At 29.2% G+C, this 115,343-nt stretch carries 99 protein-coding genes, 20 tRNA genes, 2 pseudogenes and 1 riboswitch (2 of these 122 cut by a window edge); of the genes and pseudogenes, 111 read left to right on the plus strand and 10 right to left on the minus strand.

All coding sequences use genetic code 11. From position 1 onward, the window contains the following. The 32 genes from CSPA_RS01880 to CSPA_RS02030 all read left to right on the plus strand — a co-directional run. Window positions 1-1,473, plus strand: the 3' portion of a protein-coding gene (locus tag CSPA_RS01880; RefSeq protein ID WP_015390525.1) for a class I SAM-dependent methyltransferase. 348 nt of this gene lie to the left of the window's left edge; 1,473 of the gene's 1,821 nt are visible here — the last part of the coding sequence; the start codon falls outside the window, past its left edge; it ends in the stop codon at window positions 1,471-1,473. Window positions 1,474-1,621: 148 nt separating this feature from the next. Then, on the plus strand, window positions 1,622-2,857 hold the full coding sequence (ccrA, locus tag CSPA_RS01885; protein ID WP_015390526.1) for a crotonyl-CoA carboxylase/reductase: 1,236 nt from the start codon (window positions 1,622-1,624) through the stop codon (window positions 2,855-2,857). A gap of 39 nt (window positions 2,858-2,896) precedes the next feature. Beyond that, the gene (locus CSPA_RS01890; protein WP_017810860.1) at window positions 2,897-3,667 is read left to right on the plus strand and encodes a thioesterase II family protein; all 771 of its coding nucleotides are present in this window, start codon (window positions 2,897-2,899) and stop codon (window positions 3,665-3,667) included. 14 nt (window positions 3,668-3,681) lie between these two features. Then, complete coding sequence (locus tag CSPA_RS01895) at window positions 3,682-7,467, plus strand: non-ribosomal peptide synthetase (RefSeq protein WP_015390528.1); 3,786 nt, start codon at window positions 3,682-3,684, stop codon at window positions 7,465-7,467. Between the two features lie 76 nt (window positions 7,468-7,543). Beyond that, window positions 7,544-13,621, plus strand: a complete 6,078-nt coding sequence (locus CSPA_RS01900) for a thioester reductase domain-containing protein (RefSeq protein WP_015390529.1) — start codon at window positions 7,544-7,546, stop codon at window positions 13,619-13,621. 5 nt (window positions 13,622-13,626) lie between these two features. Further along, entirely contained in the window at window positions 13,627-13,920 is a 294-nt protein-coding gene (locus tag CSPA_RS01905; protein ID WP_015390530.1) for an acyl carrier protein, read from the plus strand. Then, on the plus strand, window positions 13,921-16,914 hold the full coding sequence (locus tag CSPA_RS01910) for a type I polyketide synthase (RefSeq protein WP_015390531.1): 2,994 nt from the start codon (window positions 13,921-13,923) through the stop codon (window positions 16,912-16,914). It abuts the gene before it with no gap. A gap of 75 nt (window positions 16,915-16,989) precedes the next feature. Further along, window positions 16,990-20,817, plus strand: coding sequence for an SDR family NAD(P)-dependent oxidoreductase (locus CSPA_RS01915; RefSeq protein WP_015390532.1), 3,828 nt, complete (start codon window positions 16,990-16,992; stop codon window positions 20,815-20,817). A gap of 15 nt (window positions 20,818-20,832) precedes the next feature. Beyond that, entirely contained in the window at window positions 20,833-23,295 is a 2,463-nt protein-coding gene (locus CSPA_RS01920) for a condensation domain-containing protein (RefSeq protein WP_015390533.1), read from the plus strand. A gap of 24 nt (window positions 23,296-23,319) precedes the next feature. Then, window positions 23,320-27,150, plus strand: a complete 3,831-nt coding sequence (locus CSPA_RS01925; RefSeq protein ID WP_015390534.1) for a condensation domain-containing protein — start codon at window positions 23,320-23,322, stop codon at window positions 27,148-27,150. A 458-nt stretch (window positions 27,151-27,608) separates the two neighbouring features. Beyond that, window positions 27,609-28,211 carry a 4'-phosphopantetheinyl transferase family protein gene (locus CSPA_RS01930; RefSeq protein ID WP_015390535.1) on the plus strand — a complete coding sequence of 201 codons (603 nt, stop codon included), beginning with the start codon at window positions 27,609-27,611 and terminating at the stop codon, window positions 28,209-28,211. Window positions 28,212-28,795: 584 nt separating this feature from the next. After that, window positions 28,796-29,395, plus strand: coding sequence for a hypothetical protein (locus CSPA_RS01935; protein WP_015390536.1), 600 nt, complete (start codon window positions 28,796-28,798; stop codon window positions 29,393-29,395). After that, window positions 29,395-30,819, plus strand: coding sequence for a phage tail protein (locus CSPA_RS01940; RefSeq protein ID WP_015390537.1), 1,425 nt, complete (start codon window positions 29,395-29,397; stop codon window positions 30,817-30,819). Before CSPA_RS01935 ends, CSPA_RS01940 begins: the two co-directional genes overlap by 1 nt. Before the next feature lie 26 nt (window positions 30,820-30,845). Beyond that, on the plus strand, window positions 30,846-31,442 hold the full coding sequence (locus CSPA_RS01945; protein ID WP_015390538.1) for a hypothetical protein: 597 nt from the start codon (window positions 30,846-30,848) through the stop codon (window positions 31,440-31,442). 22 nt (window positions 31,443-31,464) lie between these two features. Continuing rightward, window positions 31,465-31,992, plus strand: a complete 528-nt coding sequence (locus CSPA_RS01950; protein ID WP_015390539.1) for a hypothetical protein — start codon at window positions 31,465-31,467, stop codon at window positions 31,990-31,992. Between the two features lie 22 nt (window positions 31,993-32,014). Continuing rightward, window positions 32,015-32,374 (plus strand): DUF4280 domain-containing protein, encoded by a 360-nt coding sequence (locus CSPA_RS01955; RefSeq protein WP_015390540.1) that lies wholly within the window; start codon window positions 32,015-32,017, stop codon window positions 32,372-32,374. A 25-nt stretch (window positions 32,375-32,399) separates the two neighbouring features. Then, window positions 32,400-33,896, plus strand: coding sequence for a type VI secretion system Vgr family protein (locus CSPA_RS01960; RefSeq protein WP_015390541.1), 1,497 nt, complete (start codon window positions 32,400-32,402; stop codon window positions 33,894-33,896). Between the two features lies 1 nt (window position 33,897). After that, window positions 33,898-35,742, plus strand: a complete 1,845-nt coding sequence (locus CSPA_RS01965) for an N-acetylmuramoyl-L-alanine amidase family protein (RefSeq protein ID WP_015390542.1) — start codon at window positions 33,898-33,900, stop codon at window positions 35,740-35,742. 72 nt (window positions 35,743-35,814) lie between these two features. After that, window positions 35,815-36,540 carry a hypothetical protein gene (locus tag CSPA_RS01970; protein WP_015390543.1) on the plus strand — a complete coding sequence of 242 codons (726 nt, stop codon included), beginning with the start codon at window positions 35,815-35,817 and terminating at the stop codon, window positions 36,538-36,540. After that, complete coding sequence (locus CSPA_RS01975; protein WP_015390544.1) at window positions 36,533-37,063, plus strand: hypothetical protein; 531 nt, start codon at window positions 36,533-36,535, stop codon at window positions 37,061-37,063. Before CSPA_RS01970 ends, CSPA_RS01975 begins: the two co-directional genes overlap by 8 nt. A 108-nt stretch (window positions 37,064-37,171) precedes the next feature. Continuing rightward, complete coding sequence (locus CSPA_RS01980; RefSeq protein ID WP_015390545.1) at window positions 37,172-37,477, plus strand: hypothetical protein; 306 nt, start codon at window positions 37,172-37,174, stop codon at window positions 37,475-37,477. A 269-nt stretch (window positions 37,478-37,746) separates the two neighbouring features. Then, window positions 37,747-37,965, plus strand: coding sequence for a hypothetical protein (locus tag CSPA_RS01985; RefSeq protein WP_241393351.1), 219 nt, complete (start codon window positions 37,747-37,749; stop codon window positions 37,963-37,965). Between the two features lie 12 nt (window positions 37,966-37,977). Then, window positions 37,978-38,508, plus strand: coding sequence for an imm11 family protein (locus CSPA_RS01990; RefSeq protein ID WP_015390547.1), 531 nt, complete (start codon window positions 37,978-37,980; stop codon window positions 38,506-38,508). 16 nt (window positions 38,509-38,524) lie between these two features. Further along, entirely contained in the window at window positions 38,525-38,905 is a 381-nt protein-coding gene (locus CSPA_RS01995; protein ID WP_015390548.1) for a DUF4280 domain-containing protein, read from the plus strand. Between the two features lie 25 nt (window positions 38,906-38,930). Beyond that, window positions 38,931-40,412, plus strand: a complete 1,482-nt coding sequence (locus tag CSPA_RS02000) for a contractile injection system protein, VgrG/Pvc8 family (protein ID WP_015390549.1) — start codon at window positions 38,931-38,933, stop codon at window positions 40,410-40,412. Between the two features lies 1 nt (window position 40,413). After that, a complete protein-coding gene (locus tag CSPA_RS02005; RefSeq protein WP_015390550.1) occupies window positions 40,414-42,021 on the plus strand; it encodes a polymorphic toxin-type HINT domain-containing protein in 1,608 nt (535 codons plus the stop codon). Further along, entirely contained in the window at window positions 42,011-42,610 is a 600-nt protein-coding gene (locus CSPA_RS02010) for a hypothetical protein (RefSeq protein ID WP_157228428.1), read from the plus strand. Before CSPA_RS02005 ends, CSPA_RS02010 begins: the two co-directional genes overlap by 11 nt. Window positions 42,611-43,021: 411 nt before the next feature. Next, the gene (locus tag CSPA_RS02015) at window positions 43,022-43,618 is read left to right on the plus strand and encodes a hypothetical protein (RefSeq protein WP_015390552.1); all 597 of its coding nucleotides are present in this window, start codon (window positions 43,022-43,024) and stop codon (window positions 43,616-43,618) included. Between the two features lie 10 nt (window positions 43,619-43,628). Beyond that, window positions 43,629-44,111 carry a hypothetical protein gene (locus CSPA_RS02020; RefSeq protein WP_015390553.1) on the plus strand — a complete coding sequence of 161 codons (483 nt, stop codon included), beginning with the start codon at window positions 43,629-43,631 and terminating at the stop codon, window positions 44,109-44,111. A gap of 477 nt (window positions 44,112-44,588) precedes the next feature. Further along, on the plus strand, window positions 44,589-45,482 hold the full coding sequence (locus tag CSPA_RS02025; protein ID WP_015390554.1) for a hypothetical protein: 894 nt from the start codon (window positions 44,589-44,591) through the stop codon (window positions 45,480-45,482). A gap of 27 nt (window positions 45,483-45,509) precedes the next feature. Then, on the plus strand, window positions 45,510-45,668 hold the full coding sequence (locus tag CSPA_RS29925) for a hypothetical protein (RefSeq protein WP_015390555.1): 159 nt from the start codon (window positions 45,510-45,512) through the stop codon (window positions 45,666-45,668). After that, window positions 45,668-46,294, plus strand: a complete 627-nt coding sequence (locus CSPA_RS02030) for a hypothetical protein (RefSeq protein ID WP_015390556.1) — start codon at window positions 45,668-45,670, stop codon at window positions 46,292-46,294. The genes CSPA_RS29925 and CSPA_RS02030 overlap by 1 nt, the downstream gene beginning before the upstream one ends. 294 nt (window positions 46,295-46,588) lie before the next feature. Here the strand turns inward: CSPA_RS02030 and CSPA_RS02035 are convergent, their stop codons facing one another. Both CSPA_RS02035 and CSPA_RS02040 read right to left on the minus strand, forming a co-directional pair. Further along, window positions 46,589-47,518 carry an IS3 family transposase gene (locus tag CSPA_RS02035; protein ID WP_200864801.1) on the minus strand — a complete coding sequence of 310 codons (930 nt, stop codon included), beginning with the start codon at window positions 47,516-47,518 and terminating at the stop codon, window positions 46,589-46,591. After that, window positions 47,440-47,817: a transposase gene (locus tag CSPA_RS02040; protein WP_015390558.1), complete on the minus strand. Its 378-nt coding sequence runs from the start codon at window positions 47,815-47,817 to the stop codon at window positions 47,440-47,442. Before CSPA_RS02040 ends, CSPA_RS02035 begins: the two co-directional genes overlap by 79 nt. Before the next feature lie 220 nt (window positions 47,818-48,037). On the opposite strand from CSPA_RS02040, the gene CSPA_RS02045 reads away from it, so the two are divergent. From CSPA_RS02045 to guaA, 33 genes and pseudogenes are all read left to right on the plus strand, one after another. After that, a complete protein-coding gene (locus CSPA_RS02045) occupies window positions 48,038-48,916 on the plus strand; it encodes a hypothetical protein (protein ID WP_015390559.1) in 879 nt (292 codons plus the stop codon). A 109-nt stretch (window positions 48,917-49,025) separates the two neighbouring features. Continuing rightward, a complete protein-coding gene (locus tag CSPA_RS02050) occupies window positions 49,026-49,247 on the plus strand; it encodes a hypothetical protein (protein WP_015390560.1) in 222 nt (73 codons plus the stop codon). A 13-nt stretch (window positions 49,248-49,260) separates the two neighbouring features. Beyond that, window positions 49,261-49,761: a hypothetical protein gene (locus CSPA_RS02055; protein ID WP_015390561.1), complete on the plus strand. Its 501-nt coding sequence runs from the start codon at window positions 49,261-49,263 to the stop codon at window positions 49,759-49,761. Window positions 49,762-49,808: 47 nt separating this feature from the next. Beyond that, window positions 49,809-50,087, plus strand: a complete 279-nt coding sequence (locus CSPA_RS02060) for a hypothetical protein (protein ID WP_017810855.1) — start codon at window positions 49,809-49,811, stop codon at window positions 50,085-50,087. A 71-nt stretch (window positions 50,088-50,158) separates the two neighbouring features. After that, a complete protein-coding gene (locus CSPA_RS02065) occupies window positions 50,159-50,398 on the plus strand; it encodes a hypothetical protein (RefSeq protein WP_241393350.1) in 240 nt (79 codons plus the stop codon). A 15-nt stretch (window positions 50,399-50,413) separates the two neighbouring features. Next, entirely contained in the window at window positions 50,414-50,782 is a 369-nt protein-coding gene (locus tag CSPA_RS02070) for a hypothetical protein (protein ID WP_015390564.1), read from the plus strand. A gap of 328 nt (window positions 50,783-51,110) precedes the next feature. Further along, complete coding sequence (locus CSPA_RS02075; RefSeq protein ID WP_015390565.1) at window positions 51,111-51,863, plus strand: hypothetical protein; 753 nt, start codon at window positions 51,111-51,113, stop codon at window positions 51,861-51,863. Window positions 51,864-51,898: 35 nt separating this feature from the next. Further along, a pseudogene (locus tag CSPA_RS29000) lies at window positions 51,899-52,105 on the plus strand (DUF4280 domain-containing protein); the annotation flags it as partial. Further along, a complete protein-coding gene (locus CSPA_RS02080; protein ID WP_026106455.1) occupies window positions 52,102-52,515 on the plus strand; it encodes a hypothetical protein in 414 nt (137 codons plus the stop codon). The pseudogene CSPA_RS29000 and the gene CSPA_RS02080, both read left to right, overlap by 4 nt. Window positions 52,516-53,101: 586 nt before the next feature. Continuing rightward, window positions 53,102-53,272, plus strand: coding sequence for a hypothetical protein (locus tag CSPA_RS29660; RefSeq protein WP_017810854.1), 171 nt, complete (start codon window positions 53,102-53,104; stop codon window positions 53,270-53,272). Window positions 53,273-53,414: 142 nt separating this feature from the next. After that, on the plus strand, window positions 53,415-54,395 hold the full coding sequence (locus tag CSPA_RS02085; protein ID WP_015390567.1) for an ankyrin repeat domain-containing protein: 981 nt from the start codon (window positions 53,415-53,417) through the stop codon (window positions 54,393-54,395). A 321-nt stretch (window positions 54,396-54,716) separates the two neighbouring features. Further along, complete coding sequence (locus tag CSPA_RS29895) at window positions 54,717-55,172, plus strand: hypothetical protein (RefSeq protein WP_162138961.1); 456 nt, start codon at window positions 54,717-54,719, stop codon at window positions 55,170-55,172. A 16-nt stretch (window positions 55,173-55,188) separates the two neighbouring features. After that, a complete protein-coding gene (locus tag CSPA_RS02100; RefSeq protein ID WP_015390570.1) occupies window positions 55,189-55,545 on the plus strand; it encodes a DUF3969 family protein in 357 nt (118 codons plus the stop codon). A gap of 341 nt (window positions 55,546-55,886) precedes the next feature. Continuing rightward, a complete protein-coding gene (locus CSPA_RS02105) occupies window positions 55,887-56,387 on the plus strand; it encodes an AAA family ATPase (protein ID WP_015390571.1) in 501 nt (166 codons plus the stop codon). A gap of 256 nt (window positions 56,388-56,643) precedes the next feature. After that, window positions 56,644-56,820, plus strand: a complete 177-nt coding sequence (locus CSPA_RS29930; protein WP_015390572.1) for a hypothetical protein — start codon at window positions 56,644-56,646, stop codon at window positions 56,818-56,820. Continuing rightward, complete coding sequence (locus CSPA_RS02110; protein ID WP_015390573.1) at window positions 56,813-58,369, plus strand: recombinase family protein; 1,557 nt, start codon at window positions 56,813-56,815, stop codon at window positions 58,367-58,369. Before CSPA_RS29930 ends, CSPA_RS02110 begins: the two co-directional genes overlap by 8 nt. A 194-nt stretch (window positions 58,370-58,563) precedes the next feature. Beyond that, window positions 58,564-59,376 (plus strand): annotated as a pseudogene (locus CSPA_RS02115) (mannose-1-phosphate guanylyltransferase); the annotation flags it as partial. A gap of 252 nt (window positions 59,377-59,628) precedes the next feature. Beyond that, window positions 59,629-60,210 (plus strand): zinc dependent phospholipase C family protein, encoded by a 582-nt coding sequence (locus CSPA_RS02120; protein WP_015390575.1) that lies wholly within the window; start codon window positions 59,629-59,631, stop codon window positions 60,208-60,210. Window positions 60,211-60,468: 258 nt separating this feature from the next. Next, window positions 60,469-61,104, plus strand: coding sequence for a redox-sensing transcriptional repressor Rex (locus CSPA_RS02125; protein ID WP_015390576.1), 636 nt, complete (start codon window positions 60,469-60,471; stop codon window positions 61,102-61,104). Window positions 61,105-61,427: 323 nt separating this feature from the next. Next, entirely contained in the window at window positions 61,428-62,213 is a 786-nt protein-coding gene (locus CSPA_RS02130) for a short-chain-enoyl-CoA hydratase (protein ID WP_015390577.1), read from the plus strand. Between the two features lie 104 nt (window positions 62,214-62,317). Then, a complete protein-coding gene (locus CSPA_RS02135) occupies window positions 62,318-63,457 on the plus strand; it encodes an acyl-CoA dehydrogenase (RefSeq protein ID WP_015390578.1) in 1,140 nt (379 codons plus the stop codon). 13 nt (window positions 63,458-63,470) lie between these two features. After that, a complete protein-coding gene (locus tag CSPA_RS02140; RefSeq protein WP_015390579.1) occupies window positions 63,471-64,250 on the plus strand; it encodes an electron transfer flavoprotein subunit beta/FixA family protein in 780 nt (259 codons plus the stop codon). Window positions 64,251-64,272: 22 nt separating this feature from the next. Continuing rightward, window positions 64,273-65,280, plus strand: a complete 1,008-nt coding sequence (locus tag CSPA_RS02145; RefSeq protein ID WP_015390580.1) for an electron transfer flavoprotein subunit alpha/FixB family protein — start codon at window positions 64,273-64,275, stop codon at window positions 65,278-65,280. 94 nt (window positions 65,281-65,374) lie between these two features. Beyond that, on the plus strand, window positions 65,375-66,223 hold the full coding sequence (locus CSPA_RS02150; RefSeq protein WP_015390581.1) for a 3-hydroxybutyryl-CoA dehydrogenase: 849 nt from the start codon (window positions 65,375-65,377) through the stop codon (window positions 66,221-66,223). A 152-nt stretch (window positions 66,224-66,375) separates the two neighbouring features. Beyond that, on the plus strand, window positions 66,376-67,542 hold the full coding sequence (locus CSPA_RS02155; protein ID WP_015390582.1) for an NADPH-dependent butanol dehydrogenase: 1,167 nt from the start codon (window positions 66,376-66,378) through the stop codon (window positions 67,540-67,542). Between the two features lie 146 nt (window positions 67,543-67,688). Then, a complete protein-coding gene (locus CSPA_RS02160; protein ID WP_015390583.1) occupies window positions 67,689-68,102 on the plus strand; it encodes a C-GCAxxG-C-C family (seleno)protein in 414 nt (137 codons plus the stop codon). Between the two features lie 23 nt (window positions 68,103-68,125). Then, window positions 68,126-69,052, plus strand: a complete 927-nt coding sequence (locus CSPA_RS02165; protein WP_015390584.1) for a DNA-3-methyladenine glycosylase family protein — start codon at window positions 68,126-68,128, stop codon at window positions 69,050-69,052. A 344-nt stretch (window positions 69,053-69,396) separates the two neighbouring features. Then, the gene (locus tag CSPA_RS02170; RefSeq protein WP_015390585.1) at window positions 69,397-70,884 is read left to right on the plus strand and encodes a 4Fe-4S dicluster domain-containing protein; all 1,488 of its coding nucleotides are present in this window, start codon (window positions 69,397-69,399) and stop codon (window positions 70,882-70,884) included. Window positions 70,885-71,193: 309 nt separating this feature from the next. Then, window positions 71,194-71,478, plus strand: coding sequence for a co-chaperone GroES (gene groES, locus CSPA_RS02175; RefSeq protein ID WP_015390586.1), 285 nt, complete (start codon window positions 71,194-71,196; stop codon window positions 71,476-71,478). Between the two features lie 82 nt (window positions 71,479-71,560). Then, window positions 71,561-73,186: a chaperonin GroEL gene (gene groL, locus CSPA_RS02180; protein WP_015390587.1), complete on the plus strand. Its 1,626-nt coding sequence runs from the start codon at window positions 71,561-71,563 to the stop codon at window positions 73,184-73,186. A gap of 159 nt (window positions 73,187-73,345) precedes the next feature. Continuing rightward, on the plus strand, window positions 73,346-73,759 hold the full coding sequence (locus CSPA_RS02185; protein WP_015390588.1) for a type II secretion system protein: 414 nt from the start codon (window positions 73,346-73,348) through the stop codon (window positions 73,757-73,759). A gap of 114 nt (window positions 73,760-73,873) precedes the next feature. Then, a riboswitch (purine riboswitch) is annotated at window positions 73,874-73,971 on the plus strand. Window positions 73,972-74,117: 146 nt separating this feature from the next. Next, window positions 74,118-75,575, plus strand: coding sequence for an IMP dehydrogenase (gene guaB, locus CSPA_RS02190; RefSeq protein WP_015390589.1), 1,458 nt, complete (start codon window positions 74,118-74,120; stop codon window positions 75,573-75,575). Between the two features lie 184 nt (window positions 75,576-75,759). Then, window positions 75,760-77,301, plus strand: coding sequence for a glutamine-hydrolyzing GMP synthase (gene guaA / locus CSPA_RS02195; RefSeq protein ID WP_015390590.1), 1,542 nt, complete (start codon window positions 75,760-75,762; stop codon window positions 77,299-77,301). 695 nt (window positions 77,302-77,996) lie between these two features. Here guaA and CSPA_RS02200 read toward each other — a convergent pair. The 3 genes from CSPA_RS02200 to CSPA_RS02210 are packed head-to-tail and all read right to left on the minus strand — an operon-like array spanning window position 77,997 to window position 80,736. Next, window positions 77,997-78,788, minus strand: coding sequence for an SGNH/GDSL hydrolase family protein (locus tag CSPA_RS02200; RefSeq protein WP_015390592.1), 792 nt, complete (start codon window positions 78,786-78,788; stop codon window positions 77,997-77,999). 15 nt (window positions 78,789-78,803) lie between these two features. Next, complete coding sequence (locus CSPA_RS02205) at window positions 78,804-79,808, minus strand: ABC transporter permease (protein WP_015390593.1); 1,005 nt, start codon at window positions 79,806-79,808, stop codon at window positions 78,804-78,806. Window positions 79,809-79,824: 16 nt separating this feature from the next. After that, a complete protein-coding gene (locus tag CSPA_RS02210) occupies window positions 79,825-80,736 on the minus strand; it encodes an ABC transporter ATP-binding protein (RefSeq protein ID WP_015390594.1) in 912 nt (303 codons plus the stop codon). A 226-nt stretch (window positions 80,737-80,962) separates the two neighbouring features. Between CSPA_RS02210 and CSPA_RS02215 the strand changes: the two genes are divergently transcribed. The 5 genes from CSPA_RS02215 to CSPA_RS02235 all read left to right on the plus strand — a co-directional run bounded on the left by CSPA_RS02215 (window position 80,963) and on the right by CSPA_RS02235 (window position 86,936). Next, entirely contained in the window at window positions 80,963-81,379 is a 417-nt protein-coding gene (locus CSPA_RS02215; protein WP_015390595.1) for a FliH/SctL family protein, read from the plus strand. Window positions 81,380-81,717: 338 nt separating this feature from the next. Continuing rightward, window positions 81,718-83,067 carry a glucose-6-phosphate isomerase gene (locus CSPA_RS02220; RefSeq protein WP_015390596.1) on the plus strand — a complete coding sequence of 450 codons (1,350 nt, stop codon included), beginning with the start codon at window positions 81,718-81,720 and terminating at the stop codon, window positions 83,065-83,067. A 5-nt stretch (window positions 83,068-83,072) separates the two neighbouring features. Then, window positions 83,073-83,504: a YaiI/YqxD family protein gene (locus CSPA_RS02225; protein ID WP_015390597.1), complete on the plus strand. Its 432-nt coding sequence runs from the start codon at window positions 83,073-83,075 to the stop codon at window positions 83,502-83,504. 204 nt (window positions 83,505-83,708) lie between these two features. Beyond that, window positions 83,709-86,069 carry a triple tyrosine motif-containing protein gene (locus CSPA_RS02230; protein ID WP_015390598.1) on the plus strand — a complete coding sequence of 787 codons (2,361 nt, stop codon included), beginning with the start codon at window positions 83,709-83,711 and terminating at the stop codon, window positions 86,067-86,069. A gap of 54 nt (window positions 86,070-86,123) precedes the next feature. After that, window positions 86,124-86,936: a lytic transglycosylase domain-containing protein gene (locus CSPA_RS02235; RefSeq protein ID WP_017810850.1), complete on the plus strand. Its 813-nt coding sequence runs from the start codon at window positions 86,124-86,126 to the stop codon at window positions 86,934-86,936. 405 nt (window positions 86,937-87,341) lie between these two features. Here the strand turns inward: CSPA_RS02235 and CSPA_RS02240 are convergent, their stop codons facing one another. Both CSPA_RS02240 and CSPA_RS02245 read right to left on the minus strand, forming a co-directional pair. Then, complete coding sequence (locus CSPA_RS02240) at window positions 87,342-88,058, minus strand: pseudouridine synthase (RefSeq protein WP_015390600.1); 717 nt, start codon at window positions 88,056-88,058, stop codon at window positions 87,342-87,344. A gap of 196 nt (window positions 88,059-88,254) precedes the next feature. Then, a complete protein-coding gene (locus CSPA_RS02245) occupies window positions 88,255-88,920 on the minus strand; it encodes an NAD(P)H-dependent oxidoreductase (RefSeq protein WP_015390601.1) in 666 nt (221 codons plus the stop codon). A 135-nt stretch (window positions 88,921-89,055) separates the two neighbouring features. Between CSPA_RS02245 and CSPA_RS02250 the strand changes: the two genes are divergently transcribed. From CSPA_RS02250 to CSPA_RS02285, 8 genes are all read left to right on the plus strand, one after another. Next, window positions 89,056-89,400: a winged helix-turn-helix transcriptional regulator gene (locus CSPA_RS02250; protein ID WP_015390602.1), complete on the plus strand. Its 345-nt coding sequence runs from the start codon at window positions 89,056-89,058 to the stop codon at window positions 89,398-89,400. Between the two features lie 123 nt (window positions 89,401-89,523). After that, complete coding sequence (locus CSPA_RS02255; protein ID WP_015390603.1) at window positions 89,524-89,958, plus strand: MarR family winged helix-turn-helix transcriptional regulator; 435 nt, start codon at window positions 89,524-89,526, stop codon at window positions 89,956-89,958. 61 nt (window positions 89,959-90,019) lie between these two features. Then, a complete protein-coding gene (locus CSPA_RS02260) occupies window positions 90,020-90,241 on the plus strand; it encodes a NifU family protein (RefSeq protein ID WP_015390604.1) in 222 nt (73 codons plus the stop codon). Window positions 90,242-90,627: 386 nt separating this feature from the next. Beyond that, window positions 90,628-92,265 carry a methyl-accepting chemotaxis protein gene (locus CSPA_RS02265; RefSeq protein WP_015390606.1) on the plus strand — a complete coding sequence of 546 codons (1,638 nt, stop codon included), beginning with the start codon at window positions 90,628-90,630 and terminating at the stop codon, window positions 92,263-92,265. Between the two features lie 274 nt (window positions 92,266-92,539). Beyond that, window positions 92,540-95,878 (plus strand): UvrD-helicase domain-containing protein, encoded by a 3,339-nt coding sequence (locus CSPA_RS02270; protein WP_015390607.1) that lies wholly within the window; start codon window positions 92,540-92,542, stop codon window positions 95,876-95,878. Between the two features lie 40 nt (window positions 95,879-95,918). Beyond that, entirely contained in the window at window positions 95,919-97,910 is a 1,992-nt protein-coding gene (gene ligA, locus CSPA_RS02275; RefSeq protein ID WP_015390608.1) for an NAD-dependent DNA ligase LigA, read from the plus strand. Between the two features lie 3 nt (window positions 97,911-97,913). Further along, window positions 97,914-98,189 carry a hypothetical protein gene (locus CSPA_RS02280; protein ID WP_015390609.1) on the plus strand — a complete coding sequence of 92 codons (276 nt, stop codon included), beginning with the start codon at window positions 97,914-97,916 and terminating at the stop codon, window positions 98,187-98,189. 113 nt (window positions 98,190-98,302) lie between these two features. Next, entirely contained in the window at window positions 98,303-99,799 is a 1,497-nt protein-coding gene (locus CSPA_RS02285; RefSeq protein ID WP_015390610.1) for an ABC transporter substrate-binding protein, read from the plus strand. A gap of 64 nt (window positions 99,800-99,863) precedes the next feature. On the opposite strand, the gene CSPA_RS02290 is transcribed toward CSPA_RS02285, so the two are convergent. Then, window positions 99,864-101,603 carry a hypothetical protein gene (locus tag CSPA_RS02290; RefSeq protein ID WP_015390611.1) on the minus strand — a complete coding sequence of 580 codons (1,740 nt, stop codon included), beginning with the start codon at window positions 101,601-101,603 and terminating at the stop codon, window positions 99,864-99,866. 595 nt (window positions 101,604-102,198) lie between these two features. Between CSPA_RS02290 and CSPA_RS02295 the strand changes: the two genes are divergently transcribed. The 24 genes from CSPA_RS02295 (at window position 102,199) to CSPA_RS02410 (ending at window position 107,790) form a co-directional block, all read left to right on the plus strand. Continuing rightward, window positions 102,199-102,810, plus strand: a complete 612-nt coding sequence (locus CSPA_RS02295) for an XTP/dITP diphosphatase (protein ID WP_015390612.1) — start codon at window positions 102,199-102,201, stop codon at window positions 102,808-102,810. Window positions 102,811-102,848: 38 nt separating this feature from the next. After that, window positions 102,849-103,328 carry a metallophosphoesterase gene (locus CSPA_RS02300; protein ID WP_015390613.1) on the plus strand — a complete coding sequence of 160 codons (480 nt, stop codon included), beginning with the start codon at window positions 102,849-102,851 and terminating at the stop codon, window positions 103,326-103,328. Window positions 103,329-103,471: 143 nt separating this feature from the next. Next, window positions 103,472-103,547: transfer RNA gene (locus CSPA_RS02305), tRNA-Pro, on the plus strand. A 23-nt stretch (window positions 103,548-103,570) separates the two neighbouring features. Continuing rightward, window positions 103,571-103,644, plus strand: a tRNA-Gly gene (locus CSPA_RS02310). A 148-nt stretch (window positions 103,645-103,792) separates the two neighbouring features. Beyond that, a tRNA-Arg gene (locus tag CSPA_RS02315) sits at window positions 103,793-103,869 on the plus strand. Between the two features lie 7 nt (window positions 103,870-103,876). Then, window positions 103,877-103,952, plus strand: a tRNA-Pro gene (locus CSPA_RS02320). 23 nt (window positions 103,953-103,975) lie between these two features. Further along, a tRNA-Gly gene (locus CSPA_RS02325) sits at window positions 103,976-104,049 on the plus strand. A 35-nt stretch (window positions 104,050-104,084) separates the two neighbouring features. Further along, window positions 104,085-104,161: transfer RNA gene (locus CSPA_RS02330), tRNA-Arg, on the plus strand. 5 nt (window positions 104,162-104,166) lie between these two features. Next, window positions 104,167-104,242: transfer RNA gene (locus CSPA_RS02335), tRNA-His, on the plus strand. 3 nt (window positions 104,243-104,245) lie between these two features. Continuing rightward, window positions 104,246-104,320, plus strand: a tRNA-Gln gene (locus CSPA_RS02340). Window positions 104,321-104,324: 4 nt separating this feature from the next. Then, window positions 104,325-104,400: transfer RNA gene (locus CSPA_RS02345), tRNA-Lys, on the plus strand. 14 nt (window positions 104,401-104,414) lie between these two features. Then, a tRNA-Leu gene (locus tag CSPA_RS02350) sits at window positions 104,415-104,499 on the plus strand. Window positions 104,500-104,504: 5 nt separating this feature from the next. Beyond that, window positions 104,505-104,579, plus strand: a tRNA-Gly gene (locus CSPA_RS02355). 17 nt (window positions 104,580-104,596) lie between these two features. Further along, window positions 104,597-104,670, plus strand: a tRNA-Gly gene (locus tag CSPA_RS02360). A 22-nt stretch (window positions 104,671-104,692) separates the two neighbouring features. Continuing rightward, window positions 104,693-104,768: transfer RNA gene (locus tag CSPA_RS02365), tRNA-Lys, on the plus strand. Window positions 104,769-104,836: 68 nt separating this feature from the next. Beyond that, window positions 104,837-104,911: transfer RNA gene (locus tag CSPA_RS02370), tRNA-Gln, on the plus strand. A 4-nt stretch (window positions 104,912-104,915) separates the two neighbouring features. Beyond that, window positions 104,916-104,991, plus strand: a tRNA-Lys gene (locus CSPA_RS02375). A gap of 14 nt (window positions 104,992-105,005) precedes the next feature. Then, window positions 105,006-105,090 (plus strand) — tRNA-Leu (locus CSPA_RS02380). A 5-nt stretch (window positions 105,091-105,095) separates the two neighbouring features. Continuing rightward, window positions 105,096-105,170, plus strand: a tRNA-Gly gene (locus tag CSPA_RS02385). 18 nt (window positions 105,171-105,188) lie between these two features. Beyond that, a tRNA-Gly gene (locus CSPA_RS02390) sits at window positions 105,189-105,262 on the plus strand. Between the two features lie 30 nt (window positions 105,263-105,292). Continuing rightward, window positions 105,293-105,366, plus strand: a tRNA-Gly gene (locus CSPA_RS02395). A 47-nt stretch (window positions 105,367-105,413) separates the two neighbouring features. After that, a tRNA-Arg gene (locus CSPA_RS02400) sits at window positions 105,414-105,490 on the plus strand. Window positions 105,491-105,984: 494 nt separating this feature from the next. Continuing rightward, window positions 105,985-106,695: a Fic family protein gene (locus CSPA_RS02405; RefSeq protein WP_015390614.1), complete on the plus strand. Its 711-nt coding sequence runs from the start codon at window positions 105,985-105,987 to the stop codon at window positions 106,693-106,695. 378 nt (window positions 106,696-107,073) lie between these two features. Further along, window positions 107,074-107,790 carry an SDR family NAD(P)-dependent oxidoreductase gene (locus tag CSPA_RS02410; protein WP_015390615.1) on the plus strand — a complete coding sequence of 239 codons (717 nt, stop codon included), beginning with the start codon at window positions 107,074-107,076 and terminating at the stop codon, window positions 107,788-107,790. A 406-nt stretch (window positions 107,791-108,196) separates the two neighbouring features. Here CSPA_RS02410 and CSPA_RS02415 read toward each other — a convergent pair whose 3' ends face one another. Beyond that, the gene (locus CSPA_RS02415; RefSeq protein WP_015390616.1) at window positions 108,197-108,577 is read right to left on the minus strand and encodes a winged helix-turn-helix transcriptional regulator; all 381 of its coding nucleotides are present in this window, start codon (window positions 108,575-108,577) and stop codon (window positions 108,197-108,199) included. Between the two features lie 156 nt (window positions 108,578-108,733). Between CSPA_RS02415 and CSPA_RS02420 the strand changes: the two genes are divergently transcribed. Further along, window positions 108,734-109,390 carry a flavodoxin family protein gene (locus CSPA_RS02420; RefSeq protein WP_015390617.1) on the plus strand — a complete coding sequence of 219 codons (657 nt, stop codon included), beginning with the start codon at window positions 108,734-108,736 and terminating at the stop codon, window positions 109,388-109,390. A 275-nt stretch (window positions 109,391-109,665) separates the two neighbouring features. Here CSPA_RS02420 and CSPA_RS02425 read toward each other — a convergent pair whose 3' ends face one another. After that, window positions 109,666-109,965, minus strand: a complete 300-nt coding sequence (locus CSPA_RS02425; protein WP_157228427.1) for an Imm63 family immunity protein — start codon at window positions 109,963-109,965, stop codon at window positions 109,666-109,668. A gap of 445 nt (window positions 109,966-110,410) precedes the next feature. Here CSPA_RS02425 and CSPA_RS02430 point away from each other — a divergent pair, with 445 nt between their 5' ends. From CSPA_RS02430 to CSPA_RS02460, 8 genes are all read left to right on the plus strand, one after another. Further along, window positions 110,411-111,373: a phosphatase PAP2 family protein gene (locus CSPA_RS02430; protein WP_015390620.1), complete on the plus strand. Its 963-nt coding sequence runs from the start codon at window positions 110,411-110,413 to the stop codon at window positions 111,371-111,373. Between the two features lie 46 nt (window positions 111,374-111,419). After that, window positions 111,420-111,587 (plus strand): hypothetical protein, encoded by a 168-nt coding sequence (locus CSPA_RS29665; RefSeq protein WP_017810845.1) that lies wholly within the window; start codon window positions 111,420-111,422, stop codon window positions 111,585-111,587. Window positions 111,588-111,923: 336 nt separating this feature from the next. Further along, on the plus strand, window positions 111,924-112,793 hold the full coding sequence (locus CSPA_RS02435) for an AraC family transcriptional regulator (RefSeq protein WP_015390621.1): 870 nt from the start codon (window positions 111,924-111,926) through the stop codon (window positions 112,791-112,793). 35 nt (window positions 112,794-112,828) lie between these two features. Continuing rightward, complete coding sequence (locus CSPA_RS02440) at window positions 112,829-113,614, plus strand: YdcF family protein (protein WP_015390622.1); 786 nt, start codon at window positions 112,829-112,831, stop codon at window positions 113,612-113,614. 91 nt (window positions 113,615-113,705) lie between these two features. Then, a complete protein-coding gene (locus CSPA_RS02445; RefSeq protein ID WP_015390623.1) occupies window positions 113,706-114,089 on the plus strand; it encodes a hypothetical protein in 384 nt (127 codons plus the stop codon). Between the two features lie 8 nt (window positions 114,090-114,097). Continuing rightward, window positions 114,098-114,727: a hypothetical protein gene (locus CSPA_RS02450; RefSeq protein WP_015390624.1), complete on the plus strand. Its 630-nt coding sequence runs from the start codon at window positions 114,098-114,100 to the stop codon at window positions 114,725-114,727. Then, on the plus strand, window positions 114,727-115,077 hold the full coding sequence (locus CSPA_RS02455; RefSeq protein ID WP_015390625.1) for a hypothetical protein: 351 nt from the start codon (window positions 114,727-114,729) through the stop codon (window positions 115,075-115,077). The genes CSPA_RS02450 and CSPA_RS02455 overlap by 1 nt, the downstream gene beginning before the upstream one ends. A 59-nt stretch (window positions 115,078-115,136) precedes the next feature. Next, on the plus strand, window positions 115,137-115,343 hold the beginning of the coding sequence (locus tag CSPA_RS02460) for a glutathionylspermidine synthase family protein (RefSeq protein WP_015390626.1). 2,253 nt of this gene lie beyond the right edge of the window; 207 of the gene's 2,460 nt are visible here — the first part of the coding sequence; it begins with the start codon at window positions 115,137-115,139; its stop codon lies beyond the right edge, outside the window.

Below are 115,343 nucleotides of genomic sequence, written 5' to 3' on the forward strand. Positions count from 1 at the left end.
AAGCTAAATATAAAAGAGCAATTCACACCATTTTTTATGAAGTTTTTAAATATTCTACAAGAAAATGGATATTTAAATTATGATAATGACGAAATAACAGTTTTAAAATCCATAGAAGATATACCAGAAGCAAAAATAATTCTAGATAATTTTACAGAGGAACAAAAGAAATTTGCTCCATATGTGGAATTATTAATTTACTGTGCCTCAAAGTATGAAAGAGTTTTTTCGGGTGAAATTCCAGCTAATGAGGTTATATATCCAACTGGTGAATTTAATATGCTTGATGATGTTGATAGCAAGATGCCGCTTTCAACTAAAAGATATATATATGGTGATGTGTTGGCGGATATAATAAATAATTTCGTCAGTAAAAAGAAGAAGAAAGTAAGAATACTTGAAATTGGAGCTGGTACTGCTGAACTTACAACAAAAATTCTTTCTCGTATTAAGGACGTTGATAATATAGAATACTGCTTTACTGATATTGGACAATCATTTGTAGCAAAGGCAAAAATTAATGCAGAAGTAAATGGATATAAATTCATGAATTTTAAAAAACTCGATATATCAGCAGATATAGAACAACAAGGATTCAATGAGAATAGTTTTGATATTATCATCAGCTATGATGTTTTACAGGCCACTAACTCTATTGAGAAGTCATTAAAAAATATTAAAAAAATGTTAGTTCCAGGAGGAATATGTGCACAAGTTCAAAGTTATGATGATCATGATATTGATAATTTGATATATGGTTTGTCTCCTGGATGGTGGAATTTTACAATAGATCCTATAAGAGGAAAGAGGATAACTATGCATCCTCAAGAATGGCAAAAAATACTTGAAAATGTTGGATTCAACAATGTACAAGTTTTACCAGAGGAAATTGAACTATCAGATGCAGGTGTTTTCTTGTCATTCAAGCCATATGAAAAAAATATAGATAATAATAAAATTCTATATAATCAATTAAAAAATAACTTATTAAAAAAATTACAGTCTGTAAATGAAGAATGTTCCATAGAATTTATTAATTCATTTGATAAAGAAGATATTGATGCTTATATGTCTAAGTTAAGCTTATCTGAAAATGATGAGGTACTATACAAAGATAATCCCCAAAATATAAGAGAAAACGAATATATTGATGTGACTAATGACTTGGAATCAAAGCTTTTTGAAATTTTAAAGACAATATTTGGAGTTGAAGATATAGCTATAAACGATGAATTACAAAAACTAGGATTGGATTCATTATCAGGATTGCTTTTGATATCTAAATTAAGACAAGAGTTTAAGGTGGAATTAAATATGAAAGACTTTTATAGTTTTGAGACTGTTTTTGATATTGCTGAATATATAAAATCTGTAGATATTAAGGATATAGATTTGCAAGACGTAGAAATTGAAAGTAAAGAAGAGAATAAAATTGGAAGTAATGATATTAGCGAATTAATGGATCTTCTATAGTATTTAAGCTGTAATAATTACAGAGATTAAAAAAGAGTAGTAATACTAAAATATACGGATATAAGAATGTAATTATAAGAATGAATATAATTTAGTCTAATTATTATAAGAGATTATTTATTAGAAAATGTAAGGAGTATGGTTAAGAATGAAGAAAGAAATTTATGAAGTTGGAGAGATACCACCATTAGGATATGTACCATCAAAGATGTATGCATGGACATTAAGAAGTGATAGGCTAGGGGAACCTATCAATGCATACAAGAGGGAGATTGTAGATGTTCCTAATCCAAAATCAAATGAGTTAATTATTTTTAATATGGCTTCTGGTATTAATTATAATGGTGTATGGGCTGCCATAGGGAAACCAAAGGATATAATAAATACTCATCATCAGTTTGAAGACCCACAAGACTTCTTGATTTGTGGTAGTGAATCAAGTGGAATTGTTTATGCGGTTGGAGATGAAGTTAAGGACTTTAATGTTGGAGATGAAGTAATCTGCATAGGAGTTCAATATGATAAAAATTGTAAAGTTTACAAAAAAGCTAATGATCCTCGTACAAGTCCATCATTTAGAATATGGGGGTATGAAGGAAATTGGGGAGCTTTTGCACAATTTTCTAAAGTATTAGATGTGCAATGTACCAAGAAACCAAAAGCATTGAGCTGGGAAAAAGCAGCTTCGATTACGTCTACAGGTGCAACAGCATACAATATGCTCAATCATTGGAAGGGCAACGAAATTCAAAAGGAGGATGTAGTACTTGTTTGGGGAGGAGCCGGTGGACTCGGAAGCATGGCAATACAAATTGTGAAAGCATTAGGAGGAATTCCAATAGCGGTTGTTTCGACTGAGGAAAGAGGTAAATATTGCATCGGTCTAGGTGCAAAAGGATATATTAATAGAACAAAATATGAACATTGGGGAATTCTTGGAGAAGAATTAGGTGAAAATCAAGTTTTATATAAAAAATGGTTAAAGAGTGTATTAAAATTTAGGCGAGAAATATGGAATATTGTAGGTGAAAGAAAAAATCCACAAATAGTAATAGAGCACCCAGGAGCGGATACTTTACCTACATCAATATTTGTATGTGATAACAAAGGGATGGTTGTACTTTGTGGTGCAACAACAGGATATATAGGTTCGCTTGATTTAAGATATCTTTGGCTTAATCTTAAAAGACTGCAAGGTTCTCATGCAGCTACAATTGAGGATGTTGAAAGTTTACTAGATTTAATTATGGATGGATGTGTGAATATACCTAAAATCAATACGTATCAGTTTGAAGATATTCCTAAAATACATCAGGATATATATACTAATTCAGCAGCTGATGGAAATATGGTAGTTGTTATTGGAGCAAAAAACTTCAAGTAGAATTTAGAAATCTGACAAGCTTATATGATGATTTTTTATATGAAGAAGGGAAAGAAAATTAATATGGAAAATAATTGGATAAAAGTCAGCTCTAAGAGAGTGGATTCAAAATATAAGTTGATATGTATTCCTTATGCAGGTTCAGGTTCAAATATATTTTATAAATGGCAGAAAGTTATTGGAAAAGATGTAGAAATCTTGCCTGTACAATTACCAGGAAGAGAAAAAAGAATTACTGAAGAGTGCATGACAGATTGTGAAAAGGTAGTCGAAGGTATAGCAGGACAATTAATTAATTTAATTGATGGCCATGAATTTGCAATATTTGGACATAGTATGGGAGGCATAATAGCATATGAGTTATGTAGACAGCTTCAGAAGAAATACAATATTTCTCCTAAAATATGTTTTATATCTGCATCTCATATTGATGCAGACAATGAAAAAATATATTTAAGTAAATTAGATAATGAAGCGTTTGTCCAAAAGTTAAGACAGTATGGAGGCATTAACGATGAAATTTTAAAATATCCTGAATTTTTTGATGTTTTCGTAAAAATATTGAAGAATGATTTTAGATTAATAGAGAATTATACTATTCCAGAAGATGACAAGGTTATTCATGTACCTATACGAAATTATATTGGAACAGATGATAATTTAATGAAAATGGAAAAGATGAATGACTGGAGAGAATATACTGATTTAGGGTATACATATCGCATATTTAATGGAAATCATTTTTTTATTTCAGATGAGGCAAATATGAAAGAAATATGTAGTGATATTTGCAAATATTTATCAAAATAGGAGGTACAATGCAAATGAAATCAAAACAGTTGGTTGCAATCGAAAATCTAGATAAATATTGGGATGAATATCTATATTCATATGAACATCATGAATATATTGATTTATATCAGGATGGTAATGTTTCAGATAATGATTCACAAAGATGTATCATAGAATTTAATAATAATATTTATAAGAAGATTAAGGAATTTGCAAAAATTAGAAAAATTGAATTTTCTGTATTATTCAATGCTATGTGGGGATTTATGCTTGAACGTTATAACAATAAAAAAGATGTTGTATTTGGAAATCTAATATCAATAAAATCTCCCAATAGAGAATTAAATATTAATGTTATTATACCAGTTCGTGTAGATTGTACAGAAAATATAAGGATATTAGATTGTATAGATAAAATTCAGAAGTCAGCAGACTCACATATAAATAACTTACCTTCATTAGCTAATGATAATAATTTATATATATTGAAGAGAAAATTTATTGATCATATCATTGCTTTTGAATCTGATATAAATGAAACAAATAATAATATTTCGTTAGAATATAACTTATTTTTAACAGTAATATGTGGTGAATCACTAAATTTAGATTTTAGATATATCAAAACAAAATATAGCGAGAAATCAATAAAAAATATGGTTTGCCATCTAGAAAGAATAGCTGAGCAGATAATAAAAAATCCGGAAGCAAGTACTAATACAATTGAATTACTTACTCAAGAAGAAAAACATAAGATTTTATCAGAATATAATTCACAATATAATGCATCATTCAAAAGTATTGTAACGTTATTTAAAGAAAATGTAAAAAAGTATCCAGATAACATTGCAGTAACGATTGGAGAAAGATCGATTACTTATATGGAGTTGGATAGTTATTCTGATGAATTTGCAGCATTTCTTATTAAAAAGGGAGTAACTAAGGAAAGTATAGTAGCAATTTTTGCAGAACGTAAGATTGAGACTATAGTAGGAATTGTGGGAATTCTAAAATCTGGAGGTGCATATCTTCCAATTGATATCGATTATCCTCAAGAAAGAATTGAATATATTATAGAAAATGCAAAAGTTAAATGTATTGTTGGTGGAACTACATTAAGCAAAGTTCCAAATAACATAGTGAAAGTAGATTTATTTAGTAAAGATTCATATGTTGAAAATGATTATTCAATTGAATATAAAGCATCACCCAACTCACTAGCATATGTAATGTATACTTCTGGGACTACTGGAACCCCTAAGGGTGTCATGGTAGAACATAAAAGTGTTATCAGACTGGTTAAGGATACAAATTATGTTGAATTTAAAGAAGATGATGTAGTTCTTCAAACTGGATCTATTGTGTTTGATGCATCAACTTTTGAAATATGGGGAGCTTTACTTAATGGAAGTACACTTTGTTTAGTTAATAAAATGGATATGTTGGATACATCAAAGTTGAAATCTGTTATTGAGTATAAAAAAATTACTATAATGTTTTTAACACCATCTTTGTTTAAACTATTAGTGGAGGATGATATTTCATTATTTAAAAATGTGCGTGAACTTGTTGTAGGTGGAGATAAAATGCCATGCAAGCAAGCAACTCAAATTATTAATAAATACAAAGCACTAAAACTTGTAAATGGATATGGTCCTACAGAAAATACTACCTTCTCAACATGTTTTTTAGTAGACAAACCATATGAAAATAGCATTCCAATTGGTAAACCAATTACAAATTCAACTGCATATATAATTGATTGTTTTGGTAACTTACAATTTATGGGGCTTTCTGGGGAATTATATGTAGGTGGTGTTGGAGTTGCTAGAGGATATATAAATAATACGGAGCTTACTAATGAAAAGTTTGTAGTATTGCCATTTATATCAAAAGATTATCTTTATAAAACAGGAGATATTGTAAAAATGATGCAGGATGGCAATATTATGTTTTTAGGTAGAAGGGATAATCAAGTTAAAATTAGAGGATTTAGAATAGAATTAAATGAGATAGAAAATAGGCTTTTATCATATGAACAGATAAATGACGCAGTAGTTAAAATTTGCAGCAATAATAACTCAGATGAATATATTTGTGCTTATGTTACCGGTAATAATATAGATTGTAATAAAGTCAAAGAATATCTTAGAAAGTTCTTACCAGAATATATGATTCCTAATTATATAATAACATTAAGCAACCTTCCACTTACAATAAATGGAAAAGTGGACAAGGATGCGTTAGAACTACCAGTGAATTTTTGTGAAAATGCAACTAATGAACCTATAAATGATTTAGAAAGATCAATGTGTGATATATGGAAAAAAATATTACAACATAATGCAATAAATGTTGATGATGATTTTTTTGAAATGGGAGGAGATTCTTTAAAAGTAATGGCGTTTATATCAGAAGCCCAAAAAAGAGGTCTTAAATTATCTTTTACGGATATTTATAAATACACTTCTATACGAGAATTAGTATCAAATAAAAAAGTGCAAATTATTGGAATACCAAAGGTAAAGGACAAAGATAATCTTAGATTATCTTTTGCACAGGAAGGAATCTGGTTTAATAGTAAAATTGAGCCTATATATAATGTTGTTCTTAGTGTATCAATAAATAAGAAGCCACTTGATATTGCTATATTAAAGAAAGCCATAGAGATTGTAATAAAAAACAATCAAGAATTAAGAACAATTATTATTGAAAAAGATTATGTTCCTTATCAAAAAGTATATGATGAGGTTATTTCAGATATTACCTATGAAAAACATTTAGATAAAACTGAGCAGGAATTGAGAAAGTTCTTTGAACATCAAGAAACATATAGAGAATATAAATTAGATGAAGCACCTTTATTTCATTTTAGAATAGGTGAAAGTGGTGATGGTTCTATAATACTCACAATCGGAACACATCATGTTTTAGCAGATGCATATGCAATTAATATAATTTTGGAAGAGATAGATAAAAGATATAGTGAGCTGCTAAATGGAAATGAGATTATAGCAGATGAAAATAAGACTACATGTGCAGATTATGCAATGTGGCAGAGAGAAGAATTTGAGAAAAAGGGATACTATAGTGACGTTGAATATTGGGAGAAAAAACTTCAGGGTAATATGAATATAATTGAATTCCCTAAAAAAGAAAATAGTAAATATGGAGATTATGAGGGGAATGGTATGAGGATTTCTATTCCTTCAAAAAATATAAAAGCATTTTCTGAGTTGTGTAAAACTATTAATATTTCCATGTATGCTGGATATGCTGCATTATTCTATATATTTTTAAATTATATATATGATATTGATGATATTGCAATAGGTACTGCAACTGTAGGAAGGGATAGAAGTGAAATACAAGACTCTCTAGGAAATTTTGCTTTTGCTTCACTAATAAGAACAGAAGTTTCTAAAAATGATAGTTTTATTGAATTAGCAAAAAAAACTAAGAAAACAATAAACGAATTATATGAACATCAAGCACTACCTTTTGAGATGATTTTAAAAGAGACAACAGTTGATCGAAAATATCACAAATTACCATATAGAATTTTGATCGAGTATATAAAAAATGAGAGATTATCGACCAATCTAGGTTTTACTGTTGCCGACTATTCAAATGAAATTACACCAGCTGATTTTACTTTCTTTATTCAATCTGAACCAGATGAAGAATATTTAACTTTCTATTATAAGAGAAATCTTTTTGATGACGAAGAGATAGAAGATTTTGTATATCTTATGAAAGATATTTTTGAAGAGGTTGTAAATAAACCTACAGCAGCTTTAAAAGAGTATGATTTATAAGATTCAGAGAAAATTAGCTTTTAGAAAAATAGCATTTATATAATTAATTTTAAATGGGCGAAAGGAGTGTTTAGTGATGAAAGAGATTTTAGCTATTAAATTTAAAGGTGAAGTATTTACAAGAAGTCAATTTGCTAGACAGGTAGGAAAATTTCAAAGTTTAATAGGAAATAATATAAAGGATAAGATTGTTGCAGTAAAAATTGAAAATCCTATTCATTTTATTGAAGCATGTAGTGCAATAGCTGGTTTAAAAGGAACAATTTTCCCAATTGATAATTTAAAGATGTTGGATTCTGATACAGATCTTTTGTTATCTGATGATGAAAATGACAAAAAGCATTTTAATAATGTTATTATTGCAGATTTAGATTCAGTCTCAGACTTTAAAGTACCTGAAGATATTGAATATATTGGAAATGTTAAATTGTCGGATTTTTCGACTTCTTCACTTATACGTAAAGAGATGTTAAATAATTGGGTTGAATTCAACAAAAACATAATGAAAACAGATTGTAGTGAAACAATTTTCATGTATAGAAATAAAAAGGATTTATTTAAATATATTTGGACATTGCCATTATGTATGGATGGTAACCTAACAATTGCTGGTATTAATGAAGAGATAGATTTTAAGGAATATACAAATATTATAATGCCGATCGAAGGCATTGATATAATCAAAAAAAGTAATAATTGTACTAATAAAAGCTTAATTACTTATGGCGATGAAACAGTTGAATTCAAAAAAATAAAAGATATAATTACCGATTATGAGATAAAATGGAACAATTATTACGGGTTTCCAAATGTAACTTGGCTATCCGCAGCTAAGGAATTTATAATTAATGGAAAGAGCGGATTATATAATGAAATAAAACCTATAAAAAATATAAAGTTAGGTATTGTAAATGAATCGGGTCAGATTCAGCCAGAAAATGCAATTGGGTTTATAGCAGAAAAAATAAGTGGTGAAACTAGATTAACACAATATATGGGATGTAAATTGTCAAATGGATCAATCGTAGCAATTAGCTATAAGGATGGAATAATATATAAAAATGGTACTTACTTGAATTTAAAAGAGGTAGAAGAACAACTATGTAAATTAGATTGTATAAAGGATTTTTACGTAGAAGGTACAAATGTTTATTATTCCACAGATATAGCATTATCAGGATTTAAATTAGATAGTTTACTTAAAGAAGTGCTTCCAGAAGAATATTTCCCATTAAATTATATAGAAGTACCATTTATTGCAAGAGATTTACAAGGAAAAGTTAATGTTTCAAAATTAGAGAAGATGAATGATATCTCATACAATAAGCTTAATGAGATTAGTTCTGAAATATACGATTTAGGGATAGATAGCGCAATAACAGTTGATTTTAATAATGATGAAAAATTTATTGATATGCAGCCATTAAATAATATGGCTGAAATAAGCCCGAGTAAAGAAATTTCTGAAGGAAAAATTTCGTATATAAAAAATGGAGACTTAGATTATAGTAAACAAAAATTTGTTAGTATTACTGAATTAATCCAAGAAAGAGCAAAAGGAAATCAAAAAATTATTTATATTGAACATGAAGGAAGGGTTCAGCAGACATATAACCAGCTTTATTTAGAGGCAGGGCGAGTAGCAAATGGACTTAAAGAAAATGGTGTGAAGGCAAATGATAAAGTAATTTTACAGCTTCCTAATAATAAAGATTATCTAGAAACTTTTTGGGCGTGTATACTTATTGGTGCTATTCCAGCACCATTAGCGGTGTTAGACGACTATGGGACAAAGAATTTAAACACTGACAAAATTTTAAATATATGCAAGCTATTAGAAAATCCCTTTATTATTACTTCGTCTGAATTAGTGGAGCCTATAAACAATATTAAGGAAAGTTTAGTTGATAATAAGATAAAGGTATTAAATTTTTCAACTATTAAATGTGGAGGAAATTTTGAAAATCCTCATGTATGGGATATAGAGAAACCTTGCCTTATCATGTTTACATCAGGAAGCACTGGAATACCAAAGGGAGTTATGCTAAACCAAAGAAATATTTTTGCAAGGACTTTATGTGAAATAGAAATGTATAACTTTGATGAAAATGAAATTGATTTAAATTGGATGACATTAACTCACGCGGCAGGGCTAATTTGGACACATATAAGAGATATGTACTTAAATATGCTGCAGATTCAAGTGAAATCAGAGGTTATATTAAATGAACCACTTATGTGGATTGATTTGCTTAATGAATATAAAGCAACTATTACTTGGGCACCTAATTTTGCTTATTCTCTTATAAGTAATGAACTTTCAGATGAGAAATATTATGATTGGGATTTATCAAAATTAAAGTATATTTTTGCTACTGCTGAGGCGAATGTAAGCAGAAATCTAAGGAACTTCATAATTAAATTAAAGAAATACAAGCTTTCTGAGGATGCAATTAAACCTTCGTTTGGTATGACGGAAACTTCATCGGTAATGATATATTATAATAATTTTTCGTTAAATAATACAAGTGATGAGGATAAATTTGTTCCAATAGGTACTCCAGCTGTAGGGCATGAATTCAGAGTGACTGATGATGAAGGAAATGTTTTGCCAGAAGGTGTTGTGGGGAACATTGAAGGAAAAGGCCAAACTATAACTAGTGGGTACTATGACAATGAAGCAGCAAATAAAGAATCCTTTACTTTAGATGGATATTTTAAAACGGGAGATTTAGGTTATATAAAAGATAACAATATAATTCTTACAGGACGTGCAAAAGAAGTAATAATAATAAATGGTTTAAATTATTATGTTCAAGATATTGAGTCGGTAGTAGAGGATTTAGAAGAAGTAAATCCATCATTTACTGTAGCCACATCAATAAAAAATAAACAGAATGAAGAAGAAGTATTGGTGATTTTTACTCCTAGAAATGAAGAAAGCTTGGACGATATACCATCATTAAAAAAATTAGTTAATAAAATAAAACGTGAAATAAGAGAAAAGTGTATGATTTATCCAACATATGTTATACCTGATATGCGTAGTAAATCAATAAGAACGGAGCTTGGAAAAAAACAAAGAAGTAAATATAAAAAAGCTTTCGAAAATGGTGAGTACGATGATATCATTCAAAAAATGGGTGGAACAAATTTAAAGCAAAAATATGTGATGGAAGAATTTTGGCAAAGAGTTAATATTGCTGCAAGTATTAAAACAAGGATAAAGGATAAAATTACTGTAATTTCGGAAGATAAAGAATATGTTGATAAATTATTTGTTGATAGTAATTTAAAATATGAAACATTAAATGAAAATGAAATTTCAAAAATAAAAAGCAATTACTGCATTGATTTGACTATTATTGAAAATAAATCTACTAATATAATAGAATTTTCTAAAAAAATATTACAACATTTTGCTGAAATATCAAAATTAAAACAAAAAATGAAGATTATTTTACCAACAACAAATGCTTTTGTATTAGAAAATGATAAAATATTTAACATTCAAAATGGAATATTAAGAGGTTTTATAAAAAGCTTTAACTTAGAAAATAGTGAGAAGTCATGTAAGATAGTTGATTTTGATATTTTTGATTTTGACCTATGTATTAATGAGCTTTTATCATCTAATAAAGATACAGAAGTAGTCTATAGAAATAAAAAACGTTATAAATCATTTCTTGAAAGCATACCTGAACTTAAAGATAATGAGGACATTATAAAGGATAAAAGTGTAATACTTTTACTTGGAGGATTAGGTGGAATAGGAAGAAATGTATGTAAATATTTATTAGAAAAATATGATGCAAAACTAATTATATTTGGTTCAAGTAAGCTTGTAGGAGAAAAGAAAGAAGTTTTTGACAATTTAAGAAGTATTTCTAAAAATATTATTTATCAAGATGTTGATATAAATGATAATACTCAAATGAGCACTGTTCTTTCTAGGTGTGAAAAAGAATTTGGTGAAAAAACAACTGTGTTTATTAATCTTGCAGGAAAAATTTCTGCTGATAAAAATAAAAAGTCTCATTGGGAGGACATTAGTAATCACATTATTGAAAATGAAACTATGTTTAGCATGGAGGAAGTTATTAAGTCAAAAGTTAATAGCACATTAGCAATTGAAAAGTTAAGAGAAGAGAGAAAAAATTCAATATTAATTATGTTTAGTTCTATCAATGGATATTTTGGCGGAGTTTCTTTATCTGCATACTCAGCCGCAAATAGTTTTCAGGATAGTTACTGCAGGTACTTAAATAATAATGAAAAAGCTACTTTTTGTATAAATTGGAGTACCTGGGTAGACGTTGGTATAAGTGAATCAATACCAGAAGGTATTCAAAAGGCATCGTCTAAAAGTGGTTTTTATGCAAATACAGTTGAAGAAAATATAGAATGCTTTAGATATATATTAGATCATAATATAAAAAATGGATTCATTGGAGTTGATAGGAACTTCAGGAAATATAGACATTTTATAAAAGATAAATACAGAAGAGATATAACTGTTTTTTATACTGGGGATAAATTAAATGAAATTAAGAGGATAGTTAGAGATAGAGTAAACGACATAGATGCTATACAATATCAAAATATTGAAAGTATACCTAGGAATTCTGACAATAGACAGGATATAGACTTTAATCTTTTAGCACGACTTTCTATAAATTCAGCCAAAAGATATGATGAGGAAAATCTATCAGATAATCATAAGAAAATGATTAAAATATGGAAAGAAACATTAAAAGTACAATCAGTGGGTATTAATGATGATTTTTATGATATTGGTGGAAATTCAATTTTAGTGTCAAAATTACTATTTAAAATAGCTAATACATTTAATGTAAATGTTTCATTTCAGGACATATTAAATGCAACAACTATAGAAAAGCTTACAAATTTAATAGAAAACATTAAAGATAAGTCTGTTACTGAAATAGCTAGAAATACTGATGAATTTAAAGAAATATTAAGGAATGAGGTGAAGTTAGATTTTTCAGTAAAAAGTTATCTTGAAAAAATCTCTGTTACTAATGAGGATAGAAATATATTAGTTAGTGGCTCAACAGGTTTTTTTGGAGGATATTTATTGAAATACTTACTTTTAAATACAGACTATCATATCTATTTACTTGTAAGAGCACAAGATAGAAACGAGGCAAAATTAAAAGTTATGGAACATTTGAAAAGGTATGAATTACAAAATTACTTTGTTTCTGATAGAGTTACCATCATTAAAGGTGATATTTCAAAGGAAAATTTAGGTATGAGCAACGACGAATATAGTGATCTTTGTAAAAATATAGATGTAATTCTTCATTCAGCAGCGGAAGTAAATTTTGTTTCTCCGTTTGATAAGGTTAAAGTTACTAATATTGATGGAACAAGAAGAATTATTAAGTTTGCTTGTGAGGAAAAGGTTAAATTGTTACATTATATTTCTTCATATTCAGTTTATGATTGTTTAGAAAATAGGAGGAATTTTACTGCAAATGAGAGAACTGAACTTACATTTGATTATAAGCATGAATTGAATGCATATACATTATCAAAATGTGTAGCAGACAGCATTGTTCGCCTTGCAAATGAAGAAGGGCTTCCATGTAAAATTTACCGTATAGGAACAATAACAGGAGATTTAGAAAAAGGAAGATGCCAGGTTAGAGATTTCTTCTGGACATTAATAAATGCTAGCTTAAAATTAAAAAAAATGCCCATAATGAGTAATATTGTATTTCATCTTGTTCCAGTGGATATATTAGCTGATATTGTTATTAAACTTTCAAAAAGACCATATGATTTCAATGAAAATATATATAATCTAGAATTTGAAATGCTATATTTAAGTAAAGTTTTTGAATGGCTTAAAAATATAGAGCCAAGCATGGAAATAGCTGCTTATGAAGAGTGGCGGAAAGATCTTATTGTTTATGCAGAAGAGCATAATGATGACTTATTATTATCAATTCTTCCGATTTTTCCTAATGCGGAAGTAATTGAAGAGGTACATCCAGTTGATGTCGATTCTAGTTTTACACAAAATATTTTGAATTCTATGAATTTAAATAGAATGGGTATTAATTATGATAATTTTAAGAAGACATATGAATACTTAAAAGAAATAAATTTTTTTAGAGAGGATTGATTTTTATGGAAATTAAAGAAAAACTTTTGACGCTTTTTAAAGAAATACTTGGAATGGATGATATATCAGAGACTAGTAATATCTTTGATATGGGCGGTTCATCATTAACAATATATAAAATTTCAGAACAAGCTAAAGAGAGGTATGGATTAAAAGTAAATCCAATAGATATTATGACTTATCCAACTCTTGAAAAACTATGTTTATTTCTTGAAGAAGGAACAAAGCAAAAGTCTGATGATGATAATATAACAGCTAGGAAAAACTTAAGAAATAGGAGAAGGAGAGAAGGGGTATAAATGTGTGCAGATGCAGAAAATAATTTAGATGTCGCAATAATAGGAATGTCAGCTAGGCTGCCTAAGGCCAGCAATGTAGAAGAATTTTGGCAAAATATTTTACAAGGAAAAGATTGTATAACAAGAGATAAAAGTAAGGATAAGTTAAATTATGTTGGAGCATATGGGAAATTAGATAATATTGAATGTTTTGATGCGGATTTCTTTGATTTTAATAAAAGAGAAGCAATGAATTTAGATCCTCAACAAAGATTCATGTTTGAAGGAATATATGAAGCTTTGGAGGATGCTGGATATAATAGCGACAAATATGATGGTAAGGTTGGACTGTATTCAACATATGATGAACAATTGTATATATGGAATTATTTAATGAGACAAAAAGGTGATTGGTATTTAAATTATCACTTAGCAGAAATAAATCTTGGTGGTACATTTAGCACACGTATAGCCTATAAGTTTAATTTTCAAGGTCCTTGTACAATGTCAAAATATGCCTGCGCATCGTCACTTGCAGCAATACACCAGGCGTATCAAGGACTTCTAAATTATGAATGTGATATGGCGGTAGCTGGCGGGGTTTGCATTGAACCTCAGCAAGATGGCTGCGTAAGTCTTGATACAACTATATCTAGAAGTGGTTATACCAAAGCTTTTGATGAAGAGGCAGATGGTTTAGTTAAGGCATCTGGTATGGGAGTTATAATTTTAAAAAGACTTGAAGACGCTGTAAAGGATCATGATAACATCATTGCAATCTTAAAAGGCACTAATGTAAATAATGATGGTAATAGAAAAGTTGGTTTTTCAGCACCAAGTGTTCAAGGACAGGAGGAAGTGATTAGTGATGCATTAGCAATTGCTGATATTGAATCTTCAGAAGTGGGATATTTTGAAACACATGGCACAGGTACAGTATTAGGAGATTCTGTTGAGCTAAGAGCATTAAAAAATGTTTTCCAAGAAAATAATGAAGACGAAAAAGTATATATAGGATCAGTAAAGAGCAATATAGGGCATACAAGTACAGCTTCAGGTGTGATTAATGTTATCAAAGCCAGTTTAATGCTTAAAGAAAAGATGATGCCACCAAGTATTAATTTTAAGAAACCTAATAGTGAGCTTTTAGAAGAAGGATGCCCAGTAGTAGTCAATGACAGGTTGAGAAAGTGGGAAAGTAATAAGACAAGAATAGCAGGAACAAGTTCATTCGGAATGGGAGGAGCAAATGCAATTGCTATATTAAGTGAATATGAACAAGAGCCACATGAAAATACATTAAAAAAAGAATTATTTGTAGTTAGTGGAAAAACGGAAGATGCATTAAAAAATAATTGTCTAAAACTTGCTGAATATCTAGAAAAAAAGGATGTTAATTTAGAAGACATGGCATACACATTGCAGGTAGGGAGAGGCAATTTAGAAAAGAAATATTATGCCGTTTCTGATAATAAAAATGATCTTATTGAAAAACTTAAGATGATAGATAAAAAGGGACCTACTTCAAATGGTGAAAAAGCCAAGAAAAAAATAGCATTTGCTTTTTCAGGATCTGGTAGTCATAAGTATTCAATAGGAAAAGAATTATATGAAAGTAATAATATCTTTAAAAGAGAAATGGATAAATGTTTTGATATAATCAAAACTATTTCGGGTCAAGATTTAAAGGAATATTACAAAAATTATGATTTTGAGAAAGATGATCTTTCAGATGAGCACGTAACTGGTATGTTAATTACTTTTATTGTAGGATATTCGCTTGCAAAATTATGGAATGAGATAGGTGTTAAACCAGATATTATAATAGGTCATAGTTTAGGTGAATATATAGGTGCTTGTATTGCAGGAATATTTACACTTGAGACTGCAATTAAAATAATTATTAAAAGAACAGAACTTTTTGGCACATTACCTGAAGGAAGAATGCTTGCTGTTGCAGCACCAAAAGAAAAAATTGAAGAATTATTAACTGAAGGAGTTACTATTGGAGCAGAAAATGGTTCAAAAAGATTTCTTGTTACAGGACTTATTAGCGATATAGAAAATTTTGAAAATGTGTTGAAGGAAAATAAATTGAGTTATTCGAAATTACCTGTAGTTAGAGCTGGACATTGCTCAGTAGTAAATAAAATTTCAGATGACTTTAGACAAGTTCTAAAAGAAGTTAAATTTGAAAAAAGCAGAATTTCTATAGTATCTACGCTTACAGGTAATATCTTAAAGAATAATGAGATGTCAACAATTGATTATTGGATAGATCAGATGTGTTCACCTGTTAAGTTTTACGACGCTATTGAAGAAACTGCTTTGCAAAATGACATTATATTTATTGAAATTGGTTCATCAAATCAACTTACAGAGCTTATAAGAAAAATAATATTATCTAATAAATCTATATCTGCAATATCTTCATTAAAGGAATTAAAAGCCGAAGACTCAAGAGAAGGCTTCTTAAATGCTGTTGGAAAGCTATATTCTAAAAATATAGAAATAGATTGGGATAAGTTATATAATAAAAAACCCTATAGAATTTCTTTACCAACATATCAATTTGATAGAAAAGTTTTCTGGAGATATAAACCATATTTTGTTGGAGAGAAAAATGAAGTTTTAAGCAGTGATACAGAAGAAGTATCTATTATTAATGAAGAAAAGGAAAGCGTAGAGAAAAGTTTAAAATGCGATAACATAACTGAAAAAGTATTAAAAGATATTTTTAAAGATATTTTCGGAGTTGATGAAATTAGTATTTATGATGATATATATGAATTTGGTTTTGATTCTCTTTCAGTAGCTCTTGTTACTTCAAAAATAGAAACAGCATTAGGTAAGAAAATATCAATGAAAGAAATCTATTCTATTACAACTATTTCTGAGTTAATAGAAATAATTGATAATAAGGAAGCTGAATACAATACTTTTGAAAATGAGGAAGTAAAAGAAGAAAAAGATACAATAAAAAATATTAATGATATCTTTGATGAAATTGAATAAGAATTAATGTGTAAAAAATTAGATGATAAGTAGTATAAAAAAAGGAAAGTTTATGCACATAAGGAGTATTATGATATGGATATATATGAGGAATTAAATAAATTTGATTTTATAAAAGAGTATGAAATAATAGGAAAAACAGTGATATTTTCTGCTGATAAGGAAGTATTATATAAAAATATAGCTAAATATGGAGAAGATTATGACTTTATTCAGGTTCCATATATTCCAAGAGATAAAAAAGGTATATTAGATAAAACAAGTATTGAAAAATTTGGATTTATTTCATCTAAGACATACTTTGAACTTGAAAAGAATTTACTTGAATCGGACATTAAAAATGATATTAAAATTAATTATAAGAATACCGATAAGGGTATAACTCTAGAATATAATGAATCTGCAAGAACTAAAAGCAATGAAATTGAAATAAGTAATAGTAATAAATTGGCTATATCGACCTCAGAACCATTAATTAATAATAGAAAATATAAAAATCTTACTGAATTATTTAAAGTAAGATCACAAAGTAAACAGAAAACTATTTATATTGAAAAAGATGGACAGGAAGAGCAAACTTATGAAGAACTTTATAAAGAAGCATCTTATCTTGCAACAAGCTTAAGAGAAAAAGGATTAAAAAAAGGTGATAAGTTAATATTTCAACTTCCGGATAATAAAAATTTTATTAAATGTTTTTGGGCATGTATGCTTTTGGGAGTTATTCCTGCACCGACAGGTGTCTTAGATGATTATAGTGTGGAAAATGTCAATACTAAAAAATTATACAATATATGGAAACATATTGAAAAGCCTTTTATTATAACTACTGATAAGTTAAAAGATGATGTACTTAAACTTGGAGAAATTTTCTCAGATAATATAAATGTTATAGCAATAGATGATACTGAAGCTTCAGAAGCATTTGAGAATTATTATGATTGGGATATTAATGAAACAAGCTTAATTCTCTTTACTTCAGGAAGTACAGGAATGCCAAAAGGAGTTACATTAAGCCAAAAGAATATTTTTGGAAGGACTCTTGGGGAAATTCAAATGTATAATCTTAATGAAAATGAAGTAGATTTTAATTGGATGACATTAACTCATGCGGCAGGTCTTATATGGTCGCACATAAGAGATGTATATCTTAATATTCTACAAATTCAAGTAAATTCGGAAGTTATATTAAACAAGCCTTTGATGTGGATTGATTTAATGAGTAAATACAAAGTTTCCATCACATGGGCACCAAATTTTGCTTATACTCTAGTAAATAATTATATTCAAGATGATAAAGATTATGATTGGAATTTATCACGATTAAATTATGTATTTTCTGGTGGAGAAGCAAATGTTAGTAAAAATTTAAGAAGTTTCTTGAAAAAGTTAGAAAAATATTCGTTACCTAAAAATGCATTAAAATTAACTTTTGGAATGACTGAAACATCTTCCTGCATTACATATTATAATGATTTTTCATATTATAATAACAGCGATGATGATAAGTTTTTACCAGTTGGAGCACCTATGCCAGGAGCTGAAATACGTATTGTTGATGAAGATGGAAATGTGGCTAAAGAAGGTGAAATTGGACATGTTCAAGGAAAAGGAGAGTCATTTACGTCTCAATACTATAAAAATGAAAAAGCTAATAATGAATCATTCACAGATGATGGTTATTTAATCACAGGTGATATAGGATATATAAAAGATAATAATCTAGTATTAACAGCTAGAGAAAAAGATATAATTATCATCAATGGTTTGAATTATTTTGTACAGGATCTTGAAGCAGCAGTAGATGATATGGATGAAGTAAATGCATCATTTTCGGTAGCAACTTCGGTGAAATTAAAAGATGATGATAATGAAATGATTTTAGTATTCTTTTCACCTAAGGATGAAGAATTATTGAAAGATGAAGCAAATATTGAAGAATTAAAAGAGCTTGTTTTAAAAGTTAAGAATCAAATTAGAGAAAAATGCTTATTAAATCCTAAATATGTAATACCTCTTTTAAGCGAAGAATTGCAGACAACGGAAATTGGTAAAAAGCAAAGAAATAACTATAAATCTGCTTTTTTAGATGGTAAGTTTAATGAAATCATAAATAAGATTGAGGATGAAAATTTAAATTATATTTTAACCAAAGAATGGGTCAGAAAAGAAATTCAATATAAACAATTAAGTAATATATGTGTAATTAATAATGATAAAAATATAGATGAATTATTTGAAAAAAATAACGTTTCATTCAAGTCTATAGATAATATAGCAGATGCTCAGGAAAATGATATACTTTTAGATTTCTTTTTCTATGATGAAAATGATCTGGAAATCTCGTCGCAAAATCTTAGTTATGTTTTAGATAAAGCTAGTACACATATAAAAGATATTATGAAAATATCAAAAAAATTAACAATAATATTTCCAACAAAACAATCTATTAATTTTGAATCAGATATGACCTTTAGAATTAATAATGGTTTTATTAATGGATTATTGAAAACAGTATGCTTAGAAAATCCTTTTTTACGATGTAGAATTGTTGATTTTGATAAATTGAATATTTCTCTTTTAGTAAATGAATTGAATCTTTCCATAAAAGATGAAGTTGCAGTATACCGTGATTCAAAAAGATATATTCCATGTTTAAAAACAGCAAACAAGGGCAATTGTAATGAAGCAATAATACAATATGATAGTTTAGTTCTAGTAGTTGGTGGCCTTGGAGGAATAGGTATTCATGTATCTAAGTATTTAATAAACAAGTATAATTCAAAGCTTTTGATTATTGGTAGCTCTGATTTAGAAAAAAATATTGATAGATACAATAAATTGATCAATATTTCTGAAGATGTGATTTACTGTAAAGCAGATGTTACAAATTATCAAGAAATTTTGGACTCTGTAAATAAGGCTGAACATCAATTTGAAATTAAGCTTTCTACAATAGTTAATCTTTCTGGAAAAATGTCATCAGATAACAGTGAAGTGTTTTTTGATAATTTATCTGACCACACTTTAGAAAATGAAGAATTTAAGAATATGTTAGATTCGTCATCAGTTAAGCTTCTGGGAACATATAACCTTGAAAAAATTAGAAAATCAAAAGAAGATGCTTCAATGATTGTATTTTGTTCTCTTACAGGTAATTTTGGAGGAATATCAATGGGGGCATATTCATTAGCTAATACACTGCAGGAAAATTATTGTCAAAGCCTTATAAATTTAGGGGAAAGAGTATTTTGTATAAATTGGAGTATGTGGAGTAAGACTGGTTTAAATAAATATAGCAATTCAAGTTCAGCTGTTTTTGGTGGTTTTAATGAATTAGATATAGATCAGGGAATTGGTTATCTAAATTTTATAATTGAAAACAATATAAAGTCATCATATGTTGGTATAAATAGAGATTGTTTAAAGATGAGATACCAAGTTCACGATTTTTATGATATGAGTCTGATAATTAATCTCGATGATAAAAATAAAGTTCAGAAGGTAAAGGGCATTATTAAAGAAAATTATAGCAATCTTACATCAAGACTTGTATGTAAAATTGATAAATCTAGATTTAACTCAGATGCTAATATTAGTGAATTACAAAATAAATTAATGATGATATGGAAGGATAATCTCAAAGTTGAAGAGATCCATATTAATGATAATATATTTGATTTAGGTGGAAATTCATTGACTATTTTTAAGATTGTAGAAATTATTAGTTATGAATTCAATATGAATATAAAACCAATTGATATTATGATATATCCTAATATTTATCAACTATCAACTTATTTATATTCTAAAAATAAAAACAATGGCAACTTAGAAGTTAAGAAAAAAGATAGTGGGAATATAAGAAAAAGAAAAGAAATGTTAAAAAATCGCAGGCGTTAGGGAGGATAATATAATATGAACTTGCTAGAGAAGATTAACGGTTTATCAGAAGAAAAAAAGAAAAAATTCATAGATACAATAAAAGAGAGAGGATCAGAGTTTGGAATATATCCCTTAGCAAATAATCAAACTGGTATGTGGTGTGTATATAAAACAGATATTGGAAGAGAAAATCCATTTTATAATGCTGCATTTAAAATTGAATTTAAAGATAATGTAGGACATGAAAGAATAAAATCGGCAATACAGCAGTTATGGGATACTCAAGATGTTTTTTCTTTTAAATATATAGAACTAGATGGTGTACCATATCAGTATTTTGATAAGGATAGTAAGCCGGTGATTGAAGAAGTTGACATTTCGGATACATCAAAAGATGAAATTGAAAAAATACTTCAGGAAAAAGAATTAGAGTTTACGCTGAGGAATTTTAACCTTTTTGAAGAAAATCCTATAAAATTTCAGATTGTAAAAATTAATAAGGATTATGAAGTACTGTTCTTATCAGTGCATCATATAATTAGTGATGGATGGTCTGATGGTGTCATATGTAAGACAATTATGGATGGATATGCTGGTATAAAGCAAGAAAAAACTTCATACCAGTATGCAAATCATATTGTTAGTGAAAAAACTAAAAGAATGCAAAATAAATTAAAAAATAATATTTCATTTTGGAAAGAAAAATTAAGTGATTCAGAACATTTTTTAGATTTACCTACAGTATATAGTAGATCTAGTGATAGAGAAAAAAGATCTGATATGGTTACTTTTCCATTAGATAAAGAAACAACTCAAAAACTTAAAAATATTGTAAAAGAAACTCAAAGTAATCTTCACGCGGTTCTTTTAAGTCTTTTTTCTATAGTTATAACTAGATATGCTAATAAATCTTCAATGAATGTAGGTACAACTCTTGCAAATAGAGATGATTTAAGAACTGTTAATTTAGTAGGAGATTTTGCATCGGTTGTTATTATGCCAGTTGAATGTAATGAAAATAGCTCTATAATTGATGGAATGGAAACAGTAAGAGATTTAATGTTTCAAAGCATGGACCATTCTAATGTTATTTTAAGTGATATTATAGAAAATGTTCCTTTTCAACGTTTTGATAATGTACATCCTTTATATCAAGTTATTTTTGCAGTTCATAGCAAAAAATTGCTTAAAGGATGTGCAGAAGGTGAAATGATACCTGTTAACGGAAGTAGTGCTATAATGCATACTTTAAAACGTAATAATGCAAATGATTATAAGCTTGATATGTGTATGATAATATGGGACAACGGCGAAGATTTGGAATTGCAGGTTGAATATTCAACTAAGTTATTTTCAGCAGAAAGAGTTACCAATATAGCTAAGGCTTTTATACATGTAATTCATGAAGCTGTATCAAATGTAAACCAAAAAGTATTTGATTGTAAATTAGTGGAGGTAGAGAAATTAAAGGAAAGATTTAAAGAACTTCAGATCAAATATACTCCTAAAAAGTTATTAGATAAAGTTAATATTTTAGAAGAGAATATCGCTGTTATTAATTCTGAAATGGCATTACTTGACATATCAAAACATTCAGTTCCTATTGGTTTTGAAGGTGATATATATTTCAAACAAAATGGTGAGTGGTATGCAACTGGTGAAAGAGCATGCGTAGATGAAAATGGTGATTTTAGTATTATAGAATATAAATCAAGAGTAATAGAATTTAATAATAAAATTATTGATTTAAGAGAGTCAGAGAAAAACTTAAAAGAAAAGTTTGACTTCGCATTTTGTGAACTTAATTACGATAAAAATAAAAATTTAATATTATATTATGATGGAAATTCAGAAATCACTAAGAACAGTGTTATAGAGTGTATTGGAATTATACCTACAATAATATATAAGACAAAAGAGAGTAATTCAAATAAGATATTAAATAATGTGAAGAATATTACATCAGCAGTAAAGGAACTTTCATTAAATTCTAACGTTAAAGATATAGCAGTTATACAACAGGTGAATGGAGAAATATTTGACATTATTTTTAGTACCAAAAATGGTGAAAAACTCAGTGAAGATATGATCCAAGCTATTTATAAGAACAATAAAAGTGAAAGCATAATATTTAAATACTGTAAAGATATGCCTAATAATGGAGATAACACACTTAATAATGAAAATAGCTTCGAAGATTTAATTGTATATTATAAAGAAAAAATAAGTAATACAGAAAAAAAGATTACTGATATTTGGAGAAAAATCCTTGGAGACGATAGTGAATTTGGACTTTATGATAAATTTTTTGAGGTAGGTGGAAGTTCAATAAAGATTATTAAAATGCTTAATATGATTAATAAAGAGTTTAACATGAAGGTTAACATTGCAGAACTTTTTGATTGCAATACAATAAGTGAAATTTCAGAACGTTTGGATAAAAAGTATTTATTATTAGATGAAAAGAAAAATGAAGTAGAAATCTTAAAATTTTAAATATAAAAAGGAGGTTTGCGTTATATGAGAAAGTTTGAAAAGGTAGCGATAGTAGGTATAAGTGGAAAATTTCCTGGAGCAGAAAGCATTGATGATTTAGATAGAATTTATTCTAATAAAATAGATTGTATAAAGCCTTTCAGTGAGAGGAGAAAAGAGTTATTAAAGCTTGATAAAACAAAGAAGTATTTTGATGTAGCATATCTTGATGGAGTTGAGTATTTCGATTATGATTTTTTTAATATATCGAGACAAGAAGCGGCATGTATGGATCCACAACAAAAAATGCTTTTGGAATTAGCCTGTGAAGCAATTGAAGATGCAGGTTATAGCCTTAAATCAGCGAGAGGAAGTAAAACATCAATAATTTTAGGTGCACATAATAGTCATTTTTTTGATGATTATCTAGAAGAGTCATCTGGTTTTGCTGCGATTGGAAACTTTTTAGATACATTAGCAGGAAGGATTGCTTATTGTTTAGACTTACATGGACAGGCATCTATAGTTGAGACTGCATGTTCATCTTCATTATATGCTGTATATGAAGCATGCCTTAGATTAAATGCGGGAGAGGCAGATATGGCACTAGCAGGAGGAATTACACTTGAATTTAGGGCCAAATATGATGATTTTGCAGAACAAGATGTTCTTGGTATAATATCACCACGTGCAAGATGTAAAACATTTGATGAAGAGGCAGATGGAATAAACCTTGGAGAAGGTGCAGGACTTGTTTTGCTTAAAAGATATGAAGATGCTATTCGTGATAAAGATTCAATTTATGCTGTTATAAGATCAGTATCTTCAAATCAGGATGGAGCAAGATCAAACAGTTTAGCAGCTCCAAGTTCAGCAGCACAATGTGAAGTTATGATCGATGCATGGGAAAAAGCAGATTTAAATCCTGAAGATATAGGATATTTTGAAGCACACGGAACAGGAACAAAGATTGGAGATCCAATTGAAGTATTAGGTATTACAGAAGCATTTAGAAAGTATACAGATAAGAAACAATTTTGTCCAATTGGTAGTCTTAAAACCAATATATCTCATTTAGGTTCAGCAGCAGGAATTTCAAGTGTCTTAAAGGGAGTTTTATCATTAAAAAACAATAAGAAATATCCACTATGTAATTTGGAAAAAATAAATAGCTTGATAGATTTTAATAACTCGCCTGTATATCCTATTACAGAAGTTGAAAGATGGGATGAAAATAAACCTAAAATAATGGCCATGAGCGGACTTGGTGTAAGCGGCACTAATGTACATCTTGTATTAGAAGATAATAAACTAAAGTTTGATAAAGCTGATGATGAAAGTGAATATTTTGTTACAATTAGTGGAAAGACTTCAGATATAATAGATGATTATAAGGAAATCTTAAAAGAAAGTACTGAAAACTATTCACTAGGGGATATATGTTATACATTAAATGCTGGAAGAAATGATTATGAATTCCGTACATCTGCGAAAGTAAAAAATAAAAAAGAATTTTTAGATTTTCTTAGTACAAAGACAGCAGTTTCACAAATAGAAGAAAATAAATTATTGTTTTTAATATCTGGAGATAATGTATTTAGCGAACAAGAAGTAAAAATACTAAAAGAAAAATATCCAGTATTTAAAAAAGTATACGAAGAGTTATATAATGAAATGTCTATTAAAAATGAAAAAATATTAAAAGTATTATGTTATGTTGCCATGTATCAGCAGCTAATTGAATGGGGAATAACTCCTGATAAAATAATTGGAACAGGCCTTGGAAATATCGTTGTTGATTATGTAACGAATAACATCGCTTTAAGTGATTTAGAAATAGAAATAAACAAGGCCGAATATAATGAGTTTAATCAAATTGCATTTGAAAATTATATTGAATCACTTAATAAATCTGAAAAAAATAGTCTTGTATTGGTTGAACTTGGTAAAAGCGGAAAAATGACTGACTGTTTAAAGGAAAAAAACAATCATAAATCATTAAAGATTTTTAATATGTATAATAGTATTGATACATCTATGTTAGATACATTATCATCATTGTATGATATTGGTATAAACATTGATTGGAATAAGTATTACAGTGCTAAAGGAAATGTTAAAGTGCACATTGCTACATATCCATTTAGGAAAACATTAGCATGGCCAAAATCTATTATATCTAGTATACAACAGAAAAAGAATGGAATTGAAGTTGATACGACTCTAGAATTAAAAGAGTTTTTGAGAAATCTTTGGTGTAAAGAGCTTGATATTGAAGAAATTAATGATGATGATGATTTCTTTGATCTTGGAGCAAATTCATTAATGACAATGAATATTGACAGTATTATATATAAAAGAACTGGTGTTAAATTAGATTTCGATGATTTTTACACATATGCAACAATAAATGATCTAGAAAAATATTTGAAGAGTAAGTGTAAGTTTAACAATAGTACTAATCAAGCTGAAAATAGTATTAGTAATGAAATTATTAGAATTGAGCGAAAAGATCTTATGAAGGTTTCTTATAATCAAAGAAGAATGCTTTATACACTTGAAACAGTAGAAAACTCTTCGTTGTATAATATGCCATTTGTTTTTAAGATAGAAGGGAATTTAGATAAACAGTCATTTATTAATAGTTTAAAACAAGTTGTCCGAAGACATGAAATTTTTCATACTATATATGAAAAGAAGGATGGAGAGTATTATCAAAAAATATTAAATGAATATACTTTTGAACCTGAATTCGAAGATAGAAGAGGAATTTTTACTGAAGATATATTAGAGAATTTAAGAAATTGCATTAATCATAAATTTGACTTATTTAGTGAAATTCCTGTATATAGTAAAGTGATTCAAGCATCAGACAATGAATATTTGTGGTTTATAAATATGCATCATATTGTTGCTGATGGATCATCATTAGCTGTATTTAATAAAGATTTAGCATTATGTTATGATCAATATACTAAAGGAAATACAGATTATGAGCTTCCAGAGTTGGATATTCAATATGCTGATTTTTCCGAATGGGAACATAATTTTATTAATAGTGAGAAATCAAAAAAGCAGCTTGAATTCTGGAAAACAGAATTACACAATGTCAAGGGAATATTAAACTTCCCACTTGATAAAGAACGTCCGTCAATACAGACATTTAATGGAAGTAAAATAGATTTTAGATTAGATGAAGAATTATCAGCTATGTGCAAAGAATATTGCAAAGATAATAATGTATCACTATACATGCTTTTAGAAACAATCTATGCAATTGAATTATATAGATATAGTAATGATAATGATGTATGTATTGGCAGCCCTATGTCAAATAGACGTAATGAAAGTCTAAGGGATATAATTGGCTTTATTGCTAATACTATTGTTATTAGGAATAAAATAAATCCAGATGAGTCTTTCAAAGAAACACTACTAAGAAACAAAGAAAATATTTCAACAATATACTCAAATATTGAACTGCCTTATGAAGAAATTATTACTAATATTAAATTTGAACGTAATATATCGTATTCGCCACTTATACAATATATGTTTGTATTGCAAAATTTTAATGGAATTGATTTTGAATTTTGTGATTTGAAAATGAAGTACATTGAGTTAAATACCTTATCTTCAATGTTTGAAATGACTATGATGTTATATGAGAATAAAAATACCATTTCTGGTATGCTTGAGTATAATACAGATTTATTTAATCAATCTACTATCAATAAATTTATTAATACATATAAATTTATGATAAAATATATTCTTAATAATGATGAAGTAACTTTAGATAATATACTATTAAGTGAAGAAATAGATAGTAATTATATTGATACTAGAGATAAAAGAGAAGATTTTTCCTTTTAAGTGTAAGCGTCAAAATTTTGGGGAATGTAGCTAAATTTGTGTAAAACAAATCTACTACATTCTTTTTTTTGTATTGTTTGATGGTAAACGATAGACAGGTTCTTTCCAAAGTTTGTTGATTCAGAAGTGCATCCTTTCATATTATACTTTTTGTTATTTAAGTGTCTACGCTTTCATACTAACACAATGAAGTACATGTTCACGTATAAGCAAATAATGAAGTTTAATGTAAGTATAGAAATAATATGAAATTTTGGTTTAAGTTAATTATTAACATAAAAAATGAAATTAATATATGAACTATAACAGATAAAATATTAATTTTATGTTTAATTAAAAAATGGTATAATTGTATTATATTACATGCAGAATTGCATTTTAATACAAATAATTAAAGTATTATGTAATAAATTTTGGAGGAGAATGACTAATGGTTTAATTAGTCACTAATTGTATATATGAGAATAGTAAAGCATAAGGTAGATTTTAATTTGAGCAAAGAAAAATTTAATTATTGCCTAAATTATATAAGTGAGGAAGAAAAAGATAAGATACTAAGATATAAAAAGTATGAGGATTCTTTAAGATCACTATATGGTAAATTAATTCTTAATAATATGTTGGGTTTAAATAGAATAGAGTTTAAATATAATAAATGGAAAAAACCTGAACTTATAGATAATAGTAAAATACATTTTAATATTTCACATTCTGGAGAGTGGGTAGTTGTTGGGGTTGCAACAAAGCCAATTGGTGTTGACATACAAAAGATTGGCAAAATTGATTTATCAATTGCGAAAAGTTATTTTTCTAAAGATGAGAATGAATATATCTTATCTTTACCACAAAGTAGGCGAAACGATGCTTTTTTTATGTTATGGACTCTTAAGGAAGCTTTTATAAAAGCCAAGGGAATGGGATTATATATGCCATTAGATTCATTTACTATAAAAATGTTAGATGATAAACCTGTATTATATAGTGATAAAAATGAGGCATGTGAATTATCTGTTGAAAAAGTAGAAGAAAATTATTTTATGGCAGTATGTGTATTAACATAATAAATCTAAAGTTAATAACATGAATGAAATTATAAATTTAATTGAAAATACTTTATTGTAAAGTGTGCAGGTTATTACAAGGAAGTTTGATTTAATAATGAAATATCTTCAAATATGGAAATATATAAAGAGTGGAATAAATTTATTAAATAGGTATTGTAATTTCCATTTATTCTTTGAAGAACTTATTTTAGCTAAATCAAGAGAATATAGACAACCAATATAGATATCTTTGAGTTCAATTGTTTCACCATCGGCTAATGGTTTTATAATTTCAAAGATGTCTATATTTTTATATTCACTTTTAATATTCATAACAGCTTATTGAATAATTTGATTGTTTTAAATAATTATTATTAGAGTGAATCGCATATAGGTTTTTATAATTTATATGAATATTTACTACCAATAATAAAAAATCGGTTGAAAAATATAAATTATATACTTTAGTATAATATACAAAATTATGAAAAATAGTATAACTTATAAATATGTAGATTTTTTTGGGGAATTGAATGAAATGATTAGTTAAGGTGAAAAAGTAGTATTTCTATAAAATTTTAATTTATTGGGAGGGAAAAAGTATGGCAGAAAGGGTAGATGAAAAAATACTGGATTTTATAAATGAGGCAGAAAAAGCTGAAGCTAGAAGAGATATTAAGAATGGACCGATAAAAATTGTAGACAGATATTATGAATTTGAAGAAAAAGATTTCTTTGATGAGAAATTAAAGCTGTTTATTCCAAAAGATTTTGAAGATATGCCAGAAGAAATTAGCGATTTAAAGTATTCAGCTCAAAATAAGCCAGACATTATAAAATGCAATGAAAATGGAAGTGTTTACTTTGCACTAAAGATTATAGACAAACCTTTAGAGGAAAATAAGGTAGAAGAATTAAAAAATGAAATGAAAGAAGCAATAAAGAACACTAATCCAATAAATGTTTTTTATGAAGATGGAGTTTTAGAAGTTGATTCTAAAAATGTAGGGTTTCTTGAATTTAAGAGCTATGGAGCAGATGGACCTTTATGCAGTTTAATGTTTTTTCTTGAATTTGAAGGTGAAATATTAATGGGAACTTTTAGTTGTCCATATGAGGAATACGGAGAATGGAGAGAAATTGTGTTTCATGTTATTAATACCATACAAATAATAAAAGGAGAAAAGGGAGATGAAAATTAATGAGTGAGGGATATGTATTTACACAAGGGGATATTAAAATAGCACCATATGAATTTCAAAAGATTAAAGAACTTAAAATAATAAGAGAATTAAATGAGCATGCAAAACTTTTTATAAGTGGAATCATAAGTGATGAAAACATAGATAAGTATGTTGAAGAAGCAAGTGCAGAAGAAATTATTAAAGTATCTGCAAAAGATGATGAAAATAATGAAGTTACTTTATTTGAAGGAATAGTTACAAAGGTAGGAATAAAAGCAAGTAATGATGTGAGAACCTTAGAAATAGAGGCTTTAAGTAAAACCTTTCTAATGGATATAAAGAAAATTAATAACTCATATCAAAATAAAAAGCTAACTTATGAAGAAATTTTTGAACAGAAAAATAGTAGTTATGGTGATGCTATTATGGTGGACAATGTTACTAATAACACTAAAATTGATGAATTTATTGTTCAATATAAAGAAACAGATTGGGAGTTTTTAAAAAGATTAGCTTCATATTTCAATATGGCATTAGTACCTGAATGTCAGAGAGAAGGAATAAAATATTCCATAGGTGGAGCTGGAATAACAAAGGTTCATGAGATTAATGAATTTAATTATTCAATACAAAAAGGCTTACAAGAATATAATGATAAAGCTTCAAATGAAGATTATGAATTAGATGATATAAATCTAATAAGTTATGAGGTTGTAACTAATCAAATAATAGGGTTATATAATAAAGTTAATTTTAAAGGAAGAAACCTTTTGGTACATAAATGTGAAATTAAAATGGTTGGAGGAGTTCTTTCAAACAAATACATACTAAGAGACGAAAATGGAATGAAAGTTAAAAAACTTTATAATGATAAGATAGTTGGAATTTCACTTCAAGGAAGAGTATTAGATGTTCAAAGAGATAAAGTAAAAGTTTCCTTAGAAATAGATGGTAGTCCAAAGGATAGTGGAAAGGCAAGATGGTTTGAATTTGCAACAATATTTTCACAACCAGATGGTACAGGCTGGTACTGTATGCCTGAAATTAAAGATGTAGTTAGATTATATTTTCCAGATAATGAAGAAAAGACTGCATATGTTGTTAGTTCAATGCATTATGATGCTGTGAGTTCAAGTAAGAGAAGTAATCCGAGTATAAAAAGTATAAGTACAAAATATGGAAAAGAAATCATTATGAGTCCAGGTTCTGTAGAAATAATAGGAAATGGAAATCTTCTTATGAAAATGTCTGATGATGGTGGAATAGAAGTAAATAGTAATAAAAAAATAATACTAGATGCTAAAGATGACATAGAAATTACTGGTGGAGCTAAAATTCAAATTAAGGGTAATAAGGGAATTAAATTAACTCAAGCAGATGCAAGTATATTAATAAAAGATGAGATAACAATGAGTGGAGCAAAAGTAAATGTTCAAGATTAAGAAGTAATTTTGCAGGAGTTAAAGAGATGATAATAAAAGCTGATAAAAATAAAGTATTAAAAGAATTTCAAGAAAAATATTTAGAAGATAGCTATAAAGATAATTTTAATAAAATTGTAAAAAGCTATGATGCTGACGAGGAAAGCATAAAAGAAAAATTAGCTTCCGCTTTTAACATGGTTTGCAAAGAGGCTATTTCGCTTCAGGAAAAAAAATTAAAAGGTGAAATAATGTATGTTTATTTTTCCATGCTTAGAACAAAACTTCTCGAAAATAAGGGACACTGGAGAGTTGATTTATATGATGAGAAGTGGTTTTTAGATAAAGAAGAATGCATGATAGATATAGATTTTGGCTTTATTTATGAACCGTTATTTACTCATATGAAGGAACTTTCGGAGAAGAAAAAAGAGTACTTAAGAGTTATTAAAGAAAAAGATTTAGAAGATATAAAGCTTAAAGAAGCAAATAAGTATCACGGAATAGCTTTAAATATAATAAAAGCAGAACTGCAAAATTTCTTAGAAAGTCCTGCATACATAGAAATGAAAAAGAAAAAAGAAATATTTATTATGGCAGGAGAATATATGGATTCTGCTATTCAGATAAATCTTGAAAATTAGGGTTTAGTAGAGAGGAAAGAGTATGGATTATTTTTTGCTAAAACAAGCTGACGAATATACAAATGTACCATTGTTATTAGATGTTTATAAAAAGGTAGATGTTAGAAATATAAATTTAGTAAATGCTCATAAGCTTGAGGAAGTTATTATTTTTAATGTTAAATGTACTGAGGATAGTGAGTTTTTAGACATTTTGGATAGAAATTTATTTCTTATTTCTGAAAATATGAAGAAAATAATTGGAAAGTACGATCCAGGGATTATATTTAAGACTATTCCTCTTATAGATTTAGAAAATGGGAAACAGGGAAATTATTGTTTGCCAATATTTCAAGAGCTTGAATGCTTAAGTGAAAAGGCAGAACTTAATTTAAATAAGACCGTAGTTAAAAAGATTATCTTAGATAAAAGCAAAATTAATGGAAAGAAAATTTTCAAAATAAAAGAAAGTGAAAAAACCTTGATTGTAGTGAGATTGGATGTTGCTGAAAGTCTTCTTAGAAGAGAATTTAAAGGGATAAGCCTAGAAAGATTAGAAATAGATAGTTAAATAAAAAGGGGAGCTGATAAAGTTGATAGGAAGTGCTGCTTATGTAGTCAGAGGAGCAAGAATGGTATGCAATAAAGGAACTGAAATAACAAGAATAAATCTGCCAGCTAGTCATGGGTCATATTCAAAAGGAAATCCAATAATGATTGAAAGTGATAATGTAGTTGGACCCAACATAAGTGAATTTGGAATATGCAGTGGAGCATGTCCATCAAATGGAAGCAATGAAAAAACGAAAAGGTGCCAAATAAGGATATTGAACAAGTGGTTAAATGCTAAAGAAGATACATTAATTGATGGTGGGGCAGCGTTAACTACAGCATCAATTTTAATATGTGCTTATGGAGGAGTAATAAGATTTATTACAGATGGACAAGAGTAGGTAAAAGTATGGGAGGGAAAATTAGATGGGAGAAATTCATAAACTTAGGGTAAAATCGCCCTATGAGTTAATGAAGCTTGTAGATATAAAAATAGAAAATAAGCCTAATAAACATGGTTATTTATATTTAAAAGGGTTGATCGAAGATAATATAAATTTTGATGCTGCCATTAAAGCTTCCACAAAAGATGAAATAAGCGTTTATGAAGAAATGGGAGCTGCAAGTGATGAAGAAACCTTAAACATAAATCAAGCTGATGAAAGAAATAGCAGAAGGTTATTTTCGGGAATAGTTCAAAATATTAAAACCACAAACGAAAATGGAATTTACTATATAGAAATTCAAGCTTTAACTTCAAGTTCAAAATTAGATATAAAGGAAAAAAGCAGATCATTTCAAAATGTTAATATGACTTATGATGACTTAATAAAAGAAATAATAAAGGATTATTCAGGTTTTACCTTTACGCAAAATGCAGGAAGTGGACAAAAAATAAATAAACCTTTATTTCAATATAAGGAAACAGATTGGAAGTTTTTAAAGAGAATTGCCAGTGAATTAAATTCAGAATTATATTGCGATATAATAAATTCTAATTATTTGTTTAATTTTGGAATAGCTTATAATAAGAATTATGAAATAGACGATAATATAGAGTACAATGCTTTTAAAGATATAAGAAGTTTTTATAAAGCTGGAGGAAAAAATGCAGGATATGCTGATACAGATTTTTTCTATTATGAGGTAGAGAAAAAGGATGTCTTTGAAATAAATGCAGAAATTAAATATAAACAAAAGAATCTATATGTAAGAGAATATGAAGCTTATAAAAATAATGAAGAAATATTTTATAAGTACAAGCTATGTGTGAAAAAGGGAAAATGGCAAGGGGAAATTAAAAATAAAGCCTTAAAAGGAGTAACCCTTGAAGGAAAAGTAATAGCAGTCCAAAAGGAACAGGTGAAGCTTCATTTAAATATAGATGAAAAGCAGGAAGACAGTACTGCTTACTGGTTTAACTATAGACCACCATCAGTAAACATAATGTATTCAATGCCATTAGTAGGAGAAAGCGTGAAGCTTTATTTCCCAAATGAAAACAGTGAGATTCCAATTGTTACAGGGTGCATTAGGAAAAATGGAGAAACTTGTGCACAAACAGCAGAGCCAGAAAATAGATATCTTCAAACAGAGCATGGCAACGAAATAGCTATGTTACCAGAGGTTTTAAGTATAAAAGCTGGAAAAAGAAAAACTTTAAGTATAACCTTTAATGATAAGACAGGGGTTCATCTTAAAAGTCACAAAGGATTAAAGCTAAATGCAGATGAAGAAATAATAATAAAAACACGTAAGAGAGTGAAAATAAAAGCTCATAGTCAACTCGTACTGATTAAAAGGAATAAATCCCATGGGGTCTCAATAGATGGGGATATAAACATAAAAGGAAATAATGTAATAATGAATGGAAGTAGTAGAGAAGCTTATGCACCTCTTATAGAAATGGGAGGTGGAAGATAATATGAGTGATAATCAAAATGGATGGGTAAAGGATGGAGCATGGTACTATTATTCTGATGGTGAAGTGACTACAGGTTGGAAACAAATAGATGGAGACTGGTACTATTTTAACTCGCCTGGAGGCTCAATGGGTTGGAGTAAAGTAGTTGGTAATTATTATTTGGGTTCAGATGGTAGAATGGTAACCAACGAAGGCTGGCAACAAGACGAAAAGGGCGTATATTATTATGTAGGGGCCAATGAAAAAGTATTTAGAGGGTGGAAACAAGTAGGTGACTACTGGTATTATTTTTATGATGATGCATCTATGGCTTGGGGAAGAACAGTTGATGATTGTTATTTGAATCTTGATGGTCAATGGGTAAGAAGTGAAGGCTGGCAAAAAAATGAGAAGGGTGTATATTATTATGTAGGGGCCAATGAAAGAGTCTTTAAAGGTTGGAATAAAGTAGGAAGTAAATTCTATTATTTTAATGAGCCTGGTGGATCTATGACATGGGATAACACTATTGATGGATTTTATTTGAATGATGATGGTGAAATGACTAGTGGGACAGGATGGCTAAAAAATAATAACACTGGGGATTGGTACTATTATTCTGATGGAAGAATGAAAACAGGCTGGGTTCAATATGGCAATAGCTGGTACTATATGGATTCTGATGGGAAAATGGCAACTGGATGGAGAAAGGTAAATGGTTTTTGGTACTATCTTAATTCTACAGGTGAAATGGCAACAGGTTGGATAAATGATGGGAATGGGTGGTATTATTTATATGCTAATGGGTCAATGACATGGAATAATACAGTAGATGGTTATCATTTAGATAGCACAGGGAAAATGGTTACAGGTACAGGTTGGAAATATGTAGATAGCTGGTGGTATTATCTTAATGATGATAAAGTTGCTACTGGTTGGCTTTTTGATAAAGGTAATTGGTACTATTTATATCCAAAAGGATCGATGGCAAAAAGTACAACAATTGATGGGTGGAAAGTAGATAGTAGTGGTAAATGGATAGCTGATAAAGTTGCCAGTGGGGCTGATTTAAAATCAAGAATGCAAAGATTGCCAGGCGAGTCTACAGAATATGATCCTGATACAGGAGTGTATTTTGATCCAAATACTGGAGAAATTGAAGATTTAAGTACGTCATATTCTAAACTTCCAGGGGAAAATTTATATTATAAAACAGGTGAAAATAAAAAGTATTTTGATCCAGCTATATATAAACAATTCATAAATAAAAATGATTCAATTTATACTGATAAAACTGATGAAACTGATAATGATACTAGCTACAAAAAAGGGGATGGAAATTGGTTATACGATTTTGCATTGGATAATAATGTAAGCTTGGAAAGAGGAGATAAAAAAGAATTATCATTTAGCACCTTAGGAATAAAGCTTAAAGCTGAATTAAGCACTGTAATTCAAACAAATAGTTCTGCTCCAATTAATTTTACTGATGACGAGTGTCAAGTTTCTCTGCCAGATGGTTCTGAGGTTGATTTGAGTAAGAAGGGAGAATTAACAGCAAGTGAGTCAATAAGTGCTAAAGGTTACAAAGTACAAATAGGTTGCAAAATTGATTTGAAAGATAGTAGTGTTTTTTTAGCTTGCTCATATACTCCGAGAAAGTCAGGATCACCAAAAGTCGAATTAAAAATTAGTATTTCTATAAATAATATTGAAGCAATAACAATTGCAGCAGCTGGAGCAGCAATAACTATTGCAACTGATGGCATGGATTTGCCGGTCTTATTAGCTGCATTAGGAGAAGAGGCTTCAGGTGTCATATGGGCAATTGGCAGGATGTTAACAGTAGCAAAATTTGCTACATAAAAATATTATCAATAACTTGATGGTATATTTACAAAATAAGTTGAGGAAAAATATATAGATTGAAGGTGGAGTATGGAATTAGTAAATGTAAATGGAATTTTTATTATGATTTTGGTTATATATTTATTTATGGGTATAATAATATTTTTTATGCCAACATTTAGAATTATATATTTGAATATATTAATTAATAAAAATGATTTTGAAAAGTTTACAAAAACTGTGGACATGTATATTCGAAAATCAAAATCTGAAAAAAGAAAAAATATATACAAACTAAAAAAAATAAATGCAATGATGGAATTGAGAAAATGGAATGGAATTGAAAATGAGATTGATTTATTAGAAATAGATTTTTCAAATTATTCAATTGTTATGCTTTGTAATACAATTTTAAACTTATATATATTAAATAGAATTGAGGAAGGCAGAGCTATATTTGAGAAAATTCAAATGAAGCTGAATCAGCAAAAGGAAAAAATTAGAAATAATATTGCAATAAGAATATGTGATGCAATAAATAATTATTATAACAATGACTTTACAAAAAGTCGGAATGAATTGCAAGAATTACTTAAAGAAGAAATTAATCTTGGTAAGGCTAACTTCTATAAGAAAAATTTTAAAGCAAATATTTATTTTTATTTAGGGTTAATTTCTAAACATGAAAATGAAATTATTAAATGTAAGAGTTATTTGGAAAATGCAATTTCAACTTTTTATCCACAACAGTACACTCTTGTAATGAAAGCAACTGAAATAATTGATGAGATTTCTAAGGAGAAACAAAATGAATAAAAGGATATATATTTTAGGATTATTAATAATTATTGTGATGGGAATATTTTTTCAAGTAGGTTTTAGTGGTTATTATAGTACTCCGGAGGAAGCAATAAAGCATAGTGATTTTAGTGATGAACCTATGGAAAGTATTATTGATACTGTTTGGGTTAAAGAAGAACCTATTATTTTTTATATATCAACACAAGGAAATGTTTGTGAAATGGAGTTTAATAAAAAAGAAATATTCGCAAAGACTGGTTGGAGGTCAAAGAGTATAGGTATTTTACCAACAAAAACAATTAAACCTGAAGAAATTGCCCCAACAAGGATGGGTTCTGGAAAGAGTTCTGATGGAAAACCAAAAGTTGTATTTGGCATAACAAAGTCTCCAAAAGCTGAAACAATAAAAGTTAATGGAGAAGTTCCTAATTTTAAAAAATTTCAAATTCAGGATGAAGATTATGTATTATGGTATATTATCATTCAAACTGATGAATTGAACATTGATAAAGTTAAAATAAGATCAGATGAACAATAAGTGTTATAAAAAACGAATTTACTAAGAATATATTTTAGAGGAACTAAAAAATTCAATGAGTTCAGAATTGTTGTAAAAAAACTAGTAAGTCGATAAGGTGGTAGTAAAATGAAGTTTAAGAGCAGTATCATTAATATAATATTGGTTATAGTAGGTATTCTATTATCTACAAAGTTCTCAGCTTTTTATGAATGGGGAGTGGGCACTTTATTCTACTTTAGTAAAAAGGGAGATATGTTTCTTAGAATAATAAGTGTGGTTGGAATTATTCTAATTAATTTGATAATCACGCAAGGAATCATATTTTTTATATATAAAAAATTTAAGAAAAAGGCATTAGTAATTGTATCATTATATAATCTACTTTTAACTATTTTAATAGCAACAATGAATATAGCTCTGTTTTTTGGATAAAAATATTAGCATTACAAATTTCAAAAAGGAAATTTCAAACTATACAGTAGGTATAATGGTATTAAGCAAAGCAGTTAGTGGATGTTATACAGATTTAGATTAATAGTAACAATTAGATGATTTGTTAATATAGTGGATGACCTTATTTATAGCATAAAATAAAAATTAGGACTAACATGGGATAATTATGTTCTTTGTTAGTCTTTTCTTATACTTAAAAATACTAACGAGGAATAAAAAATATATTGGGAATTCTTTTTATTAGATATATGTTATATGGAAGAACAATTAAAGAGAGAGATCTAAAGAACATAAAACTTAGAGAAGCAAATAAATATCATGGTTTAGTTGTAAATGTGATTGTAGATATATTAGAAGAGTTCTTAGAAGGTAGTGCATACCAAGAAATGAAAAAGAAAGAAGATATAGTGATTATGGCAGGAGAGTACATGGATGCTGCAATTAAGATATATCCTCAAAATAAGTAGGTAGGTAAAAATATGGATTATTTTTGGTTAAAGCGGGAAGAAGAATATACAAATACACCAAAGCTAATGGATATATTTAATACGATTGATGTTAGAAATATTAATTTATTAAATGCCCATAAAATTGATGATATTGTAATCTTTAATGTTAAATGCAATGAAAAAACAGAGTTCTTAGATATTTTAGATGAAAATTTATTTCTTATTTCAGAAGAAATGAAAAAAATAATTGAAAAGTATGACTCTGAAATTATATTTAAGACGATTCCATTGGTAGATTTAATAAATAAGAGACAGGAAAATTACTATATGCCAATCTTTGAAGAAATAGAATGTTTAAGTAAAAATGCAGAATTAAATTTAAATAAAACAGTAGTAAGAAAAATCATTTTAGATAAAGAAAAAATTAATGGTAAGAAGATATTTAAAATAAAAGAAAGCTCAAAAAGTTTGATAGTAGTGAGATTAGATGTAGCTGAAAGTCTGCTTAGAAGAGAATTTCAAGGAATGCATTTGGAAAGATTGGAAATTGAAGAAGAATAAATAGGAGATGGTTAAGGTGGCAACTGCATATGTAGTAAGGGGAGCTAAGATGAAATGTGATAAGGGAACGCATAAAAAGAAAATAAATCTTCCTGCAAGTCATGGAGCATATTCAAATGGAAATCCTATAATGAATGAAAGTGATAATGTGGTAGGGGAAAATATAAGTGATTTTGGAATCTGTAAGGGAGGATGCCCTTCAACTGGAAACATTACTTTAGTGAAAAAGAATGGAAGAACAGTAACAGGAAAGAAGTGCCAAGTGATGATATTAAAGGAATGGATGAATGCTCAGGGAGATACTTTAATTGGTGGAGCTCCTGCATTAACAACTGATTCGACTTTAATATGTGCTTATGGAGGAACAATAAAGTTTGTTACAGATGGACAAGCGTAAGTGATATGGAAAGGGAGGGAAAATAATGGGGGAAATTCATAAGTTAAGGGTAAAATCGCCTTATGAGTTAATGAAAATAGTAGATATAAAAATTGAAAATAGACCTAATGACCATGGATATTTATATTTAAAATGTTTAGTAGATGAAAAGATAAACTTTGATATTTCAATAAAAGCCTCCTCAGAGGATAAGATAATTGTTTATGAAGCTTTAAAAGCTGGAAATACTACTAATATTAATGAGGTTGATGAAGGAAATAGTAGAAGATTATTCAGTGGGATAGTTCAAAACGTTAGAACCTCAAATGATAGTGGACTTTATTATTTAGAAATTCAAGCTTTGACTTTAAGTATTAAATTAGATGTAAAGAAAAAGAGTAGATCCTTTCAAAATGTTGATATGACTTATGATAACTTGATAAATAGCGTGTTATTTGAATATACAGGTTATGGATTTACTCAATATACAGGAAAAGGGCAAAAAATAGGAAAGCCATTATTTCAATATAAGGAGACAGATTGGAATTTTTTAAAGAGAATTGCCAGTGAATTAAAATCAGAATTATATAGTGACATAATAAGCTCAAATTATTTGTTTAATTTTGGAATACCAACTTTACATAGCTATGAGTTAAAGTCTGATACAGAATACAGTGTTTTTAAAGATATTAAAAGTTTTAAAGAAGCTGGAGGATATGATTCTGGATATGGTGACACAGATTATTTTTATTATGAAATAGAAAAGAAAGCTATATTTGAAATTGGTTCAGAAATTAAATATAAGGACAAGGCTTTGTACGTTAGAGAATATGAAGCTTATAAAGAAAAAGAAGAAATTTTGTATAAATATAAGCTATGCAGAAAAAATGGAGTATGGCAGAGTCTAATTTATAATAGGCTTTTAAAAGGTGCTGAACTTGAAGGAATAGTTCTTGCAGTACAAGGAGAAGAGTTAAAGGTTCATTTAAATATAGACGAAAATCAAAGTGAAGCTGATGCCTATTGGTTTCCTTATTTACCACCATCAGTAAATATAATGTATTCAATGCCTTTGGCAGGAGAAAGTGTAAGACTTTACTTTCCAAATGAAAGTAGTGAAGCACCATTTGTTATAGGCTGCGTCAGAAAGAATGGAGATACTTGTGAAGGAACAGAAGATCCAGCAAGTAGATATTTCCATACAGAACATGGCAGTGAAATAGCTATGCTTCCAGGAGCTTTAAATATAATAGGGGGAAGTGAAGCGCCACTAAGTGTAACATTTGAAGATGAGACAGGTGCGACATTAACAAGTCCAAATGGATTAAGCCTAAATGCAGGTGGAGAAATAGTTATAAGTACACCTAATAATGTAAATATAAGTGCTCAAAGTCAAGTATTAATGACTAAAGGAAGTACAGAAAATGGAGTTTCAATAGAAGGAGAATTTCATGTTAAAGGCAGCGAGGTAATACTAAACGGAAACATTAATGAAGGTTATTCTCCTTTTGCGGATGGAGGGGAATAAGATGGGATTTGGTTTAGAAAGTTTGGCAAGTGCTGTTATGGGAGCTGTAGCTGAAGTAGCTGAAGCGGGAATAAAGATAGCTACAGAAGTAGCTGATGTTATAGCAGCACAAGCGGATATAGCGAATATTCTAGAAGATGGTCAGATTGATGAAGATGAACAGGATAGACTTTTAGATGACATAAATAAACTGATGGTTGGAGCATATTTATTAGGCGTTGGTTCATATTTAGCAGGAGTTGGTTCTATAAAGTTTGGGAGTGAAAGTGGTAGTAGTAAAGATTGTTCAGTAAGCAGTTGGGATGAGGATATTGATAGTTTACCTGAATATGATCCAATATCAGCTAGAATTACTGAAAATAAGGGAACAAGAGCTAAGAAAAAAGGTGTAAATGGGGAATACTTTGCAGGAAGAATTGATGAATTTGGGAATTTTATCCCAGATGATATACAAGGATTTACAAATATAGAAGTAAAAGAGGTTGATGAATCATCGCTTTCTCATAGAGCTTTGTGTGTGTTTGAAGGAATAGTAGGTCAGGCAGTAAATGATTTAAAGGACTTAAAGGAGGCAGTAATAGATCATCCATTTGATACAGCAATTAGTACTATTAGACTTTTCGGTGATCCACAATATTCTGGACAAGCAGCAGTCGCTATAGGTACAGAAATTTATAAATCATATGAAGATCAGGTAGTAAATGGAAATCAAAAATCTAAGGATCATTTTATTGGTCAAGCAATTTTTGAAATTGGAACTTTAGTAGCTGGTACAGCAGCAGGTAAGTTAGGTAAAATAAGTAAGGTGGGTGAAGGCGTTGAGGCGGCTAATGATATAAGTAAAGCAGGAAAGATGGGTAAAGTTGAAGAGGCTGTTGAGGGGGGAAGTAAAGCTGAATCTGAAATTTCTGGTGGAGTATGTTTTACAGAAGAGACGCTAGTTTTAACTAAAGATGGTCATAAACATATAAAAGATATTAAAATTGGTGATGAAGTTTACTCTCAGAATCAATATACAGGGGAAAAGGGATTAAAAAAAGTTACAGATATATTTGTAAATGAAACAGATAGACTTGTTCGCATTACTATTAAGGAAACTGAAATAAAAGCTACACCAACTCATCCATTTTGGGTTGTTGATAAAGGATGGGTGGTAGCAGAAGAATTGGAAGTTGGAGATAATGTACAACTTTATTCTGGAGAGGTAATTGAAATTACATCATTAAAATTTGAGTTGATAGGAGAATATATAAAAGTATATAATTTCGAAGTTGAAGAATGGCACACATATTATGTCTCAAATAGAGGGATTTTAGTGCATAACACGTGTAGTGAATATGTACCTAACAATCCAAAGTGGGTTGGAGCTGGCACAGATATGTGGACATGGGCAGAAGAAAATAATTATAAACTAAGTTTTGGTGGTGGAACTGATATAGGTAAAATGTTTGTTAGCAATAGCGAAGGTGAAGTTATAGGAGAAATTCATAGTGGGCAACTCATTGACCGTGGTGTTAATGCTGGAAAAGAAGTTCAAATACACTTTGAATACTATTTTGAAGGAACTACAAAAACAGATGATTCTTTACATTTGTATTTTGAAGATTAAGAAAGGATTTATAAAAATGAAAATATTAAAAGAGGAATTAGGATATGTCATCGAAAATTCACATGAAATAAAAAACAGTGAAGAAGTTGCAGATATATTAAGTTCATTTTTAGATGAAGATTCTTTACTGATTTTTAGTTGCGTTGATACTGAGTATTTTCTAAATAATTTGCAAAATGAAGATAAGAAGACACAAGAATTTTATAGAAAATTAATAGAGTTCAATAAGCGTAGAGGGCATGAAATATTAAGGGATGATGATGAAGAAAGGGAAAAAACGAATTTTATCAAAGAAAGGACGGTTTTTATAAATAATGAATCGAATTTGCCAGCACAATACCCTAGCGATAAAAGGAGAAGAACAATTTGGTATAAAACACTAAATAAATCCGAGATTATTAAGGCAATAAATATTGACCAATTATTCAAATGTATTGTATTAAAGAGAGGTAAAGATTTTTACGAATATAGTTATGCTATAAAGCAGTATGAAACTGAAGAAGGAAAGAATTTATTTATTACTGAAAAGAAAGTAGGTAATTTTGAAAAATATGTTTATCCAATAATATGTAAGAAAAATATTTTATAGAAAAACTGACTTAATAAAATTAGAAATATTTACTACAAAAAAATTCTATGTAAATAATGAATTGGTAAAAATATTTAGTTAATTGAATTGTATATAATATAAGTGAATACTTAATTCTAATTCTGTAGTAAGTTTGTAGTTTATTGTGTGAAAAAAATATGCTCTAAAAACAGTAAACAGCCATTAAAAAGAGGTGTGAATACCAGTTACTATAGAAACATAAGGTATTCAGTAAAAGCTTCTTTTGATGTCTGATTCAAGCTAATAGCAAAATTCCAATGGATGCTGTAACGGTATCTGCTGGAATTTTTCTTTCTAAGGTCTTACTTTTGAAGTGATTATGCAGATGCAAATGATGATGGAGAAATTGATGATGAAGATGCAGAAGAAATCCTTGAAAATGCATATAAGTTGCTGGTTGGGGCTTTCATAACTAAATTTGGAAGTGATTCATCAGGCAGTGATGATTGTTCTGTGAGCAGTTGGGATGGCTTTAAGAATTATGTTGAAGATAAAGCATCAGATGCATATAATGCTATCTTTAAAATTACTAATGTTGAAAAAGGTATTATGAATGAATCTGTAGAACATGGACAATTCTTTAATAAAGAAGGGGATATGATAGGAGATACTATAGTTGGAAATAAAAATTCAATAGATGTAAGTTCTTATCAAGATATAGCAAAGGATTCTATTTTTACTCATAATCATCCAACAGGTAGACAGTTTAGTTTGGAAGATATTCAAACTGCTACTGGATTTGATATGGCTGAAATAAGAGCCGTAACACCAGATGGAAAGGTATATAGGATGATACGTGGAAGTGAAGGGTGGAAAGTTACAGACCCACAATCTATAGCAATGGCACAAACAATGGCACAAACTGAGCTAAGAAGTGACCCAGTGGCTATGCAATTCTTTAAAGAAGGCAATCAGGATGCAGTTTGGAATATGATGTTTGAAAAAATTGCAAAAACTATTGGTGGAGAATATAAAGTTACAAATTAGGAGGAATAAAATGGATAAAAATTTTTTATATAAAAAAGCGTATCCTTTAGGAGTTATAGACGATACTGAGGAAGATGAACTTTCTTCTTGGTTTCTTGATGATTCAAGGGATGTACTTGAAAAGAAATTTCGAGAATGTGATTTTAATGATTTAATTATAGAATTAATAGATATTTTCAGAGGGGGAAGTCCTAACTATATACAGTTATCAATATTATTTGGTTTTGAAAGTACAGAAGAAATAAGTTTTAACAATACTACAAAAATTAGTTTTTACAAAATAAAGCGAAGTGATATAGATAAGATTGAAATGGATATAAAGAAGTTAAGCATTGATAAATCATTAGTACTTGATAAATTATATTTATATGTTAATAATTTATCTTCAATAGAAAAATTTACAAGGAAAATGGATAGTGTATGCTATGAAAAGAATCAAGGAATTATCATTCACGAAAATAAGTGTGATATAGTAATTCTTGAAGGAAAGTAAAGATTGAGCTTTATATAGGACTGCTATGCTATATGGTAACCAAGAAAAATGAAACTAAAAGAATTATGTTTCTATTCTTTGTTAATTTAACTGTAAAACTTAGGTTTTTCACTACAAAAAGCTTAAAATTATTATATACTTAGAAAAAACATAAGGTATACTGTAAAAGCTTCATTTGATGTCTGATACAAGCTGATAACAAAATTCCAATGGATACTGTAAAGGTATCTGTTGGAATTTTTCTATCTAAGGTTTAACGTTGGATACAATAGGAGATAGCTTGGTAGACGGTAATTAAGGATGCCTTGAAACCTTTCAGGGTATACGAATAACAAATAAAAGAGCCTGTGTGGTTTTATCCGATTTTCAGAAGTAGCGGATGTTATTTCAGCACAAGCGGATATAGCAAATATTCTAGAAGATGGTCAGATTGATGAAGATGAACAAGAGAGATTTTTAGATGACATACATAAACTGATGGTTGGAGCATATTTAGTAGGAGTTGGTTCTATAAAATTTGGGAGTGAAAGTGGTAGTAGTAGTGAAGATTGTTCAGTAAGCAGTTGGGATGAGGATATTGATAGTTTACCAGAATATGATCTAATATCAGCTAGAATTACTGAGAATAAGGGAACAAGAGCTAAGAAAAAAGGTGTAAATGGGGAATACTTTGCAGGAAGAATTGACGGATTTGGGAATTTTATCCCAGATGATATACAAGGATTTACAAATATAGAAGTAAAAGAGGTTGATGAATCATCGCTTTCTCATAGAGCTTTGTGTGTGTTTGAAGGAATAGTAGGTCAGGCAGTAAATGATTTAAAGGACTTAAAGGAGGCAGTAATAGATCATCCATTTGATACAGCAATTAGTACTATTAGACTTTTCGGTGATCCACAATATTCTGGACAAGCAGTAGTTGCTATAGGTAAAGAAATTTATAAATCATATGAAGATCAGGTAGTAAATGGAAATCAAAGATCTAAGGATAATTTTATTGGTCAAGCAATTTTTGAAATTGGAACTTTAGTAGCTGGTACAGCAGCTGGTAAGTTAGGTAAAATAAGTAAGGTGGGTGAAGGCGTTGAGGCGGCTGATGATATAAGTAAAGCAGGAAAGATGGGTAAAGTTGAAGAGGCTGTTGAGGGGGCAGGAAAAGCTAGAAATGTTGAAGAAAGTTCTGCATCTGACTCATATTTGTATCAAAAATATAAAGAATCATTGGTGAAAGATGATGTATTGAATAATTCTGAGGAAATTATAAAAGGCGCTAAATTAGGCGACAAAAAATTAATTGCTGAATTAACTAAGGATGGAAGCAATATTGAAGATTGGTCTAAAATGGAGTCAAAATATTCATATACAAATTAGTATGGAACAGGAAAGATACATTATTATATGAATGTTAAAACTGGGAAAGTTAGTTATTATGATGCTAAGATGAAAATATCTGCACCAAAAGCAATAAGAGATAAATTAAAGTATACCAAAACAGATAAGGATGGTTTTTGGATTATAGATTTGGACGAAAATTTAATTCCGATAGGAGTGAGATAATGATTTTAAAATCTAAAAGAAGCATAGAAAAAGAAGGAATAAGCGTTAATCAGTTATATCCTGTTGTTGAATGCGAAGAGAATATTCAAACTGGAATAATGAAATTTAGAATTTATGATGATTGTAGAAGTTTGTCATGGAAAACAATTGATAACTTTTCTACTGAAAGTGTTTTATTGGAAAATTACAGTAAAGATATAGATGCAGATACTATACATTATATGTATAATAGCTTAGATAAAGAATTTTTTTATCGATTTTATCTTGAAAATGAAGATTCAAGAATTGCTATAGCTCAGTTAGAAAAAGTAATGGTAGATATTATTTCAGATGAATTATCAATAGAAGATATTATGATTAATATTAATGAATTAGGATTTAATAATGAAAATATCGAGATGCAATTAAAAGCGTTTTTTAAAGAAGCTTCAAAACAAGATATTATCAAATTTTCAAATAATATGTACAATAAAGTAATGGATGTTAATAAGTACTTATTAGAGGTAATAGTTGACAATATAATGTTGTATAAAGAACCAGAAGTTGAAAATTTATTAATGGAAATATATATGAATGCATCTTGTAGTAAAGAGATACAAAATACTATAGATAATTACTGGAGTTAAATGATATTCAATGTAATATTTGTTATATGAATGTTACATTGAATATGTTTTACTCACTCCATAAAAATATTATAATTCACTACAAAACTATGTTTTATACAACTAATAAGATGAGTATTAAATAAATATATATAAATATAGGTTTTGTAATAATTAAAATTTGACTGCAAGTAATAATAATGCAGTAAGCAGTAACAAAAGTGAAAATCAAATATATATTATAGCAATAAAGAAGGCTAACGCTGATAAAATGGTTGAAGTTGTCAACTAAAAGTAGACAGAAAAAAGGCATGTTTAACCAAACCCTTGTTCAATCTTAAATTGAACAGGGGTTTTATACTTTAGACTATAAGCTGGTCGTTCAAAATTGTAGTAGTTTATATACTTATCAATAAATTCATAAATATTATCTTCTTCCCAATATCTAAAATCAGTTATCATTTCTGCTTTGATCCAACCGTTAATTGATTCAATAATAGGATTATCAGTAGGCGTTCCTGCTCGCGACATTGAGCGAATTATGTTATAATCTTTATGAGCTTCACGAAATGCTCTTGAGGAATAAACAGTACCCTGATCAGTGTGCAAAATTGTTTGGGTTGTTTGTTTCTCAATTTTTTTCTTTAGTTGTTCCAAGCAATTAAAGTATGGCTTTCTGTCACCAACTTTTTTAGAAAGATCATATGCTATAATTTCATTATTAAAAGTATCAAGCATATATGTCCATTCATAATTTTGTCCTCTATGTTTTATACATGTCATATCGGAAACTACTAATTCAAGCGGCTTAACTGCATTCCATTTTCCATTAATAATATTAGGATAAAAAACATGTTCATCTCCGTGTTTACGATATTTACGACGACGTGCTTTAGATTTGATTCCTGAATATTTACAACATTTGTGCGCAAGATTATCTGAAAATATCAAATCCGTTTCACGGCGAACGATAGTAGCCAACCTATGATATCCATATGATTTATACTTTTCATGAGCTATTTTTAGCAATTCAGTTAATGTCTGTCTAACTTTTTGATGCCTATTTAAGTGATTTTTTCTTGATAACCATTTATAATAACTAGAACGATTCACACTCATTAATTCACATAAAAACTTTATTGGATATTTTTCTCTTAACGAATCAATTATTTCAAACTCACATCTTTTGTAATAACAAATTCCTTGTTTGCACCAGCTCCTTTCACTAAGTAACCTTTTTTTAATCGTTCAATTTCGACCTCCTGTTTAGCTACTATCAAGCGTAGCCGATCAACTTCACTTAACGTTTTACTAGTATGAATTGCAGCATAATGGTTATCTTTTTTCTTATTATTTACTAATCCCTGTTCACCTTCATCTAGATATTTTTGAATCCAAATATACAACATACCACCTGAAATATTTTCTTCCTTTGCTAAAGCTATTCTTCCAATACCTTCATTTAAATAACGTTTCACAATTCTGAGCTTATCTTCTTTGTCCCATTTGCGATTAGACCCACCTTTTGGTATTCCTATTCCCATTTAATCACATCCTCTTATTTTTTATTATAACAAAAAAGTAGACATACTTTTTTAATGTCTACTTTCATCTTACAACTTCACCTTTACGCAGAATGCAGGAAGTGGACAAAAAATAAATAAACCTTTATTTCAGTATAAGGAAACCGATTGAAATTTCTTAAAGAGAATTGCCAGTGAATTAAATTCAGAATTATATTGCGATATAATAAATTCTAATTATTTGTTTAATTTTGGAATAGCTTATAATAAAAATTATGAAATAGACGATAATTTAGAGTACAGTGCTTTTAAAGATATAAGAAGTTTTTATAAAGCTGGAGGAAAAAATGCAGGATATGCTGATACAGATTTTTTCTATTATGAGGTAGAGAGAAAGGACGTCTTTGAAATAAATGCAGAAATTAAATATAAACAGAAGAATCTATATGTAAGAGAATATGAAGCTTATAAAAATAATGAAGAAATATTTTATAAGTACAAGCTATGTGTGAAAAAGGGAAAATGGCAAGGGGAAATTAAAAATAAAGCCTTAAAAGGAGTACCCCTTGAAGGAAAAGTAATAGCAGTCCAAAAGGAACAGGTGAAGCTTCATTTAAATATAGATGAAAAGCAGGAAGAAAGCACTGCTTATTGGTTTAATTATAGACCACCATCAGTAAACATAATGTATTCAATGCCATTAGTAGGAGAAAGCGTAAAACTTTATTTTCCAAATCAAAACAGTGATATTCCGATTGTTACAGGGTGCATTAGGAAAAATGGAGAAACTTGTGCACAAACAGCAGATTCAGCAAATAGATATCTTCAAACAGAACATGGCAACGAAATAGCTATGTTACCAGAGAGTTTAAGTATAAAAGCTGGAAAAAGAAAAACTTTAAGTATAACCTTTAATGATAAGACAGGGGTTCATCTTAAAAGTCACAAAGGGTTAAAGTTAAATGCAGATGAAGAAATAATAATAAAAACTCGTAAGAGAGTAAAAATAAAAGCTCATAGTCAACTCGTACTGATTAAAAGGAATAAATCCCATGGGGTCTTAATAGATGGGGATATAAACATAAAATGTAGAGAAAAATGTAGTAAAAACAATTGTTAAGAAAGCAGAAGAGAAAGTAGTACAAGAGACAGAAAAGAAAGTAGCAGAAAAAGTAATTGAGGGGGGAAGTAAAGCTGCAGACTATAAATTCCCTAAATCTAATAATGACATGAAGAAAATATTTGGAGTAAATGATAAGACATTTCACAAGGAAATTAAACCTGAAATAATAAAGCAGATAAATAAAGACCCAGTGTATAGTAAAGAGTTTAAAAAGATGGGTAATAATCCCGATATCGGAGTAGATGGTTCTGGCAATATAGTTCTTAAAGATGTGAGGACAGGAAAAACCTTGCAAACTAATTGGTCGTTTGAAAGTTTTATACCATAAAAGGAGGATACAAATGTCGTACGATTTAAATATTTTATCTATAAACCAAGAAAGGGTATCTAAGCTACCCTTTACATCATCAATAGAATTAAGAAATGAAATTGACTCTGTTGATGCACAAAGGTACTATTCAATATGGCCATTTATGTCTAATTCAAAAGGTGTATGGTATTCACTTGGAAAAGATGAGGATGGTTGGTTTAATGCAATGTCTATAGTTGATGCATGTTTTGATGAACATGTACAAAGAAAATATATACCTTATTGGGTTTCAGATGATGAAGTAATATCAAATCTAAAGCCGCTTATAGTATATAATGAATATAAAAGTGAGTTTGAAAGTATTATAAAATTTTTAATTCAACAGTCCCCTAATAGAAGTATTATGTTTTTGGCTAGATATCAAGGTGGGGAAAAAGAAATAATTTATGGGGTCTTGAAACGCCAAGAATTTGTAAAGTTACTAAGTGAATCGAAGATACTTTTTAATATCTGCTATATTATTAACGAATAGCAAGTTCGGGCAAGCCCTTACTATGGGGTCATGTACTCATGTAAAATTTGGAAATTATTGATGGAAGTTTAATGCAAATAGGAGGAACATTAAAAGTTGATGGTGGATGTTTAACTATATCAGGAAATTATAAACTGCAAAATTATTCTAATTTGACAATGATAAATGAAGGTGACTATATATTTGTAGGTGGAAATTTTACAATAAGTACAAGCTCAAGTGAATCAGGATATTTAACAGCAGGAACACTAGAAATAGCAGGAGATTTTACGCAAAAATCACAAGCAGTTGAAAGGAAGCAGAAAAGAAAGTTGCAGAAAAAATAATTAAGGGGTCAGGTAAAACTATCATATCTAGGATTAGTGAAAATCAAGGGTTGGTTAAAGCTGCTGAGGAAATGGGTAAAAATGAAAGAATTCAACAAGAAGCTAATCATTTAATAGAGCAATTAGCTTCTGGGAATATGAATCTGGGCAAAGGAAGTAAAAACTTATTTAAAGATATAAACTATCTAAGAGGTGATAATGGAGCAAGAGTATTTTTCAGACAAACAAAAGATGGAATAGAAATATTAGAAAAGGCTAGCAAAGCAAATGAGCAGAAAGTTATTAATTTATTGCATAAGCTTTATGATTAGTTTGGGGGGAAGAACATGAAAATAAAAAAGATAAGTTATCCAACTTCACTAGAAGAAATCTCAGATATTGAAGATGATAATATTGATATTTTTGTAGAATTAGATGATGGCATGGTTTATACAATGACTGTAAGTACACCTAAAAATTACTATAAGTATATGGATAGAGAAAAAATAGATTATATTCCTTCTATGCCACCAGATATTATTGTTAGAAAGTTAACAGGAGAGAATATTAGAAATGCTTTAGAAACATATGTTAAAGATGATGGATATTGGTTTAAGCTATATTATTTAGCTGGAAGTACAACAGATGCATTTGATATAAAGTTAATGGATAAAATGATACAAGAAATAAAAAAACAAAATGAAGAAATAGAGTAATAAATTCAATGGTATAAAAATATACATTCATTCATAAGACGGGTTAAAATCTAACTGCATAATTATCATTCTGCAGTCAGCAGATGAACAACATTAAAACAAGTGTTAAAGTGGTAGTAATAGTAAAAATGTTGCTACCATTTAGTTTTATAACTACAGTTTCAGCCTAAAGGGAGCATCTAAATCAATTGGAAAAGTGGTTTATTTACCTACACAATGCCCAATTGACACTCCATTCAAAGTCTTAATTAGAAATCACTTGATAGGTGCAGTAAAAGATGCAATAAAACAATCTAAGTCAAATTAAAATATATTGGGGGGATATTGGTTGTTTTATAAAAGATTATTACTATTTTTTATTTTAATCATAGCAGTATTCAGTTTCGTGGGGTGCATTCAGCCATATAGCAATTCAAAAATTAAAGAAGTTTCTATGCAATATTTGAAAAATAAATATAACGAGGACTTCGAATTTCAAAATATAGAGGTATCTATGAATGAAGCTGATGGCTGGGTATATAAGGCATACTCTATACCAAAAAACAATCCTACTATAACAGTAACGGTTAGTTCAAAAAACTTATTAAATGATATTGCTGATAATTACAAACAACAAAAATGGGATGTTACCAGAGGGGAACAAATAAAAGATTTAATAGAAACTAAGTTTGGTAAATCAACAAACTTTAGAATAAGTTTTGTGGTGAATAAAGAAATAGAGAACAAATACTCGGTGTATACTGACCCATTGGATATTATTAAAAAAGAAGCAAATCATAAAAAAGGGTCACGTGCAGGATATTATGAACATGTTTATGAAAGAGTGTACGTTAGTATACCAATAGATGAAAATATTAATGAAGATTATGTCGCTGAAAATTTATTAGATTTAGTAAAATATTATAATGATTTAAATTTATATTTTGATATAGATTTAACTTTTGGCAAAAAAGAGATTAATGAGGAAAGCAACATAAAAAGTGATGGAACTTTTAAAGATATTTTTGCAAATGTTTTAGTAACTTCTGATACGCCTTTGGAAAAGAATAGTATAAGAAAACTTATAAAATATAATAAGTAAGGAATACTCAGCAAATTAGCTTTTAAAGCATAGACAACGGAAGCAATGATAAAACGAAAAAGTGCCAAATAAGTATATTACACAAGTGGCTTAATGCTAAAGAAGATACATTAATTGATGGTGGAACAGCATTAACTACAGCTTCAGTTTTAATATGCGCTTACGGAGGAGTAATAAGATTTATTACAGATGGACAAGAGTGGGTAAAAGTATGGGAGGGAAATGGAAGGGGAATGTTATGAAAAAAATATTTATAGCAATAAGCATAATTCTTATAATACTAACAATTGGAATATACAATAATAGCCAAACTGTAAAACTTTTTGAAAATGTGGATACAGAAAGTGTTGATGAAATCTCAATTGCATATATTGGTGGAAGCTTTAGTACTGAGGATAAAAGTCAAATATCAGAAATTATGAACTATTTAAAGCGTTTAAAATTTTCTAAATGTTCTAATAATAATGTACCTAATACTACTCCAGATGCTTCTATTTCATTGATTGGCAAAAATCAAGGTAGTCTTAGAGCTATAAAAATTTATGGAAATGTAGTTAGAGTCTATCCTAAAGAAAATGATGATTATATAGTTGATGCACATATATATGATGATCTTGAAAAGCTATGTAAAAAGTATAAAAATAGTAAATAATAAACATAAGATCTAGCATAACGCTTTTGTGTGATTAAGAATATTATATCAAGTAAGTGGGTGTAAGATGGAACTTTAGCTTTTATATCATATAAACAGTGATATTAGCAGTATTTTTAGTAACTAAAAAAGTGTATCAAATTCGGAGAATTTATATTATAGATAAAGCCTCATTTTTGTTAACTATAACTGAAATGAGGTTTCATATTTGCGGAAAAATTATTTTATAAAACGTATTGGCTAACAGAGGATCTAGGATTGTATTACAAGATTGAGAGAATAATTGGGATCAACTTTATGGAAATTCAAAGGATGTTGAAGAATCAATAACATTTGTAAAAGAATTCATTAAAGCTCATAAAGATTCACATATAAAGTTTGTTGGCACTCAAAAGGTGGAGCAGAAGCACTAATAAATGCAGTAGCTACGGGTAAAGATGCAATAGTATTTAATCCAGCAGCACCTAACTTTGAAGATATTGGATTAAATCCGTCAAACTATCATGGTAAAGCAGTATCATTTGTTGTAACAGGTGAAATATTAAATGATATTCAAGGAGATAAAGCATTACGAAAAGTTGGAAATGTGTGTTATTTATCTCAACAATATCAAGAGTTAGATTATAACAACAATTATGAAGAAGCCCAAACTTCGATAGCTACTTATAATACTGTAGTTGAAATAGAAAATCATATGATGGAAGCTGTAAAAAAAGCACTAAAAGAGAATACTATTAAAATTAAAGGGCGACTATGATGTAATATAGGCAAATGTATCATCTTGATTTGTAACAAGCTTTGAGATAAGCTAGGTTAAAAAATAGTATATTAGTATGTTTGCTATTATTTAATTTTAGATATATAAGTAATTATTTTAAATTATAAAGGGGAAGAATTATATGCATAAAAAATTTAGATTAGTTATGTCTATTTTTTTGTTTTTAATATGTTCAGCTTTTCTGATAAACGTAGGAGGAACATATATAAAAAATAGAATATGGGATTATCTTTCAAGTAAAGTTGATAATAGTGAATATCTGATGAAAAACATGAATATTTATAGAGATACTCCAGCATGGGAATTAGCTTTGGCTGTGGAAGATGAGAGGACAAGTACTATAGAAAGAATAGCTAAGAGAAGTCCGGAACTATTAAATTATCAAGATTCAAAGTATGGAGAAACTTTATTATTGTGGGCAGTAGGGATGGAAAAGTATAATTCGGCAGAAACATTATTAAAATGTGGAGCAGATGCTAATATAGCAACGATAGATGAAGGTGAAACGCCTCTTCTTTTAGCAGCTGACTATTCTTGGATAGATACTAAATACAAAAAAGATCCTAAATATGTAAAGTTATTATTAAGTTATGGAGCAGATCCTAATAAACGCTATATCGGGAAAAAACGTGATTCTACAGAATATGGTACAACTCCTTTGATAAAGTCTATTGGATGTGGTATTGAGAAAACAAAAGCTTTAGTTGAAGGTGGAGCTGATATTAATTTGAAAACCAAAAGTGGGAATACAGCTGCAGCTGAAGCATTGAGACATGTGGGATCGACTTCTATGTTTAGAGAAATGGAATATGCATATTATTTAATTGTAGATAAAAAAGCCAAAGTAAACGAATTTTATTATAGCCCGGAATATGTTTTAATACCAGGTGATGACCCTAATATAAAATTTTATCCAGTTGATTTACTGAGGGATTGGACTCCAGAATTGAATTCAGAAGGATATAAAATGAAGATGGAGATTGTAGATGAATTTGCTAGACAAGGGGTGAATTATTGGAATACTACGATACCTAAAGATGTTATTTCTCAAATTAAAGAAATTTATCCACATGATTGGGAAGAATATTTAAAGAAATATTAGTAGTTACTCTTGATATTGCCGAAGGGGAAGCAATTCAAGAAAAGTTATATGAAAAATGGGGAATAGAAGATGAATAAGGAGAGGTTATGAAAAAATATAGGTATATACAAATGTATTATTTGTTATATGTTATTGTAATAATATTTGCATTGGGAACAATTATTATTTTTAAAAACTTGTTTGTAATAATTTTAGATTCTGTGTGCATAGGTATATCTTTGATTGATATTATTAATAAATCTATGTCAAGTATTTATATTGATAATACTACAATAATACAGAGTGGTATTCATAGAAAAAAAATAATGTATTTCAGCGAAATTGAAAGAATTATTAAGTTACCAACTAGTAAAGGGAAAAAAATTTTTTATAATTGCATTACTATTACCAATTTGTTTTTTTGATTACAACAAGAATAAAGTTAGCAAAAAGACTCTTATTGTTTTTAATATCATAATAGCAATGTTTATTCTATTTTTATATGCGATTTGTTTTCCTTCGAGCAAATATTTTTATTTTAAATCGCCATATGAAAATAATAAAAGAGTGTTGATTGTAAATGAAACATATTTTCTAGGAAGTGGAACAGGCTACTTCTATGAACGTAAAAATATAATTTTTATAAAATGTATGAATCAATCTATTAACTATGACAGTACTCCTTTTTCAAATAGGGAAGTAAAAGTAAAATGGTTAGATGAAAAAAATGTACAAATAGACTATATCAATAACTCAGTAGGCCATCATGAAACGGAATTAATAAAATTTGATGAATAGAGAATGAGTGGTTATAATGATGAAAATTTATAAATTGGATGAAATGAAAATTAGCATAATGAATAAAATTGAAATTGAGAGATTCATATTAATAAGTATAATAGGATTAATGGATTCCTTAAGTGTTGATGCAATATCAATAGAAGAGTGTGAAATGTATCTTTTTTCTCCATATTCTGTAGAGAAATTAAATACTTTAAATTTGGATGAACAAATAGTAGAATTGGTTGAGAATGGTTATGAATTAGAAGATGTTGAATCTCTTATTCCAGAAGAATTGTATAAATCAATAGATAAAATTAGATTAAAAGCGATTGAGTTACTAAAAAATTTACCTAGAGAGGGAGTAGATATTAAAAAGTGGCTTGATTAATAATAAAATTAGGTTAATCGATAACATAATTTGGGAATGATTATAATGGGTATAGATTGAAGAAATCTATACCTAGTTATTTTTCTATAGAGTAGAAAAATGTTTAAAAGATTATTAGGAAAGTTTGAAGAAGTCAGCAATTAGGATATAATAAAAATAGGTATAAAACAAAATAAATAAATAAATAAATAAATAAAAAGTTCAAATCATACTTGTCAAAGGAATCAGATCAATGATTGAATTAGGAACATGAAAAGAAATAACAGATCCAAGATTGAATGATCCGAATTGCAGCATGGCTACTCTGTCAAGAAGTGTATATTTTGGGGAGGGTGAATTGATTGAAAAAAATAATACAAATAGGAATCTCTGATTTTAAAGAGTTAATAGAAGGAAATAATTATTTCGTAGATAAAAGTTTACTAATAAAAGAATTTTTAGAGAATGGAGCAAAGATTACTCTTACTCCTAGACCAAGAAGGTTTGGTAAAACTTTGAATTTAAGTATGATTAAATACTTCTTTGATATAAGAAGTAAAGAAGAAACAAAGGATTTGTTTAACGGATTAAAAATAGAAAATGAAAAAGAAATAATGAAGCGTCAATGGCAATATCCAGTTGTGTTTATTAGCTTTAAAGGAATTAAATACAATAATTTTGAACATGCAATAATGGCAATGGGAATGCTCATGTCAGATGTTTATAAAGAATATAGATATTTGATGGAAAGTAACATTTTCAAAGAGGATGAAAAAAGAGATTTTGATAAAATTATTAATAGAGAGGCTGATTTAGTGTTATTAACAGCTTCAATAAAAAATCTTACTTATTATGCAAAGTAAGGAATAAATAAGTTTTAATAATAAATTAGATTATGTATTTAAAGTCATAGAGTTTGTACTCTATGGCTTTTATATGTGTACCTAAATTATAAAATAAGATATTTCTTTATTTTTTCAGAAGAGTATGAAAATCGAGATAAATTATAGGTGTAATCAAATTTGAATTTTATATCGGTGTAATATTTCCAACTTTGGTAATAAAAATAAAAAATTCTTATTAGAATTATAATAAGGAATAATTGAGAGGAAATCTTTTATGAAAAAAGATCTGAAGTTTAATGTGTTTTATGGCACAGAAGATTTCACAAAGTTATTTGATAACTTAATAGAAGATAAAATAAAAAATGTAACAGAAAATATTAAGAATGCACGCTATAATAAAAGTGATAAAGACTATTCATCCGCACAAAAAGAGATGGATGAAAATGAATAAAGTATGGAATATAGGAATTTATGCTAGGGTAAGCACAGAAAAGGTTGAACAGAGTGAATCAGTTGCTTCACAAGTTGGAAATTTAAAAGAATGGATTATTCAGGCTGCCAAAAAAGATAAATATAGTGTTTATAATTTAATTAAAACATATGAGGATAATGGAATATCTGGTTCTACTATTGATAGGGATGCTTTTAAAAGAATGGCAGAAGATATAGAGAATAAAAAAATTAATATGGTTTTGACAAGAGACCTATCTAGATTTTCAAGGAACTACTTAGAGGCTGGAGAATACATTGAAAAATATTTTAAACTTAATAATGTTAGATTTGTTGCGGTTTTAGATAATGTAGATAATTCACTGGTAGAAGATGATGATATAATTCCATTTAAAAATTTAATTAATGAAATGTACATTAAGGATTCTAGTAGAAAAATAAAAAGTGCGTTAAGAGAAAGAATGCAAAGAGGATCATCTATTGCAGCTAAACCACCATATGGTTATAAGTATGAAAAAATATATAATGGAGAGCAAAAGACAAATGTCTTAGTTCCAGAAGGTGGAGAAACTACAGAAACAATTAAAGAAATTTTTTCTCTATATTTAAAAGGCTGGGGAGCAGGAAAAATAGCAACATATTTAAATCAAAAAGGTATAGCAACTCCTTCTTCAAAAACAGAAAATTATGCTCGCTCTAAGTTTGGACTTTGGACAAACAATACAATATTTTCGATATTACAAAATCATAAATATGGCGGTTTTTTAGTACAGCAAAAATATAGAAAAGTTAGTTATAAAATGAAAGAAGTTAAGAAAACATCACAAGAAGATTGGGTTTGGTCTGGGGAATTTGAAGGAATAATAGATAAGGAAACTTTTAATCGGGTTCAGGAAATGCTTAAAAAAAGATCAAATGGATACAGGTATAAGGGAGCTGTTATACATCCGTTCAGTTCAGTATTAAGATGCGGAACCTGTGGAGGAAGTTTATCCTATAGAAAAAAATTTGAAGGATATAAGTGTACATTATCTCAAAGTGGTGCAAAAAGATGTACTTGTCATAGCATAAAGGAAAAAGATTTGATTTCACAAATACAAAGCAATATAAGAACAATGATAGATAAAAGCATTAATAAAGAAAAGTATTACAATAAAGTAGAAAATATAAAAATTGAGCAAGATAATGCAAAAGAAATAAGAGAAATAGAAAGTGAATTAGAGAAATTAGATGTGAAATTTGCGAAGCTGTATGAAGATAAGTTAAATGATCTGATTTCAGAGAGAAATTTTACTAATTTCATTAAGGTCATACAAGAAAAACAAGAAAAGTTAATTAAGAGGAAAGAAGAACTAGAAAATATTATGGACAAGTCACAAGGCAATACTGATATTACAAGCATATATAGGGAAGAACTTAATAAACTTTTCAATTTAGAAGAAATAGAAAGAAGTTTTGTGGAAACAATTATAGATAAGATAGTAGTCAATGAAGATTCTGAGACAAAAGAAAAGAGTATTGATATCTATTATAAATTCAATAAAAATTAAAATTTCCAATATTGTTTAATATCAGAACAGAAATTATTATACCCATTTATTTTCAAATGGGTATAATAATAATATAGAATAATTTCGAAACTCAAGTTTTAAAATTAAGAGATGGCGGTAAGTGGAAAATGTAATTGGCAAAAAAGAAATTGAATGGATTTTAGAATAAAAAGACCAATAACGTCAGTGTGGCAACTGCTACATGCATAGGGTTATCAGCGGTGAAATTATTAAAACAAGATGCTAATGCAGTTATGGTTGTATTACCATCAGATCACTACATTCAAGGTGAGAAGAATTATATAGATACCATATCTCAAGGAATTGATACGGCTAATAAAAGAAGATGTATTGTTACCCTTGGAATTGAACCAAGTAGACCTGAAACGGGGTATGGGTATATAGAAATGGGAGAACGAACTACTGGGAATATACCAACGTATAAAATTGCTAGATTTACTGAAAAGCCAAATTTAGAAGTAGCTAAAGATTTTATATTAAAAGGAACGTATTTATGGAATTCTGGAATGTTTATATTTAGAGCAGATGTTATTTTACGAGAAATAGAGAAGTATCTGCCTAAGTTGCATAGATCGTTAATGGAAATATATAAAAGCCTTGGTGAAGAAAATGAAGAGTCAGTGATAAAAGAACAATATGAAATGATCGATGGAATCTCAATAGATTTTGGAGTAATGCAAAGAACAAGAAAGGCATATGTTATTAAATGTGACTTTAGTTGGGATGATATGGGCAGTTTTGGAGCTCTAAGCAGATTGTTAAACACTTATAGAAATAACAATATATCGAAAAATGTTTATGTAGATGACTGTGAAAATTGCTCGATATTTGGGAATAAGAATTTAATAATTGGATTTGGAATAAAGGATTTAGTTGTTGTTGATGCTGGAGATGTAATACTTGTCATGGATAAGAACAAAGATCAGGAAATAAAGCATTTAATTAATAAACTTAATGAAAATCAGGAATATAGTAAATTTCTATAATTAATAAGCTGTTTCGAGAATATTAGGATGAGTTCGGAACGGCTTTATTAGTTTTGGTGCTTAGCTATTATTGGGTGATGATACATATAATACTTGGACAAATTATTATATAAGCTATTGAAAATTTATACTCAGAGTATTATTATAAATGTACACGATAAATTTAAATTAAATTTTAAATTATTTAAAATGGTAAACGGTTAATATGTAAAGGGAATTTAACAGATATGTAGAGGATGTGATCAAGCTTTGATGATTAATACTCACAAAATCATGGCTGAGAATATTATAAAGCGTGCAAATACGAAGAGTATTTATTTACTCAATGATAAAAGGTTTATTTGGGGGAACATCAAACCAGATTGTGCGCCTAAATATAAATTCAAGAAGCATTATTTTGATGAAAGTATAGAAATGATAATTGATAAAATTATATATTTATCTTCACTAACGTTAGAAGATGTGTATTTTGATTTAACTGTTGGTAAATTTAGTGAAGAACTTGGAGTAATATGTCACTTTCTATGTGACTTTTTCTGTGCGCCTCATTATTATAGATGGGAATTTAAGAATACTAAGGCAGTTAAAAAGCATATGGCCTATGAAAATAGATTAGCAAAGATAGCTAAAGAATTTAAGCCCTTAGGCATAATTAATACAAATGTAAAGTCAAGTAATATAGAGGAATTTATATTAGAATTGCAAAAGCAATATAATGGCGCAGTAGAATTTAAGAATGATCTAACGTTTTCGTATTATGTTTGTGATAGTGTATTAAATATGATTTTAAATAATGTATTTTTAAATGATAAGAAAGTTAGTAAAGCAATTTAGCTTATAAAATATCTTAAAATAGAATAAAACTATTTTAGGATATTTTCATTTGAAGAAAAAATATGAAAAATAATTGTATTATCCTTGACATAAAATTATATAAGTATGGTAGAATAATAAATTATGATGGTAAATAGAATTAAGCACCAAAAATGAACTGCTTTGTTAAAGAATACTAATTGTCATTAATATTTAGATGGACAATAGGGATTTAAAGCGAGTTATAAAAATAATTAATTGTTAAGATAGGAGATAAGCATGGACAAGAGTAGAAATATATCTATGGCGGTTATTAAAAGATTACCAAAATATTATAGATATCTTGAAGAATTGATGAAAAATGATGTTGATAGAATTTCTTCAAAGGAATTAGGCGAAAAAATAGGATTTACTGCATCACAAATTCGTCAAGATTTAAATTGCTTTGGAGATTTCGGACAACAAGGGTATGGATATAATGTTAAGGAATTGTATAATCAAATTAGCTCTATTTTAGGGTTAGATAGGGGATACCAGGCAGCTTTAGTTGGAGCAGGAAACATCGGACAAGCGGTATCTAATTATTCTAGATTTGAAAATTTAGGATTTAAAATAACATCTATATTTGATGCAAATCCAAAGTTAATAGGAATGAGAATTAGAGATGTAGAAATAAAGGACATAGATGATATGTCAACTGTTTTGCAAGAAAGAAAAATTGATATAGGAATAATTTGTGTTCCAAGAAAAAATGCTCAAGTAGTTGCAGATGAATTGATAAAAGGCGGAGTAAGAGCTATTTGGAATTTTGCACCTGTAGATTTAGTTGTTCCAGATCATGTAAAGGTGGAGAATGTTCATTTAAGTGAAAGTTTACTGACTTTAATTTATTTATTAAATGAAAGTGATAATTAAAAAATAGATGAAAGAAAATAATAGACTTGATAATAGTCTATTATTTTCTTTTTTTTATATTTATATTTAATGAGGCCTAACATTCTAAAGGTAATATATGTGCTGGAATATTATTGTAAAAGGCTTTTAAGTTAGGCATATTTAACTAAATCTTATATTAAAATATAAGATTTTATTGCAAATAACTTGTGTACGTATTATAATTTTAAATATGGTTTGATATTTTTTAAACATACTTGTTATAATATTAACAAATGTGTTTGAATTATAATAAAAAGTTATTCAAATAAAATTAATATGCAAGTTTGAAGGAGGATTTTAACATGGAATTAAAGAATGTGATTCTTGAAAAAGAAGGACATTTAGCTATTGTTACAATTAATAGACCAAAAGCACTAAATGCATTGAACTCTGAAACATTAAAGGATATTGATGCAGTTTTAGATGATTTAGAAAATGATACTAATGTATATGCCGTTATAGTAACTGGTGCAGGAGAAAAATCTTTTGTTGCTGGAGCAGATATTTCAGAAATGAAAGATCTTAACGAAGAACAAGGTAAAGAATTTGGAATTTTAGGAAACAAAGTTTTCAGAAGATTAGAAAAATTGGATAAGCCAGTTATTGCAGCAGTATCAGGATTTGCTCTTGGTGGCGGATGCGAACTTGCTATGTCATGTGATATTAGAATAGCTTCAGTGAAAGCTAAATTTGGTCAACCAGAAGCTGGTCTTGGAATAACTCCAGGATTTGGTGGAACTCAAAGATTAGCTAGAATTGTAGGGCCTGGAAAGGCTAAAGAATTAATATATACTTGTGACTTAATAAATGCTGAAGAAGCATATAGAATAGGTTTAGTAAACAAAATAGTTCCATTAGAAAGTTTAATGGATGAAGCTAAAGCTATGGCTAATAAAATTGCAGCTAATGCTCCAAAGGCAGTTGCTTACTGTAAAGATGCAATTGACAGAGGAATGCAAGTAGATATAGATGCAGCTATATTAATAGAAGCAGAAGACTTTGGAAAGTGTTTTGCAACAGAGGATCAAACTGAAGGAATGACTGCATTTTTAGAAAGAAGAGCAGAAAAGAATTTCCAAAATAAATAATATTATTAATTGTAAATAATATTATAGAATTTTGCTAAAAATCTATTTGAGATTTATATATAGTTTGTTATAAAGTAGGTTTAAATAACAAGGAGGGTAATTTAATGAATTTTAAGTTAACTAGAGAACAAGAATTAGTGCAACAAATGGTTAGAGAATTCGCAGTAAATGAAGTTAAACCAATAGCTGCTGAAATCGATGAGACAGAAAGATTCCCTATGGAAAATGTTGAAATAATGGCTAAGTTAGGAATGATGGGTATCCCATTTTCTAAAGAATTTGGTGGAGCAGGCGGAGATGTACTTTCATATATAATCGCTGTAGAAGAATTATCAAAAGTTTGTGGTACTACTGGAGTTATACTTTCAGCTCATACATCACTATGTGCATCAGTAATTAACGAAAATGGTACTAAAGAACAAAGAGAAAAATATTTACCTGATCTTTGTAGTGGTAAGAAAATTGGTGCTTTCGGATTAACTGAACCAGGTGCTGGTACAGATGCTGCAGGACAACAAACAACTGCTGTATTAGAAGGTGACCATTATGTATTAAATGGTTCAAAAATATTCATAACAAATGGTGGAGTTGCTGAAACTTTCATAATCTTTGCTATGACAGATAAATCAAAGGGAACTAAAGGAATTTCTGCATTTATAGTAGAAAAATCATTCCCTGGATTCTCAATAGGAAAATTAGAAAATAAGATGGGTATCAGAGCATCTTCAACTACTGAATTAGTTATGGAAAACTGTATAGTTCCAAAAGAAAACCTATTAAGTCAAGAAGGTAAGGGATTTGGAATAGCAATGAAGACTCTTGATGGAGGAAGAATTGGTATAGCTGCTCAAGCTTTAGGTATTGCAGAAGGAGCTTTTGAAGAAGCTGTTAACTACATGAAAGAAAGAAAGCAATTTGGTAAACCATTATCTGCATTCCAAGGATTACAATGGTATATTGCAGAAATGGATGTTAAAATCCAAGCTGCTAAATACTTAGTATACTTAGCAGCAACAAAGAAACAAGCAGGTCAACCTTACTCTTTAGAGGCTGCAAGAGCTAAATTATTTGCTGCAGATGTTGCAATGGAAGTTACAACTAAAGCAGTTCAAATCTTTGGTGGATATGGATACACTAAGGAATATCCAGTAGAAAGAATGATGAGAGATGCTAAGATAACTGAAATCTATGAAGGAACTTCAGAAGTTCAAAAGATGGTTATCGCAGGAAGCATTTTAAGATAGGAGGACTTTTATAATGAATATAGTAGTTTGTGTAAAACAAGTTCCAGATACTACAGCAGTAAAAATAGATCCTAAAACTGGTACATTAATAAGAGATGGTGTTCCATCAATAATGAACCCAGAGGATAAACATGCTTTAGAAGGTGCGTTACAATTAAAAGAACAAGTTGGAGGAAAAGTTACTGTAGTTAGTATGGGACTTCCAATGGCTAAAGCAGTTTTAAGAGAAGCATTATGTATGGGAGCTGATGAAGCTATCCTATTAACAGATAGAGCTATGGGAGGAGCTGATACTTTAGCTACTTCAAAAGCAATAGCAGGTGTAATAGCAAAATTAGATTATGATTTGGTATTTGCTGGAAGACAAGCAATTGATGGAGATACTGCACAAGTTGGTCCAGAAATAGCTGAACATTTAAATATTCCTCAAGTAACTTATGTTCAAGATGTTAAAGTTGAAGGAAAATCACTAATTGTAAACAGAGCATTAGAAGACGGACATCAAGTAATTGAAGTTAAAACTCCATGTTTATTAACTGCAATCGAAGAATTAAATGAAACAAGATATATGCATGTTGCAAAAATCTTCGAAACTTCTGATGATGAAATCAAAGTTATGAGTGCAGCTGATATAGATGTAGATGTAGCTGAATTAGGACTTAAAGGTTCACCTACAAAGGTTAAGAAGTCAATGACTAAAGAAGTTAAGGGCGCAGGAGAAATCGTAAGAGAAGCACCTAAAAATGCAGCATACTATGTTGTAGGAAAATTAAAAGAAAAACACTACATCTAAGATAATAGGAGGGTAATTTATTATGAATATAGCAGATTACAAAGGCGTTTGGGTCTTTGCTGAACAAAGAGAAGGCCAATTACAAAAAGTATCTTTAGAACTACTTGGTGAAGGTAGAAGAATTGCTGATGAATTAGGAGTAAAGTTAACAGCTTTATTACTTGGAAATAATATAGAGACACTCGCTAAAACTTTAGCAGAACATGGTGCAGATGAAGTTTTAGTTGCTGATGATAAAAACTTAGAACATTATACAACTGAAGGTTACACTAAAGTTATTTGTGACTTAGCAACTGAAAGAAAACCTGGAATCTTATTTGTAGGAGCTACTTTTATTGGAAGAGATTTAGGACCAAGAATAGCTGCTAGATTATCTACTGGATTAACTGCTGACTGTACATCATTAGATGTAGATGTTACAAATGGAGATCTTTTAGCAACAAGACCAGCCTTTGGTGGTAACTTAATGGCTACAATTGCATGCCCAGACCATAGACCACAAATGGCTACAGTAAGACCAGGAGTATTTGCCAAAATTACTACTGATCCATCTAAATGTAATATTGAAAAAGTTACTGTTAAATTAGCTGATTCAGATATTAGAACAAAAGTATTAGAAACAATTAAATCAAAGAAAGATATCGTTGATATAGCTGAAGCTGATTTTATAGTTGCTGGAGGTAGAGGAGTTGGAAATAAAGAAAACTTTACACTACTTAAAGAACTAGCAGATGCTTTAGGTGGAACTGTTGCTGGATCAAGAGCAGCTGTTGAAAAAGGATGGATTGATGGAGCATACCAAGTTGGTCAAACTGGTAAAACTGTTAAACCTCAAATATATATAGCTTGTGGTATATCAGGAGCTATCCAACACGTTGCTGGTATGCAAGATTCAGATCTTATAATTGCTGTTAATAAGGATGACTCAGCTCCAATAATGAAGATTGCTGATTATGCAATAGTTGGAGATCTTACAAAGGTAGTTCCAGAATTAATCGCACAAGTTAAAGAAATTAAGAGTGCTGAATAATTAATTAAATTAATGAAAAATATAATCCTTAGTTAAAATAGTGGTATTTTAACTAAGGATATCTATAATTATGAATTTTGAGGAGGAAAAGTCAATGAAAAAGATTTTTGTACTTGGAGCAGGAACTATGGGTGCTGGTATCGTTCAAGCATTCGCTCAAAACGGTTGTGAAGTAATCGTAAGAGATATAAAGGATGAATTTGTTGATAGAGGAATAGCTGGAATATCTAAAGGTTTAGAAAAACTAGTAGCAAAGGGAAAAATGACTGAAGAAGATAGAGAAGCTATACTTTCAAGAATTTCAGGAACAACTGATATGAATTTAGCTGCTGACTGCGATTTAGTAGTTGAAGCTGCAATCGAAAACATGAAAATTAAGAAAGAAATCTTTGCAGAATTAGATGGTATTTGTAAACCAGAAACAATTTTAGCTTCAAATACTTCATCTTTATCAATTACTGAAGTTGCTTCAGCTACAAAGAGAGCAGATAAAGTTATCGGAATGCATTTCTTCAACCCAGCTCCAATAATGAAGTTAGTTGAAGTTATCAGAGGAGCTGCAACTTCTCAAGAAACTTTTGATACAGTTAAAGAATTATCAGAAGCAATCGGAAAAACTCCAGTAGAAGTTGCTGAAGCACCAGGATTTGTTGTAAACAGAATTTTAATTCCAATGATAAATGAAGCTACTTTCATTTTACAAGAAGGTGTAGCATCTGCTGAAGATATAGATGCAGCTATGAAGCTTGGAGCTAATCACCCAATGGGACCTTTAGCATTAGGGGATCTTGTTGGTTTAGACGTATGTTTAGCTATCATGGATGTTTTATATAATGAAACAGGAGATAGCAAATACAGAGCTAGTAGTTTATTAAGAAAATATGTTAGAGCTGGATGGCTTGGAAGAAAGTCAGGAAAAGGATTCTACGATTATTCTAAATAGTAATATAAAAAATCTCAAGAGAAACTATTCTTTTGAGATTTTTTTTCAAATGTAAAGGATTTTTAGACTTTTTATAGAAATATATCTAATATAGGAAAAATTCTGAAAATTCCTATACTTATACAGATATTTTGAGGAGGGTTATTAAAATTATGATGAGATTTACATTACCAAGAGACATTTATTATGGAAAAGGATCACTAGAGCAGTTAAAGACTTTAAAAGGTAAAAAAGCAGTACTAGTACTTGGTGGGGGATCAATGAAGAAATTCGGTTTCGTTGATAAAGCCTTAGAATATTTAAAAGAAGCTGGTATAGAAGTTAAATTAATTGAGGGTGTAGAACCAGACCCATCAGTTGAGACAGTATTTAAAGGTGCTGAAACAATGAGAGAGTTTGGCCCTGATTGGATTATTTCAATGGGTGGAGGATCACCAATAGATGCTGCAAAAGCTATGTGGATATTCTATGAATACCCAGACTTTACTTTTGAAAAAGCAGTGGTTCCTTTTGGATTACCAGAGCTTAGACAAAAAGCAAAATTCATTGCAATTCCATCAACAAGTGGTACAGCTACAGAAGTAACAGCATTTTCTGTAATTACAGATTATAAGACAGAAATAAAGTATCCTTTAGCTGATTTTAATATAACTCCAGATATAGCTATAGTTGACTCAGAACTAGCAGAAACAATGCCTGCTACATTAACAGCTCATACAGGTATGGATGCATTAACTCACGCTATTGAAGCTTATGTAGCAACATTACATTCACCATTTACAGATCCATTAGCATTACAAGCAATTGAAATGATTCGTGATTTCTTACTTAAATCTTATGAGGGAGATAAAGATGCTAGAGAACAAATGCATTATTCACAATGCCTAGCAGGTATGGCATTCTCTAATGCATTACTTGGAATAACTCATAGTATGGCTCATAAGACAGGAGCAGTATTCCATATACCTCATGGATGTGCAAATGCTATTTATCTACCATACGTAATTGATTTCAATAAAAAGACTGCATTAGATAGATATGCTTATATAGCTAAGAGACTTGGATTAAGTGGTACAACTGACGATGAATTAGTAGATTCATTAACAAACTTAATTAAAGAGTTCAATAAGAAGATGTCAATTCCACTTACATTAAAAGAATATGGTATTGATGAAGAAGTATTTAAAGCAAAAGTTGATATGATTTCTGAGAGAGCTATTGCAGATGCTTGTACTGGATCAAATCCAAGACAATTAAATAAAGATGAAATGAAGAAGATATTTGAATGCATATATTATGGAAATAAGGTTGATTTTTAATATCTAAGCTATAAAAGGTTTCGGGACAATGTTCTGAAGCCTTTTTAATTTGAAGTTTTAATAAATTTTCTGAATTGGAGGATTATATTGGAATTAAGTGATATAATATATTAATAAATAATCATTTTTGACAAGGTGGGGAATTAATGTTAAAAGAGATGGTCAAAAAATATAGAGAAGAGAAATATGATTTAAATTGTGCAGAAAGTATTATATATGCAGCTAATGAAGAATATGATTTGAATCTTTCGAATGAAACTTTGAAAGTTATGTCTGGATTTGGAGGAGGAATGGGAATTGGTCATATTTGTGGAGTTATAACTGCCTCAGTAGGTGTGATTGGAGTGATGTTCACTGAAATAAGCGGACATAAAAGTCCAAGAGTAAAAGAAATGACACAAGAATTTATAAATAATTTGCAAGATAAATTGGGATATATTAAATGTGATGATTTAAAAAAGGAATATACTAACGTAAAAAAATGCACACTAATGATAGAAACAGGTGCAGAAATTTTAGAAGAAATTATTCTCAAAGAAAAGCAGAATAAAATATTATAGATTTTCAAGGGAGAAAGATATAAATGGATTATAAGTCAGTAAAATTTCATGATAATTATATAGTGATAGAGGAGGTTAAAAATTTTAAATTAAAGCATATATTTGAATGTGGTCAAATTTTTAGATTTGAGGAAATTGCAGAAGGTCACTATATTGTAATTGCATTTGGAAAATTGATTGAAGTTAAAGAGGAAGGTGCAAATATAATAATATATAATGCAACAGAAGAGGAAGTTAATGAAATTTGGATTAAATATTTTGATTTAGATAGGGACTACTCAGAGATAAAGCAAGAACTTTCAAAAGATCCGTTACTTAAACAAAGTATAGAATTTGGATATGGAGTGAGAGTTTTAAATCAAGATCCTTTTGAAATGTTAATCAGCTTCATAATTTCTGCAAGAAATAATATACCTTCAATAAAAAAGACTGTGAATAAAATATCAAACAAATGGGGAAAAGAAATTATATATAAAGAAAAAACATATTACGCATTTCCAAGCATAAATGAAATTAAAGATGCTACATTGGAGGAAATACAAGAAACAGGAGCATCGTTTAGAAGTAAATACATATTAGATACGATTAAAAATGTTTATGCATCTGACAAGGTGATGGATGACTCGAATTTAGATAAAAAAAATAGTTATCTAAAATATAACTTAGATTATATTAAAAATTTGAAGGATGATGAGTGTCATGAGGCTCTTCAAGAATTCAAAGGAGTAGGAGCTAAAGTGGCTGATTGTATTATGCTATTTTCTATGGGTAAAACTTCGGCATTTCCAGTGGATGTCTGGGTTAAGCGTGCAATGATTCATTTTTATGGTGCAGAAAATTCTTCATTAAACAAAATTAGAATATTTGGAAGAAATGAGTTTGGTAAGCTTTCTGGATTTGCACAACAATATTTATTTTATTATGCAAGAGAAAACAAAATTGAGGTTTAAGATTAATATTTCCCAAGGTGTGATATTTTAGTTTATTAGTAAATAAATATAAATAGAGAATAAGTCAACTAAACTAGAGATATTCTGTTATGAATAAGGAAAATCCTTATATACAAAATTAATATTAAATCAATAAGTGAATTGATTTAATATTCTGCAGAATTTAAAGTGTGTTGACTTATTATTTTTTATATATTAATATAGGCAAAAAATTACTGTTAGAGCGGAAAAATCAGAAAATTTAAACTTATATGATACTTGTTATATTTTTAACAAGTATGTGTTATAATTATGCCGTGCTATTAAATATAAGATTAAAATTACTTTTGGGAGAGTGTATATTAATGTTTCAATTTGAAAATCGACTTTTAAAGCTAAAGCATGAAGTTCTTACTAGAGTTGTAGTGTTAGCAAAAGAAAACAAACTTTGTAAAGAGGAGTTAGAAAAAATTCCTTTTGAAATGATTGTAGGAGATGAACCTAATTATCGAGAAACTGTTGATAGAGAAAGAAATATAGTACTGGAAAGAGCAAAGCTTGCTGCAGGTTATATGCCAAATGGCAAAAATGGACAAGAACTAGTTGAGATAGATGAAGAAAAACAGATATTGTATGTTATAAAGGAAGCATGTGACAGATGCCCAACAAATAAGTTCCAAGTTACTGATTCTTGCAGAAATTGTGTTGCACACAAGTGTCAAAGTGTATGTAATTTTGGGGCAATTTCATATGTTAATGGAAAAGCATATATTGATCCAGATAAATGTAAAGAATGTGGAATGTGTAATAAGGTATGTCCTTATGATGCTATTGCAGAAGATATGAGACCTTGTAAAAAAGCATGTCCAACAGGAGCCTTAAGCTATAATGCTGACGATTTAAGAGCTGAGATTACTGAAAGTAAATGCGTAAATTGTGGTGCGTGTATGTCTGAATGTCCATTTGGTGCTATAGAAGATAAAAGTTCATTAGTTAGAGTTGTTAATAGATTAATGGAAAAAGAAAATATTTATGCTATAGTTGCACCAGCGATAACAGGTGAATTTGGCGCAAAGACAACATATGGACAAGTAAAAAATGCAATTAAAGCATTAGGGTTTACAGATATGGTAGAAGTAGCATGCGGTGCAGATGCAGTTACTGTACATGAAAGTACAGAATTTGTAGAGAGAATGGAAAAAGGGGATAGCTACATGACAAACTCATGTTGTCCAGGCTTTCTAAGTTATATTGAAAAAATGATGCCAGATCAAGCTGAAAGAATTTCAGGAACTGTTTCTCCTATGGTAGCTACGGGAAGATATATAAAAGCAAAGCATAAAGATGCTAAAGTTGTATTTATAGGACCTTGTACTGCTAAGAAAAGTGAAGTATTGATTGAATCAATAAAGGATGCTGTTGATTATGCATTAACTTTTGAAGAATTAATTGCTTTATTTGATGCATTTGAAATAGATCCTGAAAAATGTGAAGATATAGTAGTTGATCAAGCATCAATCTTTGGTAGAAATTTTGCTGTAGGTGGTGGTTTAACTGCAGCGATAGAAAACTTCATCCAAGAAAAAGGTGTGGAAATTGAATTCAAACCTGTTAAAGTTTCAGGTGGAGCAGAAATAAAGAAAACTATGACTATGGCTAAAGTAGGAAAATTACCAGGAAATTTCATTGAAGGAATGATGTGTGAAGGCGGATGTATAAATGGAGCTGCAAAAATAGCACCTGTTATGAAAGCAAAGGCACCTTTCACAAAAATAAATCAACAAACAACTATTAAAACTGTATTATCAAATAAGGCATTAGAAGAGTATCATAATATTGACTTAGAAAGATAGTTTGTTTTTGGAAAAATATATATTTCTTATTATAGCTTAAATGTAGATATAAACTCTACTCAGGAGTATTTTCTTGAGTAGAGTTTTTCATTATAAATAAAAAGTAAGAAAAATTGAGAAAGTTTAAGCAAATTAAATATATTTTGAGATAATAGGTAATATTCGCTTAAAAATCGGGTATAATATTAGAAGTAATGTTTGAATTATATGGATATAAAGGATATTATAAATATGTTAGCACTCGACAGTAACGAGTGCTAACAGAAAAAAGCAACAATAATAACATAATTATTTTAAGGAGGGTTTTTCATGAAAATTAAACCACTTGGTGAAAGAGTTGTAATCAAAAAATTAGAGGCAGAAGAAAAGACTAAAAGTGGAATAGTCTTAACTGGTACTGCAAAAGAAAGACCACAAGAAGCAGAAGTGGTTGCAGTGGGTCCTGGAGCTGTCGTAGACGGAAATAGAGTACCTATGGAAGTAAAAGTTGGAGATAAGGTTTTATACTCTAAATATGCAGGATCAGAAGTTAAAGTTGATGGTGAAGAATATACTATTTTAAAACAAGATGACATATTAGCAATAGTAGAATAATTGAGAGTGCATTGCTAAATAATTTTAATTTAAGAAGATAGAAAGATATAAATAACATACAAAAAAGGAGAGTGTTATATAAATGGCTAAGATGTTAAAATTCGGTGAAGAAGCAAGAAGATCTATGCAAATAGGTGTAGATAAATTAGCAGATACAGTTAAGGTTACTTTAGGACCTAAAGGTAGAAATGTTGTATTAGATAAGAAATTTGGAGCACCATTAATTACAAATGATGGTGTGTCAATTGCAAGAGAAATAGAACTAGAAGATCCATATGAAAATATGGGAGCTCAATTAGTTAAAGAAGTTGCGACAAAGACTAATGATGTAGCAGGAGATGGAACTACAACTGCAACTTTGTTAGCACAAGCAATAATCAGAGAAGGATTAAAAAATGTAACAGCTGGAGCTAATCCTATTTTAATCAGAACTGGTATTAAAATGGCTGTAGAAAAAGCTGTTGAAGAAATTAAAAAGATTTCTAAGCAAGTAGATGGAAAAGAAGATATCGCTAGAGTTGCTGCAATTTCAGCTGCTGATGAAGAAGTTGGTAAGTTAATTGCAGATGCTATGGAAAAAGTAGGAAATGAAGGCGTTATTACAATAGAAGAATCTAAATCAATGGGAACTGAATTAGATGTAGTTGAGGGAATGCAATTTGATAGAGGATATGTATCACCTTATATGGCTACAGATACTGAAAAAATGGAAGCAGTTTTAGAAAATCCATATATATTAATAACTGATAAGAAGATTTCAAATATTCAAGAAATCTTACCAGTGCTTGAACAAATCGTTCAATCAGGTAAAAAATTATTAATTATTGCTGAAGACATTGAAGGAGAAGCAATGGCTACATTAGTAGTTAATAAATTAAGAGGAACATTCACTTGTGTAGCTGTTAAAGCACCAGGCTTTGGAGATAGAAGAAAAGAAATGTTACAAGATATTGCAACATTAACTGGTGGAACTGTTATAGCTGAAGAGTTAGGAAGAGAATTAAAAGATGTTACTATTGATATGTTAGGTACAGCTGATAGTGTTAAGGTTAATAAAGAAAACACTGTTATAGTTAATGGTAAGGGTGATTCTAATGGAATAAAAGAAAGAATTAACCAAATCAAAGTTCAAATTGAAGAAACAACTTCAGAATTTGATAAAGAAAAATTACAAGAAAGATTAGCTAAGTTAGCAGGTGGAGTTGCAGTAATTAAAGTTGGTGCAGCAACTGAAACAGAACTTAAGGAAAAGAAACTTAGAATTGAAGATGCTTTAAATGCAACAAAAGCAGCAGTTGAAGAAGGAATAGTAGCTGGTGGTGGAACAGCTTATGTTAATGTAATTAATGAAGTAGCAAAATTAACTTCAGATGTTGCAGATACTCAAGTTGGAATAAGCATAATTGTAAAAGCATTAGAAGAACCAGTAAGACAAATAGCAGCTAATGCAGGAGTTGAAGGTTCAGTAATAATTGAAAAAGTTAAAAATAGCGAACCAGGTATAGGATATGATGCATTACATGATCAATATATCAATATGATTAAAGGTGGAATAGTAGACCCGACTAAGGTTACTAGATCTGCTCTTCAAAATGCAGCATCTGTAGCTTCAACATTCCTAACAACAGAAGCAGCAGTAGCTGATATCCCATCTAAAGAACCAGCAATGCCAGGTGCTCCAGGAATGGGAATGGACGGAATGTACTAAAATTAAAAATGACATATGTTAATGAAGTAATTAGAGGAGTAATTTTACTCCTCTTTTTGATGTGAGAAATATAATGGTTTTATTTATTATAATTGTATAAATTAATGAAGAAGTAGACATAATTTAAACTAAAACTGAGAAAAGGAGTTTTGGTTTAAGATGATAAAGCACGGTAGCAAGATTGAAATAAAACATGTATATTATAATGATAGAAAAAGAAAAGAAGGATTTACTTTAATAGAGATGATAGCTGTAATTGCTATGATAGGAATTTTGGCTGCAGCACTTTTACCCAAAATAGGTGGTTATATAAAACAGGCTAAAAAAACAAAAATACTAGATCAATGCAGAAAAGTTGTTATGGCAGTTGATTCCTATAATCTTACAAGTAATACACCTGTAGAACAAACTGCTACCATTGATGACGTTGAAAAGGTAGCTGGAGTTGAAACATATTTAGATGGAGTTTCGTTAAGTAATTTAGATACTGAAAAGACAAATATCAAGAAATGTTATGATATTGTGGCGGGAGAAGAATTTGATATAGATAATGAAGAAAAGTTAATAAATTAAGATATTATGCAATAAAAACGATTATATATAAATTATAATTTAGAAAAAATGCAATTTTAATTTCAAATTTGTTGACTTTAGAGTACACATACATTATAATAATTTTAATTCAAAAACATAAAATATTTAAAAGCTTATATATACCTTGAATATGGCAAGGAGTATCTACCGGAAACCGCAAATTTCTGACTATAAGTGATATTGGTATAGGATAAGACTAAGGTTTTATTGGCATATTAACATCACTTTTGAGGTTAATGTGCTTTTTTTATATATAAAAATAATATAAAAATGCAAGAAAAAAATCATTAATAATTTAAAATGAAATAAATAAATCAAAAACTGGGGAGGATTCATAATGGCAAAAATAATTAAGACAGCATATACTTTTGATGATGTATTATTAGTACCTAACAAATCTGAAATATTACCAAGGGAAGTAAGTACAAAGACAAAGTTAACTAAGACAATAGAGTTAAATATTCCTTTAATGAGTGCAGGAATGGACACAGTAACTGAATCAAAAATGGCGATTGCTATGGCAAGAGAAGGCGGAATCGGAATTATACATAAAAATATGACTATCGAACAACAAGCCAAAGAAGTAGATAGAGTTAAGAGACAAGAAAATGGTGTTATTACAGATCCTATATATTTATCACAAGATCACCTTATTCAAGATGCAGAAAATTTAATGGCTCAATATAGAATATCAGGAGTTCCTATAACTACTGAAGAAGGAAAATTAATCGGAATAATAACTAATAGAGATATAATTTTTGAAACAGATTTTCAAAGAAAAATTTCAGAAGTAATGACTAAAGAAAATTTAATAACTGCATCTGAAAGTACTACTGTAGAAGAAGCTAAAGAAATATTAAAAAAACATAAAGTTGAAAAATTACCTTTGGTTGATGAGAACGGAATCTTAAAGGGATTAATCACAATGAAAGATATCGAAAAGGTGAGGAAATTCCCAAATGCAGCTAAGGATAGTAAAGGTAGATTATTATGTGGGGCAGCAGTAGGGGTTACTGGAAACATGATGGAAAGAATTGATGCTTTGGTTAAAGCGCAAGTTGATGTTGTTACACTTGACACAGCTCACGGACATTCAAAGGGTGTTTTAGATGCAGTAACACAAATTAAGAAGGCTTACCCAGAACTTCAAGTAATAGCAGGAAATATTGCAACGGCTGAAGCTACAGAAGATTTAATAAAAGCTGGAGCTGATTGTGTTAAAGTTGGTATTGGACCAGGATCAATTTGTACTACAAGAGTTGTAGCAGGAGTTGGAGTTCCTCAATTAACAGCAGTTATGGATTGTGCGGAAGTTGGTAGAAAGTACGGAATTCCTGTAATTGCAGATGGTGGACTTAAATATTCAGGAGATATAGTTAAGGCATTAGCTGCTGGAGCTTCTGTAGCAATGATGGGGTCATTATTTGCAGGTTGTGATGAAGCACCAGGAGAAATGGAAATATATCAAGGAAGAAGTTACAAGGTTTATAGAGGAATGGGTTCTCTAGCGGCTATGGAATGCGGATCAAAGGATAGATATTTCCAAGAAGGAAATAAAAAGCTAGTTCCAGAAGGCGTTGAAGGAAGAGTAGCATATAAAGGTCTTGTTTCAGATACTATATTCCAATTATTGGGCGGAATTAAATCAGGATTAGGATATTTAGGATCGAAAAACTTTGATATTTTATATGAAACAGCTAATTTTGTAGTTCAAACAGCTTCAGGTCAAAGAGAAAGTCATCCACATGACATTAATATTACTAAAGAAGCACCAAATTATAGTGTAGGACAATAATAAAATGCACAGTTTACAATGAAGAATAAACCACTCATGTGAACTGTGCATTACTTAATTTTGTTAAGTATAAACCATTTATTATTATGTATATAAAATTCAATATAAAGATTGCTATAATTTATTGATAAAAACTATTAGATAGTTAATAATAGAAGGTATAAGATTAGTTTAGGAGGATAACATGGATAGAGAGTTAGTTTTAGTCGTTGATTTCGGCGGCCAATATAATCAATTAATAGCGAGAAGAGTAAGGGAATGCGGAGTATATTGTGAAGTTCATCCTTATAATTTAAGTATTAATGAGATAAAAGAAATGAATCCAAAGGGAATTATCTTTACAGGTGGGCCTAATAGCGTATATGGTGAAGATTCTCCTTTATGCGATAAAGCTATTTTTGAAATAGGAGTACCTATCCTTGGCATATGTTATGGATCTCAACTTATGTCTCATATGCTTGGAGGAAAAGTTGCAACAGCACCTGTAAGCGAGTATGGGAAAACAAAAGTTAATGTAAATGTAGAATCTAAGCTTTTTAATGGTGTATCACTTGAAACGATTTGCTGGATGAGTCATACTGATTACATAGAGAAGGAACCAGAAGGATTTAAAGTAACAGCACAAACTCCAGTGTGCCCAGTTGCGGCTATGGAATGTGAAGCTAAAAATTTATATGCAGTTCAATTCCATCCAGAAGTTATGCATACACAAGAAGGTACAAAGATGCTTTCAAACTTTGTATTTAATGTTTGTGGGTGCAGTGGAGATTGGAAAATGGATTCTTTTATTGAAAAGACAATTGAAGAAGTACGTGAAAAAGTCGGTAATGGGAAAGTACTATGTGCATTGTCTGGTGGAGTTGATTCATCTGTAGCTGCAGTATTACTTTCAAGAGCTGTTGGAAAGCAGTTGACATGTGTATTTGTCGATCATGGATTACTTCGTAAAAATGAAGGTGATGAAGTTGAAGCAGTATTTGGACCTAATGGTCAATATGATTTAAATTTCATACGTGTAAATGCACAAGAAAGATTTTATGAAAAGTTAGCTGGAGTAGAAGAGCCAGAGCAAAAGAGAAAAATCATTGGAGAAGAGTTTATAAGAGTATTTGAAGAGGAAGCTAAAAAAATAGGAGTAGTTGATTTTCTTGTACAAGGAACTATTTATCCAGATGTAATTGAAAGTGGACTTGGAAAGTCAGCAGTTATAAAATCACATCATAATGTTGGAGGACTTCCTGATTATGTTGATTTTAAAGAGATAATAGAACCACTTAGATTATTATTTAAAGATGAAGTACGTAAGGCAGGACTTGAACTTGGCATACCTGAAAAATTAGTATTCAGACAACCTTTCCCAGGACCTGGACTTGGAATACGTATCATTGGAGAAGTAACAGCTGAAAAAGTCAAAATAGTTCAAGAAGCAGATGCAATTTATCGTGAAGAAATTGCAAAAGCAGGTATTGATAAAGAAATTGGCCAGTATTTTGCAGCTCTTACTAACATGCGTTCAGTAGGTGTTATGGGAGATGAAAGAACATATGATTATGCAATTGCTCTTCGAGCTGTAACTACAAGTGATTTCATGACTGCAGAATCTGCAGATCTTCCATGGGAAGTACTTGGAAAGGTAACAACTAGAATTGTAAATGAAGTAAAAGGGGTAAATCGTGTAATGTATGATTGTACAGGAAAACCTCCAGCTACTATTGAATTTGAATAAAATATAAATATAATTTAAAATGAGAAAGCCTATTTTACAGTGTTTATTATGATTAATAACTTGTAAAATAGGCTTAATTGTATGCTACAAAAGATTATAATTATTATATAGAGGATGTAATTTTATAATAAAAGAAATAATTATTTTAATTATAATCCAATGATGATATAATAATGGTAGTTTTCCGTATAGATCGGTACGGTGGTTTCCACCACCTTGGGCTGTTAGAAATAATAGTCTAAGGGGGTGGTATTAGATTGTGATAGTTGGCGTGTTAATAGTATCAATATTAATATTATTAGTAATATTAATTAATAGAGCACTAAGAAGTAACTCAAAAAGTTGCGAGTTTAATCTCGAGGTTAACATAAAAGGTTTTAAAATAAATTTTAAGACAACAGAAAAGAACGCCCCATCCGATCAAGAGTAAGCGTTCATTTTCTAACCAATAAAATCTAATAGCCCTAAAACTAAAAAACGTTCTAGGATTAGCTTAATGTTGACGCATTAAGCTTTTCTTAATTATTATACTGATAACAATATAATAATATAACAATATATTTATATTATATCATATAAACTGAAAAATAAAACAAATGTATGATATTTGTTGAACATATATTATACATTAACTTATTTGGATAATTGTTTGATTATATACTACAAAGGTAAAGATAAATCAAATAAATTGATAATTAAGCTTTATAATTTTTTAAAGCTTCAACTATTCTATTAGATATAGCTTCGTATCCAGAACTATTTGGATGAAAATTATCTACTGTTAAATAATTTTGTAAATTATATTTAAATAGATCATAAGTTGGTATAAAAATAGCATTTGAGTCTAGCGATACAAGCTGTTGGCTTTGATAGTTCCAATCATTTAAAATACTAACTTTATCTGGTGTAAGATCCTTTCCGAAAGGATTATATAGCCCGATAAAAATTACCATGGATGATGGGTTGTTATCTCTTATTATTTTAAAGGTAGCTTTTAAATTGCTTAAATAGGTATCTTCAATATTTTTTATTTTTGTTGTAGATGATGTTATATCCATATTTTTTAGCTTGCTTATCTCATTACCACCTATAGATATGAAGATTATAGATGAACCTTTGATATAGGATATATTTTGAGGATTTTGCACTATATTTAATAATTCACTGGATACATCTCCGTTTACAGCTAGGTTATTTATTTTAATTTCTTTTGGTGTTTTACTTTTCCAATAATCTGAGAAGTAACCAGAAAAGCCAAGTCCTTTTTCATCTCCAGTTCCTTTTGCTAGAGAATCTCCAAGAACTAATATGTTATATAAGTTCGAATTCAATTCATTAGTTTCTTTAGGAGGTTCAATATCAGTATGCGTTATTTCTTTAGGAGGTGCAGAACTTATTGACAATGCTGTTAAAAAGCCTGTAATTAATGTAACGGTAGATATTATGGATAGTAATAAAATTAGTTTCCAGCGTAAGTTTTTTAACATTTTAATCGCCTCCTTTTAAACTAATACATCCTGTTTAGTAAATACAGCAAAACTTATAATAAAAGCACATATGCCCCAGGTTAAAAGTACTAAAGTGCTAAAAAGTAAGGACATTCCAGGTATAGGTGTATATGAACCAGTAAGATATTGTGGCAGATTTAAATTTATGACAAAGAAATATTTTACTATGGGCCAGTCGGCTAAAAATAATTGAAGAAAACCTCCTCCAATTAATGTGGCCATCATTATGCCAATGGATGTAGCTGTATTTCTAACTAAAACAGAAACCATAAATGAAACTGTTCCAACAATAATTGATACAAACCAGCCAAGTGAATAAACAAGAATTACATATTGTAATTGAGTTACTTTTATAACGTTTGAAGTATCTAATATGCCAGAACTTGAATTAAAACCAGTTGCTATGGGCTCGTATAAGCCCCAATTATTAAATAAGAAGCCTGAGATTAAAAGGGATAATACTCCCATTTCTAAAATCACCAGTGAAAACAAAATTACAAGTGCTATATATTTGCTAAGGAGGATTTTCCATCTAGGTGTAGCTCTTGTTAACAGTACTTTGATAGTTTTTGCAGAAAATTCACCACATACACTATCTCCAGCTAATATTATTATTAGTAAAGGAAGGAGTACAAATATGGATTGCTCCATTAACTTTACTGTGAATTTTGCAGCACTTGGAGTAATAGGGTTTATATTATTGTCTAAATAATATTGATTCTGTTGAATCTTAATATTAATAGATGCTTTACTTGCTTCTGGAGTATCTGGTCTATTAAGTCTATTTTTTAAATCTTGTATTTGCTGTTTTTGTAATGACTGCCAGTCGATATTTTCAGTTTGATTAGTTGTTTTCATATATTTATCTATAGTATTTTTGTATTGATAATTCTGACCATATGAAAAGAGTGAAACTAAAATTAACATGATAGCAGTAATAAGTAACATTTTTCTTCTATATAACATTTTGTTTACTTCATTTTTAATTAATACTAACAAGGATGTCTCCTCCCTTCTAATTGATCATAGTATCTTCTTCTGTTAGAGATAAAAATAAATCTTCAAGAGTTTTATGTTTGGTATTTACGAATTTTATCTTAAGTCCTTCTTTAATTAAAGAAAGGTTAATTTCTTCAAGTTTGGATAAGTCAACTTTTGCTTCAATTCTTCCATCTTTTAAAAAGCCATCTATATTCCAGTTGTTTTTAAGAAACTCAAGCCCTTTTTCGTTATTATTTAAAACAAAGAAAACTTCCTGTTCATTAATGAGTTCTGATACTTTAGAATATTTTATTAAAGTACCATTTTTTACTATAGCAACCTTATCGCACATTAATTCTACTTCAGATATTAAATGACTAGAAATAAGAACAGCTATATTTTCTTTTTTGGAAAGATTTTTTATTATATTTCTAAATTCATTTATTCCTGATGGATCTAAGCCGTTAGTTGGTTCATCTAATATAAGAAGCTTTGGTTTATGGATAAGAGCTTGTGCTAGACCTAATCGCTGTTTCATACCTAAAGAATAAGTAGAAACTTTGTCATTTATTCTATTTTGCATACCAACAAGTTGTATTGCTTTATTAATATCATCAGAGGTAACATTTTTATTCATAGAACCTAGCATTTTTAGATTTTCTAAACCACTTAAATAATTGTACATATCTGGCCCTTCAATTATGCAGCCTACTTGTGACATTGCATTAACATAATCTTTAGTAATGTCATGATTATCAATTAGAATTTTTCCGCTAGTAGGAGAAGACAGTCCAACGATCATTCTTAAAGTTGTGGACTTCCCAGCTCCATTTGGTCCAAGAAAACCTAAAACCTCACCTTCAGTAATTGAAAAACTAATTCCTTTTACTATTTCCTTATTTTTTATCCGTTTACTGACATTATCTAATAATAATACAGGATTCATTCTAAAGCACCTCCTTTTTGTTTTAAATTGCTTAGTAATATTATTGTACATTTAAGAAATTATATTTCAACCAAAAAACGACTTAATTAGAAAAATATTTATGAACATTAATGTTTTCTGTTCAATTCAAGTTATTTTTGTTAAACAATATCAAATATAAGAAATCCGCATAATATGGTAGTAGATAATCGATAAAGATTATTATTAATACAAAGGAGAGAAGAAAATGGGAAACAGAGATGATAGATGCAACAAAAGTTGCAGATCAGACGATAGATGCTGTAGGTGTTGTAGATCAGATGGAAGAGAAAATACAAGTAATTGCAATATTGGTGGAAATATTAATAGACCAAATGGAACTCTTGGTGCACAAGCAAATAGAAGAAATTGTACACTAGGTGCCAATGATACAAGAGGCAGATGTAGATGTAGAAATAATCGTATGGAAGATGCGCTAGAGGATGCATATAATTGCGGATATCAGAATGGATATAATGCAGGCTATCCTCAAGGATTTCAAGATGGACGTACTTTAGGAGCTCAAGAAGGATTTCAACAAGGCTGCAGGGCAGGACAGGAAAAGGCAAAACAAGAAATATTAGCTGGAATAAGAAGAAGATGCTGTTGCTGCAGATGTTGTTAGTGGATCAGATATAAAAATAGAGTTATATTAAATAATATAAAAAGAGGAGGAAACTCCTCTTTTTAAAAATATATTTTATAAATATCAGTGTTAAATACTTAACAATCAATTCGTTTTGATTTCCTTTTGAAATCTTTTATGTTTTTTATAATTCTTTTTACAAAAGAATATCTAATAAAATTAGGGTAAAAATATTATTTATGAACATAATAAACCTATTGATAATAAAAATCTGTATATATTGATAAAAAATTTAAACATAGGCAAAGATTGTTCTAATTTATGATATAATTAAAAAAGTAACAATATTTTTAACTATATGGAGGTAAGATATAGAGATGAGTAAAAGTATATCATTAGATTTATCAAAAGTTGCACCTTATTTAAACATGACTGAAATTGATTATATGGAGGAAATGGTTAAAAGTGCTCATGATAAATTACATAATGGAACAGGAGCAGGAAATGACTTTTTAGGATGGATCGATCTACCAGTAAACTATGATAAAGATGAATTTGCTAGAATTAAGAAGGCAGCAGAAAAAATTAAATCTGATTCAGAAGTTTTAATAGTAGTTGGAATTGGAGGATCATATCTTGGTGCTAGAGCAGCAATTGAAATGTTAACTAATAATTTTCATAATGCACTAGACAATGACAAGAGAAAAGCTCCTAAAATTTTTTATGTAGGAAATAATATAAGCTCAACATATATGGCAGAATTACTACAAGCAATTGAAGGTAAAGATGTAAGTGTAAATGTAATTTCAAAATCAGGAACTACAACTGAACCAGCAATTGCATTTAGAATTTTAAGAACATATTTAGAAAATAAGTATGGAGTAGATGAAGCTAGAAAGAGAATTTATGCTACAACTGATAAGGCTAAGGGAGCATTAAAGACTTTAGCAGATGCTGAAGGTTATGCTAGCTTTGTAGTTCCAGATGATATTGGAGGAAGATTCTCTGTATTAACAGCAGTTGGATTATTACCAATAGCAGCAGCTGGAATTGATATTGATGAAATGATGAAAGGTGCTGCTGATGCAAGAGAAGTTTATTCAAATCCATCTCTTAATGAAAATGATGCTTATAAGTATGCAGCAGTTAGAAATGCTTTATATAATAAAGGAAAGACAATTGAATTATTAGTAAACTACGAACCATCTCTTCACTATTTCAATGAATGGTGGAAACAATTATTTGGAGAATCAGAAGGTAAGGACAATAAGGGATTATTCCCAGCAGCTGTTGACTTTAGTACAGATCTTCATTCAATGGGGCAATATGTTCAAGAAGGAAGAAGAATTCTTTTTGAAACAGTTATTAACGTAGAAAAGGCTAAATATGAAATTAATATAGAAGAAGCTGATAATGATTTAGATGGATTAAACTTTTTAGCAGGAAAAACTATGGATTTTGTTAATAAGAAAGCTTTCCAAGGAACTGTATTAGCTCATAATGATGGTGGAGTTCCAAACATGATAGTAAATGTTCCTGAAATTTCAGCATATTATTTTGGATATATGGTTTACTTCTTTGAAAAGGCTTGTGGAATTAGCGGATATCTTTTAGGTGTAAATCCATTTAATCAACCAGGAGTTGAAGCTTACAAGAAAAATATGTTTGCGCTTTTAGGAAAACCAGGTTATGAAGATGTTAAAGCAGAATTAGAAAAGAGACTTTAATCTAAATGAAGATTATAATTGATGGAGATGCTTGTCCAGGCATCTCCATTATTGAAAAAGTAGCTAAAACCTATGAGGTGCCAGTAATAATTTATTGTGATATAAATCATTTTATTCAAAGTGATTATTCAGAAGTTAAAATTGTAGATAGTGGATTCCAAAGTGTTGATATGTATGTGATGAATGAAACAAAGCAAGGAGATATTATTGTTTCTCAAGACTATGGAGTTGCTGCAATATGTCTATCAAAAAAAGCAAAAGTCATAAATCCTAAAGGCTATATTTATGATGAACAGAATATTGATAGGCTATTAGAAGAACGACATATATCACAGAAAATAAGAAAAGGAGGGGGGAAGACCTCCAATCCTAAGAAAAGAACTGAAGATGATAACTTGAGACTAGAAAAGAATTTAATAAGAATTATAAGAGAATAATTATGTGTTTGAAGCTTAATTTTATAGGCTTCTTTTTTTTATTTACTAAAATTATAGGTTAAAATCTAATTGTAAAAAAAATTTAATAATCAAACATGATATAATTAAAATAAAAATTAACTGAAGTTATTTACAAATAATGGTAAAATGTATAATATAGTATTAAGGTGGTTTTGAAAATGTGTATGAAGGGAGTATTTATTTATGGAGGAACTTCAGTTAAAGTATGTTGAGATAGCTTTTGATAAAAAAGCACCCCAAGAAGTTGATACTGAAATTAATATATCGGGAAGAATAGAAAATGCACTAGAGGAGTTAGAATATAAATTTATTGTTGGTAAGGGTGGCCTTTGGAATACTATTCAAGAATTTTCAGATAAGAATGAGTGCATATGGAAACCTAAAGAAGAAGGAGAGTACATGGTTATGATACAAGCTAGAGAAAAGGATGGTAAAAAACCATTAGATTATTTGGCTAAGGAGGAGTACTATATACTTAAAGGAGAGGTGACTGATACTATGCATAAAGAAGTATCTATTGAAACAGCGGTAAATGCAGAAGAAGTGAATATAGAGTATAGAGATATTGTAGATAAAGAGCAAGATAATTTATTAGTATTAGATACTGCAGAATCCACTAGTGACAACGATAAATTTAAAGAAGCAATAACTAATAAAGATGATAATTTAGTGTTATTTAACGTTAAGGAACTTACTAAAGCTGAAAAAGACATTTTAATAGGAAATGCTGAAACAAAACAAGGTGAAATTTCACCAAATGATAAAGAAGTAATTAATGAAAATGAAATTAATTCAGGAAATGTATCTAACATTATACATGAAATTATAATTGACAAGGATGAAATTTCTGTTGGGGATAAGTGTTCTATTGAAGTGATCACTAATAATGAAGAAGCATACTTATATAGAATTTATGCCAAAAGATATAATGAGTGGAGCATAGTTAGAGATTATGATACAAGTAATCTTTTTAAATATACAGCCAATGAACAAGGTGAAAAGGAATTTTTAATTCAATGTAAGAGGATGGAATCTACTGAGAGTTTTGAAGATTATAGAGTTATAAAAATAAACGTTAAAGCTTCAATAAAAATAGAAATAACGAATTTTAAGTGTTTGAGTAAATTATTGTTAGTTGGTGAAAAACTTGAATTTTTAGTGGAAACTAATGTTGAAAAGACTTTAGATAATAATGATCAAGTGTTACTATATAAATTTTATAAAATATTTAAAGATGGAAAGGCTATTTGCATTCAAGATTACTCAACGAAAAATCATGTTTATTATAAGGAAACTCAAGCAGGAAGTTATAGGATTCTGTGTCTTGCAAAAAGTATATTTTCAAATAAAGAATATGATGATAGGGCTATTTTAGTTTATAGTGTAAAACCGTATAAGGAGGTTAAGATTAATAGCTTTGTAGCTAATTATAATTCTCCACAGGTAACTGAAACTGAAATAAAGTTTAGTTCTGAAGTGCAAGGAGGAACTAATCTACAATATAGATATAGAGTTAATGGTACGATAGAATATGATACAGGTTATACTGAAAAGAATGAATTTACTTGGACGCCAATTGAAGCGGGAGAATATGAAATTATATTGTCTGTAAAAGATGCAAGCTATAAAGAAGAGTATGAAGACATTAAGAAAATAGCATTTACTATTGAAAAAAAAGGTAAAACACCAGTGAAAATTCTTGATGTGGTAGTTGATAAGGAAAAGAAAATTATTACTGGAGAGCCAGTTAACATAATGGTAAATGCAGAAGGTGGAACACATCTTCAATATGCTTTTACAATTAGAAAAGATAAGCGAAGGCTGGAAGGTGGAGAATTTAATAAAGCAAATTGGATTAATTTTATTCCAAAACAAGTTGGAGAATATGAAGTTGAAATAATGCTTAAAGATAGATACTCTGATAAGCCCTATGATGCGCATACAGTTGTATATTTGAAGGCGATGGAGTATTTGCCTGGAGAGATAGATTATATAATTATGCCATATAAAGAAACGCATTTAATTGGTGAACCTATAGAGTTTGAATGTATTATACAAAATACTCAAAATGTTTTAGTGAAATATGAAACAAAAATTAATGGTAACTCTGTTGAGAAAACAGAATTTTCAAGAAATAAAAAATTGAGATTTACTCCTAAGATTGTAGGGAAGTATACGATAGAGGTTTATGCAAAAAATTTAAAATGTAAAAATGAATATGATTCAAAGAAAGAAATCAGTTTATATGTAAGTGAAGCACCACCTGTAATAGAAACTAAAATTATAGCTAATAAATTAGAAGCTAATGTCAATGAAGAATTGACTTTTGAAGTTATAAGCAGAGGTGGGAAAGATGTTTGCTATGAATTTTATTTGATGGAAAATAATGAATGGAGAAAAGTTCAAGCCTATAGTAGGAAGCATTATTATAGCTTTATTCCATTTATTCAAGGTAAGCATAAAATTTTAGCACTCGCAAAGAGTTATTATAAAAAGGCAAGTTATGAAGATTATGATGAAATAACTTTTTATGTTAAAGGTTAATAAAAAATGTTCGAAAATAATCATAAGAAAAAATTTGGAGGAAGGTTATTTAAAATGGCGATAAATGGTGTTAATCAACTCTCAAATGAGCAATTATTAGCAATGAGCATGGCGGGAAATGGACAATTAACTAATGATGGTACTAGTTCAAGTGATTCAGCTAATGATGAAAAAAATGTGGCATTTGAAATGATGATGAAGAACTTGACAGATTCATCAAAAAAAACAATGCAAAATAATGTTAATAAAATTACTGATAATAAGGCAAATACTGATAAAAAAGATGCCAAGGCAGAAAGTTCTGATTCGCAGGATAAAAGCAGTGAAAGTGAAGTTAAGGCATCAAGAGTAGGTCAAACATATTTGACAGGCCAAAAGTTAGAAGATATACCTATGGTGTTGAGAAATGGATATGCTAATTACGCAGGCTCTAAATCTTTATTGGCAAATAGAAGTGATGCAGATCTTAAGAAAATATATAGTGCAGTGGATTCGGCAGCTCAAAAATATGGTGTGGATTCAAATTTGATTTTAGCTATTATTAAACAAGAATCTGATTTTAATCCAAATGACACATCTGGTGTAGGCGCTGCAGGATTGATGCAAATTATGCCTGAAAACTTTTCGAGTTTAGGTATTACGAATCAATATGATGTAAATCAAAATATTAATGGTGGAACTAAGTTGTTCAAAGAATATTTAGATCAATATGGTGGAAGTATAGAAATGGCACTTATGGCTTATAATGGTGGCCCTGGAACTATGCAAAAAAGAGGAGTTTTATCGGCAAATGATTTATATAAAATGCCAAAAGAAACTCAAAACTATGTTCCTAAGGTTATGGGATATTATAGAAATGGGGTTTAATTTCTAATTGATAATTAGAATAATATTAGACAATTAGAAATTACTTTTAATGAATAAAAAAAATCATTTTGTTAAACAAAATGATTTTTTTTATTCATTAAAAATATTAATACCAATAATTATGAAATATATCAAATAATTTATATATGAACATGAATTACTAGTTTTATACAGCGCTAGTAAATGTTTACATCGACGAAAATAAAAAACGCAACCCTTGGGGCTAGGTTGCGCTTTAGCAATAAGCAATAAGCAATAAATAAAAAGGGGGCTATATATTCCTTTTATTTATCCTTGCATATTAATTATAGGGTATTGTGCAGGGAAATGCAAGTAATTTAATAAAAAATATGATTTTTTTTTGTGAAAATGAATTATTTTATTGCAAAAATAATTTAATATTCGTTAATAGCTTCTTAAAAGGCTTAATTCATCATCAGTTAATTCACGATATTCGCCTTCTTCTAAAGTAGGATCCAATAGAAGACCACCAAATTCTTCTCTTTTAAGGTAAACTACTTTTTTATCAACAGCTTCAAACATTCTTTTTACTTGATGATATTTACCTTCTTGTATTGTCACTCTGATGTCTGAGCCATTATCATCGTTAGATAGAATTTCAAGCTTTGCCTCCATACATTTATAACCGTCATCTAAAGTAATACCATTTTTAAAAGCAGCAACATCTTTTTCATCTACTTTTTTATCAATTTTTGCATAATATACTTTGTCAACATGCCATTTAGGAGCTATTAATCTATGATTAAGTTCACCATCGTTTGTTAACAGTAATAATCCAACAGTATCTTTATCTAATCTGCCAACTGGAAATGGCTCAAATACTTGATGTTCTAATTCTAATAAGTCAATTACAGTCTCATCTTTGTTATCATGAGTTGCAGAAATCACTCCATCAGGTTTATTCATCATAAGATATATGTATTTGCGGTATAATATTTGTTCACCGTTTATTTTTATAATGGATTTTTCTGGGTCAACAAGCATTCCATTATCCTTTACTATTACACCGTCAACTTCTATAATGCCTTTTTTTGCAAAAGACTTAACATCTTTTCTACTTCCATATCCTAAATTAGAAATTATCTTATCCAATCTTTCCAAAGAATTCACTCCAATCTATAAATTTTAATGCATACACACTAAGCTATAGTACGTTAATTTTACCATAGTAGTAAATAGATTAACACAGAGACAAGTGATTTATCAAATGTATTTACTAATAATTATAAAAAAGTCATGGTTATATAATTAATCATGACTTAATTGTAATAAAGTTTAAATTTTATATATTATGGGATTAAATCCATTGCACAATATTATCTAAAGTTTGTCTTGTTTTTTGATATGGTTCTTGGACTCTATATCCGAAGCCAGCCATTACTGATACTCCAAAATGTTCAGCATCTAAAATACCGTCTTCTTGAAGAATTTTTTCAACTTCGTTTATATTAAAGCCTTCAATAGGGCAAGAATCTATTCCTAAGAAAGCAGCAGTAGTAAGCATGTTTGCTAAAGCTATGTAAGTTTGCTTGCTGGCCCAATCGTAAAGGGCTCTATCATTTTCTAATAAATTAAAATCATTTTTTTGGAATTTTTCAAATGCAGCTCTCTTACCAGCAGCTACTTCGTTGGGGAGTTTTTGAACTTCAGACATTATATTAGTAATGTATTCAGAACTATAGAGTGTATCAATTTTTTTACGTGCAAGTATAATTACAAAATGACTAGCTCCATCTAGACTATTTTGTGCACCCCATGATACAGGAAATAGTTTTTTTCTAAGTTTTGAATCTTGTATTATAAGAAACCTCCATGGTTCAAAGCCGAATGAACTTGGAGAAAGTCTGCCAGCTTCTAATATTGTATTAAAATCTTCCGTAGGAATTACCTTCGTAGAATCGAATTTTTTACAAGCATGACGAAATTGAAATGCATCTATTATCTGTTGATTTTTATTATTCATTTTTTAAAACCACCTTTCATTGATTGTAAATTAAGATTAGCACAACCATCTATTATATTGAAGTACGCACATTTTTGATATATGATATACATATAGTTACCTAAGTATCTTTTTTTATACTAAGGGGGTGAAAAAATGAAAGAAGAAGTTGTAGATTCAGATTGCCAGAATATTCAATGTCCTGTAGAGACAACATTAAACATACTTAGTGGTAAGTGGAAAGGGATTATTTTATATCGCTTATTAGGTGGGAGAAAGAGATTTAATGAACTGAAGCGTTTAATGCCAAAGGTAACTCATAGGACATTAACTTTACAATTGCGAGAACTAGAGAGAGATGGGGTTATAAAACGGACAGTATATGCAGAAGTACCTCCAAGAGTAGAATATGAACTTACAAGGATTGGAGACTCAATGACTCCAATAATTCAAGCTATGTATGATTGGGGAATAAATTATCAATCAGAATTTAAGGTGTAAAAATTTATATATACCGAATATTTTAAGAGTAAGAAGAAAATAATAAAATTCTAAAAAATATATTGACATATAGACAATGTAATTTTATAATTAATTCGTACCCGAACGAACGAGGTGGTAAAAATGAAAAAGAAATGTATTATTGGAAAATTAAATGCACTTAATGAAGCATCAAACAAATTTGTCGTAAAGAAATTAAAAGATGAGCAAATAGCTATATTGCAAAATCATTCTATGCTATTTGAAATTTTACCAGAGGATGGCTCAAAACTTTTATTCAATGAAATTGCAAGTATATGGAAAATATCTAAATCATCTCTATCTGACATAATAAATAAATATGAAAGTCAGGGATTGATAAATAAATGTGTTTGTAGTGAAGATAAAAGAAGTGCTTATATTAGTTTGACTACTGAAGGTTTGTGCATAAAGAAAAAGTTAAAAACTATGGATAAAGAATTTCTAGAGATATTGCTAAAAGATTTTGATGAAGAGCAAAGAAAAGTATTTGAAGATAACATGGATAAAGCTCTTAATAATATAATAAAAATGCTTTAAAAGCATTTTTTTTACATAGATAATTCGTACGCGTACGAAAAAAGAAAGAAGGAATTCAAATATGAAAGAATTAATAGTAAAGTCATTAGATAAAATCAGACCAATTCTTCAAAGAGATGGTGGAGATGTTGAATTGGTAGATGTAAGCGAAGATGGTATTGTAAGTGTTAAGATGCAAGGGGCTTGTGGTAATTGTCCAGGAGCAATGATGACAATAAAAATGATTATTGAAGAGAAGTTAAAGGAAGAAGTTCCAGGAATTAAAAAAGTTATAGGAGTTTAAATTTAATAATTTTAATTAATTTCATAATTTAAGAGAATATTATGATGTTAATGTTTTTTCGAAATATAATTCGTACACGTACGAATTATATTTCGAAAGGGATTCGTTTCGGGTACTAAATTAAAATGTAAAGATTATAATACTAATTTTAACATAAAACACTTAGATTTTTGGGAGGCAGTGATGTGCTTGATTATATAATAAGAAGATTAGTTTCGAATTTTGTTTTAATAATAGCAATAATAACTTTAATTTATGCGTCTTATTTTACATACGATTCAACATATATTTCCTATGCATATGAAATGTATAATAAAAAAGTCCGATTAGGTTGCTAGTTAAATATAATGAATGATTTAAATACTAAAATTTTGAGGTGATATGATATGCTTAATTCTATAAGGAAAAGACTGATTTTTAATTTTGTTTTAATGGCAGCAATAATAATTTTTATTTGTACATCTTTTTTTACATACGAAATGATAAGTGGGATAGAAAATCAAATGAAGGCAGATGGAATTACTTTAGCCAATAACATAGGAGCAAATATTGAAAAAGCAGGAATAAAGAATATTGATAAAATACAAGATATAATTGACGGAATATATGAACGTGCAGATGGTCAGCTATGGTATGTTGGAGTAGTGTCTAGAGATAAAATTCTTGTTGCAGGAACATCAAAGGATTCTATTGGACAGAAAATTGATTCTGGAGAATTGGACAACGAATTTCAAGGTAAAACAATTGGTAGTATCTACGAATGGAAAGGAACTCCAGCGTATAATGTAGGAGTGCCAATTAAGGATGGAAATAATATAGTATATGTTCTTTCAGTTGGAATTTCTATAGATAATATGCAGAAGACTATTAGAAATACAATTATGGAAAGTATAATTTATGCTATAGCACTACTAATTATAGCTGCTATTGCAGGAACAATTATAGGAAGACGAGTTGCTAAACCTATAGAAAGCATTAAAGATACCGTTGAAAAAATAGGTAAAGGAGATTTAACTGCTGAATATAAAGTTTCAGGTAAAGATGAAATAGGCACCCTTGCAGCGGTTAGTAAAGAAACTACAAAAGGATTTAGAGAACTTGTTAGAAAAACTAAAGTAATATCAGAAAGCTTAAGTAATTTATCTGGAAATATTAAAGAGGGTGGAACTACAGTAGCATTATCTAGTGAAGAAATTGCCGCTTCAGTGACAAGCGTATCTCAAGAGGGCATAAAGCAAGCAGAGGCCTTAGAAGGTGCAGTTACTTTATTAGAAGGTTTTTCAAAGGATTTAGATAATGTTCAAAATGAATTGAAACTGTTAGCTGAAGTTGGGAATGATATAAAGACGGATACAAATGTAGGAGCAGATACTATAAATAAATTAGCAACTACTATTGATGAGATGTTCGATTCATTTTTAATTGCAAGGAATAAAGTGGGAAATTTAGATAAGACTATATCACAAATTAACTCCATAGTTGATGTTATAAATGGTGTGGCTAAACAAACTAATCTTTTAGCATTAAATGCATCTATTGAAGCAGCAAGAGCAGGTGATGCTGGAAAAGGATTTTCGGTAGTTGCAGAAGAAATAAGAAAATTAGCAGAAGAGGTTTTAAAATCATCAAAAAGCATAACTCAATTAATAAATGCTGTAATGAAAGAAAACAAAGAAGTCTTTAATACAACAGAACTTGTAACTAAAATAGTAGAAGAAAGCAAAAATGATATTGGTAATGTAACAACTTCATTTAAAGAAGTTATTAAAAAAGTTAATGATATTCCTAGAGAAATTGATAAAGTTAGTGTGGTACTTCAAGGAACTATGGTAGGTAGAAATGAGATTTTAGATACTGTAGAGAATATAGCTTCAAAATCACAAGAAATTTCAGCATTATCTGAAGAGGTAACAGCTTCTACAGAAGAGCAGGCAGCTATAACAAATGAATTAGCTCTAACTTCAAAGAAATTAGTTAATATAGCAACTGTATTAGAAAGAAGTATTGCAAATTTTAATGTGTAATATCTAACTTCAAAATAGAAAAATTTTAATTAATAATAGGAGAGTATATGAAACTATTAAAAAATTTACACTTGATATTAATTTATCAGGTGTTTTTTGTATTTTATGCATATTATTGAAGTTTAGGAATAGAGAGGCTTATAAAATTTATGTTCATTAAATATGAATGGTAAATAATAAATATAGATGGAATTAAATTTTGTATGCTGTAATGATTTAAATATTAATAGTTATGATATAATATTTAAGGAATTGGTAAAGGAGGACTAAGTTAATGGATTTAAAATCATTACTTAATAAAGAACAGTATGAAGGGGCAACTACAATTGATGGGCAGGTACTTATATTAGCTGGAGCAGGTTCTGGTAAGACAAGAGTTTTAACTCATAGAATTGCTCATATGATTGAGGACTTAAATATTGCGCCATATAGTATATTAGCTATCACTTTTACAAATAAGGCTGCAAAGGAAATGAAGGATAGAGTTAAGGCTCTTATTGGTGAACAGGCTGAAAACATGTGGATATCCACTTTCCATTCAACATGTGTTAGGATTTTAAGAAGAGAAATAGATAAGATAGGCTACAAAAGCAGCTTTACAATATATGATAGTTCAGACCAAAAAATATTAGTAAAAGAGTGTATGAAAACTTTAAATATTAATGATAAGGATATAACTGAGCAAGAGATATTAGGAAAGATAGGAAAAGCAAAGGATAATATGCAAGGGACTCGAAGCTATATGTTAGAAAATGAAGCTAACTTTAGGGAAAAGAAAATTGCAGATGTCTACGAAATGTATCAAAAAAGGCTGAAGGAAAACAATGCCTTAGATTTTGATGATCTTATATTTAAAACTGTTGAATTGTTCAAAAATAATCCTGATGTTTTAGAATTTTATCAAAATAAATTTAAGTATATTATGGTGGATGAATATCAAGATACAAATGGAGCACAATATCAATTGGTAAAATTGCTTGCTTCAAAATATAAGAACATATGTGTTGTGGGCGATGATGATCAATGTATGGTTGAAGGAACATTAGTATCAGCAGAGGGTAAGGATATAAAAATAGAAGAATTAAATAAAGATGATTTGATTCAAGTTGCTGCAGGAAATGGAGAAACATGTTTATTGCCTGTTAGTGAGATAAGCAAGAGAAGATATTCAGGTGACATAATAAGGCTAACTACAAGCGGCGGAAAAGTGATAAAGGCAACTCCAAATCATTTATCTTTTGGAAGAATAGTATTAGATGATGAAAAATATTATGTATATTTAATGTATAAGAAAAATTTTGGCTACAGAATAGGTCAAACTTCTTCGATAAGAAGCAGAAAAGGCAGTGAAGCTAGTGGGTTAGCAGTAAGACTAAATGGAGAACAGGCAGATAAGATGTGGGTAATAAAGGCTTGTCCTTCAAAAGGAGAAGCATCTTATTATGAACAATATTATTCTGTTAAATATGGAATACCAACAATGGTATTCAACTCAAGAGGCAGGAATATAACTGTTTCTCAAGATCAGATAGAGAGATTATTTAAAGAAATTGATACTGTATCTGCTGCAGAAAGATTAATGGACGAAGAATATTTATATAAGGAATATCCTCATCACTTAAGTGGTGCAGTAATAAGAGGCGAATCAATTAGAAAAAGAATTAATTTAAGCTTTTTTGGAGGAAAGAAATCTATTCAAAGAGGACTTTATTCTCATAGGATAGGATTAAATTCTTCAGGAGAAGAGTTTAAAGAAAAATTCATAGAAGCTGGATTTAATGTTAGAGATGGTAAGAGAAACACATATAGAGTGGAGACAGAACGAGCTTTATATGATGAAGCAGAAGAATTTGTGAAAAAGTTAAGCGGGGTAGAAGAAGAGTTTGAAATACTAAGAAAAGCAAAACTTACAGAAAATAATAACTTTATGTTTATGCCTATTGGAAGTTTTAAAGAAGGCATGTCTATTGCTGTATATAATAATGGAGTAATTGAAGAAGATGTTGTAGCTTCTGTTGAGATAGAACAATATGATGGTTATGTTTATGATTTAAATATCAACGACGCAAGGAATTACATTGCTAATAATGTTGTGGTTCATAATTGTATTTATCAATGGAGAGGTGCTGATATTAAAAATATACTAGACTTCGAAAAAGATTATCCAGGAGCAAAGGTAATAAAATTAGAGCAAAATTATAGATCTAAGGGTAACATATTAAATGCTGCAAATGTTGTAATTGTTAATAACTCAAACAGAAAGAGTAAAGTACTAAGAACTGAACAAGAAGAAGGAAATAAGATAAAGATATATAGAGCTTATGCAGATAGTGATGAAGGTGATTTTGTTGGAAAACAAATTCAAGACCTTAAGAATAAGCAAGGTAAAAACTATAATGATTTTGCTATTCTATATAGAACAAATGCTCAATCGAGAATTTTTGAAGAAAGTTTTAGAAGAAAAGGAATCCCTTATAAAATTGTAGGGGGTACAAGATTCTATGATAGAAAAGAAATAAAAGATATGTTAGCATATTTAAAAGTTCTTATTAACCCGCAAGATGATATTAGTCTTAAAAGAATTATAAATGTACCTAAGAGAAGCATTGGAGATGCAACTGTATCTAAGGTTCAAGAATTCGCAGGTAATTTTGAACTTAATTTATGGGATGCAATAACTGAAGTTAGAAGCATTCCAACCCTTACAGCTAGAAATGTTTCAACAATAGAACCATTTGTGGAGCTTATGGAAAATCTGATGGATTTAAGTAAAACAATGCCTGTATCAGTATTAATTGAAGCTATTTTGAAAGATACTGGATATATGAAGCAATTACAAGAATCAAATGAGATTGAAGATAAGAGTAGAATTGAAAACTTAAAGGAATTAGTATCTGATGCTGTTGACTTTGAAAAGAGCAGTGAAGATAAATCTTTATCTGCATATTTAGAAAGAGTTTCTTTAGTTCAAGATACTGATAAAATTGAAGAAGAGGATGATGCAGTTGTCCTTATGACAATTCATAGTGCAAAGGGATTAGAATTTCCAGTTGTATTTATGGTAGGTATGGAAAATGGAATATTCCCAGGAATGGCATCCTTTGAAAAAGAATCTGAGATGGAAGAATCAAGAAGATTGTGTTATGTTGGTATAACTAGAGCTAAAGAAATATTGTTTATGACATCAGCTGAAGTTAGAAGAGTGTTTGGAAAAACTGTAGCGTATTCTCAATCAGATTTTATAAATGAAATAAAACCAGAACTTAAGGAATATGTAGGTGTAGAAAAGGCGAATGTTATGAGTAGAGAGAAATTAATGAATAACTCATACAATAATCCACACAGCTTAAGAAATACTATGAGCAGAGGAAATAGTTTTTCAGGAAGCAATGGAACAAGTGCAGTTAGTAGTGGTGTTACTAATGAAGCTGGCTCAGAATATATAACAAGTAATGAAGCAACCCTTGGTAGAAAAGTAATGCATGAAAAATTTGGCAAAGGAACTATTGTTTCAGTTCAAGCTTCAGGTAGTGATAAGAAACTGACAGTAGCTTTTGATAAGCAAGGTGTTAAAACATTAATGCTATCTTTGGCAAAATTAAAAATGATGTAGTTTAAATAATATGTGTAATTTAGATTTGGAGGGCTAGTTAATGGATAAGATTGAAAAAATAAAGGAACTTGTAGAAACATTAAATAGGTATTCCTATGAATACTATTCTCTAGACAGTCCTTCTGTAAGTGATAAGGATTATGATGCGAAATATTACGAACTTCAGGCATTAGAAAATGAAACTGGATTTGTACTTCCTTATTCACCTACATTGAGAGTTGGAGATGTAGTATTAGAAGGATTTAAAAAATATACTCATAAAGCAAAGCTTTGGAGTTTAGATAAAGCACAAAGTATTCAAGAAATAATAGATTGGCATAATAGAAATGTTAAGTTTGTTGAAGAAATGAGAAGCAGAGGGGAGAATTTACCAGATTTAAAATATGTGCTTACAAAGAAATTCGATGGACTTACAATAAACTTAACATATAATAATGAAGGTATACTTGAAATTGCTGCAACAAGAGGAACAGGAAGTATTGGAGAAGAAGTAACAGCTCAGGTAAAAACAATAAAATCAATTCCTCTTAAAATTCAAAGTGGCGATATTTTAGAAGTTCATGGAGAAGCTATAATGACCCAAGAAGCTTTTAATAAATATAATGAAGCTTCAGAAACTCCATTGAAAAATTTAAGAAATGGAGCAGCAGGAGCATTAAGAAATCTTAATGTTAAAGAAACTGCAAGAAGAAATTTGTCAGCATTTTTTTATGATGTTGGATATAAGGAAGGAATTCCTTTTACAACATATCTAGAAATGATGGATTTTATAAAAAAGCAAGGGCTGCCAGTAGATGATTATATTAGAATTTGCACATCTATAGAAGAAATAGAAAAAGAAATTGAATATATAAAAGATATTAGGTTTGACTTGAATTATGATATTGATGGGCTTGTAATCGCAATAGATGACATTAGAACTAGAGAATTATTAGGCTATACAATTAAATTCCCTAAGTGGGCAATAGCATATAAGTTTGAAGCTCAAGAAGCTACTACTAAGCTTTTGGATGTTGAATGGAATGTTGGAAGAAGTGGAAGAGTTGGCCCAACAGCAATACTAGAACCAGTTGAACTTGCTGGAGTTACTGTTAAAAGAGCAACACTTAACAATATGGATGATATAGCAAGAAAAGGTGTTAGAATTGGTGCAGAAGTGTTTGTAAGAAGAAGTAACGATGTTATTCCTGAAATTATGGGAATAGTTCCTGATTCACTGGAAGGTTCTGAAGAAATAAAGGTACCTGAAGTATGCCCAGCATGTGGAAGTCACTTGGTTTTAAATGGTGCACATTACTTCTGTGAAAATACGTTGTCTTGTAAGCCGCAATTAGTTAAGACTATAGTTCATTATGCTTCAAGAGAAGCTATGAATATTGCAGGTTTTTCAGAAAAAACAGCAGAGCAGTTATTTGAAAAACTTAATATTAAAGCTATTTCTGATTTATATAAATTAAAAGAAGAAGAATTAATAGGACTAGAGAAGTTTGGAGCTAAGAAGGCTCAAAATCTTTTAGAAGCTATAGAGAAAAGCAAAGATTGTGATTTAGATGCTTTTATATATGCATTAGGAATACCTAACGTGGGGGCAAAAACTGCAAGAGACTTAGTAAATAGATTTAAGTCTATAGAAGGGTTAAAAAGTGCCACCTTTGAGGAGTTAGTTGAAGTTCAAGATGTAGGAGATATAGTTGCACAAGGTGTAGTGGTATTCTTTAAAGAAGAAAAAGTATTAGAAACAATAGAAGAATTGTTAGCTTTAGGTGTAAATCCTAAATTTATAGAACAAGAAGTTATAGAAAATCCTTTTGAAGGAAAAACTGTTGTTGCTACTGGATCTCTTCAGAATTACTCTAGAACTGAAATAAAAGATAAATTAGAAAGTTTAGGAGCAAAAGTTGCAGGCAGTGTAAGCAAAAAAACAGACTATGTTATAGCAGGAGAAGCGGCTGGATCAAAATTAACGAAAGCACAGGAATTGGGAGTTAAGGTCCTTTCAGAGGAAGAATTTGAAGATTTGTTAAGGGGGTAAAATATGAAAAAATTAGTGAATTTGCTTGGATTTATATCAGCATTTGTAACGAGTATAATAATAATATGTACATTCTTAACAACATATCAATTTCATTTTGTTAATCAAATTTTCAACTCGTATTTACCTATACAGCTTGGAGTATGCATTACAATGGCAATTTTGGGACTTAGATTTATTATTATTGAGACAGGTAAAAAAAGGCTAGTATATGCTGCGTTTAGCTTAGCTATATCTGCTTTCTTGATTTTCTTTATGGTAAATCATCTTATAAAATAGAATTAAAAACTGACTAGAAGTGATTAGAAATTACTTTTTAGTCAGTTTTTTGATTATAATTAAAATTTTATGGACATAATACAAAATATAGAATAGAAGTAAAGGGTGCAATCATGAAGAAATATTTTTTATGTATAATCACATTTAGTTTTATCATTATATTTTGTTTGGGATTTATAAATAAGGAAAACGGAAATGTATCGAATAATACAATGGATGAGACTATAAGTTACGGTATAAATGAAATCCCAGAAGATTTAGAAAAGGTCACAAATCTAACTAAGTATCACGAAGATATTATTTGTGCTGTTAGCAAGGGGTTAGTTTCAAAGGATGAAAATAATAAGATAACACCTATGTTAGCAAGTGATGTTATTAAGGATAAAGATGGCATTCAGTACGAATTTAAACTTAGAGATGATATTTTTTGGAGTGATGGTAGTAAAATAACACCTAAGGATATAGCAGAATTTTTCAAAGAATTATTAAAAGAAGAAGATGAAAAAAATATTCAAGCTTTGTTAAATGTATATGGGGCAAAGGAATTTAAAGAAGGAAAAGTTGTTTTCGAAAAAGGTGTGGCAATAAATGAAACTGATAATTCTATTATTATTAGACTAAATAAAAAAGATGATGATTTTTTAAATGAACTAACGAAACCACAGTATAGGCTTAGAAAGTATTTGATAATGTGGAGAGCTATACAAAATAATTGCAATAAATTAGTTTACTCGGGAGATTATAAAATTGATTCTATTAATAAAGATAAAATTGTGTTAAAAAGTAATAGCAATGAAGCTAAGATAGGAAATATAAATATATTTAGCGATAATAGTGTTGAAGCATCAATGGCATCATATGAAGTTAATGAAAGAGATATAGTAATAAATCCTCCGGAAACGGAACTTAGCAAGTTACTTGAAGAAAAGAAATTAATAACAATTCCAAAGTCAAATGCAACCTATCTAGTTTTTAATAGCAAAAATAATGCCATTCCACTTCAAGGTAGAAGAGAAATTTATAATGACATATGTAAAGCAATGGAAGCTTATCAAAATGCTAATAATAAAGAGTTTGATCTGGCTGAAGGAAGTTTTTTTAGAGAAGATAAGCAGGATTTGACTAAGTTACAGGCAAGGAAAGTTGTAAGTAATAAAGAAGGTTCCTGGGATAAGCCTAAAATATTAACAATATTATGCGAAGATTCTAATGAAAACAGAATTATATGTAGAAGTATTCAAACATGGTTTAAGGAAAATACTAATATAACAGTAAAATATAGTTTGGTGAAAGATGAGTTTGAAGATCAAGAGTTAAAAAAAAGATATGATATGCTTTTAGTTGACAATGATGCGAATGAATCCAAAAAACAAAACTTTTATCTGAATTTTAAGGAATATTTATCAGATAATCAAAATAAGCTTTTAGAAAAATCAATTAATGTTAAACAAAATCAAGATTTTTCTAATTTAGAGGAAGATTTATTTGATAATTATAATATACTTCCTTTAGTTTTTTATAATGAAAATATAGCTATTTCTGATAAAGCTGGTAAATTAAAAGTTGATGGAAATGGCAATATAGACTTTTCTTCAATAAATAGTAATTAAATATATTCACCTAACAATATATATCAGGCGAATATATTTAATTTTACTATAAATACACTTGAAATCAATTTTTTTTCTTATTGTAATGTTGATTTTTATTTTTTTTATATTTCTTGCCTTTAATAGAGCAGTTAACTTTATTATTTTTATTTAGTAGAGTAAGATTAGTTACTTTTTTTGAAGAAGTTATACCTTTTAGTGATGGGGTATCAATTGTGTTACTTTCTTCGTCCTTGGATAAATTTAAATTAGATTTAGACTCAATGATTTCAGAAGGATTTGAGGTAGTTGTTTTAAATAAATTATCCTTAGAAATTTGTGATGTAGTTTTATTACTTAGATAGTCTTGATCAGAATTACAAACTTCATTATTTTCTGAGTTTGTCATAATTTCTAAATTTAAGGGAGTTGCAAATTCCATAAATTCTTCAACCATATCCTTTAAAAGATAAATAATTAGAAAGAAATTAAACATATTTTTATTACTATCTAAGGAGGTTCTTTTAACATTTAATGAGTCTTTTCGTTTTGAATAAATTAAACTTTTTACAAATATAGGTGCTGAACCTGTTCCTTTAGGAGTTGGAAGAACTGGCATTCTAAAATAAGTTTCATCTAACATATCAGCAGAACGCAAACTTAATTTTTTATATCTTTCAACCTCATCTAGAGTAGGTGCTTCAGGCCAACTGGTTAGAAGACCACCGTTTACAAAGAATTTTCTATACAGGCCTGAAATAATAGGCTTTAAATCAGTAGTTTTGCTTTCTTGAATTGAATACATGAGCAAACAAAGTAGATAGAAATTAATTTCTGAGCAAGAATATTTACTTTCCTTTTTATCAGATAATTTAGAGATAACATTTTTATCATTATCATAAAAACTAATCAGTTTTTCACTAATTTCTCTAGAGATTTCCTTAAAAGAAATTATTTCTGTATGTTTATAGGCTTCCATTAAGGTGATAGCAAATAAAGCGCAATCATCTATTGAATCTTCATAATAATCTTTTTCCTGAAATTTGCATATTAAAAAGTCACCTAAGTCTAAAATAAGTTTTTTAGCATCGAGATTACAAGAATATTTATAAAATACATTTAGTGCTAGGAAAATTTGAACATTTTCATTAAAAGATAAATCATATAAAGCAGATTTGTAGTTTTTAAACATATCTAAAATTTCAGATGCAAATTTAAGGTAGTCAGGACTTATTGGATCAGATTCATTATAATGTGAATAGAGAAAATAAGCAGTTAACATAAAAGCTTGGTCTGAAAAATTGAACTTGTTATCTTTGTCTATTAATGAAAAACCTTTTGAGTTTCCATCTGATATATTTTTTTTATCAACAAATAAACCTTCATTATTCCTTAAATTCTCAGAATAGAATTGAAGCTGTTCTTTTGCTAGATATTTAAATGGTTTTTCAAGGGAGGCTATGTTTCTATTGTTATCATTATAATGTGAATAATACTCGCTTAGCTCTAGCAAGCATAGTGTCATAAGAGCGTTTGTAGAAGGATTTATTTCTTTTCTAAAGCTTGCTTCATCAAAACCATGGCTGCTTTTACTATGAATAAATAAAGGGGAAGCTTTTCTATATAAACATAGTAGAGGAGAGTAATTATTTAACATGCTGATATCATCTGAAGTTTTTTTTGAAGTTTTAATTTGAGCTAGGATACCGCATTTTGAGTTTAATACTAAAGTTTTTATAGATTCTTTAGATAAATGAAAAAGTTGACCGCTAATTTCTTTTTGAGAAAGACTGTTCATCCGAAAAAATGGGCCGATATATCTCAATTTATTACACCTCTTATAAAATTCTCATCTTATTCATTAATATGAAATTAATGAATAAAAAGTACATAAAATATGAATTGAAGAAATGAAATATTTATTAAAAAATAGAAAAAGGAATTGTATACTAATTAGTTTTTCTTTACAATTGTTTTATAGATGATGATATCTTAAAAATTAATTAAATGATATAGATATCCAAATCGAAAATTAGACTTATGCAACAATTACCGAGATCAGATACATTTATTTTCCACAGGACTAGTGAAATTTTCGCTGGAAGGTTCTAAGTGGAAGATTGCACCCATTTCTGCATGTTCCTAAAGTAAATTTATGACAAGCAGAAAATGAAACAACCTTCCACTAATAACCATCATCAGCTCAATTTCACATGCCTGCTTCCAGAAAAATGTATCTAATTTCTAGAGTAGTGTTACGATTATAATTTCTCAATGATGCATGTATATTCCATTTATAAGTTGAATTATTAATTAGGATATCTATAGCAATTAATAATACAAACAATTTATAGAAAGAATCTTAAATATTAATCTAAATAAACTGAATTTTAGGTTAAGTACTAGGAAGGAAATAAGTAATGAAAAGATTGATATTAGCTAGTAATAATAAAAAGAAAATTAAAGAAATGAAGGAAATTTTAAAAGAATTAGATATTGAAGTTAAATCTTTAGAAAATGAGAATATTAATATAGATGTAATTGAAGATGGTCATACTTTTGAAGAAAATGCAAAAAAGAAAGCAAAGGAAATATATGAATTTCTGTTAGAAAGAGGAGACAAAGATTTCATTGTATTAGCAGATGATTCAGGATTGGCAGTTGAATATTTAAATGGAGAACCAGGGATATATTCAGCGAGATATGCTGGAGAGCATGGGAATGATGCTAAAAATAATGAGAAATTATTAGGAAAATTAAAAAATGTAAAAAAAGAAGACAGAAGTGCTAAATTTATTTGTCAGTTAGCAATGTTTACTGAAGCGGGTGAATACTATAAGGTGACAGGAGAAGCTAATGGATACATAATAGAAGAATTGCATGGAGAAGGTGGATTTGGGTATGATCCGTTGTTTTTCTTCGAACCATTAAATAAAACTTTTGCAGAATTAACCTCTGATGAGAAAAATGAAATTAGTCATAGAGGAAATGCATTAAAGGAGCTAAAGAAGATAATTGTTACATTGTTATAACTTAGCGATAATTATACTTATAGATTAGGAGGAGATTTATGTTAATTGGTGTTGTAAGTGATACTCATAGGATGTTGAAGTATGTTAATTTGGCCAAGGAAATAACTAAAAGTGCAGATATATTAATACATTTAGGTGATAACATTGAGGATGTTGAAGTGTTAGAACGAGGATTTAATGGTAAAGTATATGCTGTAGCTGGAAATTGTGATTATTCTTCTAAATATCCTAAAGAAGGTGTAATAGAGGTATATGGTAAAAAAATATTTTTTACTCATGGAGATTTATATGGAGTAAAAAGGACTATAAATAATATCTATTATAAGGGGAAGGAATTAGGAGTAGATATTGTATTGTTTGGGCATACACATGAGCAGATGATAGAAAAAGATGAGGAATTAATTCTAATGAATCCAGGAAGTATATCTTTACCAAGATTTAAAGGAAGGTATGTTGGATTTATAGAAATAGATGAAGATGGCAATATCGATACATATTTAAAAGAAGTCAATGAGTAGAATATAAGCAATCCTTTGTTGCTATTAAAAGAAATAATTGTGAAATAATTTTAAAAAGGTATTGACGAATTACATTTCATATTGTAGAATAATCATTGTCGCTGAGAGATAAGCGATAAGCAAATGACGAGGTTTAAAGACTTCGGGGTGTGGCGCAGATGGGAGCGCGCGTGGTTTGGGACCATGAGGTCGCAGGTTCAATCCCTGTCACCCCGACCAATAAAGTTAATTATTTTATATGCGCGGGTATCGTATATCGGTAATACTCCAGCCTTCCAAGCTGAAAAGGTGGGTTCGACTCCCACTACCCGCTCCATTAAAAATAAATGCTTAAAAAGTCTTGACAAAGCTTGAAGGACAGGTTACAATAAATAACGTTCTGAAGCACAAGCTTGACAGGATAAAGAAAAGAGTATATAATAATATACGTCTGAAAAATAAAACACTTTAACAAAGGTGAATATGCGTTTTTAGCTCAGCTGGATAGAGCAACGCCCTTCTAAGGCGTGGGCCAGGGGTTCGAATCCCTTAAAACGCACCATTTTAATCGGGGTGTGGCGCAGATGGGAGCGCGCGTGGTTTGGGACCATGAGGTCGCAGGTTCAATCCCTGTCACCCCGACCATTTAAATTAATTATATAAAATATGCGGGTATCGTATATCGGTAATACTCCAGCCTTCCAAGCTGAAAAGGTGGGTTCGACTCCCACTACCCGCTCCATACAAACTTAAGGTTTGTAACATAATAATAAATATGCGTTTTTAGCTCAGCTGGATAGAGCAACGCCCTTCTAAGGCGTGGGCCGGGGGTTCGAATCCCTTAAAACGCACCATTATGGTGAACGTAGTTCAGTTGGTAGAGCGCCAGTTTGTGGCACTGGTTGTCGTGGGTTCGAGTCCCATCGTTCACCCCATACAGGGATATCGCCAAGCGGTAAGGCAATGGACTTTGACTCCATTATTCGTAGGTTCAAATCCTGCTATCCCTGCCACTTTGGTTCACTAGCTCAGTCGGTAGAGCACATGACTTTTAATCATGGTGTCCCGGGTTCGATTCCCGGGTGAGCCACCAAAATTTTTTTATATGCAGGTGTGGCGGAATTGGCAGACGCACTAGACTTAGGATCTAGCGCCTAACGGTGTAAGAGTTCGACTCTCTTCATCTGCACCAAATGAGCGGAAATGACTCAACGGTAGAGTGCCACCTTGCCAAGGTGGAGGCTGCGGGTTCGAATCCCGTTTTCCGCTCCATCAAGTATAATATATGTGCGGGTATCGTATATCGGTAATACTCCAGCCTTCCAAGCTGAAAAGGTGGGTTCGACTCCCACTACCCGCTCCACTTATATGTTTACGTTTTATATGCGTGATTAGCTCAGTTGGTAGAGCACCTGACTCTTAATCAGGGTGTCCAGGGTTCGAATCCCTGATGACGCACCATTAGTAAGCATATTTTGTATGATTACAAAAAAAAGTTTGAAACAAGCTTTGGAGTTTATTTCAAATACAGGGATATCGCCAAGCGGTAAGGCAATGGACTTTGACTCCATTATTCGTAGGTTCAAATCCTGCTATCCCTGCCATTTTGGTTCACTAGCTCAGTCGGTAGAGCACATGACTTTTAATCATGGTGTCCCGGGTTCGATTCCCGGGTGAGCCACCAAAATTTTTTTATATGCAGGTGTGGCGGAATTGGCAGACGCACTAGACTTAGGATCTAGCGCCTAACGGTGTAAGAGTTCGACTCTCTTCATCTGCACCAAATAAGCGGAAATGACTCAACGGTAGAGTGCCACCTTGCCAAGGTGGAGGCTGCGGGTTCGAATCCCGTTTTCCGCTCCATCAAGTATAATATGTTGCGCGGGTATCGTATATCGGTAATACTCCAGCCTTCCAAGCTGAAAAGGTGGGTTCGACTCCCACTACCCGCTCCATAAAAAAATAAACATGATAAAAAAATATATGCGGGTATCGTATATCGGTAATACTCCAGCCTTCCAAGCTGAAAAGGTGGGTTCGACTCCCACTACCCGCTCCAACAAAACAACTGTAAACAGTTGTTTTTATTTATATTTAAGCCAATATGCACTTGTAGTTCAGTTGGATAGAGCGTTGGACTTCGAATCCAGAAGTCGTGAGTTCGAATCTCACCAAGTGCACCATAAAACTAGTAATACCAACACTTTAGAAAAACACTAAAGTGTTGGTATTTTGCTTTTACCACACTTTTAACACAGTTGATAGAACCAAGTATATCAATAATTAGAGTGTACTTAATATATACACTTGATATAAAAATAAAAAATTAATCTGCAATGAAACTTTATATAAGCATTATTTCGGCTATAATATAAATATCAAACAATGTGAAGTTTTATGTGGATAAGTATAAAAATAAAGACAAAGGTTGTGAATAAAATTATTTTTAATGTTAAAATAGAAATATAGATATTTAGATTTAATGGTAAGCAGTAAAGGATTAGGGGAAAATTGATTTAAGCATGGAAGTACTGATTTATTTAATAGTTTACTATTAAAAGAAAAGATAGAACGAATAGCAGGCGAAGAATTAATGAGCGTTATTGTTATAATATGGTAAAGGTTTTGAGAGACTTTTATAATTAAAGATACTTGAAACAGAAAGGAGAGGGTAAGAATGCAAAATATAGATTATAAAAAATTTCTGCAAGTACTACAAGAAACTAAAGGAATTCATAATTCATTAAATGAAATACTAAAATATGATTTTATATATCATTCAAATAAAATAGAAGGAAGTACGTTTACAACAGAAGCTCTGCAACTTTTATTTGAAAAGAATATAGTTAAGGGAACTCATAAACTAGACGATGTTCAAGAAACAGTAAATTCATTTTATACATTTGATATGGTAATTGATACTTTAGATAAAAAGCTGACTTTAGACATGATAAAAGAATGGCATGGTAGTCTAATGTATAGGACTAGTTTATATGATATGGGACTTGCTGGAATATTTAAAAAATATCAAAATAAAATACTTGGAGCTGATTTTGAAACAGCAAGTCCTTTAGAAGTTGAAGATAAATTAAATATTTTAATCAATAATTTTAATTCACTGGAAAAAGTAACAATTGAGGACATAGCAAGATTTCATTTAGAATTTGAAGTTATTCATCCATTTCAAGATGGCAATGGTAGAATAGGACGATTCATATATTTAAAGCAGTTATTAGATAATAGATTAGAACTAAAGTATATGAATGGTGAATCAGCTGACAAATATAAGAGCGCATTAGGTGTGGCTTCTAAAGATGATATAAAATCATTAGTTCAGTATATAGAAGATCAAAAAGATTTTATAGTAGAAAATAAAAATATGTTTTAATAATTGGTGCTATGCAGAAAAATAAAATGTAATTATAAAGGTGGCGAATAACCGGCGAATATGGAGCGAAGAATTAATCAGGTGATTATTTTATAATATTGTAAAGCTTTCAGGAGATTTTTATTAATGAAGAGATTTTGCAGACATTGTCTGCAAAATTGTCATAGCATAGTTTTATAAATTCATTCTATAAAATTATAGAAATCAATAAAAAAATCTGTAGAAAATTTTATTTTAAAGAAATTGGAGTAAATAAGATTTTCAAAGAATCTTACGTTAGAATTTAATATTGATAATATTAATATTAAAATATCAAACCCGAGTCCTATATTTAAACTTATATTTAAAAGATTTATTAATTGGGGATGGGAGTATTTTATGAATAAGGCAATTATTATTGGTGCAAGTAGCGGTATTGGAAGAGAATTAGCAAAAATTTTTTCAAAAGAGAAATATGATCTTGGATTAGTTGCAAGAAGAAGTAACTTGTTATTTGAACTTCAAAAAGAACTACCTACAAAGTCATATGTTAAAAGTATTGATATTTCAAAACAAGACGAGGCAATGATACAATTAACTGAATTGATTAGTGAAATGGATGGCGTAGATTTAATTATAATAACTTCAGGTATTGGAGATTTAAATGAAGAATTAAATTGGAATAAAGAAAAAGAAGTAATTGATGTTAATGTATCTGGAGTGACATCAATGATAAATATTTCATTAAAACATTTCATGAAAAAAAACTCTGGCCAATTAGTGGTAATATCATCTGTTGGAGGTCTAAGAGGAAGTAGAGGAGCACCTTCATATAATGCCTCTAAAGCATTTCTTTCTAATTATCTAGAAGGAATTAGATGTAAAGTTAGAAAAAGTAACTCTAATATAACAATAACAGATATTAGACCTGGATTAATAGATACAGATATGGCTAAAGGAGAAGGATTATTTTGGGTTCAACCGCTTGAGAAAGTATCATATCAAATATATGATAAAATCAAACAAAAAAAGAAAATAGCATATATAACTAAAAGGTGGGGAATTGTTGCATTTATTTTAAAGCATATGCCTGATAGACTTTATTATAAATTATAAAATTAAATAACAGATTGTAAAATGGAATGGGGTTACACACAAGACGGATTTCAAAGAATGATAAAAGCATTAAGAATTTATATAAGATGTGATTTGGGAATAGTAAACCTAGGGAATGGAATGAGTATATTCTATCTATGTAAACATAAATAATAACTTTATATTATCAACTATATAAATTAAATGTAATATTTTTTATATCCCCCCTATTTAAGGGGATTTTTTATTTAGGGGAATTATACCACACAGCCTCCATTTAGACACACAATTTTCCATAAATTAAATTCTAAGAATACATAACCACAAATAAGTTATAGTATGATACATAATACATAAATTCATAATAATAGGGACAATATATAGATTTATTTTTACTTAAGTTTATATACTATCCCTTTATTTTATATTATTTATAATTTGATTTCGACTTATCAAGTTTAAGTTGTTCTTCACCCCATATATATAATTCCTTAAATGTGGGAAGCAAGGCTTTACCTCTTTCTGTCAAAGAATATTCAACCCTAGGAGGAATGGTTTCATATTGAGTTCTAACAATTAGCTTATGTTCTTCTAATTCTTTTAAGGACTTTGTAAGCATCATATTAGTAATACCTTTAATTTTTCGTTTTAATTCATTATATCTAGTAAAATCTTTGCTAGATAAACACCACAAGATAGGTAGTTTCCATTTTTGACCTAAAATATCAAGTGCATATATAACAGGACATTTTCTTTCATATATATTATCAGCAGGGAATTCTTTATCATAATTCATATAATCACCCATAAACACAACTCCTTCAAAGTCAATAGTATACTTTTTATACTAAAACAGAAAAAACTGCATACTTGTATATCTGTGTTCTTATGTTACATTAATTATAACAAAGAAATTAATAATAAAGAACTATAAAGAAAAATATATAGAAAGAGGAGTGCTAATATGAAAGTTTATGGTATTAACGGAAGTCCAAGAAAAAATAAAAATACAGCCACATTACTTCAAAAAGCTTTAGATGGAGTAAAAGAATCTGCAAAAGATAAGGAAATTGAAATTGAAATAATTAATTTATATGATTTAAACTATACTGGGTGCAAAAGTTGCTTTGCATGCAAAAGACTTGGAAGTAAAAGTTATGGAAAATGCGCAGTAAAAGACGATCTTCAAGAAGTTTTAGAAAAGGTATCTCAAGCTGATGGGCTTATTTTTAGTTCTCCAGTATATTTTAGTAATGTAACAGGTCAATTACTATCATTTTTAGAAAGACTATTATTCCCCTACCTTGTGTATGATAATAATGGTACGTCACTGGCGCCAAAGAGGATGCCAACAGCATTCATTTATACAATGAATGTTAAAGAAGAATTAATGAAGCAAATTGGTTATTTAAAAACTTTCGAGCGCATGGAATTTAATATTGGACATATATTCACAAAACCATTAGTTATGTATTCAAATAATACTTATCAATTTGATGATTACTCAAAATATAAAGTTGAATCTTTCTCAGAAGAAGAAAAAGCAGAATATAGAAAAATTCAATTCCCATTAGATTGTCAAAAAGCATTTGAAATAGGCGTGAATTTAATAAAGAACTAGAAATAAAGTGGTATATTAACGATGAAATTCTCTTACAATTGATCATAAAAATTTTTAGGGAGCTCTAACAAATAATGTAGAATAGTAAATTCAAAAACACATCATTCATTTAGAATAATGTGCTTTTTTAATAAAATTATTTTTAAGTTTTAAGAAAGGAGGGGGGATCATTTGGCAATGCTAAGTAAAAGCGTTGTGATTATTCAGTATAAAATAATAAACGATTATACGATGTTAGAAAGTAACAGTATAGTGGATGACCAAGTGTTAGTTTATTATGAATTATAAAAATCAGAATTATTGAAATTAAAAATATTCCTATCTCTTTTGTACCAATCATAATATTTATAACAAATATCTTTGAAAAGTTTTTCTACCAAAGTTTTTCTGTTTGAATTTTGAATTTTCCAGTCATTATCGCTATTAATAACTTTGCAAGAAATATTCCATGAAATTTCCGATAAAATCCAATATAAGGCTTCATCTATATCTTTTGTTCTATATTCTATAATTATCTTTCCACGTTCATTTACTCGCAATATATATTCATTTTCGACCACTAAGTATGGATTCATGTCGCAATGCATTGTGCTGTAAATCGTATTACTTACAATTTTTGTATGCTAATCTAAATCAAATATTTTTGTCATTCTTAATAATGATATTACTTCAGTGTATATTTCATCAATATTATATATTTTCATATTTTACCTTCTCCTAGATTTACTAACTTAAAATAGCATTAATATAAAAATTATATATAAATTATAACATGTCTTTACACGATAATATTGATTAACTATTAAAAGATGTTAGTTTTTAATAATTTTTGTTTCTAAAAAAATCAATAATTAAAATTAAGAACTTTTGAGGCTTAAGTTCTAGGGGGATTCCAGAATATTAAAATCATATAGCAGTAATGGTCTGATAATATAACAATATTTTTTGGTAATTTGAATTCACTTTCAAAAAAGGTTGTAGTTTACAATAATAGTATAATTTATTGAAAGGGTGAATTTTATGCACAAAAGTAGAGAAATGGAAGGTGTAACTTTAGAAGGAAAGGAGATTTTTACCGATAAATTTATTAAAATTACTTTAGTAGTAATGGCAGGTTTGCTTATAGTGGGGACTATATTTGATAAAAGTTTAGCTTTTTTAGCATCTAATACTAATTCCTACTGGGCAGCGTTTTTACAAGATGCTGGTGCAATACCAAATGTAATTATACCTGTTTTAGCTGGTGAAATTATTTATCAAAAAAGTAAACGTTTAGAGACAAATGCAGTCATTAAAGTTATTTGTTGTACTTTTGCTTTTCTTTTTCCTCTTACACGTTTTTGGGATTATTTTATTGAAATGTTAGGTCAAGTTGGACAAGCTATTATGAATTATCAAGCAGGTGCAGCTGTAGGTATATCTAATAAGTATAAATTTGTAGTAGATAATAGTTTAAATGGCATTATGTTCGTAATTGGCTATATTGTTTTATATGCTATATTTCATTTATTAATTCAAAAATTTTGGTTAAACAAACTTGAGGATCTTCAAGTCAACCGTTTAGTATTCATAGGAATAGCGGGTGTATTTATTGATACTGCAACTGCAGAAATTGTTAATCAAATTAAAGATTATATTAGTCGTCCAAGACCACTTTTAATTACATCTGGAAAAGAAGCATTTGAAAGTTGGTTTAATATTAATGGTATGCTTGGTAAAGGGGACTATACATCATTTCCTTCAGGTCATACACGTTGTTTTGTTATGTCATTCTTCTTACCATTGTTTGTTAATCCAGCTAACTTCAATTTGAAGAAGAAGATTATGATTTTTGCAATTATTTATTCTGTAATAGGTGGATTTTCAAGACTAGTGATGGAAAAACATTTCTTGACTGATGTAACAATGGCAGGATTAATTGCTGTAATAGGAATTTTCTGTGTGGTTAAATTATGTAATTTAGAAAAAGAGAAATTTTTATAAAAAATAAAAAAGTAATTTAAATTCATTATTATACTTAATTTCAATTGTGAGTGTTTTAGCTGTAATATTTATAATAGCAGTATTGGTAATTTTATTAAGAAGATTTTTTTATGGGCAATTAAAGGTTTCTTTAATTGCAGAAGAAGTTAGACAGTTAGAGGAACAATCAGCATTAGCAACACAAGAAATTTCAAAGGTGCATCAGCCCATTTAGATGAACTTTCTTTATCGTTATCAAGTGAAATTTCTAAATTTAAAGTGAATTAAAAGCAATTTTGATTTAGCTTACTGAGTAGAACGTGTTTCATTCCTACTCAGTAAGCTTTTATTAATCCAGTTTCTGAAAGATATGTTGGACATTTTTTGTGATAATAGTATTAAATATATTGATAATTATAAATACAGACTTTATATTAATATTCATCATAGTTAATGTGTTTATATTTCTAAAAAACTTGTAAAAATTACTAGTATAAAATAATATTATAATTAAATGATGCATGTTTTCCCAAAACTATATAGATTCAAGCGATACTTAGGAGGAGGAATGATGAAAAGCAAGACTCATAAATATGAAACAAGGCAATATATGCTATCAACTGATTATGAAATTTATCATTATCAAAATGATGATATTAGGAGTGTAACTATTCATCATCATGATTTTTATGAATTTTACTTTTTTATTTCAGGGGATGTAACATATTTGATAGAAGGTAAATCTTATTATTTAGAACCTGGAAATATTGTTTTAGTTAACTCAAAAGAACTCCATCAAGCTATTATAAATTCAGAAGAAGGGATTTATGAAAGAGTTGTTCTTTGGATAAGCAGAGATTTTTTAAAGAGACTTTCAAGTGAGGAAATGGATCTATCACTTTGTTTTGAAAGTAATAAGAAAAAGAATGTGCTAAGTACTGATTTTGAACAAAAGAAAAATATTAGATTTATTCTAAATAAACTAGTCAGCCTAGAAAATTATAAAGGAGCTGGCTATGAATTGCTTTATAAAGCCTATATGACAGAACTTATGGTACATATTAATAATTTGGCACTTAATGAGAATACTGAATTAAGTGTGGAAATAAAAAAGAGTAATCTTATAGATGGAATAATTGAATATATTAATAATCATGTTGAAGAGGAAATTACCATTGATGAAATAAGTGAAAAATTTTATCTCAGTAAATTCCACCTTTCAAGAGAATTTAAAAAGTATACAGGAACTACAATTCATAGATATATTGTTCAAAAAAAACTGATACATTCAAAAGAATTTATACTTAAAGAAATGCCAATCACAGATGTTTATAAACAGTGTGGTTTTGGCGATTATTCTAATTTTTTTAGAGCATTTAAGAATGAGTATGGAATTACACCAAAACAATTTTATGAAGCTATGATAAAAAGTAATATATAAATAGTATGGTAATATGAGTTATTCGGAGGGATCTTATGAAGAATGAGAAAATACAACAATGTATTAATGCAATAGCTAAATTTCTAGCTGTTAGAGATATTAGCAGTTTGAACTCAGAGGAATTGGAAAAAGCATTTGGTCTTAAGAAGGTAGACGTGTTGGTGCTGTTAGGAAATTCTATACTATATACTATAAAATGTGCTGTGGAAGCGTATAACAAAAATTTATGCAAGAAAATTCTTATTAATGGTGGAATAGGACACTCTACGTCCTTATTGATGGAAGAAATAAAAAAGAATGGTGAATTAAACTTTGTAGAAGTTAAGGATAGAGCAGAGGCAGATGTATTTTTTGATATTATGACTAAGCATTATAATATTCCAAGTGAAGATATTATAATTGAAAATAAATCCACTAATTGTGGAGATAATGCGTGTAAAGCAATAGAGATATTAAACAAATTAGGGATTTTATATGAATCGCTTATGTTAATACAAGATCCTGCCATGCAGCTTAGAACTTATGCATCGTTTTCAAAATACGTAGATAATAATAAAATAAAACTCATAAATTATGCACCATTTATTCCTGCTCTAGATGATAATTTGAGGCTTGCTAATAAAGGGATAGATGGGATTTGGACAGAAGAAAGATTTATAGAACTTATAATGGGAGAAATACCAAGGTTAAGAGATGATATTAATGGGTATGGTCCGCGTGGAAAGCAATTTATTGTTCACATAGATGTTCCAAGAGAAATAGAGGAATGTCATAATAATTTGAAAACAATATTTAATGACGAAAACTTATATGGAAGATAAAACTTTAAAGCAAGGGCATACGCTAGCTGATTTAGATGTAAATACTAATTGTATGGTATAATATAGATAATATATTAATTGAGAGGTAAATATGGAAGTTTTTATTTATAAAACCTATAATGAATGGTTTGAGGATAAACCTACAGAGGTTCTTGAGGGTGAAGTTAGCTCTTTATACAATGGAGTACTAGCTATTGATACTATTATTGATTACAAGAATTATAGACAGAGAATTTCTTTGAAAAATAATTTTGCAATAATTTATAAGCTTTCTTATGGATTTTTATCTTATGCAAGAGAGATTAACGTATATTCTAATATTAATTCTTGGCAAAATTCTTCACCTGAAATTTCTTTTAAGGGAGAAGTTTATGAAAGTGAATGTGGTGACAGCCATTTTGTATTTATAACAGATGATGGTTATAAGCAATCTATATCCTTAGATGGAATTTATGCTGTTACCTATGAAAGGTAGGCAAATTCATGAGGCTTGTAGATATTGACTTAATTGATATATATAGAAAATGGAAAAAAGGATTAGGACCTTTTCAATGCTATTTTAGAAGTAGTTCTTTTGTTTCTTTACAAACTTATGAGGATTTTCTATTAAATGACGAAAATAATATTGAGTTTAATAAAGAGCTGTTACAAGGAATATTAGAGAGTTCTAAAGAAAGAACTTTTATAATAGTTGATCTACCACTTAAGGAAATTTTGGATTTAGCTTTGATACTAAATAACGATTATAATATAAAACCCCTTTTAAATATTAATCTTCTATTTCATTCTTTTGGGATAGTTGGTGACAAGAAGGATATTAGCAAATTAATAATTAATGGATTAAAATTGAAAGATATAAATTCTAAGAAGATTGTTATGTTGATACCTTTTAACAGATATGAGGATGGGTTAGAAAACAGTTATTTGAAGGATCACTTAAATAATCAGTATGGTATAGGAGAAGATGATCTTCCAAGTTTGGAAATACTCAAGGAATTTAAATATAGTAAGCTTATTATTTTTACTAAGGACAAAATTAAGAAAGACTTAGAAGAGTATATAAATTTTATTAATAAGCATATAACAGTAGAAATCATAAAGGTGAGGGAATAATGAAAGATTTTAAGCAACTAGTAAAGGAGAATAAAAAAAGAGCGTTATCTATAGCAGTAGCGACAGCATTTTCTATTAGTAGTCCACTTGGATTAGGAGGCTGCTATACGCCTAAAACAGATAAGGAAAAAGAAGAAGAGCAGAATAATGGTGCTGGTGGAGGATATTCTGGCGGAGGATATTATGGAGGATGGCATGGTTTTAGTGGCTGGTCATCAGGGAGTTCGTCAAGCAGCGGTTCATCTATTGAAAATGGTTCTTCAAATGGTGGAAAGAGTGGAATAACAGGATCATCTGGAGGTAAATCTTCAGGATATTCTGGATCTGTAGGTGGAAGTTCATCTAGTTAGAACAATACATATTTAATAAATTTCAAAGTGATAAATTTATTATGGGGATGGGGTGAAGCATGGAAAAGCAATTGGCTTATACTGAAGAAGTATTATTTAACAACTATATGGTAAGTTCTTTAGGAGAAGAGTATGTGCATTCACAAATACCATTCTATTTTGATAAAATTACATATAGCAATATGGTAGATTATAGTGAAGAAATAAATAGAATTTCATTAAATATATTAAATAATATTACAGGGATACACAAATGTGCATTAAAT

Source organism: Clostridium saccharoperbutylacetonicum N1-4(HMT), from assembly GCF_000340885.1.
GTDB lineage: Bacteria > Bacillota > Clostridia > Clostridiales > Clostridiaceae > Clostridium > Clostridium saccharoperbutylacetonicum.

Bases quoted from the DNA above. Each gene is read 5' to 3' on its own strand.
- ccrA (WP_015390526.1), top strand. From the start codon at position 1,622: ATGAAGAAAGAAATTTATGAAGTTGGAGAGATACCACCATTAGGATAT.
- CSPA_RS01890 (WP_017810860.1), top strand. From the start codon at position 2,897: ATGAAGAAGGGAAAGAAAATTAATATGGAAAATAATTGGATAAAAGTC.
- CSPA_RS01895 (WP_015390528.1), top strand. From the start codon at position 3,682: ATGAAATCAAAACAGTTGGTTGCAATCGAAAATCTAGATAAATATTGG.
- CSPA_RS01900 (WP_015390529.1), top strand. From the start codon at position 7,544: ATGAAAGAGATTTTAGCTATTAAATTTAAAGGTGAAGTATTTACAAGA.
- CSPA_RS01905 (WP_015390530.1), top strand. From the start codon at position 13,627: ATGGAAATTAAAGAAAAACTTTTGACGCTTTTTAAAGAAATACTTGGA.
- CSPA_RS01910 (WP_015390531.1), top strand. From the start codon at position 13,921: ATGTGTGCAGATGCAGAAAATAATTTAGATGTCGCAATAATAGGAATG.
- CSPA_RS01915 (WP_015390532.1), top strand. From the start codon at position 16,990: ATGGATATATATGAGGAATTAAATAAATTTGATTTTATAAAAGAGTAT.
- CSPA_RS01920 (WP_015390533.1), top strand. From the start codon at position 20,833: ATGAACTTGCTAGAGAAGATTAACGGTTTATCAGAAGAAAAAAAGAAA.
- CSPA_RS01925 (WP_015390534.1), top strand. From the start codon at position 23,320: ATGAGAAAGTTTGAAAAGGTAGCGATAGTAGGTATAAGTGGAAAATTT.
- CSPA_RS01930 (WP_015390535.1), top strand. From the start codon at position 27,609: ATGAGAATAGTAAAGCATAAGGTAGATTTTAATTTGAGCAAAGAAAAA.
- CSPA_RS01935 (WP_015390536.1), top strand. From the start codon at position 28,796: ATGGCAGAAAGGGTAGATGAAAAAATACTGGATTTTATAAATGAGGCA.
- CSPA_RS01940 (WP_015390537.1), top strand. From the start codon at position 29,395: ATGAGTGAGGGATATGTATTTACACAAGGGGATATTAAAATAGCACCA.
- CSPA_RS01945 (WP_015390538.1), top strand. From the start codon at position 30,846: ATGATAATAAAAGCTGATAAAAATAAAGTATTAAAAGAATTTCAAGAA.
- CSPA_RS01950 (WP_015390539.1), top strand. From the start codon at position 31,465: ATGGATTATTTTTTGCTAAAACAAGCTGACGAATATACAAATGTACCA.
- CSPA_RS01960 (WP_015390541.1), top strand. From the start codon at position 32,400: ATGGGAGAAATTCATAAACTTAGGGTAAAATCGCCCTATGAGTTAATG.
- CSPA_RS01965 (WP_015390542.1), top strand. From the start codon at position 33,898: ATGAGTGATAATCAAAATGGATGGGTAAAGGATGGAGCATGGTACTAT.
- CSPA_RS01970 (WP_015390543.1), top strand. From the start codon at position 35,815: ATGGAATTAGTAAATGTAAATGGAATTTTTATTATGATTTTGGTTATA.
- CSPA_RS01975 (WP_015390544.1), top strand. From the start codon at position 36,533: ATGAATAAAAGGATATATATTTTAGGATTATTAATAATTATTGTGATG.
- CSPA_RS01980 (WP_015390545.1), top strand. From the start codon at position 37,172: ATGAAGTTTAAGAGCAGTATCATTAATATAATATTGGTTATAGTAGGT.
- CSPA_RS01985 (WP_241393351.1), top strand. From the start codon at position 37,747: ATGTTATATGGAAGAACAATTAAAGAGAGAGATCTAAAGAACATAAAA.
- CSPA_RS01990 (WP_015390547.1), top strand. From the start codon at position 37,978: ATGGATTATTTTTGGTTAAAGCGGGAAGAAGAATATACAAATACACCA.
- CSPA_RS02000 (WP_015390549.1), top strand. From the start codon at position 38,931: ATGGGGGAAATTCATAAGTTAAGGGTAAAATCGCCTTATGAGTTAATG.
- CSPA_RS02005 (WP_015390550.1), top strand. From the start codon at position 40,414: ATGGGATTTGGTTTAGAAAGTTTGGCAAGTGCTGTTATGGGAGCTGTA.
- CSPA_RS02020 (WP_015390553.1), top strand. From the start codon at position 43,629: ATGGATAAAAATTTTTTATATAAAAAAGCGTATCCTTTAGGAGTTATA.
- CSPA_RS02025 (WP_015390554.1), top strand. From the start codon at position 44,589: ATGGTTGGAGCATATTTAGTAGGAGTTGGTTCTATAAAATTTGGGAGT.
- CSPA_RS29925 (WP_015390555.1), top strand. From the start codon at position 45,510: ATGAATGTTAAAACTGGGAAAGTTAGTTATTATGATGCTAAGATGAAA.
- CSPA_RS02030 (WP_015390556.1), top strand. From the start codon at position 45,668: ATGATTTTAAAATCTAAAAGAAGCATAGAAAAAGAAGGAATAAGCGTT.
- CSPA_RS02040 (WP_015390558.1), bottom strand. From the start codon at position 47,817: ATGGGAATAGGAATACCAAAAGGTGGGTCTAATCGCAAATGGGACAAA.
- CSPA_RS02050 (WP_015390560.1), top strand. From the start codon at position 49,026: ATGAAGAAAATATTTGGAGTAAATGATAAGACATTTCACAAGGAAATT.
- CSPA_RS02055 (WP_015390561.1), top strand. From the start codon at position 49,261: ATGTCGTACGATTTAAATATTTTATCTATAAACCAAGAAAGGGTATCT.
- CSPA_RS02065 (WP_241393350.1), top strand. From the start codon at position 50,159: ATGGGTAAAAATGAAAGAATTCAACAAGAAGCTAATCATTTAATAGAG.
- CSPA_RS02070 (WP_015390564.1), top strand. From the start codon at position 50,414: ATGAAAATAAAAAAGATAAGTTATCCAACTTCACTAGAAGAAATCTCA.
- CSPA_RS02080 (WP_026106455.1), top strand. From the start codon at position 52,102: ATGAAAAAAATATTTATAGCAATAAGCATAATTCTTATAATACTAACA.
- CSPA_RS02085 (WP_015390567.1), top strand. From the start codon at position 53,415: ATGCATAAAAAATTTAGATTAGTTATGTCTATTTTTTTGTTTTTAATA.
- CSPA_RS02100 (WP_015390570.1), top strand. From the start codon at position 55,189: ATGATGAAAATTTATAAATTGGATGAAATGAAAATTAGCATAATGAAT.
- CSPA_RS29930 (WP_015390572.1), top strand. From the start codon at position 56,644: ATGAAAAAAGATCTGAAGTTTAATGTGTTTTATGGCACAGAAGATTTC.
- CSPA_RS02110 (WP_015390573.1), top strand. From the start codon at position 56,813: ATGAATAAAGTATGGAATATAGGAATTTATGCTAGGGTAAGCACAGAA.
- CSPA_RS02120 (WP_015390575.1), top strand. From the start codon at position 59,629: ATGATTAATACTCACAAAATCATGGCTGAGAATATTATAAAGCGTGCA.
- CSPA_RS02125 (WP_015390576.1), top strand. From the start codon at position 60,469: ATGGACAAGAGTAGAAATATATCTATGGCGGTTATTAAAAGATTACCA.
- CSPA_RS02130 (WP_015390577.1), top strand. From the start codon at position 61,428: ATGGAATTAAAGAATGTGATTCTTGAAAAAGAAGGACATTTAGCTATT.
- CSPA_RS02135 (WP_015390578.1), top strand. From the start codon at position 62,318: ATGAATTTTAAGTTAACTAGAGAACAAGAATTAGTGCAACAAATGGTT.
- CSPA_RS02140 (WP_015390579.1), top strand. From the start codon at position 63,471: ATGAATATAGTAGTTTGTGTAAAACAAGTTCCAGATACTACAGCAGTA.
- CSPA_RS02145 (WP_015390580.1), top strand. From the start codon at position 64,273: ATGAATATAGCAGATTACAAAGGCGTTTGGGTCTTTGCTGAACAAAGA.
- CSPA_RS02150 (WP_015390581.1), top strand. From the start codon at position 65,375: ATGAAAAAGATTTTTGTACTTGGAGCAGGAACTATGGGTGCTGGTATC.
- CSPA_RS02155 (WP_015390582.1), top strand. From the start codon at position 66,376: ATGATGAGATTTACATTACCAAGAGACATTTATTATGGAAAAGGATCA.
- CSPA_RS02160 (WP_015390583.1), top strand. From the start codon at position 67,689: ATGTTAAAAGAGATGGTCAAAAAATATAGAGAAGAGAAATATGATTTA.
- CSPA_RS02165 (WP_015390584.1), top strand. From the start codon at position 68,126: ATGGATTATAAGTCAGTAAAATTTCATGATAATTATATAGTGATAGAG.
- CSPA_RS02170 (WP_015390585.1), top strand. From the start codon at position 69,397: ATGTTTCAATTTGAAAATCGACTTTTAAAGCTAAAGCATGAAGTTCTT.
- groES (WP_015390586.1), top strand. From the start codon at position 71,194: ATGAAAATTAAACCACTTGGTGAAAGAGTTGTAATCAAAAAATTAGAG.
- groL (WP_015390587.1), top strand. From the start codon at position 71,561: ATGGCTAAGATGTTAAAATTCGGTGAAGAAGCAAGAAGATCTATGCAA.
- CSPA_RS02185 (WP_015390588.1), top strand. From the start codon at position 73,346: ATGATAAAGCACGGTAGCAAGATTGAAATAAAACATGTATATTATAAT.
- guaB (WP_015390589.1), top strand. From the start codon at position 74,118: ATGGCAAAAATAATTAAGACAGCATATACTTTTGATGATGTATTATTA.
- guaA (WP_015390590.1), top strand. From the start codon at position 75,760: ATGGATAGAGAGTTAGTTTTAGTCGTTGATTTCGGCGGCCAATATAAT.
- CSPA_RS02200 (WP_015390592.1), bottom strand. From the start codon at position 78,788: ATGTTAAAAAACTTACGCTGGAAACTAATTTTATTACTATCCATAATA.
- CSPA_RS02210 (WP_015390594.1), bottom strand. From the start codon at position 80,736: ATGAATCCTGTATTATTATTAGATAATGTCAGTAAACGGATAAAAAAT.
- CSPA_RS02215 (WP_015390595.1), top strand. From the start codon at position 80,963: ATGGGAAACAGAGATGATAGATGCAACAAAAGTTGCAGATCAGACGAT.
- CSPA_RS02220 (WP_015390596.1), top strand. From the start codon at position 81,718: ATGAGTAAAAGTATATCATTAGATTTATCAAAAGTTGCACCTTATTTA.
- CSPA_RS02225 (WP_015390597.1), top strand. From the start codon at position 83,073: ATGAAGATTATAATTGATGGAGATGCTTGTCCAGGCATCTCCATTATT.
- CSPA_RS02230 (WP_015390598.1), top strand. From the start codon at position 83,709: ATGGAGGAACTTCAGTTAAAGTATGTTGAGATAGCTTTTGATAAAAAA.
- CSPA_RS02235 (WP_017810850.1), top strand. From the start codon at position 86,124: ATGGCGATAAATGGTGTTAATCAACTCTCAAATGAGCAATTATTAGCA.
- CSPA_RS02245 (WP_015390601.1), bottom strand. From the start codon at position 88,920: ATGAATAATAAAAATCAACAGATAATAGATGCATTTCAATTTCGTCAT.
- CSPA_RS02250 (WP_015390602.1), top strand. From the start codon at position 89,056: ATGAAAGAAGAAGTTGTAGATTCAGATTGCCAGAATATTCAATGTCCT.
- CSPA_RS02255 (WP_015390603.1), top strand. From the start codon at position 89,524: ATGAAAAAGAAATGTATTATTGGAAAATTAAATGCACTTAATGAAGCA.
- CSPA_RS02260 (WP_015390604.1), top strand. From the start codon at position 90,020: ATGAAAGAATTAATAGTAAAGTCATTAGATAAAATCAGACCAATTCTT.
- CSPA_RS02265 (WP_015390606.1), top strand. From the start codon at position 90,628: ATGCTTAATTCTATAAGGAAAAGACTGATTTTTAATTTTGTTTTAATG.
- CSPA_RS02270 (WP_015390607.1), top strand. From the start codon at position 92,540: ATGGATTTAAAATCATTACTTAATAAAGAACAGTATGAAGGGGCAACT.
- ligA (WP_015390608.1), top strand. From the start codon at position 95,919: ATGGATAAGATTGAAAAAATAAAGGAACTTGTAGAAACATTAAATAGG.
- CSPA_RS02280 (WP_015390609.1), top strand. From the start codon at position 97,914: ATGAAAAAATTAGTGAATTTGCTTGGATTTATATCAGCATTTGTAACG.
- CSPA_RS02285 (WP_015390610.1), top strand. From the start codon at position 98,303: ATGAAGAAATATTTTTTATGTATAATCACATTTAGTTTTATCATTATA.
- CSPA_RS02295 (WP_015390612.1), top strand. From the start codon at position 102,199: ATGAAAAGATTGATATTAGCTAGTAATAATAAAAAGAAAATTAAAGAA.
- CSPA_RS02300 (WP_015390613.1), top strand. From the start codon at position 102,849: ATGTTAATTGGTGTTGTAAGTGATACTCATAGGATGTTGAAGTATGTT.
- CSPA_RS02405 (WP_015390614.1), top strand. From the start codon at position 105,985: ATGCAAAATATAGATTATAAAAAATTTCTGCAAGTACTACAAGAAACT.
- CSPA_RS02410 (WP_015390615.1), top strand. From the start codon at position 107,074: ATGAATAAGGCAATTATTATTGGTGCAAGTAGCGGTATTGGAAGAGAA.
- CSPA_RS02415 (WP_015390616.1), bottom strand. From the start codon at position 108,577: ATGGGTGATTATATGAATTATGATAAAGAATTCCCTGCTGATAATATA.
- CSPA_RS02420 (WP_015390617.1), top strand. From the start codon at position 108,734: ATGAAAGTTTATGGTATTAACGGAAGTCCAAGAAAAAATAAAAATACA.
- CSPA_RS02425 (WP_157228427.1), bottom strand. From the start codon at position 109,965: ATGAATCCATACTTAGTGGTCGAAAATGAATATATATTGCGAGTAAAT.
- CSPA_RS02430 (WP_015390620.1), top strand. From the start codon at position 110,411: ATGCACAAAAGTAGAGAAATGGAAGGTGTAACTTTAGAAGGAAAGGAG.
- CSPA_RS02435 (WP_015390621.1), top strand. From the start codon at position 111,924: ATGAAAAGCAAGACTCATAAATATGAAACAAGGCAATATATGCTATCA.
- CSPA_RS02440 (WP_015390622.1), top strand. From the start codon at position 112,829: ATGAAGAATGAGAAAATACAACAATGTATTAATGCAATAGCTAAATTT.
- CSPA_RS02445 (WP_015390623.1), top strand. From the start codon at position 113,706: ATGGAAGTTTTTATTTATAAAACCTATAATGAATGGTTTGAGGATAAA.
- CSPA_RS02450 (WP_015390624.1), top strand. From the start codon at position 114,098: ATGAGGCTTGTAGATATTGACTTAATTGATATATATAGAAAATGGAAA.
- CSPA_RS02455 (WP_015390625.1), top strand. From the start codon at position 114,727: ATGAAAGATTTTAAGCAACTAGTAAAGGAGAATAAAAAAAGAGCGTTA.